At 69.4% G+C, this 95,837-nt stretch carries 88 protein-coding genes and 2 tRNA genes (1 of these 90 cut by a window edge); 35 read left to right on the forward strand and 55 right to left on the reverse strand.

Translation table 11 applies throughout. The features are described from left to right. The 13 genes from ABLI39_RS01140 to ABLI39_RS01200 all read right to left on the reverse strand — a co-directional run. On the reverse strand, positions 1 to 1,103 hold the 5' portion of the coding sequence (locus tag ABLI39_RS01140) for a branched-chain amino acid aminotransferase (protein ID WP_349411502.1). It extends 10 nt beyond the left edge of the window; only the first 1,103 of its 1,113 coding nucleotides appear in the window; its start codon is at positions 1,101 to 1,103; its stop codon lies beyond the left edge, outside the window. A 115-nt stretch (positions 1,104 to 1,218) separates the two neighbouring features. After that, positions 1,219 to 2,271, reverse strand: coding sequence for a 3-isopropylmalate dehydrogenase (locus tag ABLI39_RS01145; RefSeq protein ID WP_349411503.1), 1,053 nt, complete (start codon positions 2,269 to 2,271; stop codon positions 1,219 to 1,221). 62 nt (positions 2,272 to 2,333) lie between these two features. Then, positions 2,334 to 3,113: a class F sortase gene (locus ABLI39_RS01150; protein ID WP_349411504.1), complete on the reverse strand. Its 780-nt coding sequence runs from the start codon at positions 3,111 to 3,113 to the stop codon at positions 2,334 to 2,336. A gap of 88 nt (positions 3,114 to 3,201) precedes the next feature. Next, positions 3,202 to 3,954, reverse strand: coding sequence for a hypothetical protein (locus ABLI39_RS01155; protein WP_349411505.1), 753 nt, complete (start codon positions 3,952 to 3,954; stop codon positions 3,202 to 3,204). Between the two features lie 384 nt (positions 3,955 to 4,338). Further along, positions 4,339 to 5,898, reverse strand: coding sequence for a methionine--tRNA ligase (gene metG / locus ABLI39_RS01160; RefSeq protein ID WP_349411506.1), 1,560 nt, complete (start codon positions 5,896 to 5,898; stop codon positions 4,339 to 4,341). 9 nt (positions 5,899 to 5,907) lie between these two features. Continuing rightward, positions 5,908 to 6,675, reverse strand: coding sequence for an ABC transporter ATP-binding protein (locus ABLI39_RS01165; RefSeq protein ID WP_146337253.1), 768 nt, complete (start codon positions 6,673 to 6,675; stop codon positions 5,908 to 5,910). Next, positions 6,672 to 9,461 (reverse strand): ABC transporter permease, encoded by a 2,790-nt coding sequence (locus ABLI39_RS01170; protein ID WP_349411507.1) that lies wholly within the window; start codon positions 9,459 to 9,461, stop codon positions 6,672 to 6,674. Before ABLI39_RS01170 ends, ABLI39_RS01165 begins: the two co-directional genes overlap by 4 nt. A gap of 205 nt (positions 9,462 to 9,666) precedes the next feature. Continuing rightward, complete coding sequence (gene serA / locus ABLI39_RS01175) at positions 9,667 to 11,262, reverse strand: phosphoglycerate dehydrogenase (protein WP_349411508.1); 1,596 nt, start codon at positions 11,260 to 11,262, stop codon at positions 9,667 to 9,669. Positions 11,263 to 11,436: 174 nt separating this feature from the next. Beyond that, positions 11,437 to 12,462, reverse strand: coding sequence for a ketol-acid reductoisomerase (gene ilvC, locus ABLI39_RS01180; protein ID WP_349411509.1), 1,026 nt, complete (start codon positions 12,460 to 12,462; stop codon positions 11,437 to 11,439). An 87-nt stretch (positions 12,463 to 12,549) separates the two neighbouring features. Continuing rightward, positions 12,550 to 13,062, reverse strand: a complete 513-nt coding sequence (gene ilvN, locus ABLI39_RS01185; protein ID WP_349411511.1) for an acetolactate synthase small subunit — start codon at positions 13,060 to 13,062, stop codon at positions 12,550 to 12,552. Positions 13,063 to 13,064: 2 nt separating this feature from the next. Then, on the reverse strand, positions 13,065 to 14,963 hold the full coding sequence (locus tag ABLI39_RS01190) for an acetolactate synthase large subunit (protein WP_349411512.1): 1,899 nt from the start codon (positions 14,961 to 14,963) through the stop codon (positions 13,065 to 13,067). A 441-nt stretch (positions 14,964 to 15,404) separates the two neighbouring features. After that, complete coding sequence (gene ilvD / locus ABLI39_RS01195; protein WP_349411514.1) at positions 15,405 to 17,126, reverse strand: dihydroxy-acid dehydratase; 1,722 nt, start codon at positions 17,124 to 17,126, stop codon at positions 15,405 to 15,407. A 139-nt stretch (positions 17,127 to 17,265) separates the two neighbouring features. Continuing rightward, a complete protein-coding gene (locus tag ABLI39_RS01200; RefSeq protein ID WP_349411516.1) occupies positions 17,266 to 18,204 on the reverse strand; it encodes a LysR family transcriptional regulator in 939 nt (312 codons plus the stop codon). 105 nt (positions 18,205 to 18,309) lie between these two features. Here ABLI39_RS01200 and ABLI39_RS01205 point away from each other — a divergent pair, with 105 nt between their 5' ends. From ABLI39_RS01205 to ABLI39_RS01215, 3 genes are all read left to right on the forward strand, one after another. Further along, positions 18,310 to 19,239 (forward strand): sunset domain-containing protein, encoded by a 930-nt coding sequence (locus tag ABLI39_RS01205; protein WP_349411517.1) that lies wholly within the window; start codon positions 18,310 to 18,312, stop codon positions 19,237 to 19,239. Positions 19,240 to 19,241: 2 nt separating this feature from the next. After that, entirely contained in the window at positions 19,242 to 20,351 is a 1,110-nt protein-coding gene (locus ABLI39_RS01210) for a PQQ-dependent sugar dehydrogenase (RefSeq protein WP_349411519.1), read from the forward strand. A gap of 118 nt (positions 20,352 to 20,469) precedes the next feature. Beyond that, a tRNA-Lys gene (locus tag ABLI39_RS01215) sits at positions 20,470 to 20,545 on the forward strand. 110 nt (positions 20,546 to 20,655) lie between these two features. Here the strand turns inward: ABLI39_RS01215 and ABLI39_RS01220 are convergent. The 5 genes from ABLI39_RS01220 to ABLI39_RS01240 form a co-directional block, all read right to left on the reverse strand. Continuing rightward, entirely contained in the window at positions 20,656 to 21,117 is a 462-nt protein-coding gene (locus tag ABLI39_RS01220; protein ID WP_349411520.1) for a GatB/YqeY domain-containing protein, read from the reverse strand. Positions 21,118 to 21,195: 78 nt separating this feature from the next. Further along, positions 21,196 to 21,534 (reverse strand): hypothetical protein, encoded by a 339-nt coding sequence (locus ABLI39_RS01225; protein ID WP_349411521.1) that lies wholly within the window; start codon positions 21,532 to 21,534, stop codon positions 21,196 to 21,198. A 200-nt stretch (positions 21,535 to 21,734) separates the two neighbouring features. Next, positions 21,735 to 22,262, reverse strand: a complete 528-nt coding sequence (locus ABLI39_RS01230) for a hypothetical protein (RefSeq protein WP_349411522.1) — start codon at positions 22,260 to 22,262, stop codon at positions 21,735 to 21,737. A 108-nt stretch (positions 22,263 to 22,370) separates the two neighbouring features. After that, positions 22,371 to 22,505 (reverse strand): hypothetical protein, encoded by a 135-nt coding sequence (locus ABLI39_RS01235; protein ID WP_349411523.1) that lies wholly within the window; start codon positions 22,503 to 22,505, stop codon positions 22,371 to 22,373. Between the two features lie 164 nt (positions 22,506 to 22,669). Further along, complete coding sequence (locus ABLI39_RS01240; protein WP_349411603.1) at positions 22,670 to 23,149, reverse strand: MarR family winged helix-turn-helix transcriptional regulator; 480 nt, start codon at positions 23,147 to 23,149, stop codon at positions 22,670 to 22,672. A gap of 95 nt (positions 23,150 to 23,244) precedes the next feature. Here ABLI39_RS01240 and bcp point away from each other — a divergent pair, with 95 nt between their 5' ends. From bcp to arsA, 3 genes are all read left to right on the forward strand, one after another. Continuing rightward, complete coding sequence (gene bcp, locus ABLI39_RS01245; RefSeq protein WP_349411524.1) at positions 23,245 to 23,718, forward strand: thioredoxin-dependent thiol peroxidase; 474 nt, start codon at positions 23,245 to 23,247, stop codon at positions 23,716 to 23,718. Between the two features lie 114 nt (positions 23,719 to 23,832). After that, a tRNA-Leu gene (locus tag ABLI39_RS01250) sits at positions 23,833 to 23,914 on the forward strand. 86 nt (positions 23,915 to 24,000) lie between these two features. Then, positions 24,001 to 25,764, forward strand: a complete 1,764-nt coding sequence (gene arsA, locus ABLI39_RS01255) for an arsenical pump-driving ATPase (protein WP_349411525.1) — start codon at positions 24,001 to 24,003, stop codon at positions 25,762 to 25,764. A gap of 50 nt (positions 25,765 to 25,814) precedes the next feature. Here the strand turns inward: arsA and ABLI39_RS01260 are convergent, their stop codons facing one another. From ABLI39_RS01260 to ABLI39_RS01275, 4 genes are all read right to left on the reverse strand, one after another. Further along, positions 25,815 to 26,048 carry a hypothetical protein gene (locus ABLI39_RS01260; RefSeq protein WP_349411526.1) on the reverse strand — a complete coding sequence of 78 codons (234 nt, stop codon included), beginning with the start codon at positions 26,046 to 26,048 and terminating at the stop codon, positions 25,815 to 25,817. A 76-nt stretch (positions 26,049 to 26,124) separates the two neighbouring features. Beyond that, on the reverse strand, positions 26,125 to 26,610 hold the full coding sequence (locus ABLI39_RS01265; RefSeq protein ID WP_349411604.1) for a GNAT family N-acetyltransferase: 486 nt from the start codon (positions 26,608 to 26,610) through the stop codon (positions 26,125 to 26,127). Between the two features lie 35 nt (positions 26,611 to 26,645). After that, positions 26,646 to 26,996 carry an ArsR/SmtB family transcription factor gene (locus ABLI39_RS01270; protein ID WP_349411527.1) on the reverse strand — a complete coding sequence of 117 codons (351 nt, stop codon included), beginning with the start codon at positions 26,994 to 26,996 and terminating at the stop codon, positions 26,646 to 26,648. Positions 26,997 to 27,056: 60 nt separating this feature from the next. Then, entirely contained in the window at positions 27,057 to 27,797 is a 741-nt protein-coding gene (locus tag ABLI39_RS01275; protein WP_349411528.1) for an aquaporin, read from the reverse strand. A gap of 45 nt (positions 27,798 to 27,842) precedes the next feature. Here ABLI39_RS01275 and ABLI39_RS01280 point away from each other — a divergent pair, with 45 nt between their 5' ends. The 11 genes from ABLI39_RS01280 (at position 27,843) to ABLI39_RS01330 (ending at position 41,962) form a co-directional block, all read left to right on the forward strand. Then, positions 27,843 to 28,517 carry an arsenate reductase/protein-tyrosine-phosphatase family protein gene (locus ABLI39_RS01280; protein WP_349411529.1) on the forward strand — a complete coding sequence of 225 codons (675 nt, stop codon included), beginning with the start codon at positions 27,843 to 27,845 and terminating at the stop codon, positions 28,515 to 28,517. A gap of 147 nt (positions 28,518 to 28,664) precedes the next feature. Continuing rightward, positions 28,665 to 29,087 carry an arsenate reductase ArsC gene (locus ABLI39_RS01285; RefSeq protein WP_349411530.1) on the forward strand — a complete coding sequence of 141 codons (423 nt, stop codon included), beginning with the start codon at positions 28,665 to 28,667 and terminating at the stop codon, positions 29,085 to 29,087. Between the two features lie 10 nt (positions 29,088 to 29,097). Then, positions 29,098 to 30,072, forward strand: coding sequence for a thioredoxin-disulfide reductase (gene trxB / locus ABLI39_RS01290; RefSeq protein WP_349411531.1), 975 nt, complete (start codon positions 29,098 to 29,100; stop codon positions 30,070 to 30,072). Between the two features lie 28 nt (positions 30,073 to 30,100). Then, positions 30,101 to 31,486: an FAD-dependent oxidoreductase gene (locus ABLI39_RS01295; protein WP_349411532.1), complete on the forward strand. Its 1,386-nt coding sequence runs from the start codon at positions 30,101 to 30,103 to the stop codon at positions 31,484 to 31,486. A 41-nt stretch (positions 31,487 to 31,527) separates the two neighbouring features. Continuing rightward, the gene (locus tag ABLI39_RS01300) at positions 31,528 to 31,950 is read left to right on the forward strand and encodes an arsenate-mycothiol transferase ArsC (RefSeq protein ID WP_349411533.1); all 423 of its coding nucleotides are present in this window, start codon (positions 31,528 to 31,530) and stop codon (positions 31,948 to 31,950) included. A gap of 2 nt (positions 31,951 to 31,952) precedes the next feature. Further along, positions 31,953 to 33,173 (forward strand): MFS transporter, encoded by a 1,221-nt coding sequence (locus tag ABLI39_RS01305; protein WP_349411534.1) that lies wholly within the window; start codon positions 31,953 to 31,955, stop codon positions 33,171 to 33,173. 197 nt (positions 33,174 to 33,370) lie between these two features. After that, positions 33,371 to 34,048 carry a fasciclin domain-containing protein gene (locus ABLI39_RS01310; RefSeq protein ID WP_349411535.1) on the forward strand — a complete coding sequence of 226 codons (678 nt, stop codon included), beginning with the start codon at positions 33,371 to 33,373 and terminating at the stop codon, positions 34,046 to 34,048. A gap of 286 nt (positions 34,049 to 34,334) precedes the next feature. Beyond that, positions 34,335 to 35,990: an ABC transporter substrate-binding protein gene (locus ABLI39_RS01315; protein WP_349411537.1), complete on the forward strand. Its 1,656-nt coding sequence runs from the start codon at positions 34,335 to 34,337 to the stop codon at positions 35,988 to 35,990. 78 nt (positions 35,991 to 36,068) lie between these two features. Further along, positions 36,069 to 37,571 carry a malate:quinone oxidoreductase gene (locus tag ABLI39_RS01320; protein ID WP_349411538.1) on the forward strand — a complete coding sequence of 501 codons (1,503 nt, stop codon included), beginning with the start codon at positions 36,069 to 36,071 and terminating at the stop codon, positions 37,569 to 37,571. A gap of 83 nt (positions 37,572 to 37,654) precedes the next feature. Further along, positions 37,655 to 40,882, forward strand: coding sequence for an efflux RND transporter permease subunit (locus ABLI39_RS01325; protein ID WP_349411539.1), 3,228 nt, complete (start codon positions 37,655 to 37,657; stop codon positions 40,880 to 40,882). 141 nt (positions 40,883 to 41,023) lie between these two features. Further along, positions 41,024 to 41,962 (forward strand): endonuclease domain-containing protein, encoded by a 939-nt coding sequence (locus ABLI39_RS01330; protein ID WP_349411540.1) that lies wholly within the window; start codon positions 41,024 to 41,026, stop codon positions 41,960 to 41,962. A gap of 52 nt (positions 41,963 to 42,014) precedes the next feature. Here ABLI39_RS01330 and ABLI39_RS01335 read toward each other — a convergent pair whose 3' ends face one another. Continuing rightward, on the reverse strand, positions 42,015 to 43,466 hold the full coding sequence (locus tag ABLI39_RS01335) for an MFS transporter (protein ID WP_349411541.1): 1,452 nt from the start codon (positions 43,464 to 43,466) through the stop codon (positions 42,015 to 42,017). Between the two features lie 227 nt (positions 43,467 to 43,693). Here ABLI39_RS01335 and ABLI39_RS01340 point away from each other — a divergent pair, with 227 nt between their 5' ends. Further along, positions 43,694 to 44,818: an LLM class flavin-dependent oxidoreductase gene (locus ABLI39_RS01340; RefSeq protein WP_349411542.1), complete on the forward strand. Its 1,125-nt coding sequence runs from the start codon at positions 43,694 to 43,696 to the stop codon at positions 44,816 to 44,818. Beyond that, on the forward strand, positions 44,818 to 45,276 hold the full coding sequence (locus tag ABLI39_RS01345) for a MarR family winged helix-turn-helix transcriptional regulator (RefSeq protein ID WP_349411543.1): 459 nt from the start codon (positions 44,818 to 44,820) through the stop codon (positions 45,274 to 45,276). The genes ABLI39_RS01340 and ABLI39_RS01345 overlap by 1 nt, the downstream gene beginning before the upstream one ends. Here ABLI39_RS01345 and ABLI39_RS01350 read toward each other — a convergent pair. From ABLI39_RS01350 to ABLI39_RS01360, 3 genes are all read right to left on the reverse strand, one after another. Continuing rightward, positions 45,273 to 46,079, reverse strand: coding sequence for a transglutaminase-like domain-containing protein (locus tag ABLI39_RS01350; protein ID WP_349411544.1), 807 nt, complete (start codon positions 46,077 to 46,079; stop codon positions 45,273 to 45,275). The genes ABLI39_RS01345 and ABLI39_RS01350 overlap by 4 nt on opposite strands. Positions 46,080 to 46,164: 85 nt before the next feature. After that, positions 46,165 to 46,995 (reverse strand): hypothetical protein, encoded by an 831-nt coding sequence (locus ABLI39_RS01355; RefSeq protein ID WP_349411546.1) that lies wholly within the window; start codon positions 46,993 to 46,995, stop codon positions 46,165 to 46,167. Positions 46,996 to 47,025: 30 nt separating this feature from the next. Continuing rightward, positions 47,026 to 48,411: a M20/M25/M40 family metallo-hydrolase gene (locus ABLI39_RS01360; protein ID WP_349411547.1), complete on the reverse strand. Its 1,386-nt coding sequence runs from the start codon at positions 48,409 to 48,411 to the stop codon at positions 47,026 to 47,028. A gap of 84 nt (positions 48,412 to 48,495) precedes the next feature. Here ABLI39_RS01360 and ABLI39_RS01365 point away from each other — a divergent pair, with 84 nt between their 5' ends. Both ABLI39_RS01365 and ABLI39_RS01370 read left to right on the forward strand, forming a co-directional pair. Then, a complete protein-coding gene (locus ABLI39_RS01365; protein ID WP_349411548.1) occupies positions 48,496 to 49,170 on the forward strand; it encodes a DUF1684 domain-containing protein in 675 nt (224 codons plus the stop codon). A gap of 4 nt (positions 49,171 to 49,174) precedes the next feature. After that, positions 49,175 to 49,681: a GtrA family protein gene (locus ABLI39_RS01370; RefSeq protein WP_349411549.1), complete on the forward strand. Its 507-nt coding sequence runs from the start codon at positions 49,175 to 49,177 to the stop codon at positions 49,679 to 49,681. 22 nt (positions 49,682 to 49,703) lie between these two features. Here ABLI39_RS01370 and ABLI39_RS01375 read toward each other — a convergent pair whose 3' ends face one another. The 6 genes from ABLI39_RS01375 to ABLI39_RS01400 all read right to left on the reverse strand — a co-directional run bounded on the left by ABLI39_RS01375 (position 49,704) and on the right by ABLI39_RS01400 (position 56,238). Continuing rightward, positions 49,704 to 50,858: a cysteine desulfurase family protein gene (locus tag ABLI39_RS01375; protein ID WP_349411550.1), complete on the reverse strand. Its 1,155-nt coding sequence runs from the start codon at positions 50,856 to 50,858 to the stop codon at positions 49,704 to 49,706. Positions 50,859 to 50,866: 8 nt separating this feature from the next. After that, the gene (nadC, locus tag ABLI39_RS01380) at positions 50,867 to 51,805 is read right to left on the reverse strand and encodes a carboxylating nicotinate-nucleotide diphosphorylase (RefSeq protein ID WP_349411551.1); all 939 of its coding nucleotides are present in this window, start codon (positions 51,803 to 51,805) and stop codon (positions 50,867 to 50,869) included. Next, positions 51,802 to 53,556, reverse strand: a complete 1,755-nt coding sequence (locus tag ABLI39_RS01385) for an L-aspartate oxidase (protein WP_349411552.1) — start codon at positions 53,554 to 53,556, stop codon at positions 51,802 to 51,804. Before ABLI39_RS01385 ends, nadC begins: the two co-directional genes overlap by 4 nt. Next, entirely contained in the window at positions 53,553 to 54,863 is a 1,311-nt protein-coding gene (gene nadA, locus ABLI39_RS01390) for a quinolinate synthase NadA (protein WP_349411553.1), read from the reverse strand. The genes ABLI39_RS01385 and nadA overlap by 4 nt, the downstream gene beginning before the upstream one ends. Further along, positions 54,860 to 55,576, reverse strand: coding sequence for an NUDIX hydrolase (locus tag ABLI39_RS01395; RefSeq protein ID WP_349411605.1), 717 nt, complete (start codon positions 55,574 to 55,576; stop codon positions 54,860 to 54,862). Before ABLI39_RS01395 ends, nadA begins: the two co-directional genes overlap by 4 nt. 188 nt (positions 55,577 to 55,764) lie before the next feature. After that, a complete protein-coding gene (locus ABLI39_RS01400) occupies positions 55,765 to 56,238 on the reverse strand; it encodes an Lrp/AsnC family transcriptional regulator (protein ID WP_349411554.1) in 474 nt (157 codons plus the stop codon). Positions 56,239 to 56,411: 173 nt separating this feature from the next. Between ABLI39_RS01400 and ABLI39_RS01405 the strand changes: the two genes are divergently transcribed. The 5 genes from ABLI39_RS01405 to ABLI39_RS01425 all read left to right on the forward strand — a co-directional run bounded on the left by ABLI39_RS01405 (position 56,412) and on the right by ABLI39_RS01425 (position 61,243). Then, positions 56,412 to 57,818 (forward strand): amino acid permease, encoded by a 1,407-nt coding sequence (locus ABLI39_RS01405; RefSeq protein WP_349411555.1) that lies wholly within the window; start codon positions 56,412 to 56,414, stop codon positions 57,816 to 57,818. Between the two features lie 179 nt (positions 57,819 to 57,997). After that, a complete protein-coding gene (locus ABLI39_RS01410) occupies positions 57,998 to 59,047 on the forward strand; it encodes a thiamine pyrophosphate-dependent enzyme (protein ID WP_349411556.1) in 1,050 nt (349 codons plus the stop codon). Further along, positions 59,040 to 60,089 carry an alpha-ketoacid dehydrogenase subunit beta gene (locus ABLI39_RS01415; RefSeq protein WP_502935166.1) on the forward strand — a complete coding sequence of 350 codons (1,050 nt, stop codon included), beginning with the start codon at positions 59,040 to 59,042 and terminating at the stop codon, positions 60,087 to 60,089. Before ABLI39_RS01410 ends, ABLI39_RS01415 begins: the two co-directional genes overlap by 8 nt. Further along, positions 60,082 to 60,411 (forward strand): biotin/lipoyl-containing protein, encoded by a 330-nt coding sequence (locus tag ABLI39_RS01420; protein WP_349411557.1) that lies wholly within the window; start codon positions 60,082 to 60,084, stop codon positions 60,409 to 60,411. Before ABLI39_RS01415 ends, ABLI39_RS01420 begins: the two co-directional genes overlap by 8 nt. 4 nt (positions 60,412 to 60,415) lie before the next feature. After that, entirely contained in the window at positions 60,416 to 61,243 is an 828-nt protein-coding gene (locus ABLI39_RS01425; protein WP_349411558.1) for an alpha/beta fold hydrolase, read from the forward strand. A 93-nt stretch (positions 61,244 to 61,336) separates the two neighbouring features. Here ABLI39_RS01425 and ABLI39_RS01430 read toward each other — a convergent pair whose 3' ends face one another. Further along, a complete protein-coding gene (locus ABLI39_RS01430; RefSeq protein WP_349411559.1) occupies positions 61,337 to 62,671 on the reverse strand; it encodes an MFS transporter in 1,335 nt (444 codons plus the stop codon). Between the two features lie 353 nt (positions 62,672 to 63,024). On the opposite strand from ABLI39_RS01430, the gene ABLI39_RS01435 reads away from it, so the two are divergent. Both ABLI39_RS01435 and hpaE read left to right on the forward strand, forming a co-directional pair. Then, the gene (locus tag ABLI39_RS01435) at positions 63,025 to 63,741 is read left to right on the forward strand and encodes an IclR family transcriptional regulator (RefSeq protein WP_349411561.1); all 717 of its coding nucleotides are present in this window, start codon (positions 63,025 to 63,027) and stop codon (positions 63,739 to 63,741) included. A gap of 95 nt (positions 63,742 to 63,836) precedes the next feature. Next, positions 63,837 to 65,336, forward strand: a complete 1,500-nt coding sequence (gene hpaE, locus ABLI39_RS01440; RefSeq protein WP_349411562.1) for a 5-carboxymethyl-2-hydroxymuconate semialdehyde dehydrogenase — start codon at positions 63,837 to 63,839, stop codon at positions 65,334 to 65,336. A gap of 64 nt (positions 65,337 to 65,400) precedes the next feature. On the opposite strand, the gene ABLI39_RS01445 is transcribed toward hpaE, so the two are convergent. From ABLI39_RS01445 to ABLI39_RS01470, 6 genes are all read right to left on the reverse strand, one after another. Beyond that, positions 65,401 to 66,810 (reverse strand): MFS transporter, encoded by a 1,410-nt coding sequence (locus ABLI39_RS01445; protein ID WP_349411563.1) that lies wholly within the window; start codon positions 66,808 to 66,810, stop codon positions 65,401 to 65,403. Between the two features lie 89 nt (positions 66,811 to 66,899). Next, entirely contained in the window at positions 66,900 to 69,980 is a 3,081-nt protein-coding gene (locus ABLI39_RS01450) for an AAA family ATPase (protein ID WP_349411564.1), read from the reverse strand. Next, complete coding sequence (locus ABLI39_RS01455) at positions 69,977 to 71,167, reverse strand: exonuclease SbcCD subunit D (RefSeq protein ID WP_349411565.1); 1,191 nt, start codon at positions 71,165 to 71,167, stop codon at positions 69,977 to 69,979. The genes ABLI39_RS01450 and ABLI39_RS01455 overlap by 4 nt, the downstream gene beginning before the upstream one ends. 65 nt (positions 71,168 to 71,232) lie before the next feature. Next, positions 71,233 to 72,186 (reverse strand): MIP/aquaporin family protein, encoded by a 954-nt coding sequence (locus ABLI39_RS01460; protein ID WP_349411566.1) that lies wholly within the window; start codon positions 72,184 to 72,186, stop codon positions 71,233 to 71,235. Between the two features lie 78 nt (positions 72,187 to 72,264). Then, complete coding sequence (locus ABLI39_RS01465; RefSeq protein WP_349411567.1) at positions 72,265 to 72,615, reverse strand: DUF202 domain-containing protein; 351 nt, start codon at positions 72,613 to 72,615, stop codon at positions 72,265 to 72,267. After that, positions 72,612 to 72,968, reverse strand: coding sequence for a YidH family protein (locus ABLI39_RS01470; protein ID WP_349411569.1), 357 nt, complete (start codon positions 72,966 to 72,968; stop codon positions 72,612 to 72,614). Before ABLI39_RS01470 ends, ABLI39_RS01465 begins: the two co-directional genes overlap by 4 nt. A 128-nt stretch (positions 72,969 to 73,096) precedes the next feature. Here ABLI39_RS01470 and ABLI39_RS01475 point away from each other — a divergent pair, with 128 nt between their 5' ends. After that, entirely contained in the window at positions 73,097 to 74,251 is a 1,155-nt protein-coding gene (locus ABLI39_RS01475) for an ADP-ribosylglycohydrolase family protein (protein WP_349411570.1), read from the forward strand. Here the strand turns inward: ABLI39_RS01475 and ABLI39_RS01480 are convergent. Then, entirely contained in the window at positions 74,238 to 74,807 is a 570-nt protein-coding gene (locus ABLI39_RS01480; RefSeq protein WP_349411571.1) for a DUF4395 domain-containing protein, read from the reverse strand. The two genes, ABLI39_RS01475 and ABLI39_RS01480, sit on opposite strands and share 14 nt — an antisense overlap. A gap of 62 nt (positions 74,808 to 74,869) precedes the next feature. Continuing rightward, entirely contained in the window at positions 74,870 to 75,883 is a 1,014-nt protein-coding gene (locus ABLI39_RS01485; protein ID WP_349411572.1) for a 3'-5' exonuclease, read from the reverse strand. Between the two features lie 67 nt (positions 75,884 to 75,950). Between ABLI39_RS01485 and ABLI39_RS01490 the strand changes: the two genes are divergently transcribed. After that, the gene (locus ABLI39_RS01490) at positions 75,951 to 76,718 is read left to right on the forward strand and encodes a VTT domain-containing protein (RefSeq protein ID WP_349411607.1); all 768 of its coding nucleotides are present in this window, start codon (positions 75,951 to 75,953) and stop codon (positions 76,716 to 76,718) included. A 34-nt stretch (positions 76,719 to 76,752) separates the two neighbouring features. On the opposite strand, the gene rdgB is transcribed toward ABLI39_RS01490, so the two are convergent. From rdgB to murI, 4 genes are all read right to left on the reverse strand, one after another. After that, complete coding sequence (rdgB, locus tag ABLI39_RS01495; RefSeq protein ID WP_349411573.1) at positions 76,753 to 77,418, reverse strand: RdgB/HAM1 family non-canonical purine NTP pyrophosphatase; 666 nt, start codon at positions 77,416 to 77,418, stop codon at positions 76,753 to 76,755. Further along, complete coding sequence (gene rph / locus ABLI39_RS01500) at positions 77,415 to 78,173, reverse strand: ribonuclease PH (protein WP_146337203.1); 759 nt, start codon at positions 78,171 to 78,173, stop codon at positions 77,415 to 77,417. Before rph ends, rdgB begins: the two co-directional genes overlap by 4 nt. A 64-nt stretch (positions 78,174 to 78,237) precedes the next feature. After that, positions 78,238 to 79,035, reverse strand: a complete 798-nt coding sequence (locus ABLI39_RS01505) for an MBL fold metallo-hydrolase (protein WP_349411574.1) — start codon at positions 79,033 to 79,035, stop codon at positions 78,238 to 78,240. Beyond that, the gene (gene murI / locus ABLI39_RS01510; protein ID WP_349411575.1) at positions 79,032 to 80,132 is read right to left on the reverse strand and encodes a glutamate racemase; all 1,101 of its coding nucleotides are present in this window, start codon (positions 80,130 to 80,132) and stop codon (positions 79,032 to 79,034) included. The genes ABLI39_RS01505 and murI overlap by 4 nt, the downstream gene beginning before the upstream one ends. A 187-nt stretch (positions 80,133 to 80,319) precedes the next feature. On the opposite strand from murI, the gene ABLI39_RS01515 reads away from it, so the two are divergent. Beyond that, positions 80,320 to 81,087: an EAL domain-containing protein gene (locus ABLI39_RS01515; RefSeq protein WP_349411576.1), complete on the forward strand. Its 768-nt coding sequence runs from the start codon at positions 80,320 to 80,322 to the stop codon at positions 81,085 to 81,087. Positions 81,088 to 81,092: 5 nt separating this feature from the next. On the opposite strand, the gene ABLI39_RS01520 is transcribed toward ABLI39_RS01515, so the two are convergent. Further along, positions 81,093 to 81,653 (reverse strand): DUF2017 domain-containing protein, encoded by a 561-nt coding sequence (locus ABLI39_RS01520; RefSeq protein ID WP_349411577.1) that lies wholly within the window; start codon positions 81,651 to 81,653, stop codon positions 81,093 to 81,095. Continuing rightward, positions 81,646 to 82,017: an ATP-dependent Clp protease adapter ClpS gene (gene clpS, locus ABLI39_RS01525; protein WP_146337199.1), complete on the reverse strand. Its 372-nt coding sequence runs from the start codon at positions 82,015 to 82,017 to the stop codon at positions 81,646 to 81,648. Before clpS ends, ABLI39_RS01520 begins: the two co-directional genes overlap by 8 nt. A gap of 94 nt (positions 82,018 to 82,111) precedes the next feature. On the opposite strand from clpS, the gene ABLI39_RS01530 reads away from it, so the two are divergent. The 3 genes from ABLI39_RS01530 (at position 82,112) to ABLI39_RS01540 (ending at position 84,510) form a co-directional block, all read left to right on the forward strand. Beyond that, positions 82,112 to 83,440, forward strand: a complete 1,329-nt coding sequence (locus ABLI39_RS01530; protein ID WP_349411578.1) for a nicotinate phosphoribosyltransferase — start codon at positions 82,112 to 82,114, stop codon at positions 83,438 to 83,440. After that, the gene (locus ABLI39_RS01535) at positions 83,441 to 84,085 is read left to right on the forward strand and encodes an isochorismatase family protein (protein WP_349411579.1); all 645 of its coding nucleotides are present in this window, start codon (positions 83,441 to 83,443) and stop codon (positions 84,083 to 84,085) included. It begins immediately after the preceding gene. 80 nt (positions 84,086 to 84,165) lie between these two features. After that, complete coding sequence (locus tag ABLI39_RS01540; RefSeq protein ID WP_146337197.1) at positions 84,166 to 84,510, forward strand: hypothetical protein; 345 nt, start codon at positions 84,166 to 84,168, stop codon at positions 84,508 to 84,510. A 185-nt stretch (positions 84,511 to 84,695) separates the two neighbouring features. On the opposite strand, the gene ABLI39_RS01545 is transcribed toward ABLI39_RS01540, so the two are convergent. The 8 genes from ABLI39_RS01545 to ABLI39_RS01580 all read right to left on the reverse strand — a co-directional run bounded on the left by ABLI39_RS01545 (position 84,696) and on the right by ABLI39_RS01580 (position 94,251). Continuing rightward, positions 84,696 to 86,480 (reverse strand): DEAD/DEAH box helicase, encoded by a 1,785-nt coding sequence (locus tag ABLI39_RS01545; RefSeq protein WP_349411580.1) that lies wholly within the window; start codon positions 86,478 to 86,480, stop codon positions 84,696 to 84,698. A 163-nt stretch (positions 86,481 to 86,643) separates the two neighbouring features. After that, entirely contained in the window at positions 86,644 to 86,964 is a 321-nt protein-coding gene (locus ABLI39_RS01550; protein WP_146337195.1) for a DUF3039 domain-containing protein, read from the reverse strand. 61 nt (positions 86,965 to 87,025) lie between these two features. Next, positions 87,026 to 87,805, reverse strand: a complete 780-nt coding sequence (gene nagB, locus ABLI39_RS01555; protein ID WP_349411581.1) for a glucosamine-6-phosphate deaminase — start codon at positions 87,803 to 87,805, stop codon at positions 87,026 to 87,028. Between the two features lie 52 nt (positions 87,806 to 87,857). Continuing rightward, the gene (locus tag ABLI39_RS01560) at positions 87,858 to 89,429 is read right to left on the reverse strand and encodes a transporter (RefSeq protein ID WP_349411583.1); all 1,572 of its coding nucleotides are present in this window, start codon (positions 89,427 to 89,429) and stop codon (positions 87,858 to 87,860) included. Further along, complete coding sequence (locus tag ABLI39_RS01565) at positions 89,411 to 90,184, reverse strand: ABC transporter ATP-binding protein (RefSeq protein WP_349411584.1); 774 nt, start codon at positions 90,182 to 90,184, stop codon at positions 89,411 to 89,413. Before ABLI39_RS01565 ends, ABLI39_RS01560 begins: the two co-directional genes overlap by 19 nt. A gap of 25 nt (positions 90,185 to 90,209) precedes the next feature. Further along, positions 90,210 to 91,310 carry an NADH:flavin oxidoreductase/NADH oxidase gene (locus ABLI39_RS01570; RefSeq protein WP_349411585.1) on the reverse strand — a complete coding sequence of 367 codons (1,101 nt, stop codon included), beginning with the start codon at positions 91,308 to 91,310 and terminating at the stop codon, positions 90,210 to 90,212. After that, the gene (locus ABLI39_RS01575; RefSeq protein ID WP_349411586.1) at positions 91,310 to 92,302 is read right to left on the reverse strand and encodes a tetratricopeptide repeat protein; all 993 of its coding nucleotides are present in this window, start codon (positions 92,300 to 92,302) and stop codon (positions 91,310 to 91,312) included. The genes ABLI39_RS01570 and ABLI39_RS01575 overlap by 1 nt, the downstream gene beginning before the upstream one ends. Before the next feature lie 146 nt (positions 92,303 to 92,448). Continuing rightward, entirely contained in the window at positions 92,449 to 94,251 is a 1,803-nt protein-coding gene (locus ABLI39_RS01580; RefSeq protein WP_349411587.1) for a hypothetical protein, read from the reverse strand. A 202-nt stretch (positions 94,252 to 94,453) separates the two neighbouring features. On the opposite strand from ABLI39_RS01580, the gene ABLI39_RS01585 reads away from it, so the two are divergent. Then, a complete protein-coding gene (locus tag ABLI39_RS01585) occupies positions 94,454 to 95,761 on the forward strand; it encodes an AI-2E family transporter (protein WP_497899922.1) in 1,308 nt (435 codons plus the stop codon). The last annotated feature ends 76 nt before the right edge of the window (positions 95,762 to 95,837 follow it).

A 95,837-nucleotide genomic window follows, 5' to 3' on the forward strand; every position in this document is an offset into this window, starting at 1 on the left:
CGGGTCAGCCAGCCGTGGGTGTCCTCGACGGTGCCGGTCTGGATGCCGAGGAGCTGTTCGCGGATGGCCATGGTGGTCTCCCCCGCCGTGGCGTCCTCGGAACCGATGAATTCGGTGTTGTCCTTGAGGACGCCGATCGGGGTGATCACGGCGGCGGTGCCGCAGGCGAAGACCTCGGCGATCTCACCGGCCGCGACGCCGTCGCGCCACTCATCGAGGGTGATCTTGCGTTCGGTCACTTCGCGGCCCATATCGCGGGCCACCTGGATCACGGAGGAGCGGGTGACACCCTCCAGGATGGTGCCGGAGAGCGCCGGCGTGACCAGCGAGCCGTCCTTCATCACGAAGAAGACGTTCATTCCGCCGAGTTCTTCGACAGCGTTGTCGTTGAACTGGTCCAGGAACAGGACCTGCTTGCAACCGTGGGCCTCTGCCTCCTGCTGGGCGATCAGCGAGGCTGCATAGTTGCCACCGCACTTGGCCGCGCCGGTGCCGCCGCGTCCCGCGCGGGCGTATTCGCGGGAGATCCAGATCGACACCGGCTTCAGCTCGCCGCCGAAGTAATTGCCGGCCGGGGAGGCGATGACGCGGAACGAGACCTCGCGGGCTGCCCGGACACCCAGGAATGCCTCGGTGGCGATCATAAAGGGGCGCAGGTAGAGGGCTTCGCCGTCGCCGGCGGGGACCCAGTCCCGGTCCACGGAGACGAGTTCGCGGATGGCCGCCAGGAAGTATTCCTCCGGAAGCTCCGGGAGGGCGAGCCGGCGAGCGGACTTGTTCAGGCGGGCCGCGTTGGCCTCGGGCCGGAAAGTCCAGATCGAGCCGTCTGCGTGGCGGTAGGCCTTGAGGCCTTCGAAGATTTCCTGGCCGTAGTGCAGCACGGCAGCGGAGGGATCCAGCATGATGGGACCGTAGGGTTCGATCCGCGCGTCGTGCCAGCCGCCCTTGCCCTCGGCATCGACGCTGTAGTCGACGATCGCGGTGTGGTCGGTGAAATAGTCGCCGAATCCCGGGTTGGCCAGGATGGCTTCACGCTCTTGCGCGGACTTCGGGGTCGCCGAGAGCCGCTGGGTGAATTCGACGCCATGGGCAGTCTGGGTCATGGTTCCTCCACGGTCGGCTGCCTGGTGTGTGAACGTGGTTCATCCTCGGGCCACGGCAGCATATTGGTGATTCGAAAACAAGCTTACGCCCGGGGCGGTAGTGCCGTGGCGGCTGCTAGAGGGCGGCGGCGATGGCGTCGCCGATCGTGGCGGTGCTGCGGAAGCTGCCGTCCCTGGCTTCGACGTCCGCGGCGACGGCCGCCTCGACCTTCCGGGCCGCCGCGGGGTAGCCCAGGTGGTCCAGCAGGAGCGCGGCGGACAGGATAGCGGCGCTTGGGTCCGCCTTCTGCTGGCCGGCGATGTCCGGGGCCGAGCCGTGGACCGGTTCGAACATCGACGGCGCGGTGCGGTCCATGTTGATGTTGCCCGACGCGGCCAGGCCGATGCCTCCGGTGACGGCGGCGGCGAGGTCCGTGAGGATGTCGCCAAAGAGGTTGTCGGTGACGATGACGTCAAAGCGCGCCGGGTCGGTCACCATAAAGATCGTGGCCGCATCGACGTGCAGGTAGTCGTGGGTGACCTCCGGGAACTCCTGGGCCACGGCCTCCACGGTGCGCTTCCAGAGGTGCCCGGCGAAGACCAGGACGTTGTGCTTGTGCACCAGCGTCAGTTTCTTGCGGGGCCGGTCGTTGGCGCGGCGGAACGCGTCCCGCACCACGCGCTCCACGCCGTGGGCGGTGTTCAGCGAGACCTCGGTCGCCACCTCGTGCGGCGTTCCGGCGCGCAGGGTGCCGCCGTTGCCCACGTAGGGCCCTTCGGTGCCCTCGCGGACCACAATGAAGTCGACCTCGCCGGGGTTCGCCAGCGGGCTGCCGACGCCGGCATAGAGTTTCGAGGGCCGCAGGTTGACGAAGTGGTCCAGGCTGAAGCGCAGCTTGAGCAGCAGTTCGCGTTCGATGATGCCGGAGGGGATGCGGGTGTCATCGGGGGCGGCGCCCACCGCGCCGAACAAGATGGCGTCGCGGGTGCGCAGGTCGGCCAGCGTGTGCTCGGGCAGGGTCTCCCCCGTGGCCAGCCAGTGCGCGGCCCCGAGCTCGTAGTGGGTCTGCTGCAGCACGATGCCATCGGCGGCGGCGGCCTTCTCGAGGACCTTCAGTGCTTCGGCGGTGACCTCGGGGCCGATGCCGTCTCCGGGAATGACGGCCAGATCAATGGTGGATGCGCTCATGATTTCAGCGTAGCCAAGCCATCCGCATGCTGGTCAATCCGTCTCATTATTCGAACAACGGCTCAGCCACCAGGCAACGGTGAGGCGACCACCACCACGTTCCGGCCCCACGGGTCCTCCGTGTAGCAGCTGATGAGGACGAGCCGGTTGGCGACGGCTTCCCAGGCAGCGCTGTCCTTCAGGGTCGACTTGGTATAGGTGGTGACCGAATCCACCCGGTAGCTGAGGATGCCCGTAGCCGTGGTCACCGTCAGCAGGCCGCCGGGGGCGGCCCGTGAGCTCAGGTGGTTGAAGGGTGCATCCTGGTCCAGCCAGCTGTGGCCGATGATGTAGGTGGTGTTCGTCGAGCCCGCGCCGGGAGTTCCAAAAGGTGCCAGCCAGTATCCGTCCTTGGTTTCCGGCGGCACGATGCTGCGGCTCTCCGTATCATCGCGGCCGGGCTCCAAGGGGTGCACCTCCACGTCCATGCCTGCTGCGGGAAACGTGATCCGCAGCGGGACGGACGCGGCGGGCAGGGACGGCACTGCGGGCTCAGCGGACTTTCCTGCCCCGGTTGCCCCGGCCGGGAGAACGGCCGGGGCCTTCGCGGTCGTTGCATCGGGATCCGGCCCGCCGGACCGCTTTTGCGGGGACAACGCCGGGGCTGAGACGACTGTTTCCGGCCCGACGGCGGAAGCTCCGGCGTCAGGGGTGAGAGGGACCGTTCCGTCCAGGCCGTAGGCGAGCCAGGCGGCCGCGATGCCGAGTGCGCAGACGGCCAGGATGAGGAGGTCCCTGGCGCTCAGCAGCAGCCCGCGGTTGCCGGCGACCCGGAACCGGGGCATCTTGCGGTGGCTGCCCATGATTTCTCCTGCTGCGAGGCAAGCTGCGGAACCTAAAGGATCGGGGCGGGTGCCGCCTGCGCAGCACCCGCCCCGGATAACGGACTTCCTAGCCGGCGACCTTCCGGGCGCGCTGTCCGCCCCGCCACAGCACTGCCCCGGACCCTGCCGCGAACAGGCCGGTCAGGCCCAACAGCCAGGCCGGAAGGCCGTCCGGAGCCTTCGAGTGGCCGACGGCGGTCTGAACGTTGTAGCCGACGTTGACCTTGGCCGGCGTGGCAGCGGCCGCACCGGCGCCGGTCTGCTGAGGCGCCGGTACTGCGGCAGCGGGCTGGCGCACGACGACGGGCGGCGTGACCACCGTCGACGTCTGCCGGGTGACGTCCGTGCCCGGCACGGCGCCGGGGTTAGCCGGCGGATCGGCAGGCGGGTTGGCCGGCGGGTCCACAGGCGGGTTGGCCGGCGGGTCGGCAGGCGGATTACCCGGCGGGTTGGCCGGCGGGTTGGCCGGCGGGTCCACAGGCGGATTAGCCGGCGGGTCCACAGGCGGGTCAGCTGGCGGATCGACAGGCGGAACCACCACAGCGGCAACACAGTTGTTGGCCAGCAGGGCGAGGTTTGCCTCCGAAAGGTTTTGTCCCTGGGGCATGATGTCGCCGGTATTTACGGGCACGATGTCCAGGGTGTCGTTGGCGTGCGCCTTGAGCGCGTTGAGGTTGATCGTCTCGGCGACAAAAGGGTTACCCGCCGCTTTGGTCGCGTGACAGATCGTGATCTTTTCCGGGGGTGCCGCGTTCGCGGAGACAGCTGCCCCCATTACGCCCAGCCCCACGACCCCCAGCGTTGCAATGGTTCTTTTCATCTTCGGCCCCTCCGTCCAACTCAGGTGTCAGAGCTGACGCGAGCGCGGAGTAACCGTCCTAGAGACCCGGCAAATCGTTGTGAGACCTCGGTGAGCGAAGTGCGTGATGACAGTTACTCCCCAGCATTTGTCGTCAGTTCGCTTGCTATTTCAGGCTATTTCCCGGCCTCGGCCTGAGTCCCGAGTAACTGGTACCCGAGTATCGCTACGGCCGGTACTCCCCTGCCCTGTGGTTGTACTCAGTTCCGGAGCAGCAGACTACTTGTCAGTAATGTGACGGCCCCGTTAACGGCCGCGAGGTGGCACTTCGCGGCCGTGTTTGTGGAAACTTTGCCGCGAAGTACCACTTTGACGAAAGTGGAGCCGGAAGACCTCCGGCCCGGATCAGGCCTCCGCGGGCTCCTCGTACTTGGGGAACACCGGCGACGGCGCCGGAAGCGCGGTTCCGGCCCCGATCGGCGTCTGGAGGGCGGCGAAATCGCGGGCCTCCCCGTCGGGCTGGCCCAGGCTGTCGAGAATGGCTCCGGCAGCCGCGGGCATCACCGGCTGCGCCAGGATTGCGACGGTCCGGAGTACCTCGAGGGTCACGTAAAGCACCGTGTTCATGCGTTCGACGTCGGTCTTGCGCAGCACCCACGGCGCCTGCTCGGCGAAGTAGGCGTTGGTGTCGCCGAGGACGTTCCAGATGGCCTCGAGCGCGCGGCTGAACTCCTGCCTTTCGAACGCGGCCCGGGCGATGCCCAGCAGGCCCTTGGCCTGGCCCAGCAGCGCGGCGTCCTCGGCGCTGAATCCGCCCGGAACGGGGACGGCGCCCTCGCAGTTCTTCGCCACCATGGACAGCGAACGCTGCGCGAGGTTGCCGAAGTTGTTCGCCAGGTCCGAGTTCATCCGGCCGACGATCGCGTCGTGGCTGTAGTTCCCGTCGGCGCCGAAGGGCACCTCGCGGAGCAGGAAGAACCGGACCTGATCCAGGCCGTACTGCGCCACCCAGTCCGCGGGTGCCACCACGTTGCCCAGCGACTTGGACATCTTGATGCCCTGGTTGTGCAGGTGGCCGTGGATCATCACGCGCCGGGGCAGTTCAATCCCGGCGGACATCAGGAACGCGGGCCAGTACACGGCGTGGAACCGCGAGATGTCCTTGCCGATCACGTGGACATCCGCCGGCCAGTACTTCCGGAAGCTTTCCGACTCGGTGTCCGGGAACCCGACGCCGGTCAGGTAGTTGGTCAGCGCGTCCACCCAGACGTACATCACGTGGTCCGGGTTGCCCGGCACCGGGACACCCCAGTTGAAGGAGGTGCGGCTGATCGACAGGTCCTCGAGGCCGCCCTTGACGAAGCTGATGACCTCGTTGAACCGGCTGTGCGGCGCCCCGAACTCCGGGTGGTCGGCGTAGAGCGCCAGCAGCCGGTCCTGGTAGGCGGAGAGCTTGAAGAAGTAGCTCTCCTCCTCGGTCCACGTCACCTCGGTACCGGTCTCGGAGGCATAGCGCACCCCGTCGTCGCGGACCTCGGTCTCGTCCTCGACGAAGTAGCGCTCGTCCCGGACCGAGTACCAGCCGGCGTACTTGGAGAGGTAGATGTCCCCGTTGGCTTCCATCCGCTGCCAGAGTGCCTTGGCAGCCTCATAGTGGTCCGGGTCCGTGGTGCGGATGAACCGGCTCAGCGAGATGCCCAGGTCATCGCTCATCTGGCGGAAGGCCGTCGAATTGCGATCGGCAAGTTCCTTGACCGGAATGCCTTCCTTCTCCGCCGTCTGCTGCATCTTCAGGCCGTGCTCGTCCGTGCCGGTCATAAAGAACACGTCGTAGCCGTCCAGCCGCTTAAACCGCGCCATCGCGTCGGTGGCGATGACTTCGTAGGCGTGGCCGATGTGCGGCACGCCGTTCGGGTAGCTGATGGCCGTGGTGATGTAGAACGGGGTTTTTTCGGAAGGCGTCACGTTATTAACCTAGATCAGTTCGGTCAGGGTATCGCTCTGGCGGACAAGCTCGTGGTCATGTGACGCCACGAGCACGGCGATGCCGTCCGACGTCGTGTCCTTGAGGATGCTGATGATGCGGTTGGCCGAGGTGCGGTCCAGGCTGGCGGTGGGCTCGTCCACCACGAGCACGCGCGTGCCCAGGATGAGGGCGCGGGCGATCGCGACGCGCTGGCGCTCACCGCCAGAGAGCTGCGCCGGCCGGTGGCGCATGCGGCGGCCGAGGCCGACGAGGTCCAGCAGGTCCTTGGCCATATCGCGGCGCTGTTCGACCTCGCCGTCCGGCACGGCCGGCAGCAGCACGTTCTCGAGCGCGCTCATCCCGTCGATCAGGGCGCCGCCCTGGTCGACGTAGCCGATCAGGGCACGACGGCGGTCGGCGATTTCGTCGTCGCCCATGGTCTCGAGCGAGTCGCCTTCCCAGAACACCCGGCCCGACGTCGGCAGGGTCAGGCCCGCGCCGACGGTAAGGATACTGGTCTTGCCCGAGCCGGAGCGGCCGGCAACGCAGTGCATTTCGCCGGCGTGCAGGGTCATGTTGAAGTCATCGACCACGTTGACCGGCTCGGCGCCGCCCTTGCCTCCGCCGTAGTGGATGGTGATGTTGCTCAGTTCCAGGGGTGTGGCGTGGTCCGATGCCTTCACGATCGTGTTGGCTCGGGTCTGGTGGCCGCCGTTCCCGGTGCTCTCCGGCATCCGGTTCCGCGCCGCCCTGGTCAGGTTCAGCTCGTTAGTCATTGGACCACTTTCGTTGCAATTGGAATCCAGCAAAGTACCGCGACGAGTCCGGCGATTCCGGCCCAGATGGCGGCGTAGGGGGCGAGGAGCAGGCTGATGCCCAGGGCGCCCAGGACACCCAGCGGCAGTGCGATGGTCCCCACCATGGCATTTTCGAAGAAGCGGACCTGGCCCAGCATGTCCGGGTTCCAGCCCATGGCCTGCAGGGTGCCCAGGTACTGGCGTTTGGAGCCGAGTTCGAAGCGGCCGGTGACCATGGTCAGCAGCAGCCCCACGGCCACCCCGGACACACCTAGGACGATGCTCGGCAGTGCGATGCTGGCGGCGGCCAGCCCGCTCAGGGCGCTGGCGCCTGCGGCCCGGGGGATGTCGATCAGCAGCGACGCGAGCCCGCCCACGGCGGCACCGAAGACGCCGACGGCGACGGCCAGCGAGCCGGTGTTGAACTTGTTGGTGCTCAACTGGCGGCTCGCGAAGGTCAGCGGCGAGTCCACGGGGATGAGCCGCTCATCGTGCTGCGGCTCCTGGTCGATGACCTCGCGGTGGCGCAGCTGCTGCGCGGCGAAGTAGGCGGCGCCGCAGTAGAGGATCAGGACCGAGGCGGAGACGATCGCGGTGGCCGGGTTCCAGCTGATCAAGCTCAGTGCGATTCCGGCGACGGTGAGCAGGGCAGCGCCGACGCCGAATTCGGCGAGCACCCAGGACCGGATCTTGCGCTGCGTCCAGCCCATGGCCCGCAGGGTGCCCGCCTCGCGGCGGCGCTTGCGGACGTAGCTGACGGTCGAGGCGCCGGTGAGCAGCGCCGCTCCGCACAGGGTCAGGAAGAGCAGCGTGAGATTGGTGCCGGTCAGCGAGCCGGAGACGGCGTCGGCGGCGTTCTGGCGGACCCACGACTGCTGCACGGTGCCCAGCGGCGACTCCTTCCCGGCACCGTCCTTGGAGTAGCCGGGCACGAAGATGTTGGCGTCTTCGCGGGCGGAGCCGGCGACCACTGTCGCCTGCAGGCCCATGTCGCGGATCTCGTTGGCGAGCTTTTCGACCTCCGGCTGTGCCTGCTTCCAGCTGCCGTCCACCTTGGCGCGGACGCGCACGGCGTCGATCACGGAGGCGTTCTTCTCGTAGCCGCGGGCGGCGGCCAGTCCGTAGTAGTCGGTGATGGCGCCGGCCGACTGGCTGACCAGTCCGGTCCCGCTGAGCGAGGGCTTGAGCGCGGCCTGCCCGGCGTCGTTACCGGCGGCATCCTTGCTCAGGGTCATCGGCGTCGGGTCGTAGCCGCCGAGGGGCAGGCGGTTGACGTCACCGGCGGCCTGCTGGACCTTGGCCGGATCGAAGGTGCCGTAGACCATGGCGAGCGGCGTGGCCGGCTTCTTGCCGGTCGCGAGGTTTTCGCGGTAGGCCCGCTCGTCGACCGGCGTGCGCTGCGTCTGGTCGACCGGGGCGCCGTTGGCGCCCTTATCGGGCAGCCGGTTCACGGTGATCCAGTCGCCCGGCACCGCGGACTTGTCCACGGCGCCGTTGCCGGCGGTTTCGCCGTCCTTGTACTTGGGCGCGGCGGCGAAGTCGGTGCTCCAGGTGGCGGGGTTGTAGAGGCCCTGGCCGAAGCTGCCGGTGTCGCCCATCAGCTGGGACAGGTCCTTGGAGCCGGGCCACGCCAGGGCGAACGGCGACTTGGAGACGAACGGCAGGTAGTCCTTGTCCAGCGACCGGGTCGCGGTGCCGACGTCCTTGGTCACGTTGCCGGCGGCGTCGATTTCCTCGATCTTGACCGAGTACTTCAGATCAAGGGAGGTACCCGAACGCACGATCAGCGGAATCGCCTGCGAGTCGGCGGTCAGCTGGCCGGCACGCTTCGCCTGCTGGTACTGGGACATCAGCGGGGCCCAGTACTTGAGCTTGACGCCGAGGAAGTCGGGGCCTTCCTTGAGCTGTTCCATGCTGATGCCGTTGGTAAAGAGGCTCTCGAAGTGGCGGCCGATCGCGCCGGCGTTGCGGGCATCGGCCGGGGGCGCCTTCTCCAGCGGCGCGAGGAAGTCCCCGGCGCCGCCCAGGAGCGCGCGTTCGGCGACCGGGTCGACGGCGACGACGGACTCGGTCACCTGCGGCGCCATGGGCAGGGAGACGGAGAGGTTGAAAAGGTTGTGTTCGGAGCCGCCGGCCGGGGCCGGGAACTTGATGCCGCTCTCCCCCGCCGGGCCGGCGATCCGCACGTTCTTGCCGCCGGCCACCTGCTCTTCGACGAGCTTGGCCTTGCCCAGGGATCCCTCGGCGGTGGTCTTGAACAGGGTCTGCTCGGACTTGCCGTCAGAGCTCACGGCGCTGGCGGTGAGGCGGTATTTCTTGGCGGTGTCGCTGAGCACAGACTCGGCCGCGGGCCACTTGGACGGATCGGTGGCGCTGGGGTCACCGGCGGTGCCGGCGAGGCCGGCGCTGTAGCCGAGGTAGTCGGTGGCATCGAGCCGCGGGGACTCAAGGTTCTGCGAGACGCGGGACACCAGGCTGATCGGTGCCGCCACGGAGGTGCCGGCCAGCTTGCGGATGGAATCCAGCTGCTCGAAGCTGACCCCGCCCTGGCCGGTGGCGATCTCGGGCTGCATCAGGCCGCCGTTGTCGTCGGCCTTGGCCTGGACAAGGACGTCGTAAAGCCCGCGGGAGTTCTGGTCGACGGTGCGGTTCAGCGCGGCCTGCGACTGGCCCTGCACCAGGACGGAAAGGCACATGGCCACGATCAAAATGGACGCGGTCAGCAAAAGCACTCTGCTTCTGATGAACCTCTGGACGGCGTTCATTGGGCTCCTGAAAGCTGGATTGCGTGCGCACACCACTGTTCATTTCCACGCTGGAAAATAACGGCGTCCCCGGCCGGGTGTACAAAAGTAAAGGCCGGTCTGCCGGCCAGATCCGAAATTCGGACCTAGCCATTGTACGCAGACCGGCCGCTTCTTGGCGGACGCCTGCGGCGGTGTTGCCGCCGCAGGCGTCCGACGTGGGGCTTTAGTCCTCGAGGTCGACTTCGCGGACCATTTCGGCGCCGATTCCGGCCTTGATCGCGTCCAGCACCTGCTGCGGCACGGAGCTGTCGATGGTCAGGAGTGCGAGCACCTGGCCGCCCTCCGTCTGCCGCGCCACCTGCATACCGGCGATGTTGATGTTGTTCATTCCCAGGATGTGGCCGATGGTGCCGATCACGCCCGGGCGGTCCGAGTAGGCCACCACCACGAGGTGCTCGCTGATCGGGATTTCAACCTCGAAGCCGTTGATTCCGACGAGTTTCTGGACCTGCTTGGGTCCCGTCAAGGTCCCCGCCACCGAGATCTGGGTGCCGTCGCTCAGGGCCCCTCGCAGGGTCAGGACGTTGCGGTAGGACTCCGTGTCCGGGGTGGTGATGAGCCGGACGTTGATGCCGCGCTGCTCGGCGATCACGGGGGCATTGACGTAGGAGACCTGCTCGGTCACGACGTCGGCGAAGATGCCCTTGAGCGCGGCGAGTTCGAGGACCTTGACATCCAGCGAGGAGATCTCGCCGGCCACCTCGACGTCGAACTGCGTGAGCGAAGCGTGCGTCATGGCGGTGAAGATCCGGCCCAGCTTCTCGATCAGCGGGATGCCGGGGCGCACATCCGGGGCGATTACGCCGCCGGCGACGTTGACGGCGTCGGGGACCAGTTCGCCGGCCAGGGCCTGGCGGACGGACTTGGCCACGGAGACGCCGGCCTTTTCCTGGGCCTCGTCGGTGGAGGCGCCCAGGTGCGGGGTGACCACAACGTTGTCGAGCTTGAAGAAGGGCAGGTCGGTGCTGGGTTCCTTGACGAAGACGTCCACGCCGGCGCCGGCGATCTGGCCGGACTCCAGCGCCGCGTAGAGGGCCTCCTCGTCCACCAGGCCGCCGCGGGCCACGTTGACGACGTAGGCGGTGCTCTTCATCTTCTTGAAGGCGTCCTCGCCGAGCATGCCGACGGTCTCGGGCGTCTTGGGCATGTGGATGGTGATGAAGTCGGACTGCGCCAGCAGCTCGTCCAGGGTCACCAGCTGCACGCCGAGCTGCGCGGCGCGGGCCGAGGTGATGTACGGGTCGTACGCGAGGATCTTGGTGTCGAAACCCTTCAGCCGGGCCGCGACGAGGGCGCCGATCCGGCCGAGGCCGATGATGCCGATCTTCTTCTCGAACAGCTCGGTGCCGGTGTACTTGGAGCGCTTCCACTCGCCGTCCTTGAGCGCGGCGGATGCCTGCGGGATGTGGCGGGCCAGGCTGAGGATGTGGCCGACCGTGAGTTCGGCGGCGGAGACGATGTTCGACGTCGGGGCGTTGACCACCATCACGCCGGCCTGGGTGGCGGCCTTGATGTCCACGTTGTCCAGGCCAACGCCGGCGCGGGCGATCACCTTGAGGTTCTTCGCGGCCGCGATCGCCTCGGCGTCGAGCTGGGTGGCCGACCGGATCAGGATCGCGTCAACGTCGGCGATCGCGGAGAGCAGCTGGGAACGGTCGGCGCCGTCGGTCTGGCGGATTTCAAAGTCCGGGCCGAGGGCCTCGACTGTGGCGGGCGAAAGTTCCTCAGCGAGGAGTACAACAGGTTTGGTGCTTGTCACCGGTGACCTCTTTAGCTCTCTTGTGTATCATGTGGGGATTTTAGAACGTTGGGTGGCGGACGGCCGTGCCGAACTGCGGGGTGGGCGGGGGTGTTCTTGAAGGCTGCGTTGTTGCGTGAGGAACGAGCGCAGCAGCCGAAAGAATGCCCCCGCCCACCCGCGGCCGGGCGGGATCTAGCGGGCTACTGATCCTTCGGTGTAGTCGTCTTCGTTCTTGATCCAGGAGAACAGCTTGCGCAGTTCGCGGCCGGTGGCCTCGATCGGGTGGTCCTCGCCCTTCTTGCGCAGGGCCTTGAACTCGGGGGCGCCGGCGTCCTGGTCGTCGATGAAGCGCTTGGCGAAGGTGCCGTCCTGGATGTCCTTCAGGACGGCCTTCATGTTTTCCTTCACCTCGGGGGTGATGACGCGCGGGCCGGAGACGTAGTCGCCGTATTCCGCCGTGTCCGAGACGCTCCAGCGCTGCTTGGCGATGCCGCCCTCGACCATCAGGTCGACGATCAGCTTGAGCTCGTGCAGCACCTCGAAGTAGGCCACCTCGGGCTTGTAGCCGGCCTCGGTGAGGGTCTCGAAGCCGTACATGATCAGCTGCGATGCGCCGCCGCAGAGCACGGCCTGCTCGCCGAAGAGGTCGGTTTCGGTCTCTTCGGTGAAGGTGGTCTCGATGACGCCGGCGCGGGTGCCACCGATTGCCTTGGCGTAGGACAGGGCCAGCTCCTTGGCCTTGCCGGACGGGTTCTGCTCGACGGCGATCAGGTCCGGCACGCCGCGGCCGGCTTCAAACTCGCGGCGCACGATGTGGCCCGGTCCTTTGGGGGCGACCAGTGCGACGTCGACGTCGGCCGGCGGCTTGATGTAGCCGTAGCGGATGTTGAAGCCGTGTCCGAAGAACAGGGCGTCGCCGGCCTGCAGGTTCGGGGCGATGTCCTCGGCGTAGACGTGGCGCTGGACCTGGTCCGGGGTGAGGATCATGATCAGGTCGGCTTCGGCCACGGCGTCGGCGACGTTGAGCACACGCAGGCCCTCGGCCTCGGCCTTGGCCCGGGACTTGGAGTCTTCCTTCAGGCCGACGCGGACGTCAACACCGGAATCGCGCAGGCTGAGGGCGTGGGCGTGGCCCTGGGAGCCGTAACCGATGACGGCGACGGTGCGGCCCTGGATGATCGACAGGTCGGCGTCGTCGTCGTAGAACATTTCAGTCACTGGGGTGTCTCCTTTGAATGGATTCTTTGGTGTTGGCTGGGAAAAATTCGTTGGTGGAACGGTGGTACTGCGGTCCCGGCGCGCCGCCTAGGCGGAACGCAGGGCCCGGTCGCTCATGGAACGGGACCCGCGGCCGACGGCCAGGGTGCCGGACTGCACGATTTCGCGGACGCCGAAGGGCTCCAGCACCGAAAGCAGTGCCGCGAGCTTGTCCGGGTGGCCCGTGGCTTCGATGACGACCGACTCTGTGGAGACGTCGACCACGGAAGCGCGGAAGAGGTCGGCTGCCTGGGTGACCTGCAGCCGGGTTGCGGCATCCGCACGCACCTTGACCAGGATGTGGTCGCGCTGCACGGAGGATTCGGGGGTGAGCTCGACGATCTTGATCACGTTGATCAGCTTGTTCAGCTGCTTGGTGACCTGTTCGATCAGTTCGCCGTCGGCGTCGACGACGACCGTCATGCGGGAGATGCCCGGAACCTCGGTGGGTCCGACGGCCAGGGAGTTGATGTTGAAGGCGCGGCGGGCGAAGAGGCTGGCGACGCGGGTCAGCACACCGGGCTTGTCTTCGACCAGAACGGAGAGTGTGTGGCGGGTCATGTTCAGTCCTCTTCTTCCCAGTCCGGGGTCATGTTGCGGGCAACCTGGATCTGGTCGTTGCTGACCCCGGCGGGGACCATCGGCCACACCATGGAGTTCGGGCTCACGACAAAGTCGATGACCACCGGGCGGTCCTTGATCTCCAGGGCCTTCTGGATGGTGGCGTCGATATCCTCGTCGCGTTCGCAACGGAAAGCGGCGCAGCCGTAGGCGTCTGCCAGCTTGACGAAGTCCGGGATGCGGACGGTGTCGTGGCCGGTGTTGAGGTCGGTGTTGGAGTAGCGGCCCTCGTAGAAGAGGGTCTGCCACTGGCGCACCATGCCCAGGGAGGAGTTGTTGATCACCGCGACCTTGATCGGGATCTTGTTGATCGCGCAGGTGGCCAGTTCCTGGTTGGTCATCTGGAAGCAGCCGTCCCCGTCGATGGCCCAGACCACGCGGTCCGGCTCCCCCACCTTGGCGCCCATGGCGGCTGGAACGGCGTAGCCCATGGTGCCGGCGCCGCCGGAGTTCAGCCAGGCGTGCGGGCGTTCGTATTTGATGAACTGCGAGGCCCACATCTGGTGCTGGCCGACGCCGGCGACGTAGACGCCCTCGGGCCCGGTGAGGGCGCCGATCCGCTCGATCACGCGCTGCGGGGCGCTGAGGCCGTCTTCGGGTTCGGTCCAGCCGAGCGGGTAGGTTTCCTTGAGGTTGTTCAGGAAAGCCCACCAGTTGGCCAGGTCCGGGGTGCCGGAGGTTTCGAACTGCTGGCGCAGGGCCTCGCTGAGCTCCGGGATGATCTCCTTGACCGAACCGACGATCGGCACGTCCGCGGTGCGGTTCTTGGAGATTTCCGCCGGGTCGATGTCCGCGTGGATGACCTTAGCGTTCGGGGCGAAGGACTTCAGGATGCCGGTGACCCGGTCATCGAAGCGCGCGCCCAGGGTGATCAGCAGGTCCGACTGCTGCAGCGCGGTCACGGCAGAGACCGTGCCGTGCATGCCGGGCATGCCCACGTGTTGCGGGTGCGAGTCCGGGAAGACACCCCGCGCCATCAGCGTGGTGACCACCGGGGCCCCGGAAAGCTCGGCCAGTTCCCGCAGTTCGGCTGAAGCGTGGGCCTTGACCACACCGCCGCCGACATAGAGAACGGGCTTGCTGGCGGCCGCGATCAGCCGGGCGGCCTCACGGACCTGCTTGCTGTGGCCGCGGAGCACCGGCCGGTAGCCGGGGAGGTCGATCTTGGGCGGCCAGGAGAACGTCATCTGGCCCTGCTGGGCATCCTTGGCCACGTCCACGAGGACGGGGCCGGGACGGCCGGTCGAGGCCAGGTGGAACGCCTCGGCCATGACGTGCGGGATGTCATTGGGGTCGGTGACCAGGAAGGAGTGCTTGGTGATCGGCATGGTGATGCCGACGATGTCCGCTTCCTGGAAAGCGTCGGTGCCGATGACACCGCTGGAGACCTGGCCGGTGATGGCCACCATCGGCACGGAGTCCATGTGGGCGTCCATGATGGCGGTAACGAGGTTGGTGGCACCGGGGCCCGAGGTGGCGATACAGACGCCGACCCGTCCGGTGACCATGGCATAGCCTTGCGCTGCGTGGCCGGCTCCCTGTTCGTGACGGACCAGAATGTGGTTCATTTTGGAGGCCATCAAGGGGTCATAGGTGGGCAGGATCGCGCCACCGGGCAAACCAAAAATATCCTCGACGCCGAGTTCTTCGAGCGCGCGGACGATTGCTTGCGAGCCGGTCATCACCGTCGGGGGTACGACGTTGTTCGGCCCAAGGACGGGAGAGGCAGCAGCATGCTCGACGCCGGCGTCGGCCGGGCGTTCGATGCGTTCCGGAGCCTTGGGGGCTCCAGCGGACTTTGTGGCCATCAGCGAGGGGCTGATCGGCGATCCTTTGCTCATCGGACTCTTCCTTTGGTGGATCTTCTGTGATCGTTGAACTGTGGGTAACAAAAAAAGACCCCTCAGCCTTGGCGGCTCTTCGAGGGGTTTGCGCGTGACGGTTCGTTACCAGTGGAGGCTATGGAGCCACGCGCTTGGTAAGGACGACGGATACATCTGCAGCACTCTCGCCTGCAACGCGGCCGGTGGTAACGATTACGGTCATGCGTTCAGTTTTCCCTCTGCGTGAGACAGCTGTCAACGAGCCAAGGCCCTGTCTCACGATGTGGACAACGGCGTCCACTTTTTGAACTGTTCCCCCAATTCCCCCATTACCCTGGTGACCTGACCGCCTTCGGCGGCAGGCGGGAGTCTCCTACCCCAAGCGGACGGCGCGGACGCCGTTCGCTTGGGGCCCCTCGGAGCCTCCCTTATTAAGCGTGGTCGCCCACGCTTAGGGAATCACCCGCAATAAGCGCCGGTGGAGGCGCTGTGGACGAGCTTGGCGTACTTGGCGAGGACGCCCTTGGTGAACTTGGCGGGGAGCGGTTCCCAACCGACCTTGCGGGCGTCGAGCTCGGCTTCGTCGACCAGGAGGTCGAAGCTGCGGGCTGCGATGTCGACCCGGATCCGGTCGCCGTCCTTGACGAACGCGATGGGACCGCCGTCGACGGCTTCCGGGGCGACGTGGCCGATGCAGAGGCCCGTCGTCCCGCCGGAGAAGCGGCCGTCGGTGAGCAGCAGCACGTCCTTGCCGAGGCCGGCGCCCTTGATGGCGCCGGTGATGGCGAGCATCTCGCGCATGCCCGGGCCACCCTTGGGGCCCTCGTAGCGGATGACAACGACGTCGCCGGCCTTGATCTGGCCCTTGTCGAGCGCGTCCAGGGCGCCCTGTTCGCGTTCGAAGACGCGGGCGGTGCCCTCGAAGACGTCGGCGTCGAAGCCGGCGCTCTTCACGACGGCGCCCTCGGGGGCCATCGTGCCGTGCAGGATGGTGATGCCGCCGGTCTTGTGGATCGGGTTGTCCATGGCGCGGAGGATCTTGCCGTCCAGGTCCGGCGGGTTGATCGCCGCGAGGTTTTCGGCGACGGTCTTGCCCGTGACGGTGAGGCAGTCGCCGTGCAGCAGTCCGGCGTCGAGCAGCGCGCGCATGATGACCGGCACGCCGCCGATCTTGTCGACGTCGGTCATGACGTAACGGCCGAACGGCTTGAGGTCGCCCAGGTGCGGGATCTTGTCGCCGATGCGGTTGAAGTCGTCCAGCGTCAGCTCGACCTCGGCCTCTCGGGCGATGGCCAGCAGGTGCAGCACGGCGTTGGTGGAGCCGCCGAAGGCCATGGTCACGGCGATCGCGTTTTCGAAGGCCTTTTTGGTCATGATGTCGCGGGCGGTGATGCCCTTGCGCAGCAGGTTAACAACCGCTTCGCCGGATTTGCGGGCGAAGTCGTCGCGGCGGCGGTCCGCCGAGGGCGGCGCGGCAGAGCCGGGCAGGGACATACCCAGTGCCTCGCCGATGCAGGCCATGGTGTTGGCCGTGTACATACCGCCGCAGGCGCCTTCGCCCGGGCAGATGGCCTTTTCGATCCGGGTCAGGTCCTCCATGCTCATCTTGCCCGCGGCGCAGGCGCCGACGGCCTCGAAGGCATCGATGAGGGTGACCTCCTTTTCCGAGCCGTCCTCGAGCTTGACCCAGCCGGGCATGATCGACCCGGCGTAGAGGAACACGCTCGCAAGGTCCAGGCGGGCGGCCGCCATCAGCATGCCGGGCAGGGACTTGTCACAGCCGGCCAGCAGCACGGAGCCGTCGATCCGCTCGGCCTGCATGACCGTTTCAACGGAGTCGGCGATGACTTCGCGGGAGACCAGGGAGAAGTGCATGCCTTCGTGGCCCATGGAGATGCCGTCGGAGACGGAGATGGTGCCGAACTGCATCGGGAACCCGCCGCCGGCGTGGACGCCTTCCTTGGCGCCCTGGGCGAGCCGGTTCAGGGAGAGGTTGCAGGGAGTGATTTCGTTCCAGGAACTTGCCACGCCGATCTGGGGCTTGGCGAAGTCGTCGTCGCCCATGCCGACCGCCCGGAACATTCCGCGCGCGGGCGCGGCGTGGATTCCATCGGTGACGACCCGGCTGCGGGGTTTGATGTCCGGTGTGGTGGCTGTCGCTGTTTGGGTGTCCTCACTCATGGGTGAAAGTCTAGGGCTCCGGCATCGACGGCAACGAGCCGGAATGGCTCATTAAGCGCAAAACCGGGAATATTTCGCCCGAATAGTGGACGCTCGTCTCATTCAGTGGACTCTACGGCCGCTCGGGCCTCGGCACGGTTCAGCCGCTGTGGGCCGCATCACGCAATTCCGGCGCCTCGGCGACGGCCTGGGCCTCGGCCTTGAGCATCGCCAGTACCTCCCGGATGGTGGTCCGGGCGGCGGCTTCGGGGCGGGCCAGGGCCACGATGCTGCGGCTGGCCTTGACGCCGCGGAGCGGGCGGAGCACGAACCCTCTGCCCTGGTTCTTCAGCGCGGTATAGCGCGGCAGCAGGCTGAGCCCGTGCCCGGCGCTGACCAGCGCCTCCAGGACGCGGAGGTCCGGGAAGAGCTGCGCCCGCAGTGCCGGGGAATCGGCCTGGGTTTCGATCTGGCGCAGCACGGTGTCAAAGGGGAAACCGTCGGGCACCCCCATCCAGGGAAACCCGACCACGTCCTCAGCGCTGAGCGTCGCCTTGCCGGCCAGGGCGTGACCCGCCGGAACCGCCACATCGAGCGGCTCGTCCAGCAGGGGGATCACCTGGAGACCCTGGCGGGCGAACACCTCGGGCCCGTCGACGCTGTGCGCCAGGACGATGTCATAGTCGGCGGCCAGGGCGGCAAAGCCGGCCACGCCGGGGTCCTCGAAGTGCGCCTCGAAGCGGAGCCCTTCAATCTCCTTTACCCGGTGCAGGAGGCCGGGCAGGAACATCTCCGCGGCGCTGGGAAAGAACGCCGCCTTGATCCGGGTCTGCCAGCCGAGCCGGTAGGTGTCGATGGTGGCCTCGGCGCGGGCCATGGCCGTGGCCACCTCCGCCGCCGCCCCGGCCATGGCCAGGCCCGCCTCGGTCAGCCGCACTCCCCTGCCTGACTTTTCCACGAGGACGACGCCGAGCTCCTCCTGCAGGGTCTTGAGCTGCTGCGAGACGGCCGAGGGCGTCACCCGCAAGGCATCGGCGGTGGCCCCCACCGTGCCGCGGTCCGCCAGTTCGCGAAGGATCCGCAGTCGCTTGAAGTCCATGCAGCGAGGCTACACGCGGCGGGTCCGGAATGCTGGACAGCCGCGTTGGCCCGGACGTAACGTCAAGCAACGGCAACCCTGCCGCCTGGACAGAAGGATTCGGCCATGGATTGGATTATCTGGCTCATCGTCATCGTGGTGATTGTCGGCGTCGTGTGGTGGCTGTTAAACCGCAACAGTTCCCGCAGCGGAGCCGGAACCTCGACTTCCACGGGGGCCGGATCCGCCGCCGCACCGCAGGCCACCCCGGGCAGGGTAGGCCACGACGGAGCCCTGTCCGGCGGGTCCGCCGCCGCATCGGCGGCCGCGGCCGCCACCACCGGGATTCCGTCCGCGGCAGGTTTCAGCAACGCCGAGCCGGAGCCGCCCACCACCGCCGACGACGACCTGGCAGCAAGTGCTCCCTCGACTGATGCGTCTTCGGCGGATGCGCCGGCGGCTACTGCGCCAGGGGCCGCTGCGCCCGCGCGGGAGGCCGGCGAAGACAATACGGACTGGGAGACCCAGTGGTCGGAAACGCCGCCGGCTGAGACGCACGCCGCCGCCCACCACGACCACGCCCACCACGACCATGCCACCACCGGGAGCCGCTCCGAGGACGTGGTGGCGCCAGCCGCCACTGCGGGGCCGGAGCAGCCGGCCGGGCACACCCCCGTGCACCATCCCGAGTACACCGAACAGCATGCCCCCACCCTTCCCGGAGCGGAATCGGCGGCCGCCGAGGCCGCCGACGTCGCCGAGGCAGAGACGATGCAGGCTGCCTCCTCCGCAGCCGCCGCCGAGGGCTTCGCTAGCCACACCGCGGCGCCGGCGGGGCACCTCGCGGCGGAACAGCCCTACGGCGAGGGCTCGGCGATGCCGGCCGCGGACGGCAGCGGGCCCGACGGCTTCACCGTCAAGGGGAATGCCTCTTCGATGATTTACCACGACGAGACCAGCCCCTCCTATGAAGAAACCCGGGCGGAGGTCTGGTTCCTGTCCGCGGCCCACGCCGAAGCGGCAGGCTTCCGGCCGCCGCGCCGCTCGCGGCCCTAGCCGTGCACCGGCCGCCGTCACTGCGTGCCGCCCTGGCGGCGGCTGCTTTGGTGCTCGCGACGGCCGGCTGCACCAGCAGCACCAGCAGCACCACCGCTCCCCCGCCTCCCGGCAGCCCAGCCGCCACCAGCCCGGCCGGGACGGCGACCCCGCAGCTTGACCGCCGCGTCGACGCGGGGCTGACGCTGCCCTGGTCGACGGTTTTCCTGCCGGACGGCACCGCCGTCATCTCGGAACGGGACAGCGCGCTGCTGAAGTTCATACCACCGGGCGACGGCGGTCCCGCCGCCACCCTGGGCAGGGTGCCCGACGTCGTCCCCGGCGGCGAAGGCGGCCTGCTGGGGTTGGCACCGTCCCCGGCCTTCGCGGAACACCGGTACCTGTATGCCTATTTCACGGCCCAGGGAGACAACCGGATCGCGCGCTTCCGGCTTGAGGGAAGCGGGGCGCGGCTGGGACTCGGGGCCGCCGAGGTCATCTTTACCGGGATTCCCAAGGCGTCCACGCACAACGGCGGCCGGATCCGCTTCGGCCCGGACGGCCAGCTCTACGTCGGCACCGGCGACTCCCAACGCCGAGGTCAGCCACAGGACCGGAACGCACTCGGCGGCAAGATCCTCCGCCTCACGCCCGAGGGAAAACCCGCCCCGGGAAACCCTTTCGGCAGTAACCCCGTCTACAGCCTGGGGCACCGCAACGTCCAGGGCCTCGCCTGGGACAGCGCGGGGCGGCTCTGGGCGAGCGAGTTCGGCCCGGACGTGGACGACGAGCTGAACCTGATCGTCCCCGGAGGCAACTACGGCTGGCCCGAGGTGACCGGCGCTCCGCACCGCGAGGGGTTCCTGGATGCCAAGGTGGTGTGGCCCTCGACGGCGTCGTCCTCCCCGAGCGGCCTCGAAATCGTCGGCGACACGGCCTACCTCGGGGCACTCCGGGGCCAGCGGCTCTGGGCCGTTCCGTTGCGGGGCGAATTTGCCGGGGATCCTGTGGCCTATTTCACAGGCGAGTACGGCCGGATCCGCGACGTTTCCCTGGCCCCGGACGGCCGCCTCTGGGTCCTCAGCAACGGCCAAAACCCCGATTTTGCGCTGGTTTTAAGCCTCGGTGGCTAACCTCACCCCGGGGTGCCCATCCCGATTTCACACTGCATCAAAACTCGTGTAGAGTTTCATGTCGTTGCGGAGAACACCGCGGGAAATAAAAAGCCCGAGGGGAACGAAAACAACAGCTGCACCTCTAGCTCAACTGGCAGAGCAATTGACTCTTAATCAATGGGTTCCGGGTTCGAGTCCCGGGGGGTGCACCACAGAGAGAAACCCCGTCCTGATTCGCTGAAAAGCATGCAGGGCGGGGTTTTCTGTTGTGATTCTTTGCGGATATTTATGGGCTCTTTGCCTGGCGGGCAACGACGCGTAGCTAGCCGAGGCGGCCGCGGACAATCTCGCTGACCTGCTTGCCATCGAAGCGACCGGCGACCTTGGCGGTGACCGGCTTCATCACTGCGCCGATGGAGCGCATGGACAGTTCCTGGCCGTCAGCCTTGAGCGCGGTGATGGCCTCGTCGACGATGGCTTCGACCTCGTCCCGGGTGAGCGCCTTCGGCAGGTACTCCTCGATGATCTCGGCTTCGGCGACCTCGGCTGCGGCGCGGCCGGCTTCGCCGGCCTCGGTGTAGATCCGGGCGGTATCGCGGCGCTTGGCGGCTTCCTTCTGCAGCAGCGACGTCACCTGGGTGTCGTCGAGTTCGACCGGGGTCTTGCCGGACTTTTCGCGGGTGCTGATCTCACCCAGGACGTTCCGGACGGTCGTCAGCGCGGTCTTGTTGCCGGCCTTCATGTGAGCGACAACGTCTTCTTTCAGGCGCTCTTTCAGCGTCATGGTGTTTCCTACTTTCCCTGTTGGTCGACTGTTTGTCGGTAGCGTCCAGTTTTTCCCATGCCTCCGGGGACTGTTTCATCATCTCCGGCTCCGCTGCCCTTCCTGCGCGGCCGGCGGCGTGGCGGCCGGCAGGCCGGACAGCAGCCCGCCCACGGCCGCAGGGACGGCAAACAGGCCGGCCAGATGGGGCAGCAGGCCGCGGTCGACGGCGAAATCGGCCCAGCCCACGAGCACCGGGGCGGCGACGCAGAACACGACCGGCCAGCCGTGGCCGCGCCGCCGGGTCCAGACGGCGGCAGCGGCAGACAGCAGGGCGCCGGCGAAGATCATCCCGTGCCCCGGACCGGTGCGCTCCTCGAACTCCGGGTAGCTGAGCAAGGTGAAGGTGCCCGCCAGCCCGGCTAAGGTCAGCGCCACGGACGCCACGACCAGCGCAGCCCAACAAGCCGTACGCCACCGGTGCTTCGTGCGGGCGTTCACCGACGAGCGTCCCGCAACTTCAGGTACGTGCCGGCCATGCGTTGGGTCAGCTCAGTGATGCCGTCCATGTGCCGGATAGTACCCTCTATCCCGGCCGGGTGGGGCATTTCGGCGGGGCGCCCGAAGACGCCGCTGGCTCAGGGCAGGCGGTCGCGGCGCCGGCTGAGTCCCAGGGCCGCGGAGGTTGTCATCAGCAGCCCGCCCAGGGCGAGCAGGACGGCTCCGGCGCTGGTTTCAGCCCCGGCGGCCCGGGGGCCGGCGGCGGCGTCGGCCGTCTGTACAGCCGGAAGCGTCGAGGGAGCCGGCGTCGCCGTCGTCGTGCCGGTGGAGGACGGGGCGGGCGGCGCCGCCGGAGCGGTGGCGGTGCCTGCCGGCGACTCCTGGACTGCGGTGGCCGGGGGCGTCTCCGACCCACTCGGGCCGGGGGCCGGGGGAACCGCGGGAGCGGGCGCCGCCGGAGGTGCCGAGGGCCCAGGCGGGGCGGTCCGTGACGGCTTAGGAGTATTGGAGGGCTTCGCGCTCGGGGTGGACGGCTCCTGGCACAGTCCCAGGGGATCCACCACCACCGGCCCGCAGGGCTCAGCGGCGGCAGGAGCCGCGACACTAAGGGCGGCGGTCAGGGCGAGGGCGGTCAGGGCTGTGCCGGCTATGGCACTCCTACGCATTCTCATCCTAGCTATCCTACGTTCCGCGCCGAGGGGGCCGCGGGATTTCAGCGGACTTTCGCCCGGCAGCTGGCAACCCGGCAGCTCCGGCCGCCCCGGGAGCCGCGGCTAGCGGTGGCCGGCCGCGGCCAGCTGGATGTGAATGGGAAGCGCGAGCTGGAGCGGCGCCGCCCCGACGGGCTCATCAAGCAGCTCGTTGATCGAGGTCTGCCCGTCCAGTTCGGGTGGCGGCGCCGATTCCATAGGAAAACCTTATGCGAGGCGGCCTTCGCGAGCGGGTCATGACACGGTCAGTCCTGCAGGGCAGGACGCGCTCCGCGCCGCCGTGCCAACACCGGCCGGGCGGCGCGGCGACCACCGCAAGGGTGACTATTCGACGGCGTACGGCTCCCCCGGAGGCCGGGGGCCTAATTGACGTGGTTCGCCTCGGCGGGGACCGACGGATCCGCGATTACGAGGGCTGTTGCCTCCGTCGTGGTGATCCGGTTCGCCAGCTCACGGACCACGGACTGAAGTTCGTGCCGGAGGGAATCCGGGTCGATCGACGCGGCGGCCAGCACTGAGCGCTCCATGTCCGCGGCGGCGGCAACGGCTTCGCGTCCGCGGTCGGTCAGCGTGACCACATGGCTGCGGCGGTCGGAGGCGCTACGCTCCCGCGAGATGTGGCCGTGCGCTTCGAGCCGACTCAACGTTTTGCCCATGGTCTGGGCCTGGACGCGGACGAGCTGCGCCAGTTGCGCTTGGGTCATGGGTCCTTGGGCGGAGAGCACTTCCATCGCGATCACCCCGGCGTGGGTAAGGCCGATGGCTCCGAGCTTCTCGTTCCAGGCGTGTTCTACAAGGCGTGCTGCCGTGGACAGTAGGCGGCCAGTGGGCCAGCGATCCATATCAGGCATACCAAAGAGTATAACGACTGTACGATTCGCCGCCCGCCCCCGCGCTCACTAGGCTGGAAATCCGCAATTTTGTCAAGGAGAAGAACATGCCTGAACGACTTGTCCCCGGGGACGACGCGCCCGACTTCCGACTGCAGGACGCGGCCGGTCACGACGTCGGCCTGCGGGACTTCCGCGGCCGGCACACGGTGGTCTATTTCTACCCGGCCGCGGCCACGCCCGGGTGCACGAAGCAGGCCTGCGACTTCCGCGATTCCCTCGCCGCCCTCCAGGGGGCAGGCTACGAGGTTGTGGGCATCTCCCCCGACCCCGTCGGGAAGCTTGCCGATTTCGCGGCGGCCGAAGGACTCAGCTTCCCGTTGCTCTCCGATCCGGACCATGCGGTAGCCGAGGCGTATGCGGCGTGGGGCGAGAAAAAGAACTACGGCCGCACCTATGAAGGGCTCATCCGCTCCACCGTGGTGGTCGGCCCCGACGGCAAGGTCACGCTGGCCCAGTACAACGTGCGCGCCACCGGCCACGTCGCCAAGCTGCGCCGCGACCTGAAACTCGACGCCTAGCCGGTGGCCGCGGCGGCCGCGTTTTCCGCGGGCGCCACACCGCTGCGCCGAATGTAGAATGATGTCTGGCATCCGCCGTCGGGGTCCTGCGGGACCTGCGGACGACGGCGCCGCGCGCGAGTGGTGAAATTGGCAGACACGCAGGATTTAGGTTCCTGTGCCTTCGGGCGTGGGGGTTCAAGTCCCCCCTTGCGCACACTGGAACCCCGGTCTTCGGACCGGGGTTCTTTCGTTGCGGTAGCCCACTTCTGGGCATCGATTCTTGTCGATATGCTGGGAGGCGTGAAGTTCCTCGAGAGTGCACCCCGGTTCCTGTTCTTTACCGGCAAGGGCGGGGTCGGCAAGACCTCCGTGGCGTGCGCAACCGCGCTCACCCTTGCTAAGTCCGGCAAGAAGGTCTTGCTGGTGAGCACCGACCCGGCGTCCAACGTAGGGCAGGTCTTCGGTGTGAGAATTGGGAACTCCGTCACCCCGCTCCGGGCCGTGCCGGGCTTATCGGCCCTGGAGATTGACCCGGAGCAGGCAGTTGAGGCTTACCGGGAGCGGATCGTCGCGCCCGTACGGGGTCTCCTGCCGGAGTCGGAGCTGCTCGGCATCGTCGAGAGTCTTTCCGGCTCCTGCACCACCGAAATCGCGTCGTTCGACGAGTTCACCAACCTGCTCGCCGATGACAGTTCCTATGGTGAGTATGATCACATCGTCTTCGACACGGCGCCGACAGGCCACACCATCCGGCTCCTGCAACTGCCCGGTTCGTGGACCGATTTCCTGGCCGCCGGCAAGGGCGACCCCTCCTGCCTCGGCCCCCTGTCCGGGCTCGAGAAGCACAAACAGGTTTACGCCAAAGCGGTCCAGGCACTCACGGACCCGGCGAGGACCCGGCTCGTACTGGTCAGCCGCGCACAGACATCGTCACTGGGCGAAATTGAGCGGACCTATCTCGAGCTCAACCAGATCGGGATCGGGGGCGGGTACGTCGTCGTCAACGGCGTCCTGCCGGACGCCGCAGGGGACGAGGACCTGGCGGAGGCACTGGGCGCCCGGGAAACGGCTGCCCTCGCGGCCTTTCCCGAAGCGGTCGCCAGCCTGCCCCGCGATGTGCTGGAGCTGAAGCCGGGCAATATGGTCGGAATTCCGGCACTCGAGTCCCTGTTCACCACCACGTCCGGCGGCGATGCCCCTGATGACGCCGCGCCGGGCGCCGAGATTGAGGACGCCCCGCTGGCTGCCCTGGTGAACGAAATGGAACGCGACGGCCACGGGCTCGTGATGTGCATGGGGAAGGGCGGTGTCGGGAAGACCACCGTGGCGGCCTCCATTGCGGTCGCCCTGGCCAAACGCGGACATGCGGTGCACCTGACCACGACCGATCCCGCCGCACACCTCAGCGAAACACTGCATGGTTCCATCCCCGGTCTGACGGTCTCACGCATCGATCCGGCAGCGGCCATTCAGGAGTACAGAAGCCATGTGCTGGAGACCAAGGGCCGGAACCTCGACGAGGACGGTCGCGCGGCCCTCGCTGAGGACCTGCTGTCCCCCTGCACCGACGAGGTGGCCGTGTTCCGGCAGTTCTCCAAGGTGGTCCAGGAATCCCGCCGGCACTTTGTCGTGATCGACACGGCACCGACCGGGCACACGCTGCTGCTCCTGGACGCCACCGGCTCCTACCACCGCGAGATCGCCCGCCAGGTCGGCGACACCATGGGATTCGAGACGCCCCTCATGCGGCTGCAGGATCCGGCACAGACCAAGGTGGTTCTCGTCACCCTGGCCGAAACGACGCCCGTGCTCGAAGCCGAAGAACTCCAGGGTGACCTGGAGAGGGCCGGAATCCACCCCTGGGCGTGGGTGATCAACAACTCCATCGCCGCCGCACACCCGCAGTCGCCGTTCCTGCAGGCCCGCGCCGCGAGCGAAATCGAACAGATCACCAAGGTCCACACCCTGACGGACCGGGTCGCGCTCATTCCGCTGCTGCCCGAAGAACCCACCGGTGAAGGGAAGTTATCGGCCATGACAGCACTGAGTTCCCAGCCCGCGTGACGTGCACCCCGGCCCCGGCCCCGCGTGCGGCCCCGGGCCGTGTGATCCGTTCAGAAATCCGGGCGCTCGGCCAGCAGCGCTTCGACGTCCCGGGCAGTGGCATCCAGCCTGCCGATCGTGTCCCGTTGGATCGACCGCAGGTACTCGGCATCCGACTCGCCGTCCTGAACCCAGTTCTCGTCGCCCGGTGAATCCATCGTCCGGCGCGTGTTGGCCGCCGCCGTCCTGATGTTCTCCAGCATTGCGAGCAGCCGGGCCTCGGTGATGGGGGTCTCGGCATTCATGGCGCCCTCCTTAGTTGCAGTCGCGTCGACAGCTGACAGGACCACCTTGGACGCCGCCGTGCTCGCACCGCAAGAACTAAAGGACCTGCGAGCGCCGCTCGATCAGCACGGTGTCCCTCCAACGGCCTGCCGCAGGACCGTGGGCCATCCGAGCGATTCTTTCCCGCCGCCCCACAACCCTGAACCCGTGGGCGAGGTGCAGTCTCAGGCTGTGCTCGTTTTCCGGAAAAACGCTGGCCTGAATGGTCCAAATGCCATCTTCCTCGGTCGAGGCGATCAGGGACCGGAGGAGGAGCGACCCGATCCGCTGTCCGCGGGCCGCCTCGGAAACGTAGATGGAGTGTTCCACGACGCCGGCGTAGGCCGGGCGGCCGGAAACCGCGGAGGCCGCCGCCCAGCCGAGAATCCCGACGTCGGGCGCCTGCGCCACCAACCGGTGGTTGGCAAGCCGCGAAGCGTCGAAACGGCGCCAATCAGGCGGCTCGACCTCGAACGTGGCCTGGCCCGTAGCGATGCCCTCCGCATAGATCCGACAGACCCCGGGCCAATCGGATTCCCGCATCGGCCGGACGACGACGTCGGACACCGAGCTCGGGCTCACAGGGACGCGAGCAGGCCGGCGGTTTGCTCCAGGGCGCCGGGGACCAGGGAGTAGTAGGCCCAGGTGCCGCGCTTCTCGCGGTGCAGCAGGCCGGCGTCCACCAGGATTTTCAGGTGATGTGAGACGGTGGGCTGGCCCAGGTCCAGCGGCTCGGTGAGGTCGCAGACACAGGATTCCCCGGACGCTTCGGCCTTGACGATGGAGAGCAGCCGCAGCCGGTTCGGATCGGCCAGCGCCTTGAAGATCAGGGCCTTCCGCCTCGCCTCCTCGGCGCCCAGGGCAGGCGATCCTGCCGGGGCGCAGCAGGATTCATCTGAAGCGGCGTCGAGGACAGGCAGCGAGTTCATGTAACTATTATGCCTCGACATTGACAATCATCAATATAGGCACTCAGTGGGTTTCGAACGTTATGCCTTGGCGGGTTCTGAACCGTGCGGGAGAACTGCTTCGTCCGCGGCGCGGGCGGCGGAGGGGAACAGGACGAGGAGCAAGCCAAGTCCTACGGCCGCGCCCAGGAGCTGCGCGAGGATGAAGGCCGGAACGGAGACCGGCGCAATGCCGGCGAAGGTATCGCTGAAGACCCGTCCGACGGTCACCGCCGGGTTCGCGAACGACGTCGACGACGTAAACCAGTACGCCGCCCCGATGTAGGCCCCCACGGCCGGAGCGGCGAGGGCACCCCGCTTGGTGGCGGCGAGGGCGAAGATCAGCAGGATCAGACCGGCAGTGGCGATGACCTCGGCCAGCAGATGACCCGACGTTGTACGTTCCTTGGCGGAGATGGAGGTGCCCACCTCAAACATGGCGTTCGCGACCACGCTGCCGCCGACTGCCCCAACGGCCTGGGCCAGGACATAAGTTCCCAGTTCGGGCAGGGTCATTCCGGTCCCGCTGCGCCGGCCCAGGAGCCAGTCCACTGCGGAGACCGCAGGATTGAAGTGTGCGCCGCTGACGGGACCGAGCACGAGAATCAGGACCGTCAGTCCCAATACGGTGGCGGTGCTGTTCTGGAGCAACTGCAGGCCTAGGTCATTGGGGGAAAGTTGCTGGGCGGCAATCCCGGAACCGACGACGACGGTCACGAGCAGGCTGGTCCCGAGCAGTTCAGCGACGGCGCGGCGCCACAACGGCGGTTGGTTGGAAGTCATGGCAACAGCTTGACCCAAAGAATTAACTCAGTCAAAATTGAATCAATGAACATTGAGACAGCGCAAGGTTTCCGGGCGCGGGTAGCCAAGCATGCAGCCCTTGCCGATCCTGCGCGGCTGCGCATTGTCGACCTGCTCACGCTGGGCGACTTCTCCCCGACGGAGCTGCAGGCCGAGCTCGGGATGCCGTCGAACCTCCTCTCGCACCACCTGCGCTCGCTCGAAGCGGCCGGCATGGCGACCCGGCACCGCTCGGAGGCGGATAAACGCCGCAGTTACATCAGACTCGCCCCCGGCGCCCTGGAAGGCCTGGCGCCACGGCCTGAACACGGAGCCCGGCGCGTATTGTTCGTCTGCACACGCAACAGTGCACGCTCCCAACTGGCCTCCGCCCTCTGGCAGCAGGTCAGCACAGTCCCCGCGGCGTCGGCGGGAACGCATCCCGCGGACCACATCGCGCGCGGGGCCATCGACGTCGCCCGGCGGCACGGCGTGGATCTGGCAGATAAGCCCCCGCGCCGGCTGGACGAGGTGGCGCACGCCGAGGACTTCGTCGTGACCGTGTGCGACAACGCCCACGAGGAAATCCCCAATCCGGGCGGCATCCACTGGTCCGTCCCGGATCCGCTCCGGCTGAACACCGACGCCGCCTTCGAAGGCGCCTTCACTGACATAGCCCGCCGTATCAGCGACCTCGCCCCCCGCCTGCACGCCGCCTAAAATCCGAAACCCGCAAATATTGACAAGTATCGATTTACTACTTGATACTGAGTGCATCGACAAACATCAATGTCTTGTCAGTAAGGGTGCGGGACCACGACCTCATCACCACCGATCCACACCTAACTGATTCCCAGGAGAAACACTGTGAGCACCGAACCCGCCAAGAAGCCGTCCGTCCTGTTTGTCTGCGTGCACAACGCCGGCCGCTCGCAGATGGCCGCCGCCTTCCTCACCACCCTCGGGGAGGGCCGGATCGAGGTCCGCTCCGCCGGCTCGCAGCCGGCCGAGAAGGTCAACCCGGCCGCGGTCGAGGCCATGGCCGAACTCGGCATCGACATGTCCGCAGAAATCCCCAAGGTCCTCACCACCGAGGCCGTCAAGGAATCCGATGTCGTCATCACGATGGGCTGCGGCGACACCTGCCCGATCTTCCCTGGCAAGCGCTACGAGGACTGGGAACTCGAAGACCCTGCCGGCCAGGGCGTCGCCGCCGTCCGCCCCATCCGCGACGACATCAAGGCCCGGATCGAGGACCTCATCGCGTCCCTCACCCCGGCCGCCAAGTAGGAACACAACCATGACTGAACAGCTGATCATCATCGGGTCCGGCCCCGCCGGCTACACAGCGGCGATCTACGCCGCGCGCGCAGGGCTCGCGCCCCTGGTCATCGCCGGGGCCGTCACGGCGGGCGGCGCCCTGATGAACACCACTGAGGTGGAGAACTTCCCCGGCTTCCCCGCCGGCGTCCAGGGCCCCGAGCTGATGGACGGGCTCCAGCAGCAGGCCGAGAAATTCGGCGCCCGAGTGGTGTTCGACGACGTCACCGAAGTGACGCTCACCGGCCACCTCAAGCGCGTCGTCACCGGAGCCGGCGAGACGCACGAGGCGCCCGCCGTCATCCTCGCCACCGGCTCCGCCTACAAGGAACTCGGCCTGCGGGAGGAGAAAAAGTTCAGCGGCCACGGCGTCTCCTGGTGCGCCACCTGCGACGGCTTCTTCTTCCGGGACCAGGACATCATCGTGGTCGGCGGCGGGGACTCCGCGATGGAGGAAGCCACCTTCCTGACCCGCTTCGGCAAGACCGTGACCGTCGTCGTGCGCAAGAACGAGCTGCGCGCGTCCCGGATCATGGCCCAGCGGGCCAAGGACAACCCCAAGATCCGTTTCGCCTGGAACTCGGCCGTCACCGCCATCCACGGCGACGGCAAGGTCACCGGCGTCACCCTGACGGACACCGTCACCGGCGAAACCCGGGAGCAGGCCGCCACCGGCATCTTCGTGGCGATCGGGCACGTGCCGCGCACCGAACTGCTGCACGGCCAGGTGGAGCTCGACGCCGAGGGCTACATCAAAGTCGACTCCCCCACCACCGTCACCAACCTCTCCGGCGTCTTCGCCTGCGGCGACGCCGTGGACCACCGCTACCGCCAGGCCATCACCGCCGCCGGCACCGGCTGCGCCGCAGCCCTGGACGCCGAACGCTACCTCGCCGCGCTGGACGACGCCGACAGCATCGCCACCGCCCTGGTCGAGGAACCCACCCACTCCTAGAGCACCACCGGATGAAACAGAGGACACCATGGCTGTAGCCACTACCCTTCCCGTAGCTGTCATCGGAGCCGGGCCCGTCGGCCTCGCCGCGGCAGCGCACCTGCTCGAACGCGGCCTGGAGCCGCTCATCCTGGAGGCCGGCCCGACGGCGGCCGCGGCCATCGAGCAGTGGCGCCACATCCGCCTGTTCTCCCCGTGGCAGTACAACACCGACGCCGCCGCTGTCCGCCTGCTCGCCACGAACGGCTGGGAAGCGCCGGAACCGACGGCCCTGCCCACCGGCGGCGAACTCATCGACCGGTACCTGACGCCGCTCGCCGCGCTCCCCACAATCGCATCCCGCCTGCACACCGGGGCGCGCGTCGTCGCGGTCACCCGCCTCGGCATGGACAAGACCCACAGCCGGAACCGCGACACCACCCCTTTTGTGGTCCGGGTCGAACACGCAGACGGCGAGGTCCGTGACTACCAGGCCGCCGCCGTCATCGACGCGTCCGGGACCTGGTCCACACGCAACCCGCTCGGAACCTCGGGGCTTCCCGCCGTCGGCGAAACCGCCGCGGCTTCCCGAATCTCCTCGCCGCTGCCGGATGTCCTGGGCCGCGACCGCGAAACGTTTGCGGGTCGCACCGCCGTCGTGGTCGGTGCGGGCCACTCCGCCGCCAACTCCCTGATCAACCTCTCCGAACTGGCAGCCCAGGTGCCCGGGACAAAGATCGTGTGGGCGATCCGCGGCGCTTCGGCGGCCAAGGTCTACGGCGGCGGCGACGCCGACGGCCTCGCCGCCCGCGGCCAGCTCGGCAGCCGCCTCCGCGGACTGGTGGAGGACGGCACCGTGGAACTCCGGACCGGCTTCGGTATCGCCGGCCTTACCACCAACGGCGGCGCCGTCACGCTCACCGCCACCGACGGCCGCACCCTCGAGGCCGACGTCGTGGTACCGGCCACCGGGTTCCGACCGAACCTGGACATGCTCCGGGAACTCCGGCTGGAACTGGACCCCGGCGTCGAGGCCCCGCGCGAGCTCGGCCCGCTGATCGATCCCGAATTCCACTCCTGCGGCACGGTCGAGCCGCACGGCGCCAAGATGCTGGCCCACCCGGAGCAGGACTTCTACATCGTCGGCATGAAGTCCTACGGCCGGGCCCCCACCTTCCTGCTGGCCACCGGCTACGAGCAGGTCCGCTCGGTTGCCGCCGCCCTCGCCGGGGACCGGGAGGCCGCCGACACCGTCCAGCTCGAGCTGCCGGAGACCGGCGTTTGCTCCTCGGACATCGGCACCAGTTGCGACGTCCCGGCCGCCGCCACCGCGGACTTTGCGGCGGAAACCTCGGGCGGGTGCTGCGGCGCGCCGGAACCGGTCCTCGTCGGATTCCCCACCGGGCTCGCCCACGGCCGCTCCGGCGGAAACTGACCACTGCTCACCACCGACACACTCAAGGAAGAATCAAACTCATGACCGAGACCACGAAAACGCCCAGTGTCCTGTTCGTCTGCAGCAAGAACGGCGGAAAATCCCAGCTCGCCGCCGGGCTGTTGAACGAGCTCGCCGACGGGACCGTTACGGTGCACTCGGCCGGAACCAAACCCGGCAAGTCGCTGAATCCGCAGTCCGTGGACGCGCTGGCAGAACTCGGGATCGACATCACCGGCGAGCAGCCCAAACCCGTCACGGACGACGTACTGGCCGCGGTCGACGTCGTCATCGTCCTGGGCAACGAGGCAAAAGTCGAAGCCCCCGAGGGCAAACGGTATGAGGTCTGGGACACGGACGAGCCCTCCGAGCGCGGCATCGAAGGCATGGAACGCATGCGCCTGGTCCGGGATGACATCAAGGCCCGGGTCCAGAAGCTGTATGCGGAGCTCACCGGGAACTGACCATGCCCGCGCCCGCCCCCGCCCGGACCCTGGTCGCAGAAGGTGCCCCGCGCGGCGGCCTTGCCGCGCTGTGCATCACCCAGACCACCGGGTGGGGCGTGCTCTACTACGCCCTGATCGCGGCGGTCCTGCCCATCAGCGAAGACACCGGCTGGGACCCAGCCGTGGTGACGGGAGCCTTCTCCGTCGGCCTGCTGGTCTCCGCGGCGGCCGGCATCGGCGTCGGCAGGATCCTCGACAGGACCGGGCCGCGCGACCTGATGATCGGCGGATCCCTCCTCGGAGTGCTGGCCCTGGTCCTCGTGGCGACGGCACCTAACCTGCCGGTGTTCTTCGGCGCCTGGCTGCTGGCCGGGACCGCGCAGGCAGCAGTGTTCTACCAACCGGCCTTCACCGTGATCAGCCGCTGGTACGGGCCGGCCCGCATCCGGCCCCTGACCATACTGACCCTCGTGGCCGGATTCGCGTCCACGATCTTCGCCCCCGTCACGGCCGCCCTCACCTCGGCGTTCGGCTGGAGAAGCGCCTTTATCTTCCTCGCCGGGGTGCTGGGACTTGTCACCGTTCCGCTTCACGCCCGCTACCTCAACCGGCGCTGGTCCCCCACCGCCGTGGGCTCCAACGGGCCTGCCCACCGGGCCGCGCTGCGGAACATCCGGCGCAGCCCCGATTTCCTGGGACTTCAGCTGCTCATGGTTTTGCTCTGCCTCGGGCTTTACACCGTAACGCTGAACATTGTGCCCCTTCTGATGGAAAAGGGGGCCGGTCACGCCACTGCGGCCTTCGGACTTGGTCTCGTGGGCGTCGGGCAGGTCGGGGGCCGGCTGCTGTTCGCCGGCATCCCGCCAGGCGCCCGGCTTCCGGTGATCACCGGCACGGCCGCCGGGGCCGTCCTCCTCCTGGCGGTCCTGCCCGGACCGGTTCCGGTGTTGATCGCGGCAGGAATGCTCGCCGGCGCGGTTCGCGGATGCCAGACCCTGCTCCAGGCCACCCTCGTCGCAGATCGCTGGGGCACAGGGAGCTTGGGCACCCTGCAGGGACACTTCGCGGCCCCGCTGACGGCGGTGACAGCCCTCGCCCCGGCCGCCGGGCCCCTCCTGGCGGGCTGGCTCGGGACCTACACGGGCATGAGCCACGCCATGGCGGCGACGGCCCTCGCGGCGGTCCTGCTTGCCGCTGTCTTCCGAGTGAAGGAAACCCGGGGCGAAGAGCAGCAGTCCTGACGTCGCTGAGACTAAACTCCGGCAGGATCTAAACCTGCCGGAAAACAATTTCGAATCCCACCCATCCCTTTGTGCCGAGCTCCCGAATACCCATTGAGACACCAACCAAGGGTCGGTGCCCACCAGTCGGATAAGGGCCACAGCGGCAAAGACGTTCGCTGCCGGCAATGAAATCGGCACAACAAAGGAGATTCGAAATGCAGACCATCAAGCGCACGACTTTCGCCGCTGCAGGTATCGCTGCCGCAGCCATGCTCAGCCTCACTGCCTGCGGCGGATCCAGCACGGGTTCCAGCTCTTCCTCGGCTCCGGCCGCCGCGCCGTCCGCGTCGAGCATGGCGCCGTCGCCGTCCATGAGCTCCTCGGCCGCAGCGATGGACCCGGCCGCCAACCTGGTGGGTGCCGGCTGCGCCGGCTACGCCGCCAAGGTTCCGGACGGCAAGGGTTCGGTGTCCGGCATGGCGCTCGATCCGGTGGCAGTCGCCGCATCGAACAACCCCATCCTGACCACGCTGACCGCCGCCGTGTCCGGCAAGCTCAACCCCAAGGTCAACCTGGTGGACACCCTGAACGGCAGTGAATTCACCGTCTTCGCCCCGACCGATGACGCGTTCAAGAAGATCGACGCCGCCACCATCGAAACGCTCAAGACCGACGACGCCCTGCTGAGCAAGATCCTGACCTACCACGTGGTCCCCGGCAAGATCAGCCCGGACCAGATCGTCGGCACGCACAAGACGGTCCAGGGCGGCTCGGTCACTGTCTCCGGCACCAAGGACGCGCTCAAGGTCGACGGCGCCAACGTTGTCTGCGGCGGCGTCAAGACCGCCAACGCCACGGTCTACATGGTCGACTCCGTCCTGATGCCGAAGTAGGCCACCCCAAACCCTCCTGTACCGGTTCCAGCCTGACTCCCTGGATCCACTTGGAGAAACGAAGGCCCGCACCTGTTGGTGCGGGCCTTCGCCCGTTGCGCGGGGCGGCCCACGGACAGCGCCTGCCCGCAGCGGCATCGGCCAGCTGCACCGGCCGCCCGCCGGAATCCGCAGCCCGGTCTACTAGACTGGGGCTGTTCCCCAGCCGGCGGCCGTACAGTTCCCAGAGGTGATTCCTTCAGTGCCCAGCAGTCCCGCGCCGACCACGGCAGGCCCCAGCAGGAAGTTGCGCCGCATCGCAGCCGGCCTCAGCACTCTCCTGTTGCTGGCCCCGCTCGCAGCGTGCACCGGAACACCGGCGCCGGCGCCGACGTCGTCGTCCACCGCCAGCGCGTCCGACGCGGCCCCCACCGCCACGTTCAGCTTTGGCACCGCATCGCGGCCGCTGGGCCTGGACCCTGCCCTCGTGTCCGACGTTGACTCCTACCGGATCACCCGCCAGGTGCTCGAAGGGCTGATCGGCGTCGACCAGACCAGCGGCAAGCCCACCCCCCTGCTCGCCACGGAGTGGAGCGACAGCAACGAGGGCCGCGCCTACACTTTCAAGCTCCGCGAGAACGTGAAATTCCACGACGGGACGGCCTTCAACGCGGCAGCCGTGTGCACCAACTTCAACCGATGGTTCAACTTCCCCGCCGCCCTCCGGAAGCAGGCAACGGGCAGCACCTTCAAGGGCGTTTTCAAGGCCCACGCCGACCAAACCTCGCTGTCCATCTACAAGAGCTGCACGGCACTGGCGGCGGACAGTGTCCGGATCGACCTCACCCAGCCGTTCACGGGCTTCCTCCAGGCCCTGACGCTGCCTGCTTTCGCCATGTCCTCGCCGAAGGCCCTCGCCGCGCAGTCCGCCGACTCCCTTACCCAGAGCCGCGAAGGGCAGGCCGTGTCCGCCTATGCCCTGCACCCGGTGGGCACCGGCCCCTACGTCTTCGGCTCGTGGGACAACAACACCGTCACCCTGACCAGCAACAAGGACTACTGGGGCGACAAGGGGCAGATCGGGACCATCAACTTCATCAGCTACGACCATCCCCAGACCCGGCTGCAAGCGCTGCTGGACGGCAAGATCGATGCCTATGATTCGGTCACCGTGGGAAATTTCGACCAGCTGGTCAAGCGCGGCAAACAGATCATCCAGCGTGATCCGTTCTCGGTCATGTACCTGGGCATGAACCAGGAAGTGCCCGTGCTGCAGAACCTCAAGGTCCGCCAGGCGATCGAGATGGCCCTGGACAAGGACACCCTGATCCGCAAGTTCTTCATCGACAACACGGCGGCGGCCTCCCAGTTTGTACCGCCGAAGCTGAGCGGCTTCAACAACAACGCCCCATCGCTGGGACACGACGCGGCCAAGGCCAAGGAGCTCCTTGCCGAGGGCGGGTACAAGGGCGAGGAACTGAAGTTCTACTACCCGCTCAACGTTGCCCGGCCGTACCTGCCGACGCCGGAAAAGGTCTACGCCGAGATCAGCCGCCAGCTCACCGCCGTCGGGCTCAACATCAAACCGGTCCCGGTGGACTGGTCCGACGGCTACCTCCAGAAAGTCACCTCCCCCGGGGACCACGCCCTGCACCTGCTGGGCTGGAACGGGTCCTACGCCGATCCGGACAACTTCGTGGGCCCGCTGTTCGGCGAGAACACCGGCGAGTTCGGGTACCAGGACCCCCAGGTGTTTTCGAAGATCTCCCGGGCCCGGGGCCTGCCCGAGGGCAAGGAACGCACAGAGCAGTACCAGACCATCAACGCCCAGATTGCGGCGACGGTCCCGGCGGTGCCGATCGCGTTCCCGATCTCGGCGCTGGCGCTCTCGGACCGGGTCCTGAAGTACCCGGCGTCGCCGGTCCTGAACGAAGTTTTCACGAAGGTCGCGCTAAAGCCTTGACGGAGGCACCCAATTTCAGTTAGTGGGCGGTGCAGGGATATTCTGTGACAGCCAGAGCCGCTGCTACCGGAGACTGATGTGACTTTCATTTCCAAGACCCACCATGCCGACGTCGTCCTGATTGGCGGCGGCATCATGAGCGCCACGCTTGGCGCCTTCCTCAAGCAGCTGGAGCCGAACTGGACCATTTCGCTGTTCGAGCGCCTGGACCAGCCGGGCCTGGAAAGCTCCGATCCGTGGAACAACGCCGGCACCGGGCACGCCGCCCTGTGTGAGCTTAACTACTCCCCCGCAGCCAAGGACGGCTCGGTGGACCCGGCCAAGGCGCTGCACATCAACGAGCAGTTCCAGCTCTCCCGCCAGTTTTGGTCCCACCTGGTCACCAACTCGCTGATCGGCTCCCCCAAGGGCTTCATCAACACGGTCCCGCACATGAGTTTTGTGGTCGGCGACGCCAACGCCAAGTTCCTGCGGACCCGCTACGAGGCCCTCAAACCGAACCCGCTGTTCCGTTCCATGGAGTTCTCCGAGGACCACGACCAGATCGCCAAGTGGGCGCCGCTGATCGTCAAGGGCCGGGACCCGAAGCAGCACATCGCCGCCACCCGCGCCGCGGAAGGCACCGACGTCGACTTCGGCGCCTTGACCCGGGAACTGACCGGCTACCTCGGCAACAACGGCGTCGAAATCAACTACGGACACGACGTCACCGGCATCAAGCGGGCCTCCGACGGCGGCTGGGACCTCGCGCTCAAGCACCCCCGCTCCGGCGAACACGGCTCGATCCACGCGAAGTTCGTCTTCGTCGGCGCCGGCGGCGGCGCCCTGCACCTGCTCCAGGCCTCGGGCATCCCGGAAAGCAAGGGCTTCGGCGGCTTCCCGGTCTCCGGTCAGTTCTTCCGCTGCACCGACGAGACCCTCGCCGCCCAGCACAGCGCCAAGGTCTACGGCCAGGCCTCGGTGGGCGCCCCGCCCATGTCGGTGCCGCACCTGGACACCCGGTTCGTCAACGGCAAGCGGTCGCTGCTCTTCGGACCCTACGCCGGGTTCTCCACCAACTTCCTCAAGAACGGCTCCTACCTGGACCTGCCGCTGTCCATCCGGCCCTCCAACATCATCCCGATGCTGGCCGTGGCCAAGGACAACATGGACCTCACCGCCTACCTGGTCAAGGAAGTCGCAAAAAGGCACGGCGCCAAGGTGGAGGCCCTGCGGGAGTACTACCCGGAGGCCAAGGACGGCGACTGGGAACTCATCACCGCAGGCCAGCGGGTCCAGATCATCAAGAAGGACCCCAAGAAGGGCGGCGTGCTGCAGTTCGGCACCGAGGTCATCGCCGGCCGCGACGGCACGATCGGCGCGCTCCTGGGCGCGTCCCCGGGCGCGTCCACCGCGGTGCCGATCATGATCGAGCTGCTGCAGAAGTCCTTCCCCAAGAACTTCAAGGGCTGGCAGTCCAAGCTCAAGGAGATGATGCCCGGCTACGGCGTCAAACTCAACGAGAACCCGGACCTCGCCGCACGGCTCGAGGCCGAAACGGCCGCCGCACTCCAGCTCGAACCGGTTCCGGCCGCCCGCTGAAACTCTGCCGGGTTGCGGCACGTTTAGTCCCATTGAGGCGTTCCGTCGTGGCGAGCGTCCGCTAATCCCCAGGAGACCATGAGATGTTCCGGCTGGCCAAGCTCTCGCTAGGGAACCGGGCGCTGATCGCGCTGATCACCGTCTTCGCGTCTGTCTTCGGCGTGATTACGATGTCCTCGCTCAAGCAGGAGCTCATCCCGTCCATCGAGTTCCCGCAGATCACCGTGATCACCGCGATGCCCGGCGCCTCGCCGGAAGTCGTGGACAAGCAGATCAGCGGCCCGCTCGAGACGGCGCTCAACGGCGTCGAGGGGCTGGAGTCGACGTCGTCGACCTCGCGCAACGGCGTCTCGCAGATCACCCTGGTGTTTACCTACGGGTCCAACCTTGACCGGGCCCGGAACCAGATCGACCGGGCCATCTCCAACGCCAAGCAGGCGCTGCCGAAGGACGTCCAGCCGCAGGCAATCGCCGGCAGCATCAGCGACTTCCCGATCGTCTACCTCGCGGTGTCCTCGGACAAGCCGCTGAGCGAGCTGAACGCGGACCTGGCCCGCCTGAGCGTGCCGCGGCTGCAGAAGCTCGACGGCGTGCGCGGCGCCGAGGTGACCAGCGGGGCCACCCAGCACATCAAGATCCTGCCGCGGCCCGAGGCCATGGCGGCCTCCGGCGCCACCATCGCGTCCATTACGGACGCGTTGAAGAACAACGGGTCGCTGGTGCCGGCCGGCAGCATCGAGGAACAGGGCAAGACGCTGTCGCTGCAGATCGGCAGCCCGGTGGACTCCCTCGACGCTGTCAAGGCCCTGCCGCTGGGCGGCGCCCGCGACGCCGCCACGATCGGCGCCGTCGCCGATGTCAGCATCACCGAGGACGCCCGCACCTCAATCACCCGGACCAACGGCAAGGAAACCCTGGCCCTTTCGGTGACAAAAAAGCCCGAGGGCGACACGGTGGGCATCTCGCATGCGGTGAAGGATTCCATCCCGCAGCTTGAGGCCGAACTGGGCTCGAACGCCAAGTTCACCCCGGTCTTCGACCAGGCGCCGTTCATTGAGAAGTCCATCAAGGACCTCACCACCGAGGGGCTGCTGGGCCTGGGCTTCGCCGTCGCCGTCATCCTGCTGTTCCTGCTCTCGGTGCGCTCCACCCTGGTCACGGCCGTGTCCATCCCGCTGTCCCTGCTGATCACGTTCATTGGTCTCTCCGCCACCGGGTACTCGCTGAACATCCTGACCCTCGGGGCGCTGACCATCGCCATCGGCCGGGTGGTGGACGACTCGATCGTGGTGATCGAGAACATCAAACGGCACCTGAGCTACGGCGAGCAGAAAATCACCGCCATCCTGACCTCCATCCGGGAGGTTGCCGGCGCCATCACCGCCTCCACGCTCACCACGGTGGCGGTCTTCCTGCCGATCGCCTTCGTGGCCGGACTCGCCGGCGAGCTGTTCCGGCCCTTTGCGCTCACCGTTACCATCGCCCTGGTGTCCTCGCTGCTGGTCTCGCTGACCATCGTGCCGGTGCTGGCGTACTGGTTCCTGCGGACGCCGGCGGACAAGGCCGGGAACGCCGTGTCCGAGGCCACCGCCCGGGAGACCGCGGCAAAGGCTCACGAGGCCGAGCAGCGCAGCTTCCTGCAGCGCGGCTACCTCCCGATCCTCACGAAGACGCAGCGGCATCCCGTGATCACCCTGGTGGCGGCCGTCCTGGTCCTCGGCGGGACCGCCGCCATGTCCCCGCTGCTGGCCACCGACCTGCTGGGCCGCTCCGGCGAAAACAGCATGACGGTGAAGCAGGCCCTCCCCGCCGGCACCAGCCTGGCCGAGGGCAGCGCCGCGGCCATCAAGGTCGAGTCCGTGCTGCGGGGCATCGACGGGGTCAAGGACGTCCAGGTCACCACCGGCAACGCGCAGTCCGGGTTCTCCGCGCTGCAGTCCACCGGGGCAGCCAATTCCAGCTTCACCGTCGTCACCGAAGAGAAGTCCAACCAGACCAAGCTGCAGGACACCGTCCGCAGCGAACTCGCTAAGATCTCCGGGGCCGGCAAGATCACCGTCGGATCCCAGCAGGGCGGCTTCGGCACGACGTCGACGGTCGACATCACGCTCAAAGCCGCCACGTCCGCGGACCTCCGCACCGCCAGCGACGCCATGGTCACGGCCATGGACGGCGTCCCCGGCTCCTCTGAGGTCAGCACCAACCTGGCCGCGAGCCAGCCGGTGGTCCAGGTGAAGGTGGACCGCGCCAAGGCCGTCGCGGCCGGCCTGAACGAGCAGCAGGTCGCCGGGGTGCTGGCCTCCACCATCAGCCCGATCCCGGCCGGCACCGTCCGGATTGGCACCAACGATTTCCCGGTCCGGATCGGCGAGGGAACCCGCTTCACCAGCATCGGCGCCGTCCGCGACCTCCCGCTGCCGACGGCGCGCGGGCCGGTTCCGCTGTCCTCGATCGCCTCGGTGGAACAGGTGGACGTCCCGGTCTCCATTACCGCCAGCAACGGCCAGCGGACCGCGCGCGTGTCCGTCACGCCGTCGGGCGGCAACCTCGGCGCGGTCAGCACCGAGGTGCAGGCCCGGCTCAAGACCGTCCAGCTGCCGCCGGGCGTCACCGCGGAGATCGGCGGCGCCACCACGCAGCAGGCCGAGTCCTTCGGGCAGCTGGGGCTGGCGCTGCTGGCCGCCATCGCGATCGTCTACGTGATCATGGTGGCCGCCTTCAAGTCGCTCGTGCAACCGCTGATCCTGCTGGTCTCGGTCCCGTTCGCGGCCACCGGCGCCATCGCGCTGCTGCTCGTGACCCGCGTCCCGCTGGGGCTGCCGTCACTGATCGGCATGCTGATGCTGGTGGGCATTGTGGTGACCAACGCGATCGTGCTGATCGACCTGATCAACCAGTACCGCCAGCCGCGCAACGGCGAGCCGGGCATGAGCGTGGCGGACGCGATCACCCACGGCGCCCGGCAGCGCCTGAGGCCGATCCTGATGACCGCGCTGGCCACCGTGTTCGCGTTGACCCCGATGGCGCTGGGCCTGACCGGCGGCGGCGGTTTCATCTCCCAGCCGCTGGCCATTGTGGTGATCGGCGGACTCATCTCCTCCACCGCCCTGACCCTGGTCCTGGTCCCGGTGCTCTACCGGCTGGTGGAGGGCCGGCGCGAACGCAAGGCGCTGCAGAAGGCCAACGGCGGCAAGTCCGCCCACGGCCGCCGCGCCCAGCCCGCACCCGCGGACGCCGAGGGCACCGCACCCGAACTCGGCCAGCTTGACGAGGCCGACGAACCGGACGAGGCCCCGGCGCTCCGCAACTAGGGTCCGCCTGCCCTCCACTAGCTCGCAATAGTTGTCGTTTTGTGCCCTCAATACGACAACTATTGCGAGCTACTTGGGTTGCTGCGGGACTGACCTGTGGATAACCTCCTGAGCGCCGCCAGAATTTGCCAGCATGGGGCCATGAAGACTCCGCAGCCCTTGCCGGACCCGGTTGCCCGTGCGCCGTTCACCTTCCAGGAAGCGCTCGACGCCGGGGTCAGCTACCGGCGGCTCCGGCACCGCGGCCTCGTCTCGCCGGGCCGGGGCATCCGCATTCCGTGCGGCGCGGAACCGGCTCCCGGCTTTGCCTCGCTGGTGCGGCCCTTCACCCGCATTACGGAATTCACCTCCGCATCCCACGCAACGGCATTCCGGCTCTGGGAGATGCCCGGATTTTTGCCCGGTTCGGACGCGCCGGGCATCCACCTGTCGCGACCCGACTCCATGTCCATCCCCCGGCGGACGGGTGTCATCGGCCACGTCGGCCAATTCTTCCCCGATGAGCTCACAAGCATCGGGGGCCTCCTCGTGACGACGCGGACACGGACTTGGCTCGATGTGTCCCGGCTGATGACGGTGGACGAACTCACGGTGGTGGCAGACCATCTGATCCGTGTTCCACGTCCTAACCTGGAGGGCCGAAGTGATCCCCATGCCAGCATCGCCGACCTGGCCGAGATGCTGGACCGGCACAAGGGAACGCCAGGAATCCGGAAGGCCCGGCTGGCCTTGGAACAGGCCCGGGTCGGCTCTGATTCGGCACCGGAGACCCGGCTGCGACTCGCCCTGACGCGGGCGGGTCTGCCGGAACCCGAGGTAAACCCGCGCACGGAGCTGCTCGACGGCGTCGTGCGTCAACCCGATCTGGCGTATCCGGAATTTCAGGTGGCGGTGGAATACGAAGGCGACGGGCACTCCGAGGCCGGGCAGGTGGTCCGCGACATCGCCCGGGAGGAAGACTTCGCCCGGGCGGGCTGGACACTTGTCAGGCTGTCCAGACGCCACATGGCCAACGACGCCCGTTCTGCGGTGTCGAAGATCCGCTCCGCGCTTCTGACTCGCGGCTGGTCAGGGCGCTGATTTCCCCCAACTGACTCGCAATAGTTGTCGGTTTGGGGCCTCAAAACGACAACTATTGCGATCTAGTTGGGGAAGGGGCAGGGCTTTCAGCGGCCGCGGGGGTTTCGGTGGTGGCGGGGCTTGGGTCGGAGAACGCCAGCCGGGGCACCAGCACCAGGGCGGCGGCTGCGGCCAGGCCGGTGACCCCGCAGATGGCCCAGACGGTGAGGTAGCCGGAGAGCGGCGCCGCGGTCTGGCCTGCGCCCGCGGCAGCACCGGCGTCGCCGAGGACGTGGCTGAGCAGCGCGATGCCGAACACCGCGGAGGCGAAGGCGCCCCCGATGGTCTTGGTGGTGTTGGTCAGCCCCGTGGCCATCGCTGTCCGGTCCAGCGGGGCCGCGGCGGCCGCGGCGGAGGGCAGTGCCGCCACCAGCGCCCCGGAGCCGACGCCGGCCACCGCCATGTTGACCAGCGCCTCGGCCAGGCTGCCGTGCAGGGGCAGGAACAGCAGGTAGCCCGTGCCGACCAGCGCCGCGGCCCCCACGAGGGTCCAGCGCGGGGTCAGCCGGCGGGTCACCACGGGGTACAGCAGCGCGCCCACCAGCAGGGCCAGCACGTAAACGCCGATGATGATCGAGACCTGCCCCGCGCGCAGCCCCAGCCCGTAGCCGTGCAGCGCGGGATCGGTCCGGGCGAAGGTGGAGAGCGGGGCCTGGGCGCCCAGCACGGAGACGCCGAACAGCCCGGCCGTCAGCTGCACCGGCCACATCGATTTGGACCGCAGCATCCGGATGTCCACCAGCGGGTCCTCGCGGCCCAGCTGGACGCGGACAAAGGGAATGAAGACCAGCACACCGGCCGCGACCAGCGACCCGGCCCACCAGGCGCCGGGGCCGCCCAGCCGCATGAAGGTCAGCCCGGAGGTGATCAGCAGCAGCCCGACGGCGAGCAGCGCGAAGCCGCCGGTGTCCACCCGGCCGCCGGCGCGCCCGGCCGACTCCGGCACGCCGAAGCGGATGGCGAACCAGCAGGCGGTCACGACGACGGCGGGGATCATCAGCACCAGCTGCAGTTGCCCGGCGAAGGCCTCCACGAGCGCCCCGGAAGCCAGCGCCCCGGCGATGACACCGAATTCCAGCGCCCCGACGAGGATGCCCGCGGCGCGGCGGGTGCGGGCGGCGCCGTCGGCCAGCCCGTGCACCCGGCTGAAGACCAGGGCGATCTCCAGCGGCAGCCAGACCACATAGAAGCCCTGCAGCGACCAGGCGGCGAGGAATGTCCAGAAGCCCGGCGCGAGCGCCACCCCCCAGGAGGCGGCAGCGGTCAGCACGGTGGAGACCAGCAGGATCCGGCGGTGGCCGTACAGGTCGCCCAGCTTCGCCAGCACCGGCACCGCCAGGGCGCTGACCGTCAGCTGGGCCGCCTCGAACCAGTTCACGTCGCCGTCGTGGATCCCCAGGTGCCGGGCGATGTCGGTGAGGATGGGGGTGTAGTAGCCCTGCAGGATGCCGCTGGTGAGTTCCACCAGACACAGAAAAGCAACGACGCGGCGCATGGGAACCTTCCGGGCGGGCTGGACACCTGGCGGCCAGCCGATTGATTGCATCCTAGGGCCGGGTGCCGCCGGCCCATCGGAGGAGCCGGGAATATCCCGGCGTGGCGGGCGTTGTACCGGGCGATAGATGCAAATGCATCTAAATCGGGTATAGTAGAAGCAGCAACCGGAAGTTTCCGGCCAGGGAAAGGAATACCATGCAGATCGGCGTCTTTAGCGTCAGCGACATCACCACGGACCCCACCACGGGCCGCACCCCGACCGAACACGAGCGCATCAAGGCCTCGGTGGCGATCGCCAAAAAGGTCGAAGAGATCGGCATGGATGTCTACGCCATCGGCGAGCACCACAACCGGCCGTTCTTCTCCTCCTCCCCCACCACCACGCTGGCCTACATCGCGGCGCAGACGGAACGGATCATCCTTTCCACCGCCACCACGCTGATCACCACCAACGACCCGGTGAAGATCGCCGAGGACTTCGCGATGCTCCAGCACCTCGCCGGCGGCCGCGTGGACCTGGTCCTGGGCCGCGGCAACACCGCCCCCGTCTACCCCTGGTTCGGCAAGAACATCCAGGACGGGATCGAACTCGCAATCGAGAACTACTCCCTGCTGCGCCGGCTGTGGGACGAGGACACGGTTAACTGGTCCGGCAAGCACCGCACCCCGCTGCAGAACTTCACCTCCACCCCGCGCCCGCTCGACGGCGTCGCCCCCTTTGTCTGGCACGGCTCGATCCGCACGCCGCAGATCGCCGAGGTCGCCGCGTACTACGGCGACGGGTTCTTCGCCAACAACATCTTCTGGCCCAAGGAGCACTACCAGCAGCTGATCGGCCTGTACCGCGAACGCTACGAACACTACGGCCACGGCAAGGCGGACCAGGCGATTGTGGGCCTCGGCGGGCAATTCTTTATGCGGAAGAGCTCGCAGGACGCCGTCAAGGAGTTCCGCCCGTACTTCGACAACGCCCCGGTCTACGGCCACGGACCGTCCCTGGAGGACTTCACCTCGCAGACCCCGCTGACCGTCGGCAGCCCGCAGGAAGTCATCGAGAAGACCCTGACCTTCCGCGAGTACTTCGGCGACTACCAGCGCCAGCTGTTCCTGATCGACCACGCCGGCCTGCCGCTGAAGACCGTGCTGGAGCAGCTCGACCTGTTCGGCGAGGAAGTCCTGCCCGTGCTCCGCAAGGAATATGCCGAGAAGACCCCGGCGCACGTCCCGGAACCGCCCACCCACGCCGGGCGGGTGGCGGCGGCCGTGGCTGCCGGAACCGTCGACGCCGGCACGGTCGAAAACACGCGTCTGGACGCGTGATGTCCTCCAAAACCGAATCGCCCGTGCGCCTGGCCGCGGAAACCTGGGAGTCCCTGTTCCGCGCCCAGGTCGCGGTGATGCGCCGGCTGCAGTCCGGGCCCGCGTTCAAGGCCCTGGCCGTGAACGAGTACGACGTGCTGTTCACGCTCTCCGGCTGCCCCTCCGGCTGGCTCCGCCAGAACGAACTGAACGACCATGTGCTCTTGAGCCAGTCGAGCCTGAGCCGGCTGGTGGAGCGGCTGGAAAAGCGCGGGCTCGTGGAGCGCAGGCCAGCCCCCGACGACGGCCGCGGCGTGCTGGTCCGGCTCACCGACGCCGGCCGGGAACTGCAGAAGCAGATCGGCCGGGAGCACGTCCGCGACATCGCCTCCCTGGTGGCACCGGCGCTCACCGCCGAGGAACAGCGCGAGCTGCTGCGCCTGACGGACAAGCTGCGGACCGCGGTCCAGGGCCGCTAGCGGAGGGTGACCAGCGCGGCCGGGTCCTCGACCGGCAGTTCGCCGGTGACGGTGGCGGTGACCTTGAGCTCCTTCAGCGAGAGGCTGCCGCCGACGGTGGACAGGAAGGCCGTGTCCGAGGAGTCCCGGCCGGCGGTGATCCGGAGCATGCTCTCCCGGGGCGCCAGTCCGGTCGGGTCGATCACGTGCCAGGCGCCGCCGACGTGGGCTTCGGCGACGGCGTGGAAGTCCATCGGGCTCAGCCCGGGCGCGTAGACCGCGGCCAGCCGCGCCGGGACGTTCTTGGACCGCAGCAGCGAGATCGCCAGGTGGGCGAAGTCCCGGCAGACGCCGCGGCGGTGCAGCAGCGTCTCGACGGCGCCGTCGGTCCCGCGCGATGACCCGCTGACGTAGCGCAGTTCGCTGAAGACCCAGTCCCGCACGGCGTGCAGCAGCTCGGCGCCCTGCAGGCCGCCGAATTCCGCGTACGCCGTCGGGAGCAGCCGGTCGGATTCGGCGTAGCGGCTCGGCCGCACGTAGCGGATGAGCTCCATCAGCCCCGGCTCCTCCGGCTCCGCGGCCCCGGTGACGGTGGCGCCGTACTCCACCAGGACCTCGGTGGGCTCGGCGAACTCCATGTAGTGGAAGCGCCCGCCGTGGTGGTCGGAGAGCTCGGCCAGGGGCACGTCCTCGCCGCCGGCGGTGACGGAAAGCGATTCCTCGAAGCCGCTGTAGCCGGGGTTGCGGGCCACGGCCACCGCCATTGCGACCTTGGTGTCGGCCACGGTCTTGAAGGCCAGGCGTGCGGTCACGATGCGTTCCATGGATCTCCGGAGGGGTGCGAGCGAAGCCGCTGAACTCTCAGCGGGCGGGCAGTCGCCCCGGGCCGCAATGAAGCCGGCGGCGGGACTAGTTTTTAATCTTCAGCGACATTAGCATCCGCTGGACATTGGCGAATTCCGACCCCGCGTTGACATAGGCGTCCGCCTGGGCCAGCGTGTCAAAGGACTTGGCCGGCGCCACTTTCTGGTCCGGGGCGAATGCCTTCAGCTCGGCCAGGTCCCCGAAGGAGTAGTCGCCTTTGCCGTCGGGCCCGCGCACGAGGTTCTGCAGGGAACAGGCCTTGCCTTCCGCTCCCCCGACCACGTTGGTGATGCCGTAGGACCCGAAATACTTGTAGCCCTGGATCACGCGGAAGACCACGTGCGGGTCGATGGTGCCCTCCCCGCCGCGGTGCGGCAGTTCCACCGGAACGCTACTGACCACCACGTACGGTTTCGCGGCCTCGGCCGCGCAGGCGCCGGCCGCCTGGGCCGGGAGTCCGGTCTGCAGCGTGGCCAGGTACCGGCCCTCCGCGTCCTTGACCTCGATCTTGAGCGCCGCCGGCAGGGTGCCCGGCGCCGGGGCGACCGACTGCGCGATCCATTCCTGGGGGAGGTCGAAACTCACGGTCTTGCCCGGGTCCGTAAAGGTCTTCCACGCCGCCGCCGTCGCTCCCGCGGAGGCCCCCGCGGAGGCCCCTGCGGAGGCCGTGCCGGAGGCGGTGCCCGACGCCGAGGCGCCCGGCGCTCCCGGCGACGCGGTCCCGGCAGAGGGATCCGCCGTCGAGCTCCCGCCCGGGCTGCCAGCCGTCCAGGCCGGCGTGCCCTTGCCGTCGCTGCTGCAGCCGGCGAGCGCCGTCGCGGCGAGCGCCAGCGCAGCGGCGATCCGGAGTCCTCGGGAAATAGCCGTCCCAGTCATGGAGCCAGCGTAGCCGGGGCCTACGGCCGATCAGAGTTTCCGGAGCAGCGTTTCGTAGAACCGGACGCCACGGCCCAGGGTCTCGAGCGAGATCTTTTCGTCCACGGCGTGGATCGAGCCGCGGTCCGCGGCGTCCATGGCGAAGGGCGCGAACCGGTAGACCGCGTCGCAGATCCCGGTGAAGCGGCGCGAATCCGTCCCGCCCATCATGATGTACGGCGTGATGAGCGCCTCCGGGAAGGTCGCGGCGATGCAGTCCTCCAGCAGCTGCCACTGGGCTCCGGCGAAGTCGGACACCGGCGTGGGATCGTTGCCCTCCACCACCCGCAGCTCCACCGTCGGGTCGCGGATGACCTTCCGCAGCCGCTCCACGGTTCCGGCCACGGTGTCCCCCACCGCGATCCGGATGTTGGCGTTCCCCTTGGCCGTCGCGGCGAGGACATTGGCGCCGGCACTGCCCTCCAGGGTGGTCACGGCCACCGTGGTGCGAGTCATGGCGTTGGTCTCGTTCCCCAGCCGGCCGAAAAGCCACGTCATGGGGACCCTGAGCAGCGACAGGTTCGCGAAGGCGAGCCGCAGCGGGGCCGGCGCGTGCGGGCCAAAGCGCCGGAGCATCTCCGCGGTCACCTCCGGCAGGCTCTGCGGGAACGGGCTGCGCTCAATCCGGGTGATGGCCCGGGCCAGCCGCGCCGTGGCCCCCATCCGCGGCGGCGTCGAGGCGTGTCCGCCGGGGTCGCGGGTGAGCAGCTCCACGTCCAGGATCCCCTTTTCCGCCACGCCGACGACGGCGGCCGGCCGGCTCACGCCCGGGAACGCGCCTCCCGCGACGGCGCCGCCCTCGTCCAGCACGATCCAGGGCCGCACTCCCCTGGCGGCAAGAAGCGCGGCGGCGGCTGAAGCGCTGTCACCGGCGGTCTCCTCGTTGTTGCCAAAGGAGAAGTAGACGTCGCGGGCCGGGGTGAAGCCCTCAGCGAGCAGGGCCTCCGCGGCCTCCAGAATGGCGACCAGCGCACCTTTGTCGTCGAGGGTGCCGCGGCCCCACAGGTGGGTGCCGTCGTTATGGCCGGAGAACGGCGGATGCGTCCAGGCCTGCCCGTCCCCGGCCGGGACGACGTCGTAGTGCGCCATCAGCACCGCGGGGCGGCTCCCGGCGCCGGCCTCGACCCCGGCGGGCCCGCCGGCGTCGGCGTGTGCGGTACCGGGCCAGCGGAACAGCAGGGCCAGGCCGTTGACCCGTTCCACCGCCAGCGCGGCGTAGACCGCGGGGTAGAGCCGGGGCAGGGCGGCCAGGAAGGCCTCGAACTCTGCGGTCTCCAACTCGGCGGGAACCCGGGAGGACACGGTGCGGAACCGGACGAGTTCCGCCAGCGAGGCGGCGGCGCGGCGGGCGGACCCGGCGGGGTCGGTGGTGTGCATGCGCGACAGCCTACGGCCCGGCCGCCCCGCCGGGCCGGAGGGCCCGCCGCATTTCGGGCAACGAAACCCGGCTAGGCTGGGGGGATGGCTGAACAGCACTTTGATGGAGCGGACTTTGGCGAGCCGGACGGCGTCGCGCGGATGTCCGCCGTCGACATCGCGGACTGGCGGCTCCGGACCTTTGCGCTTTACGCCACCGTGCGGAAGATCGCGGCGGACAGCCCGGCCGAGGCGCACTCCTACTGGCGGCACGAGCGGGACCGCATGTTCGGCACGCACCCGGCGTCGCCGCTGACCGACGCGGCCAAGGGCAGCTTCGGGGGCCTCAAGACCGCCGACTACGACCCGATCTACCGCTTCCACGTCCCCATCACCAAGGAGGGCGCCGGGCGGGAGATGAACGTCGAGACCGGTACCGACGGCGTGGTCCGCTTTGTCCGGCTCGGCACCTTCGACCTCCCCGAGATGGGCCAGCTCGCGGTCTGGAAGCTCAACGGCTACGGCGGCGGCATCTTCGTGCCGTTCCGGGACGCCACCGCCGGGCAGCCCGGCGGCAGCTACGGCGCCGGGCGGTACCTGCTGGACACCATCAAGGGCGCCTTCCACGGCGTCACCGGCTCCGGGGACGACGCCGAGTTCGTGCTGGACTTCAACTTCGCGTACAACCCCTCCTGCGCGTACAACGAGGCGTGGGCCTGCCCGCTGGCCGGGCCCTCGAACCGCCTGGCCGTGGACATCCCGGTCGGCGAGCTGTACTAGCCGGATGGAGTCGCAGCTACAACAGGCGCAGCCAACCCCGCAGACCGTTTCCTCCGGTTCACCCGGCCCATCCGCTGCCCCACGGCGCCGCCACCGGGGCTTGCTCCGCTATCCGGCGGTCCGGCAGCTCCTGCGTTTTACCGGCGTCGGCATTGTCTGCACCGTGACCTCCCTGGCGTTGTATGCGTTCCTGCGGCCGTGGATCGGGTCCCAGCCGGCCAACGCGGCGGCGCTGATCATCACTTCGCTGATGAACACGGCCCTGAACCGTCGGCTGACGTTCAAGATCACCGAGCGGCACCGGATGAAGCGCGACCACCTCAACGGGCTGATCGTGATCGTCGTCGCGCTCCTGATCACCGGCGGCAGCCTCGGCATCCTGCACTGGATCAACCCCGACGCGACCGTGGCCGACGAGCTCTGGACCACCACCCTCTCCGGCTTCCTGGCGACGGCCGTGCGGTTCACCATGCTCCGGCACTGGATTTTCCGCCGCGCCCGGCACCGCTAGCCAGGGGTTCCGGTGCCCGGGTTCAGCCGCCGAGGGTACGGATGCTGCCGACGGCGGTGCGCACCGCGGCCGCCGCTTCGTGCAGCTCTGCGGCCGTGACGGACGAATCGAAGCTGAAGCGCACGGCCGTCTGGGCCACCTCGGCGCCGATCCCCATCGCCCGCAGCACCGGGGAGGGCTCGTCGGACCCCGCGGCGCAGGCCGAGCCGCTGGAGCAGATCACCCCCTGCCGTTCCAGCTCCAGGAGCACGGATTCGCCGCTGGTGCCGGGGAAGCAGAAAGACGCCACGGAGGGCAGACGGTCCGCCGGATGCCCGGTGAGGACGGCGCCGGGCACGCCCGCCAGGACGGCGGCAATGAAGTCGTCGCGCAGGGCGGCCACCCGGGCGGACGCTTCCGGCCCGGACGCCCCGGCCAGGCCCAGCGCCGTCGCCAGGGCCACGGCCCCGGCCACGTTCTCGGTGCCGGAGCGGCGGCCCCGCTCCTGCCCGCCGCCGTGGATCAGCGGTTCCAGTCGGGTCCGGCCGCGCACATACAGCGCCCCGCAGCCTTTCGGGGCGCCCAGCTTGTGGCCGGAGATGCTCAGCGCGTCGACGCCGAGTTCGCGCACATCCAGGGGCAGCCAGCCGGCGGCCTGCACGGCGTCGCTGTGGAACGGGATGCCGAGTCCCCGGGCCAGCGCGGCCAGCCGGGCCACGGGCTGGACCGTGCCCACCTCGTTGTTGGCGTACATCACGCTGGCCAGCGCGGTTTCCGGCCGGAGCACGGCAGCGAGCGCTTCCTCTCTCACCTGCCCATAGCCGTCCACCGGGACCACGTCGACGGCGAAGCCATGGACGCGTTCGAGGTAGCGGGCGGATTCCTCCACCGCGGGGTGTTCGACGGCGCTGATCGCCACCCGGTCCAGGCGCGGATCGGCCGCGCGCCGGGCCAGGGCGATGCCCTTGACGGCGAGGTTGTCCGCCTCCGTGCCGCCGGAGGTGAAGACGATCTCTCCCGGCCGGCAGCCCAGGGCCTTCGCCGTCGCTTCCCGGGCTCCCGCGAGCGCCCTGGCGGCGGCGTCGCCGAGCGAATGGTGGCTCGACGGGTTGCCGAAGTCACCGCTGAGATAGGGCCACATGGCCTCGAGGACTTCGCGGCGGACCGGCGTGGTGGCGGCGGCATCGAGGAAGATCACGGCGCGCCTCAGCCGGCCGTTTCCAGCTCGACGTCGAGCTCGACATCCAGCCCGAGGTCCAGGGCGGTGACGCTGTGGGTGAGGGCCCCGACCGAGATGACGTCCACGCCGGTGGCGGCGATCCCGGCCACGGTGGCGAGGCTGACGTTGCCGCTGGCTTCGACCCGGGCCCGCCCCGCGACCAGTGCGACGCCGGCGGCGAGGTCCTGCAGCGAGAAGTTGTCCAGCATGATGGTGTCCACGCCGGCGGCCAGCACTGGCTCGATCTGTTCCATGCTGTCCACCTCCACCTCGAAGTGGGTGGTGTGCCCCAGCCGGGCGCGGGCGCCGCGCAACACGGCGGTGAGCTTCCCGGGGTCTCCCCCGGTCAGTACCGCCAGGTGGTTGTCCTTGGCCAGCACCGCGTCCGAGAGGCTGAAGCGGTGGTTTGCCCCGCCGCCGCACCGGACCGCGTAGCGCTCCAACACCCGCAGCCCCGGTGTCGTTTTCCGGGTGTCGGTGATCCGGGCGCGGGTGCCGGTGACCAGGGCGGTGAATTCCGCGGTCCGCGTGGCGATCGCGCTCATCCGCTGGACCAGGTTCAGCGCCACCCGTTCGGCCAGCAGCACGCCGCGGGCGTTGCCGCTCACCCGTGCCAGCACCGTGCCGGCATCGAACGCCGCCCCGTCCGCGACGAGCAGTTCGACCGCGGCGTCCGGGTCCGCCAGCTTCATCGCGGCGGCAAAGACCTGCCCGCCGCTGAACACGCCGGGCACCCGGGCTGCGAGCACCGCGGTGGCGCGGGCATCGGCCGGAATGAGGGTCTGCGAGGTGATGTCGCCGTAAGGGGCGTCCTCCAGCAGGGCGGCGCGGAGCACGGCGTCGACGGCGGCCGCGGGCAGGGACCCGGCGAGCTCGACGCGGGCATCGGCCGGAGAGGCTGGGGTGCCCTGGCTGGTGGTGGTCATGAGGAAATCCTTTGCATCGAGTGGGCGGGGGCGGAGGCCGGGTCCGTGTCGGCCCGGTAGTGGGCGCCCACGGAGGCGGTCCGGTTCCGGGCGGCCTCCACAAGCAGGCCGGCAGCCAGCAGCAGGTTGCGGTCCTCGTGCGCCCGCGGGTCCAGGCTGTCCGCCACGGCCCCCGGACGAACGACGGCGGCCCAGGCACCGAGCTGCTCCGCGGCAGCATCAAGCTCGACCCCACAACGCACCACCCCGGCAGCCTTGGTCATCAACCGCCCCAGGGCGTCCCGAGAAAAAGCCCCGGAACCAGGCAGCGTCCTTGTAACACCATCGGGCGGCCCGGCCGGGTGATTTTCCCGGGCGGCACCCAAGGAAGACTGTCCACCGTCGTTCGATGGCGTTCCGGAAGCGTGCGTCAAGGGGAGGCCGCTTGCGGCCGAGACAGCACGCGGAGGAACGGCGTCGGACGACGCCGGAACTGACACCCAGACCGTTTCGCCGCCAAGAAAGTCCTCGACGGCCCGCCGCCCGAAGACCAGCCCTTCGAGCAGCGAGTTACTGGCCAGCCGGTTGGCGCCCTGGGCGCCGGTGCACGCCACTTCGCCCGCGGCGTAGAGTCCCGGCACCGAGGTGCGGCCGCGCAGGTCGGTGGCCACCCCGCCCATCCAGTAGTGCGCGGCCGGGGACACCGGCAGCAGCTCGGTGGTCCAGTCGTAGCCGGCGGCCCGCGTCCTGGCGGTGATGGTCGGGAAGCGCCGGGCCAGGAAGCCTGCCCCGCGGCCGGCATCAATGCCCCGGGCGTCCAGGTACACCGGGCTGTCGGCCGGGCGCCCGGTCGCCGCCAAGTGCAGGGCGATGCTGCGTGAGACGACGTCGCGCGGGGCCAGCTCGGCGTCGGGGTGGTAGTCGGGCATAAAGCGGTGTCCGGCGGCGTCCAGCAGCACGGCGCCCTCGCCGCGCACCGCCTCGGAGATCAGCAGCGCGGGCGGGCCGCCGGGCACTTCGGCCGCTGCGAGCGTGGTGGGGTGGAACTGGAAGAACTCCAGGTCGCGGACGGCGGCGCCGGCGCGCAAGGCCAGCGCGAGGCCGTCGGCGGTGGCCACGGACGGGTTGCTGGTGCGGGCGAACAGCCGCCCGGCGCCGCCGGTGGCGAGCAACACGGCGTCGGCGTCCAGTTCCCTGGGCTGTCCGCCGGCCAGGTAGGCGACCCCGGTGACGGAGCCCGTTGGACCGCCGTCCGGGTCACCGCCCCCGGTCAGCAGTTCGGTTACAAAAGCGCCGGTCTCCGCCCGGAGCCGCCCCTGGACGGCGCGGTCCAGCACGGCGGCCACGAGGCCCCGGGCGATGCAGGCGCCGGTCGCGTCGCCGCCGGCGTGCAGGATGCGGGCAGCCGAATGCGCCGCTTCCAGGCCCAGCGCCGGTCCGCCGTGGGCCCCGGCGTCGAAGTGCACGCCGAAGCGCCGCAGCCCGGCGATGTCGCCCACGGCTTCGGTGCAGAGGATGCGCACGGCGTCGGGGTCGTTCAGCCCGGCCCCGGCGGCCAGGGTGTCGGCAATGTGCGCCGCAACGGAGTCGCCCGGCGAGGCCTCCCCCGGTGCCAGCACCGCGGAAATCCCGCCCTGGGCGTAGAAGGTGTTGCTCTCCTCGAGCGTGCCCTTGGTCAGCAGCACCACCTCGACGCCGGGCGCTTCGGAGGCGAGCAGCGCCGCGTACAGCCCGGCGATCCCGCTGCCGACGACGACGAGCCGCCTAGTCACGGCCGCGCCGCCAGCATGCGTTCCAGGGCGACCCGGGCGGGGGCCGCGACGTCGTCCGCCACGGTGATGCGGTTGACCACCTCGCCGCGGACCAGGGCCTCCAGCACCCAGGCCAGGTAGCCGGGGTGGATGCGGTACATCGTCGAGCAGGGGCAGATCACCGGGTCCAGGCAGAAGATGGTGTGCTGTGGGTGCTCGGCGGCCAGCCGGTTGACCAGGTTGATCTCGGTGCCGACGGCGAAGACCGTGGGCTCGGTGGCGGCGGCGATGGCCTTGCGGATGAAGTCCGTGGAGCCGGCCGAATCGGCGGCGTCCACCACCTCCATGGGGCACTCCGGGTGAACGATCACCTGCACGCCCGGGAAGTCCGCACGGGCCTTTTCGATCTGGGCGATGTTGAAGCGCTTGTGGACCGAGCAGAAACCGTGCCATAGGATCACGCGGGAGTCCTGCAGCGTCTGCTCGTCGTTGCCGCCGAGTTCCTTGCGCGGATTCCACATCGGCATCTGCGCCAGCGGCACACCCATGGCCTTGGCCGTGTTGCGGCCCAGGTGCTGGTCCGGGAAGAACAGGACGCGCTGGCCGCGCTCGAACGCCCATTCCAGCACCGTGGCGGCGTTGGAGGAGGTGCAGACGATGCCGCCGTGTTCGCCGCAGAAGCCCTTCAGTGCCGCCGAGGAGTTCATGTAGGTGACCGGGATGACCGGGACCCGGCCGTCGGCGTCGGGCTCGGTGCCGAACAACTCCTCCAACTGCTCCCAGCACTCGGTCACCGAATCGATGTCCGCCATGTCCGCCATCGAGCAGCCCGCGGCGAGGTTGGGCAGGATCACGGCCTGCTCCGGGGCGGAGAGGATGTCCGCGGTTTCGGCCATAAAGTGCACGCCGCAGAAGATGATCGCCTCGGCGTCCGGCCTGGTCAGGGCCGCGTTGGCCAGCTGGAACGAGTCGCCCACGAAGTCGGCGTATTCAACCACCTCGTCGCGCTGGTAGAAGTGGCCGAGGATAACGGCCCGGTCCCCCAGCGCCGCCTTGGCGGCCCGGATCCGGGCGTCCAGCTCGGCGTCCCCGGCCAGGCGGTATTCCTCCGGCAGCTGCCCCTGCCGGGGGGTCGACGGCGGGGCGACGTCGGCCGCGGAGGCGCCCGGGCCGTACGCGGGAACACCGGCGACGGCCTCGGCGAGGTCGAAGTCCCAGGGGCCCCGGGCCAGGGCCGGGCTGCAAGTGGAAGCTGCCGCGGCGGCTGTCGCCTGGCCCGCGGCCGCCTCGCGTGTGATCAGCTGGATCGCCGTGTTGACGCTGCTCATGGTGTGCTCCTGTTGTCTGGATCGAGGCCGGGCCGGCCGGTAAAGCGGTAGAGGCGGGGCGGGCGGTGTTTGCCGCCCTGGAGGTATTCGTCGGTTTCTTCGATCTCCGGGGTGGCCTTGATCTGGCGGCGGAAGTTGGCCGGATCCAGCTCCCGGTCCAGGACGGCCTCGTAGACCTCCCGGACCTGCGCGAGGGTGAAGTACTCGCCGAGGAGGTGGTAGGCGATCGAGCCGTAGGCCATCTTGTTCCGCAGCCGCCAGAGTGCGTAGTCGATGATCGCGTTGTGGTCGAAGGCCAGGTCGCCGAGCCGGTCCGCCCGGAACCAGCGGACGTTTTCGGATTCATCGGCGAGCGCGGCCTCGGTGGGCTGGACGAGCGCCCAGTAGACGATCGAGACCACCCGCTGGGTGGGCGAGCGGTGCAGCCCGCCGAAGGCGTAGAGCTGTTCCAGGTAGTTCGGCGCCAGCCCGGTGGTCTCGCGGAGGTTGCGGGAGGCGGCGTCCTGCAGCGATTCGGAATGGGTCAGCGGCCCGCCGGGGAGGGCCCACTGGCCTTTGAAGGGCTCGCGGATCCGGCGCACCAGCGGGATCCAGAGCGTGGGGCGGCCGGAGCGTTCACTCGGCCGCAGGGCGAAGATCACCGTGGAAATGGCCAGCGACGGCGGCGCGAGCTGGCGCTCGGAGACGTTGGCTGGAGAGGTGTAGACGGTGATCGACCCCCGGGTTCCGGGATCCGGCCCGGTCCCTGCGGACCTGCCGGACAGTTCCGGCCGGACCGCCGGAATAGTTATAGTCAAATTGACTAGAACTAATTCTACGACGCCGGCGGCCGGGCGCAAAATGTTTCGCTGCGCCGCCGATGCAAGGGGGCGGCGGGGTGGCGGGCGCGGTGCCGCGGGAGCTATTGCTGAGCGGCGGCGGCCTCAAGCAGCGGCAGGGTGCGGCCCTGGAAATGCGTATTGAGCACGATCACCGAGGAGGAGCGCAGCACCGTCCGGGTCGCGATCATGGCGTCCAATACCCGCTGCAGGTCGGAGTTGGAGCGTGCGGCGATGCGGGCCATCAGGTCCGATCCGCCGGACACGGTATGGATCTCGATCAGCTCCGGAATCCGCGCGAGCGCCTCCACGACGGCGTCGTGGCCAAGGTCCTGGTTGATGGTCAGGGAGCAGAAGGCCACCACCGGGTAGCCGAAACGGGCCGGGTCCGGCTGCGGCACCCACGACCCGATGACGCCGCTGTCCTGCATCCGGTCCAGCCGGGACTGCACGGTGGCGCGGGCGACCTTGAGCACCCTGGACGCCTCCAGGACAGAGGAGCGCGGGGAGTCCGTGAAGAATCGGACAATTTTGGCATCGAGCGCGTCGACGTTCACTTCAGATTCCTTGCCTGCAGAGTTTCAAGGGCACACATCGTCGCGATCCGGGCCGGTTGATCAACAAACTGCAACCATGCTCTCACGCCGGCCGCACCAAGGGGCCCGCCGGGGGCGGTAAATTCGTATGGTCCCAAAAGGACGCCAACACCACCGTAAGAAGGTTCGCCAGCATGACAACGAAGTCCCCCGCGGAGCGCCCGGCCCCGAAACTCGGCCACACCATGTTGCCCCGCCAGCTGACCATGATGGGCCTCGGCAGCGCCATCGGCGCCGGCCTGTTCCTCGGATCGGGGGCCGGGATCCAGGCCGCCGGCCCGGCCGTCCTGATCTCCTACCTCGTCGCGGGCACCCTGATCATCCTGGTGATGTGGGCGCTCGGCGAGATGGCCGCCGCCAACCCGAACAGCGGCGCGTTCTCCGTCTACGCCGAAAAGGCCCTGGGCAGGACCGCCGGTGCCACGGTCGGCTGGCTCTGGTGGCTGCAGCTCGTTGTTGTCATTGCGGCCGAGGCCCTCGGCGCGGCCGGGCTCCTCTTTACCGTCTGGCCGGTGATTCCCGTGTGGGGGCTCGCGCTGGTCTTTATGGCGCTGTTCACCGCCATCAACCTCGCCGGCGTGAAGAACTTCGGCGAGTTTGAGTTCTGGTTCGCCATCCTCAAGGTCGCCGCCATCGTGCTGTTCCTGGCCATCGGCGCGGCCCTGCTACTCGGCTGGCTGCCTGACGTTCCCAGCCCGGGACTGCGCAACATCACCTCCGACTTCGCCCCGGCGGGCCTGGGCGGCATCGCCACTGCGCTGTTTGTGGTGATCTTCGCCTTCGGCGGCACCGAAATCGTCAGCGTCGCCGCGGCCGAGACGGAGAACCCCGAACACAGCGTCGGCCACGCGATCCGCACCGTGATCTGGCGCATCCTGGTGTTTTACATCGGCTCCGTCTTCGTCATCGCCGCCGTGCTGCCCTCGACGTCGGCGGCGCTCAAGTCCCCGTTCGCGGGCGTCCTGGACCTGGCCCGCATCCCGGGCGCCGGGGCGGCAATCACCCTGGTCGCCGTCGTCGCCCTGCTCTCCGCCCTGAACGCGAACCTGTACGGCGCCTCGCGGATGGCCTATTCCCTGTCCGAACGCGGCGAAGCCCCGCGCTTCCTGTCGCGCCTGAATGCGGCCCGCGTTCCGGTGATCGCCGTCGGCATTTCGGTGGCGTTCGGCTTCCTGGCCGCAGTGCTGGAGCTGCTGTTCCCGGAACAGATCCTGCCGGCCCTGTTCCAGCTGGTGGGCTCGACCTGCCTCGTGGTGTGGGGCTCGGCGCTGGTCTCCCAGCTGATCCTCCGGCGCCGGGCCGACCGCGCCGGCACCGAACTGCCGCTGCGGATGAAGGGTTTCCCCGGACTGACCATTTTTGGCCTGGTGCTCCTGGCCCTGATCTTCGCCGTCGGATTCAGCAGCCCGGAGAGCAGCAAGCAGCTCTTCAGCACCATGGCGCTGATCGCCGGCATCGCCGCCGCCTGCTGGATCGGCGCCCGGCTCGCGGCCAACCGCACCCGCCGGCCCGAGGAATCCCGGGCAACCGAGCCCAAGTAGCTCGCAGAAGGGGCCGTTTGGGACGCCCATAACGGCCCCTGCTGCCAGTCAGTTGGGTATGGTCCGCGGCTGCACAAATTGTCACGTGCGGCGGCGGTGCTGCTGGCACTCTTGCGCAGAGTGGTCAACGTTTCCTGAGCTGATTGCCTAACTTCCGGACCGTGACTAGGGTCACAGGCATGGACACACTCCCCCTCGCGGTTTCCGGCGACGACGCCGGCCCGCTCACCCCCGCCGAGCTCCGCGAGCTGTACACCCTGATGGTCGCCGTCCGGCACCTCGACACCTCGGCCATCGCCTGGCAGCGGCAGGGCATCATCCCCGGCTACGCCCCGGAACTCGGCCAGGAGGCGGCCCAGGTAGGCAGCGGCTATGCCGTCGACACCACCCGCGACTTCGTCTTCCCCACCTACCGCGAGATGGGCGTCGCCCGGACCATGGGCGTGGACATGGTGGGCTACATGTCCACCCACAAGGCCACCTGGCACGGCGGCCTCTACAACCCGCTGGATTCCCGGCTCGCCCCGATCCAGGCCGTGGTGGCCGGGTCCGTGCTGCACGCCGTCGGCTGGGCCCACGGCCAGACCCTGGCCCGTCCCGCCGACGGAAAGCTCGGCGTCGCGCTGACCTATTTCGGCGACGGCGCCTCCTCGCAGGGCGACGTCCACGAGGCCATGAACTTCGCGGCCGTGATGAAGGCGCCCGTGGTGTTCTTTGTCCAGAACAACGGCTGGGCCATCTCGGTGCCCACTGAGCGCCAGGTCGCCGGCGGCTCGGTCGCCGCCCGCGCCGCCGGGTACGGCATGCCGGCGCTGCAGATCGACGGCGACGACGTCGTCGCCGTCGTCGAAGCCACCCGCCGCGCCTTCGCGCACGCCCGGGCCGGCAACGGCCCCGTGCTGATCGAGGCCATGACCTACCGCCGCGGCCCGCACTCCACCTCCGATGACCCCGGCCGCTACCGCTCCCTCGACGAGGAGCGCGACGGCGCCGGCGAGGATCCGCTGGAGCGCCTGCGCAAGCGGCTGCTCGCCGACGGGATCGCCGACGAGGCCTTCTTCGCCGAAGCCCTCGCCGCCGCCAAGGCCGAAGAGGAGCAGATCCGCACCGGCATCCAGGCCCTCGGCTCCCGCCCCGGCACCGAAATGTTTGACCTGGTCTTCCAGGAAACCACCCCTGCCCTGCAGGCCCAGGCCGCCAACTGGCGCGAGGAGTCCGAACATGTCTAACCCGACCCTTGAAAGCGGAACCTTGGCGGCGGCGCCTGCCCCCGCGACCACCACCGTGATGTCCATGCAGCAGGCGCTCAACCGGGCCCTCGACGAGGTACTCGCGGAAGACCCCAAGGCCGTCATCTTCGGCGAGGACTGCGGCCAGCTCGGCGGCGTCTTCCGGATCACCGACGGGCTGCAGGCCAAGCACGGCGAGCAGCGGGTGTTCGATACCCCGCTGGCGGAATCCGGCATCCTCGGCATGTCCGTGGGCCTGGCCATGGCCGGCTTCCACCCCATCCCCGAGGTCCAGTTCGACGGCTTCGCGTACCCGGCCGTCAACCAGATCGTCTGCCAGATCGCCCGGATGAACTACCGCAGCCGCGGCACCCTGCCGATGCCGATCACCCTGCGTGTGCCCAGCTTCGGCGGCATCCGCGCCCCCGAACACCACGGCGAAAGCCTCGAGGCGCTCTTCGCCCACGTGCCTGGCCTGAAGGTGGTCTCGCCGTCGAACCCGCACGAGGCCTACCACCTGCTCAAGTACGCCGCCACGCGGCCGGACCCGGTCATCTTTATGGAGCCGAAGTCCCGCTACTGGCAGAAGGGCGAGGTGGACCCCGCCACGCACGACGCCGACGGCGGCTCCCCCACCCGCGCCAAGGTCATGCGGGAGGGCCGGCACCTGACCCTGGTGGCGTGGGGCGCTATGGTGGCGCGCTGCCTGCAGGTGGCCGAGCTCGCGGCCGAGGACGGGATCGACATCGAGGTCCTGGACCTGCGCTGGCTCAAGCCGATCGACGCCGACGCCCTGGCCGCGTCCGTGCGCAAGACGCGCCGCGCCGTCGTCGTCCATGAGGCGCCGCTGACCTCGGGCCTCGGCGCGGAGGTGGCACAGCTGATCACGCAGAGTTGCTTCGACACGCTTCGCGCCCCCGTGGAGCGCGTGACCGGCTTCGACGTCCCGTACCCCTCGGGCGATCTCGAGGACGAATACATCCCGAACATTGACCGGATCCTCTTTGGCATCCAGCGAGTATTGGAGTACAAACGTGGCTGAAATTTCCTTCCCGCTGCCGGATCTCGGCGAGGGCCTGATCGAGGCGACCGTGCTGGAATGGCTGGTCTCCCCTGGCGACCAGGTGGAGCGCAACCAGCCGCTCGTGGAGGTGGAAACCACCAAGTCGGCCGTTGAATTGCCCAGCCCGCAGGCGGGTAAGGTAGTGCGTATCCACGGCGGGCCCGGCGACAAGATCAACGTCGGCGAGCCCCTGATCGTGTTCGAGGTGCCGGACAACACCGCCGGCATCGTGGGCACGGTCCCGAAGGAAGAGGCACCGATGCGCCGGGTCCGCCTGAGCGCCGTACTTGATGAGGACTGACACCATGAGCGGCAGGCACACCGGCGAACAGCATTCCCACACCGTCGAGGGCACCGACCCCCAGTTGTACGTCGGGGTGCATGATCCCAAGGACGACGCCGGCCTGCGTCCGGTGCTGCTGCTGCACGGCTTCTCCTCCTCCGCCAAGCTCAACTGGGAGGACACCGGCTGGATCACATCCCTGACCGAGGCCGGACGCCGCGTCATTACGGTGGACCTGCCAGGCCACGGCCGCAGCGGCGCCCCCGAGGACCGCGACTCCTACTCCCCCAGCCGGATCCGCGCGGACCTGCTGCAGATCGCGTTCGACGCCGGCGCCCGCCCGCTGCGCGACGGAGACCCGGCCAGCGGGCTGGACGTGATCGGCTACTCGCTGGGCTCCCGGCTGGCCTGGGAATTCGGCGCCACCCAGCACGAGCTGGTGCACCGACTGGTGCTGGGCGGACCCAACGTGGCCGATCCGCTGGCGGACTTCGACCTCGTCGCCGCGCAGCGGTACCTGGCCGATGGCACCCCGATCGCTGACGCGTCCACCGCCGGGCTGCTCAAGATGGCGCAGCTGCTACCGAGCAACAACATTTTTGCCCTGCTGTCCCTGGTCGAGGCGATCAAGGACGAGCCGTTTGACCCCGCCGAGGCCGTGCCGCCGATGCCGATGCTGCTGGTGGCCGGCGAGAAGGACGAGCGGGCCGAGTCCATGCCCGAGCTCGCGGCGCTGGGGGCCAAGGCCGGGGCGCTGGTGGAACAGCTCATCCTGCCGGCCCGGAACCACACCAACGCCATTACCAGCCGCGCCTTCAAGCAGGGCGCCATCGAGTTCCTCGGCGCCTGAGCCCTCGCTTAAACAGCAACGCGGGGTCACTTATCGCCGGTCCGGGGGTTCCGGATGGGCAGTAAGTGACCCCGCGTTGTTGTTTTGGGGTGCCTAGTGGTGGGAGCTGACGCCGAGCGGGCGTCCCTTGGTTTCCTTGGCCAGCACGACGCCGACGGCGGAGATCACGCAGAGGATCATGATGTAGATGCCGATCGAGCCGGTCCACTTGGTGCCCTGCAGCAGGGCCTCCGCGATGGTGGCCGCGAAGGCGCCGCCGAGGATGGCGCCGAACGCGTAGCCGATCGAGATGCCCGAGTAGCGCACGTTCGCCGGGAACATCTCGGCGTACATGGCGGACATCGGGCCGTAGGACAGGCCAAGGCCGACGGTCAGGACGAACAGCGCGACGCCGTAGAGCACGATGTCCTTGGTGTCGATCAGGGCGAACATCGGGATCATCCAGCCGAAGACGATGCCGTAGCCGATCAGGAAGGTCTTGACCCGCCCGATCTTGTCGGAGAGCCAGCCGCCCACCAGGGTGAAGATGAGCCAGCCGAAGGACGCCAGGGTGGTCGCCAGCAGGATCTGCGGGGTGGGCATCTTCAGCGACTTGGTGGCGTAGGAGATGAAGAAGGCGATCAGCAGGTAGCCGGCGGCGTTGTTGCCGATGAAGATCATCGTCGAGTAGAGGACGGCCTTCTTGTGCTTGCGGATCAGCTCGCCCAGGGGCGCCTTGCTTTCTTCCTTGCGCTCCTGCATTTCCTTGAAGACCGGGCTCTCGGCCACGGCGCGGCGGATCAGGTAACCGACCACGATCAGCACGATGGAAAGCAGGAACGGCACCCGCCAGCCCCAGGACGCGAAGTCCTCTTTGGACATGGACGTGTTGAGGAAGTACAGCAGGCCGGTGGCGAGGATCATGCCCACCGGAACGCCGATCTGCGGGTAGGCGCCGAACAGTCCGCGCTTGCTCATCGGAGCGTGCTCCACGGCCATCAGGGCAGCGCCGCCCCATTCACCGCCGGCGGAGAAGCCCTGGATGATGCGGAGCAGGATCAGCAGGACCGGGGCCCAGACGCCGATCTGGGCGTAGGTCGGCAGCATGCCGATCAGGGCGGTCGCGGCCCCCATCATGACGAGGGTGAAGACCAGCATCGCCTTGCGGCCCAGGCGGTCGCCGAGGTGGCCGGCGATGATGGCGCCGAGCGGGCGGAACAGGAAGCTGATGCCGATCAGCGCGAAGGACAGGATCTGCGCCAGGCCCGGGTTGGAGGCGTTCAGCGGCGCCAGGAAGAGCGGGGAGAGCAGCGTTGCGGTCAGCTGCGCGAAGATGAAGAAGTCGTACCACTCGATGGTGGTACCGACCAGCGTCCCGGCGAGGACCTTGCGTTCCTCATGCTTGCTGCTGGGGCCCGCCTCTGAATCGACGGTTGAAGTTGCGGTCATTGGAACTCCGTTGCTGGGGGCAGAGGTACTGCCCGGGTGGGTGCGAAGAGAATAACTGAATGCCTCTTGAATTACTGATCGAACGGTCAGTTAGTATCTGTGATCTTACTATGAAACATGTGATCAGGCACACATTCCGGCGAAAAAGGCTGACTCGTACCCAAAACGTGACGCTCAGACCGCCGCGCGATTCGCCGCAGGGGCTTGTGCGGAGCGAATTCAGTGTTCTATAATCGAACACTCAATTCCAATATGGAACGCAACTGGACTATGAGCCCGCGCACAAGAGACCCCGCGGCACCGCTGCGGCACACCCCGCCCGGCGTTCCCGCACCCCGCCCTAGGATGGACCCATGACCCCGACCGCCGGCAGCACCCAGGCCTCCCCGTCCCAGACGCTCTCCCGTGGCATCCGGGCGCTGGAGATTCTTGCCGATGCGCCGGAGCCGCTCACCATCGCCGAGCTCGCCGACGCCATGGGCGTCCACCGCTCGGTCGCCTACCGCATCCTGCGCACCCTTGAGGACCACTCGCTTCTGATCCGCGACGACGGCGGCCGGGTCCAGCCCGGCCCCGGCCTGGCCGTCCTCGCCCGCGGCGTGGCCCGCAACCTGCAGACCGCGGCCCTCCCCGAGCTCACCCAGCTGGCCAACGCCCTGGACATGAGCGCCTTCGTGGCCGTCTGGGACCGCGAGGACTGCGTCACGCTCGTCACTGTCGATCCCCGCCGCACGGGTGCGGCCGTGGTCCAGCATCCCGGCTCGCGGCACCCGGTCAGCGCGGGCGCCCCGGGCATCGCGATCCAGTCGGCGCTCTCGGAGCGGGAATGGCACAGCCTCGCCCCAAGCATTCCCTACCGCCCGGAGGCCGCCGAGGCCCGCCGCCGCGGCTATGCGGCCAGCCACGACGAAGTGATTCCGGGGGTATCCTCGCTGGCCGTGCCGGTCACCGTACCGGGCGGCCGGCCGGCTGCCCTGGCAGTGGTCTACGTCCGCGACGCGCAGGATCCCGCGGAGGTTGCGGCCGCCCTGGCCGCGAGCGCCGCGCGCATCGAGGCCCAGTTGGGCTGACGCCGCGCCTACCCGGGCCTGGCCGGACCCGGACCTTGACAAGCCAAGTAACCCCCGCCCGAGCACTTCACCGCCGAAGCAAAGGATTGATCCCCATGGCCGAGCACTACATCCCGGACGACCTCCCCACCCGGATCCGGCACTACATCAACGGCGAGTTCGTCGACTCCGTCAGCGGCAAGACCTTCGACGTCCTGGACCCTGTGTCCAACGAGACCTATGCCACCGCCGCCGCCGGGCAGAAGGAGGACATCGACCTCGCCGTCGCCGCCGCCCGCAAGGCCTTCACCGACGGCCCGTGGCCGCGGATGAAACCGCGCGAACGTGCCCGCGTGCTGAACAGGATCGCCGACGCCGTCGAAGCCCAGGAGACCCGCCTCGCGCAGCTGGAGACCTTCGACACCGGGCTGCCGATCACCCAGGCGAAGGGCCAGGCGCTGCGCGCGGCGGAGAACTTCCGCTTCTTCGCGGACCTGATCGTGGCGCAGTTCGACGACGCCATGAAGGTCCCCGGCGCCCAGATCAACTACGTCAACCGCAAGCCGATCGGCGTCGCCGGCCTGATCACGCCGTGGAACACGCCGTTTATGCTGGAGTCCTGGAAGCTCGCCCCGGCGCTGGCCACCGGCAACTGTGTGGTGCTGAAGCCGGCCGAATTCACCCCGCTCTCCGCCTCGCTCTGGGCGAAGATCTTCAAGGACGCCGGCCTGCCGGACGGTGTCTTCAACCTGGTCAACGGCCTGGGCGAGGAGGCCGGGGATGCCCTGGTCAAGCACCCGGACGTGCCGCTGATCTCCTTTACCGGCGAGACCACCACGGGCAAGACGATCTTCCGCAACGCCGCGGAGAACCTCAAGGGCCTCTCGATGGAGCTTGGTGGAAAGAGCCCCGCGATTGTCTTCGACGACGCCGACCTCGACGCCGCGATCGACTCGACCCTGTTCGGCGTCTTTTCGCTCAACGGCGAGCGCTGTACGGCCGGGTCCCGGATCCTGGTCCAGCGCGGCATTTACGAGGAGTTCTGCGAGAAGTACGCCGCCCGGGCGAAGAACATCGTGGTCGGCGACCCGCATGACCCGAAGACCGAGGTCGGTGCCCTGGTGCACCCCGAGCACTACGAAAAGGTCTCCCGCTACGTGGAGATCGGCAAGTCCGAGGGCCGGCTGCTGGCCGGCGGCGGCCGCCCGGAGTCGCTGCCCACCGGCAACTACATCGCCCCCACGGTCTTCGCCGACGTCCCGCCGGATGCCCGGATCTTCCAGGAGGAGATCTTCGGCCCCGTGGTGGCGATCACTCCGTTCGACGACGACGCCGAGGCGCTGGCGCTGGCGAACAACACCCGCTACGGCCTGGCCGGTTACGTCTGGACCAACAACCTGACCCGGGCGCACAACTTCTCGCAGAACCTCGAGGCGGGGATGGTCTGGCTCAACAGCCACAACGTCCGGGACCTGCGCACCCCTTTCGGCGGGGTCAAGGCCTCCGGCCTCGGCCACGAGGGCGGCTACCGCTCGATCGACTTCTACACCGACCAGCAGGCCGTCCACATCACCCTGGGCACCGTCCACACCCCCAAATTCGGCGCCGCGACCTGAAACCCCTCGGTCCCGGCGCCGGACATTGTCCGCTGCGCCTATGTGGACCTGCCGGGCCTCCACGTCAGCTCGGGGCCGCCGCCGTTGTTCCTCGCCGGAGGACGACGGCGGCGCCCGCGCCCAGCAGGAACAGCGCCGCCGCAGCGCAGACCGGGACCAGGAACGCGGCCGAATAGCCTAAGTCCTGCGCGAGCCGGCCGGCCACTGACGACCCCACCGCGGTGCCGGCGACGATGCCGCTGGCCAGCGCCGTCATCACCGTGCCGAGTTTGCCTGCCGGGGCCACCAGGCCGCCGATGGCGAACACGGTGACCATCAGCGGGCCCACCGGCAGGCCCAGGACCAGAAGCACCAGGATCATCGGCAGCGCCGTCGAAGGCAGGAGCAGCAGGGCGGCAAGGCCTGCCATCAGGGCGGCGCAGGCCAGCCAGCGGGCGTTGACGCCGAACCGCCGGGGCCAGTAGGCCACGGACAGGGCCGCGGCGGCCGAGCTCAGGCCCATCACCGCGTACAGCAGTCCGGCAAGTTCCGAGGTCGCGAAGCTGGCCGCGAAGGAACTCAGGGACGTCTGCGTCGCGCCGAAGAACGTTCCCATGCAGACCATGGCCAGCACCGGGAGCCCGACGGCAGCGAATCCGGCCGCACGCTGCCCGGCGGTCAGCTCCGCCCGCCGCTGCCGCGCAGCGGCCGAGACGCTCCGGCTCCGTGCAGGGGTGCGCGGGACGGCGCTATGGGTGGGGTGCACGGCGAAGGCGGGGACCAAGGTGAGGGTCAGCGCGGCGGCGAGGGCGAGCGGCAGCCAGGGGTTGATGAGGCTGGCCAGGATACCCACGAGGGCCGGGCCCAGCACGAAGGTCAGCTCGTCGGCGGTGCTCTCGTAGGACAGTGCGGTGTCCAGGTCGTCCGTGTGTCCGGCCCCGCCGCGGCGGGAGCTCAGGGCCATCCAGCGGACCCGGGCCAGCGGGCCGACCTGCGGGCAGCTGGCCCCGGAGACGAAGGCAGCGGCGAGCACGGGGGCCGCGCCGGCAAGCTCCCGGCCGCCCGGAACGAGGTACGCGGCGAGGATGAGGACGGTCACGGCCAGGGTGTTGAAGACGGCCGAAAAGAGCAGGACGGGGCGCTGGCCCAGCCGGTCCGCCAGGGCCCCCAACACGGGGGCGCCGAGTGCCGAGCCGATGCCGACGGCGCCGGCGGCGGCGCCGCCCACGGCATAGGAACCGGTGACAGCGGTGACCAGGGTCAGGGCGCCGACGGTCAGCATGGCCAGGGGCAGTCGGGCGAAGAGGCCCAGCGGGATGAAACTCCGGCCGGCCAGCAGAGGAAGCCGGGCAAAGCGGCCGCCGCGTGGTGCCGGTGTGGCGCCCGCGGAGGTCGGCTCGGCGGATGCTGCTTCAGCCGTTTTGGCTCCGGTGGATTGTGCCTTGGTGGCGGGCGCCGCAGAGGCCGGCGCCTGGGAAGACGGGGAGAGGGTCATGTTTCCGGGTTCGTTCGATGGTGCGCATCGTCCCTCCTCCCGATGCGCGCGACCCGGTAACCCTCAAATTATACCCGAGGCAGGGTCCCTCAGGCCGGGGCATCGTCCGAGATATGCAGCGTGGACCCGTTCCGGCCCTTGACCACCTGCAGCTGGGTGGTGATCCGCTGTTTCATCTCCGCCACGTGGCTCACCAGGCCCACCACCCGGCCGCCGTCGCGGAGCCCCTCCAGGGCGTCCATAACCTGCTCGAGCGACTGCTCGTCCAGGCTGCCGAAGCCCTCGTCCACGAAGAGCGTCTCGATGTCCACCCCGCCGGATTCCATCTGCACCACGTCCGCGAGGCCCAGGGCCAGCGCGAGCGAGGCCATAAAGGACTCCCCGCCGGAGAGTGTGGCGGTGTCCCGGCGCTGGCCGGTCCACTGGTCCACGACTTCCAGGCCGAGTCCGGATTTCTGGTTCCGGGCGGCCCGCGCGTCGGTGTGCTGCAGGGTATACCGGCCGTCGCTCATGCCGATCAGCCGGTCCGAGGCCGCGGCCGCCACCTGTTCCAGCCGGGCGGCGAGGACGTAGCTGTTCAGGCTCATGCGGTAGGTGTTGTCACCGCCGCCGCGGGCGGCTTCGGCGACGGCGGTCCACAGCGCGGCGCGTTCCCGTGGCTCCCGGCCGGCAGCGGCCTGTTCCACGTAGTCCGCGGCGATCCGGCCGAGCGCCCGCACCGAGTTCCCGGCCAGCCCGGCGGCCAGTACGGTTTCCCGCGTGGTGCGCTCTGCGGCGGCGGCATCCTGGCGGAGCGCGGCGAGGACGGCCGGGTCCACGGGGCCGTCCGCCGCCTGCTCGCGGGCGGCCAGGGAGAGTTCCTCACCGGCGAAGAGTTCCCCGAGCCGGGCGGCCTCGTCCTGCCCGGCACGGATGGCGGATTCCAGGCCGGCGGCGTCGGGGGCCGGGAGCAGCACCGAACGGGCAGCGGCGGCCGACTCGAAGCCGGCGGCCGGGAGGGCGCTCTCCAGCTGCGCGCGGGCCTCCGCGGTCCGCACCCGGGCCTGTTCGAGGCTGCCCGCGGCGGCATCGGCGCGCTCAAGCAGGGTTGTGGTGCCGCGGACTGCAGCCAGGCGCGTCCCGAGATTCGGGTGTCCGGAGCGCAGGCCCGCCAGGGCGGCCTCGAGCGCGTCGGCCTCACCGCGGACGCCGCTGAGGGTGGCTTCGGTCTGGGCGATCCCGGCGGCGGCCGCCGTCTGGCCTTGCTCCGCGGCCATGATCTCGTCGTCCAGCTCGTCGCGCCGCGCCCGGTTGGCGGCGAGGTCCGCCGCGGCGCGGGTGGCTTCGGCCGCGCGGTCCCTGGCCAGGGCGGCGTCGCTGCGGGCAACACCGGCCTCGGTATCACCGCCCTGCGCGGCCAGCACGGCCAGGGTCTGCTGGGCCTCGCCGAGTTCGTGTTCCAGCGCCGTCAGCACCGCCTCGGCCGCGTCGGCGTCCGACTGCGCGGTCTGCTCGGCTTCCGCGATGGCCAGGGCGGAGGCCGCGGCCGGCGCCGGTGCCGGGTGCTCGGCGCTGCCGCAAACCGGACAGGGTTCGTCCGGGTGCAGCTGGGCCGCGAGTTCCGCGGCGGCATTGGCGAGCCGCTCCTCCCGGAGGTCCAGCCAGTGCTGCCGGCGGTCCTGGTACGTGTCACGGGCCAGCCGGTGCCGCTCGGTGATTCCGGCGCAGTTTTCCGCGGCCTTGGCGTGGCGGCCCACGATGGAGACCAGCTCGTCCGCGGCCGCGGCTTCCTTGGTCCGCAGCTGGACTTCAGCGGCCAATTCCTCCAGCGGCGCGAGGGCGGCCACGAGGGCCGCGGACTCGGCGCGCAGCCCGGTCAGGGCCGCTGCGCCGGAGCGGTGCGCCGTGTGCAGACCGTCCAGGCTGAGCTGCAGTTCGGCGCCGCGGGTGGTCAGTGCGGCCAGCCGGTCCTCGTCCGGCAGCCGTTCATCCAGGATTGCCCGGAGCGAATGCAGGCGGCCCAGCTCGCCCCGCAGCACGGCGCCCTCGAAGAGCGGCGCGGCGGCAGGGCCGCCGTCGCCCGGAGGCACATCCGGCACGGCGGCCGCCAGCGCGGCCAGTTCCGGGTCGCTGAGGGCCGCGGCCCGCAGCTCCGAGGCCGCACCGGCGGCGGCCAGCTCGGCACGATCCTCTGCCGCCTCGGCGCTGTCCACCGCCTCCAGCTGGCCTCCGAGGACCTCGGCCTTCCGGTGCCGTTGCAGCCGTTCGGCCGCCTCGCGCAGCCCGGGGGCTGCCGCGTCGGCGTCGGCCCGGCGCTTTTCGGCCGCAGCGAGTTTGGCCTGCCGCTCGGCGCGCGATGCCATGCCCTCGAGCCGGGCGGCAAGCTCGACGCCGAGCCGTTCGGCGTCGGCCGCCGCGGCCTGCCGGGCGCCGGCCGCCGCCGCAGTTGCGTCTCCGAGCCAGGCCAGCAGGCCGTCGGCGTCGTCCCTGCCGGGGGCCCCGTCCAGGGCAAGGCCGAGGCCGGCGGTTTCGGTCTCCGCCTGTGCCAGCAGGAGCATGAGCTGGTTGTTGAGGCTTTCCACTTCGGCGCGGGCTGCCGCCGCCCGACGCCCGAGTTCCTGTTCCACCGACTCGAAGCGCTCGGTGCCGAAGAGGCTCTGGAGCAGGTCCAGCCGGTCGGAGGCCTTGGAGCGCAGGAAGGCCGCGAAGTCGCCCTGCGGCAGCATCACCACCCTGGTGAACTGGTCCCGGTCCATGCCCAGCAGGGCGGTGATCTCCGCTCCCGCCTCGTCGTTGCGGCCGGACTTTTCCAGCCATGCGCCATCCACCCGCTCGCGCAGCAGGGTGTTGGCTTTCTGCTCGGTGAAACCGTTCTTTCCCCGGGCACTGGGCTTGTTCCAGGCCGGCGTCCTGGAGACTTCGAAGTGCCGGCCCTTGGCGGAGAACTCGCAGGTGACGCGCGGCTCGGCGGCGACGTCGGCATGGTCGCTGCGCAGCCGCTTGCCCTCCTGCCGCGCGCCGGGGACCGAGCCGTAGAGGGCAAAGCAGATGGCATCCAGGACGCTGGTTTTGCCGGCCCCGGTGGCGCCGTTGAGCAGGAACAGCCCGTGCGCGGAGAGCCGGTCAAAGTCGATGACCTCGGTGCCGGCGAAGGGGCCAAACGCGGAAATTTCCAGGCGGTGGATCCTCACCGGGACACCCCTTCCAGTCGGACGGCTTCGAGCGCTTCGGCCAGGACACCGGATTCGGCGTCATCGGCGCTCCGGCCCCGGACGTGTTCCAGGAAGCCACAGCAGATCGCGAGGTCGTCCCCGGCCTGGGCCAGCCTGCTGCTGTAGCTGGTCTTGGCGGCGGCCTCGGCGCCTTGGGGGTCGAAGCCCAGCACGAGGGTGTCGGGGAAACGCGCGCGCAGCCGTTCCATGGCCTGGGCCGGGCGCTGCGCGTCGGTCAGTGTGACCTGGCAGTAGGCGCCCTCGGCCCAGCCGAACTCCTCGGCGTCGAGCAGCTGGTCCAGGGTGCCGCGCAGCACGGCGAGCTGGCGCGGGGCTTCCCAGAGCACCTCGGTGACAGCGGTGACGCCGGTGGCATCGACGTCGATCAGCCAGCCGCCCTTCTGGTGTTTTGCCTCGGAGAACGAGTACGCCAGCGGCGAGCCGGAGTAGCGGACCGTGGGCGAGAGCGTCTGCCGGCCGTGCAGGTGGCCCAGGGCGGTGTAGCTGAAGCCGTCGAAGAGATCCAGCGGTACGGCGCCGACCCCGCCGATGCTGAGGTCCCGCTCGCTCTCGGAGCTGATGCCGCCGCTGGCGAAGGTATGGGCCAGCACCACCGAGTGCACGGTCCGGGTCTGGGCCCGGGCTGCAAGATCGGCGCGGATCAGCCCGGTGGCTGAGCGGGTGACCTCAAAATGGCTGGCAGTCTCGACGCCCAGCTGCGCGGCGACCAGCCGCGGCTCCAGCCAGGGAATGCCGTAGATGGCGAGGACGGGCCCCGCGTCGGCGTCATTGGACCCGGCGCCATCCGCCAGCGGCAGGAGCAGCGGCGTGTCCAGTTCGGCGAGCCGGGTGCGCAGGTGCACTCCCCCGCGTTCGAGCAGCCGGGACGCAAAGCCGAGCCGGATGGCCGAATCGTGGTTCCCGCTGGTCAGCACCACCTTCGCCCCGGCTCCGCTCAGCCGCACCAGCGCGTCGTCGAGCAGGCCGACGACGTCGACGCCGGGCAGCGCACGGTCGTAGACGTCGCCCGCGATGAGGACGACGTCGACCGACTGTTCGCGGACGACGCCGACGAGCTGGTCGACGAAGGCGCGCTGGGCGTCCAGCATCCCGACGCCGTGGAACGACCGGCCCAAATGCCAGTCCGAGGTGTGCAATAACCGCATGCCACTACGCTAGCGGCTGCCACCGACACCAAAGCGCAGCGGCCCGGCGCCGGAAGTGGCGCGCGTTACGGGGTGGGCCTGTCGAAGAAGTCGCGGGCCTCGTCGGCCGGGGCCGGAGCGGGCGTTCGGGCCGGAGCGGCAGTCGCCGTGCCGCCGCGATTCCCAAGGTCAGCCGGGTCGCCGAGGTCGCCGTCGTCGTCGCCGCCGGCGAAAGCGCCGCGCTCCTCCGGTGCCGCAGCCCCGGCAGCAGCCGGCGCAGACGTGTGGGCAAAGCCACGGAACACGAGGCCTGCGACCGCGGCGCCGGCCAGCGGCGCCACCCAGAAGAGCCACAGCTGGCCCAGGGCATCGGGGCTGCTGAACAGCGCCGACGCCGTCGCGCGGGCCGGGTTGAACGGGGCGTTCCCGATGCTCTGGCCCAGCTGCAGCAACACGGCCATGGCCAGGCCGACGGCGAACGGCGCCGCGGCCCGCGCCGGGTTGCGCCCCGCCGTCGTGCCGAGGTAGACCGCCACGAGCAGTGCCGCGCCGAGTACCTCGACCAGCAGGACGCCGGGCATCGGGGCCTGGATGACCGAGCGGGCATCAAAGCCGGCCGCCACGGTGTCGAAGGCCGCGCGGGTGCCGTTGAGCTTTGGGACGGTGCGCAGAATACCGAACAACGTCAGCGCGCCCAGCAGGGCCCCTGCCAGCTGAGCGCCGAGGTAGGCGGCGGCCTCGACCGGACGGATCCGCCCGGCGACCAGGTTCCCCAGCGTCACGGCGGGGTTGAAGTGGCCGCCGGAGAGGTAGCCGAAGGCGAGCATGGCCGCGGTGAGGGCCAGCCCGGCTGCCAGCGACGCGGACATCGGGTTGTACTGCGGGACAGCGAAGAGCGGCACGCCCAGGCCCACGGCCACAACGAACAGGGTCCCGAGCGCCTCGGCGCCGAGCCGGGCGGGGAGGCCGGGCTTCCAGTCGTCGAGGACGGTGGACGGCTGCCCGCCGTCGGGCCCGGAGGCTGGCACTGGCAAGGTCATGTTCTCGGAATCTTTCGCTTGGGGTCTGGGGCCGCCAGCAGTCTGCCAGCGGAGTCTGGACGTTGGCTGGGTCCGAGCTTAGCGGCCCAGCGCCAACGCGGCGACCGTGCTCCCGGCCAGCGCGATCACGGCGCCGGCGGCACACCGCATCAGGACCGCCGGAGGTGCCGCAGGGCCCCGGCGCAGCTCCCGGCCCCGGACGAACACAACGGCGGCCAGCACGGCGGTGGCGGCCATGGCCGTGAGGGCACTCAGGCCGGGAAGGTCGACGCCGGACGACGGCGCGGCTGTTCCGGCGCGCACCCAGCTCCGCCACACCAGGAGGTCCACAACGACGAGGGCCAGCAGGGTGCGCCGCCAGGCCAGCGACGTGCGCTCGGGCTGGAGCCCCGGATCGCGGTGCGCCGGGACCTGCGCCGGGACGTTCACCGGGCCAGCAGGATCAGGCCGGCCAGGATGAACGCCGCGGCAGCCACCCCCACCGTCATCACCAACAGGACACCGGAGAACGGCAGCTCGCGGTTGTGGCGCATGGCCGCCTCCATCTGCCCCCAGCGCCGGTAGGAAAGGGCCGCCAGCCCCGCCCCGATCAGCGCCAGCACTACGCAGATGGTGATCCGCACGGGACCCGGCGCGATGTTCGGGGCGAGCTGGTCAATGGCGAGCGCCCCGGCAATCAGCGCCAGCGAGGTCCTGATCCAGGCCAGGAAGGTCCGCTCGTTGGCCAGCGAAAACCTGTAGTCAGGCGTGCTGCCGGTCTTCCGCCACGCTGGTTCGCGCATCCCTCTCCCCTCGTTGAGTCCGCGGTCCCTGCGGGCTGCGGCGTCTTGGTCCACCACACCAACAGCACCCTACCGGGACGGGACGGGGCATTGAGGACCGGACGGTCCCCCGGGGTAAATTTGAGGTCATGAGTACTGAGCCCGGCAGTCCCGCCGCCGAGACCCCCGCGGCGGCCCCCGCCCCCTCCCACGAATCCCGCATCCACGGCTGCCTGCTGGGCGGCGCGCTGGGCGATTCGCTGGGCTACGCGGTGGAATTCGACACGATCGACGCGATCCGCGCCGCTTTCGGGCCGGACGGGCTGCGCGACTTCGCGGCGCTGGACGGCGGCAGCCACTTCTCCGACGACACGCAGATGACGCTGTACACGGTGGACGGCCTGCTGGAGGCGCTCGAGTGGGCCAACTCGGGCGTGGCGGCGGACACCAATGCCTGTCTCTGGCTCGCCTACCTGCGCTGGCTCGGCAGCCAGGGTGTGCCGATTCCCGACTCCGCGCCGTTCCAGCCGCCGCGCTGGATCGACGGCCACGCGGTGCTCCGGCATCGCCGCGCGCCGGGCAATGCCTGCCTCAGCGGCCTCGCCACCGGCGAGATGGGCACCGTGCACCGGCCGGTCAACCCGGAGTCCAAGGGCTGCGGGACGGTGATGCGCTCGGCGCCGTTCGGGCTGATCCCGCACATCGACGCCGACGCCGTCTACAAGCTTAGCGCGGACGCCGCGTCCTTGACCCACGGGCACCCCTCCGCCCGGCAGAGCGCCGGCGCGTTCAGCCTGCTGATCCACTCGCTGGCCAATGGCGCCGGCCTGAACGAGGCGGCCGGCGTCGCGCTTTCCCGGCTGCAGGCCGGCCGGCTGCCCCGGGGCGAGGAGCCCGATCCGGCGCTGCTGGAGCGGCTGGCGGCGTCCCTTCGCCTCGCCGCCGGCACAACCGGCGACGGCGGCCTGCTGGGCGCCGAGGACCTGGTCCGGGAACTGGGTGAGGGCTGGGTGGCCGAGGAGGCCCTCGCCGTCGGGCTTTACGCGGTGCTGGCCACCGCCCCGGCAGCGAAGGCAGCGGAGGCGAAGGCAGCTGCCGCCGGGCCGGAGGAGCATTTTCGGGCGGCGATCGCCGTGGCCGTCAACCACAGCGGCGACAGCGATTCCACCGCCTCGATCGCGGGTAACATCCTGGGCGCCTACTACGGCGAGGAGTGCCTGCCGGCGGGCTGGCTGGCGGCGCTTGAGGCGCCCGAGGTGATCCGCGGCATGGCCGCGCGGCTGGCGGCGGTTACGGGCGTCTGAGCGAAAGGTTGTTGCAGGCTTCGCAGACATCCTCGGGGATGAGGCCGCGGCGCTGCAGCATCCCGAAGATCGCGCAGCCAAGACAGAAACCGGCAAACGCCTCAAGGGACGCGGCCACGATCAGGGCCGCGAGCAGAATCCAGGCGGCGGGGGCCAGGCCGGCGGCGAGGAGGATCGCGGCGGCGGTGGACAGCGCCGCGCCGATGCCCTGGGCGAAGCGCTTCGGCGGACCGGGGACCAGCCGCTTCTTGCCCAGCCACGGCGTCAGGACCTTGACCGAGAGGATGCCGAAGGGCGAGATCCGCGGGCCGAACAGCACCCGCAGCCAGAAGCCTGCGGCGATGACCGCCAGCCCCCAGCCGAAGCCGGTCAGGAGCGTCGCGAGCGAGAGCAGCACCACGAGGGCCGCGGTGATCCGCGCGGAGTATTCGTTCACCGGATTCGGGAAGGCAAACACCTTGCCCCAGTCCACTCCGCCCCGCGGACCGGCGGCGGCGGGAGTCTGTGCGGTGCCGTTCTCCGCGGTGCGGGCCTGTGCCGAGATCAGTTTGCTCATCACTCAAGGCTAGAAGCGGCCCCGGCCGGGACGAAATGATTGTTGCGCCGTGTGACCCCGACTCAGCTGGCCGCGGCCACGTGGCCGCCCACCATCTGCAGGAACTCCCCCTCGGAGACCACCTCGATCCGCTGGCCGCGTTCATGCAGTTCCAGCACCCGGCGCGCCTTGCCGGTCAGCCGGCCCGAGCGCAGGTCTGCCGCGACGAAGCCGTCCCCCACCACCAGGACCGTGGTGCGGCCGGTGACGCGGCTCTCGGGCCGGGCGCCGAGTTCGGCCGAACGCAGCTTTGCCTCGGGTCTCGGAATCGCCAGCTCCCCGGTGAACACCACGGTCTGCCCGAACAGCGGATGGTCCGGTTCGGCCCCGGCGTTGGGCTCCGGGTTCTCCCCCTCCTCCGGCCAGCCCGGCCGGAACGGGCGGGCTGGTGCTAGCGGGCCCTGGCCGGCGGCCAGCGCCTCGAGCGCCGACCGGGTGGCCTTCGAAAGCGGGTCGCGGCGCGAGTCGAAGGCCGGCTGGCGGGACACGGCGAGGCCCAGCGAGAGGTAGAGCTCCGCGATGCTGGCGGCGCCGTTGCGGGCGGCGATGTCGATCAGGATGCCGGCGCAGGCGCGCGCATCCTCGGCGGCGTCGTGGTGGTTCAGCAGCGGGACCCCGGCCTCCGCGGCGGCGTAGGGCAGCGAGTTGGACACCAGCGAGTAACAGCGCCGGGACAGCATCACGGTGCAGACGTAGTCATAGGCTGGGCCGGCCAGGCCGGATACCTCCAGGCCGGACCGGATCACGCCCAGGTCGAAGGCGGCGTTGTGGGCGGCCAGGACGTCGTCGCCGATAAACGCGCCGATCTCCGGGAACAGCTCACCGAAGCGGGGAAGGCCGGCCACCTGCTCGGGCCGGATCCCGTGGATGCGGACGTTGTGGTGGTCGAAGGCGTCGTGGTTGGCGGGCGGGCGCATCAGCCAGGAGGCTTCCTCGACGACGACGCCGCCGCGCACCTTGCTCAGGCCCACGGCGCACGGCGAGCCTCGGAAGCCGTTCGCGGTCTCGAAGTCGATCGCCGTAAAGTCCAAACCCACGCTCCAACTTTAGCGCCGGAACGGGCACCGACCCGTCAAGTACCCTAGATAGGTGAACCTTTATACGCTGCACGACGCCGCCGTGACTACGCTCGCGGGCGCCGGACCGGTCCAGCCGCATCTGTCCTCGCTCCTGCCCGACTGGCTCAACCCCCAGGTCTTCCTGGCCGACCCGGCCCTGGCGCCGTGGGTTGTGCTGCTGGTTTGCGGCATCATTTTCGCCGAAACCGGCCTGCTGATCGGCTTTTTCCTGCCCGGCGATTCGATGCTGTTCACGGCCGGACTGCTCGTGGCGACGGACACGATCAAGTTCAACATCTGGGCGTTCGCCGCGCTGATTGTCGTTTCGGCGATCATCGGCAACCAGGCCGGCTACCTGATCGGTTCCAAGGCCGGTCCCGCCCTCTTCAACAAGCCGGACTCCAAGCTGTTCAAGCGTGAGAACGTGGAGAGCGCCCACGCGTTCTTCGAGAAGCACGGCGGCAAGGCGCTCATCCTGGCCCGCTTCGTCCCGATCATCCGGACCTTTGTGCCGGTGATCGTCGGCGTGGCCCAGATGAGCAAGCGCAAGTTCTTCCTCTACAACGTGGTCGGCGCCGTGCTCTGGGGCGGCGGCGTCACCCTGCTCGGTTACCTGCTGGGCGACAGCGTGCCGTGGGTGCGCAACAACCTCGACATCATCTTCATTGCGATCGTCCTGCTCTCCGTGGTCCCGATCGGCATTGAAGTGGTCCGCGGTTTCATCGCCCGGCGCCAGGCCGAGCAGTACGGCACCGACGTCGTCGAGGAGTTCATCGAGGAGCACGAGCCCGAGGAAGAGCGCAAGACCCCGTAACTCTTGCAGCTCCCCCGCCGGCCACGCCCTCCCGCTATCTGCCTGCCAGCGCCTCGACAATGGCCGGCAGCAGCGCCCGGAAGGCGTGGCCGCGGTGGCTGATGGCGTTTTTCTCTTCGGCGCTGAGTTCGGCGCAGCTGCGGTCCAGGCCGCTCGGCTGGAGCACCGGGTCGTAGCCGAAACCGCCCGCCCCGCGCGGCTCGCGTAGCAGCGTCCCTTCCAGCTGGCCGTACTCGACCACCTCACGGCCTTCGCCGGGCGCGGCACCGGGCACCGCCAGCGCCGCGGCGCAGACAAAGGCCGCTCCGCGGTATCCGTCCGGCACGTCGGCGAGCTGGTCCAGCAGCAGCCGCAGGTTCGCGGCGTCGTCCCCGTGCCGTCCGGCCCAGCGGGCCGAGAAGATGCCGGGCGCGCCGCCGAGGACGTCCACGGCCAGACCCGAGTCGTCGGCGATCGCGACGAGGCCGGTGGCCTCCGCCACCGCCCGGGCCTTGAGCAGCGAGTTCTCCGCGAAGGTCACCCCGGTTTCGACGACGTCGGGGGCCCCGACGGCGCCGGCGTCCACCACCTGCGTGTCGACGTCGAGCCCGGGCAGCTGCCCGCGCAGCAGCTCCCGCAACTCCCGCAGCTTGCCCTGGTTGTGGGTGGCCAGGACCAGCACCGGGCGAGGCTGCCGGTCCGCTGTGTGAGCGCCGCTCACGGTGCCTCGGCCAGGGTTTCGCGCTGGATCGCGGCGAGCTGCTCGGTGCCCAGCAGTGCCAGGTCCAGCAGCTTGTTCAGCTCGTCCCGGTCGAACGGGGCGCCCTCGGCGGTGCCCTGGACCTCGACGAACTTGCCTGAACCGGTCACCACAACGTTCATGTCGGTCTCGGCCCGGACGTCCTCCACGTACGGCAGGTCCAGCATCGGCACGCCGTCGATGATGCCCACCGAGACGGCCGCGATGGTGTCCACCAGCGGCTGGGCGTTGCGGGCGATCAGCTTGTTCTCGCGGGCGAAGCGGATCGCCTCGGCGAGCGCGACGTAGGCGCCGGTGATCGCCGCGGTGCGGGTGCCGCCGTCGGCCTGAAGGACGTCGCAGTCCAGCACGATCGTGTTTTCACCGAGGGCCTTGGTATCGATGATCGAGCGCAGCGAGCGGCCGATCAGCCGGGAAATCTCGTGTGTGCGGCCGCCGATCTTGCCCTTGACGGACTCCCGGGCGGAGCGGGTGTTGGTGGCCCGCGGCAGCATCGCGTATTCGGCGGTGACCCAGCCCCGGCCCTCGCCCTTGAGCCAGCGGGGCACACCCTCGGTCAGCGAGGCCGTGCAGAGCACCCGGGTGTTGCCGAACTCGATCAGCGCCGAGCCTTCGGCCTGCTTGGACCAGCCGCGGGTGATGCTGATCGGGCGGAGCTGGTCGGGGGTGCGGCCATCGGCGCGGATGACGGGGGCAGTGAGGGCTTCGGAAGTCATGCCTTCCAGCATATCGACTCGGCGCTGGGCTTCTGCCCCGGACCGCCGTTCAGACGCTGTACGTTCAAACGGTGTAGTGCACGCCCGCCACGGCAACGGCGACGTGCTGGCCGAAGACCTCCTTGGCTTCCGCCATCACCGTCGTCGGGGACGTCCACACCGGGATGTGGGTCAGCAGCAGGCGCCGCGCCCCGGCAGCCACGGCGGCCTCGCCGGCACGTTTGCCGGTCAGGTGGACGTCCTTAATGCCGTCGTCGCGGCCCTCCTCGAACGCCGCCTCACAGAGGAACAGGTCGGCGTCGCGGGCGGCGTCCTCGAGGCCGCCGCAGGAGTCGGTGTCCCCCGAGTAGCTCAGCACCCGAGTGACCGGGGTGCCGTCCTTGTCCGGCTCGGTAACCTCCACCCGCAGGGCGTAGGCCTCCTCGACCGGGTGGTTCACCGCGAACGGGGTGACGGTGAACGGGCCCATGCTCACCGGCTTGCGCTCGGACCAGTTGCTGAAGTCGAATTCCTCGTGCATGCCCGGGTCCAGGTCCAGGCCGTAGGCGGTGGCCATCCGGTCCGCGGTCGCCGCCGGCCCCCAGACCGGGATCCGGCCCCGGCCCCAGCCGCCCGGCTTCCAGCGCACCGCGACGTGCAGCCCGCACAGGTCCATGCAGTGGTCCGGGTGCAGGTGGGTCAGGAAGATCCCGTCGATGTCCTCAAGGTCCGTATACCGCTGGATCGCGCCGAGGGCCCCGCTGCCGAGGTCGAGCACGATCTTCCAGCTCCGCTCGCCGTCGTGCGCGGTCAGCAGGTAGCACGACGCCGGCGAGCCGGGACCGGGAAAGGACCCGGTACACCCCACGATGGTCAGCTTCACAGGCCGGACCCCCGGAGCCCGGACCGCGGCGGCCCGTCGGCGGAGACAAAACCGGGGGAGACAACATCGGCGGAGACGAAGTTGGAGATGCGCGGCCGGTTCGCGCCGGCCTGGGCGGCGGCAATCATTTCCGGGGTGATCCGGGCGAGGCTGCCGGTGGGGTACTGCGCCGCGACATGGTCCACATGGCGCACGCTGAGCACCTCGGGGCCGAGGAAGCGGCGGGCGAGGTGCTCGAACTGCGCGGCGTCGCCGGTGGCGATGAAGTGGTGCTCGGGCGCGGTGCTGCCCGTGCGTTCCAGGCCGCGGGAGGCGAGCGCCCGGTAAACGTCCTTGGCGGTCTCCTCGGCGCTGGAGACAAGGGTGACGTCCTCGCCCATGACATAGGAGATCACGCCGGTGAGCAGCGGGTAGTGCGTGCAGCCAAGCACCACGGTGTCCACCCCGGCGGCCTTGAGCGGTTCAAGGTATTCGCGGGCGACCGCGAGCAGCTCCGGGCCGGTGGTGATGCCGGCCTCCACGTAGGGCACAAACGCCGGGCAGGCCGCCGAGGTGATGTGCAGGTCCGGCGCCGCTGCGAAGGTGTCGTCGTAGGCGCGGGAACCGACCGTGGCCGAGGTGCCGATCACGCCGACCCGGCCGCTGCGGGTGGCCGCCACCGCGCGGCGCACGGCAGGCTGGATCACTTCGATGACCGGGATGCCGTACCGGGCGGTGTAGCGTTCCCGCGCGTCGCGGAGCACGGCGGCGGAGGCGGAGTTGCAGGCGATGGTGAGCAGCTTGACGCCGGAATCCACCAGCTCGTCCATCACGCCCAGGGCGTTGGCGCGGACCTCGGCGATGGGCAGCGGACCGTAGGGCCCGTGTGCGGTGTCGCCGACGTAGAGGATGGATTCGTTGGGCAGCTGGTCAATGATGGACCGTGCCACGGTGAGGCCGCCGACGCCGGAGTCGAAGACGCCGATCGGGCGCTCCCCCAGCCCGGCATTTCCGGTGCTGCCCGCTGCGGTCTCCGCCGCAGCAGACGCTGCCGGATCCGTGCTCGATGCTGAAGTCATGATTATTCGAGGATAGGGCTTCCCTACAGGTGCGGCCATCACATTGTGTCGCGCAACTCGTGTCTGATGGGTCACACGGGCTCCCGGCGGCCGGCGCGGCGCGCGGCAACCCCCCGCCCTGTGATGCCGGTCCGCCGTAGTCTGCGCCGGTATGCTGTGGGCTCCGTCGGGAAATCGGCGGTGTTTGTCGCGCCCGCGGCGGACGCACCCGGTGAAAGGACCGCCCATGGCATGCGACGGCTGCACGACGTCGTCAAAACTCGACTTCGATTTCAGCATGGCTTTCCAGCCGATCTACGACGCCGCGGCCGGTCGCGTCTGGGGCTACGAGGCGCTGGTCAGGGGAGTCTCGGGCGAGGGGGCTTTCCACGTCCTGTCACAGGTGGCACCCGAGCAGAAGTACCGCTTCGACCAGGACTGCCGCGTCAAGGCCATCGAACTGGCGTCGCGGCTGTTTCCTGCTGGCGAGGATTTGATTCTGTCGATCAACTTCATGCCGAACGCGGTCTACGAACCGGCGGCCTGCCTGCGTGCGACGCTGCTCGCGGCCCGGCGCTGCAATTTTCCGACGTCGTCGATCATGTTTGAGTTCACGGAGAATGAGGAGGTTTCCGACACCTCCCACCTCACCAACATCATCACCGAGTACCGCAAGCACGGGTTCACGACGGCCATCGACGACTTCGGGGCCGGTCATGCAGGGCTGGGGCTCCTGGTCGACTTCCAGCCGGATCTGATCAAGATCGATATGAAGCTGATCCGGGGAATCGATGCCAGCCCGTCGCGCCAGGCCGTCGTCGCCGGCATTATCGGCATCGCCAGGGAGCTCGGCATCACGGTCCTCGCCGAGGGCATCGAGACCGAGGCCGAGTACCTGGTCCTGAAGGACGCCGGCATCCGGCTGTTCCAGGGCTACTGGTTCGCGAAGCCCGCCTTCGAGGAGCTTCCCCGGATACAGTCAGTCCCTGTTTCTGGGGTCACCGCGCCCGCGTAGCGCCCCTAGGCGTCGAGCGAGGCCAGCATCGCCTGGACCAGGGATTCCTGCAGCCACGTGGTGAAGTTGTAGACCAGCGCCAGGTAGCTTTCGACGTCCTCGGCCTGGGACCAGTCCTGCATCCGGTGGACATGCTCGGCGTCGGCGTCGTCCCGGATGTCGAGGCGTTCGGCGAGGACCAGCCGGACGTCGTTGAGCGCCGTGGACCAGTGCCGGGCGTCCGCGGGCGTCAGCACCAGCTCGTCCTTGTCCAGGCCGAGCGCGGCGGCCTTCAGCGCGCCGATCTTGCCCTCGCGCAGCGAGCGCTCGGTGTAGCGGCGGAACTCGAGGGAGGCCTCGTCGTCGTCCTTCATCACGTTGGGCAGCAGGCGCCGCAGGGCCCGGTCGGACGGTTCGCGGGCGTCGCTGTCGAGCCCGACGAGCGCGGCCAGCGGATCCTGGTTGGGGCGTTCCTCCGGTTCCAGCATGGATATGACGTCATCGAAGAGGCTGCGCAGCAGGTCCCGTTCGGCCGGTTCCAGGTAGCCCGTGATGCCCTTGAGCCCGTATTTGAATGCCTTAGCCACGTTTTCCCTTGCCCTTGCCAGATCCGCTGCCGCCGCCGGCGCCGCCGCTGGCCTGCTCCACGGTGGCCCACAGGCCATAGCCGTGCATGGCGACCGCGTGCTGTTCCACCTGCTCCTTGCTGCCGTGCGCCACGATGGAACGGCCCTTCTTGTGCACCTCGAGCATCAGTTTGTTGGCCTTCGCCTCGGAGTAGCCGAAGTAGCTGCGGAACACGAAGCTCACATAGCTCATCAGGTTTACCGGATCATTCCAGATCACGAGGTTCCAGGGGATGTCCGGGGCGGTCAGCACGTCGGTTGACGCCGCTGTTCCGGTCTGGGTGCTCTCCTGGGTGTCAGGGCCGAGCGCAACGCTAAGGGTCATCTGTCCATTCTATGGGGCGGTGGGCCCACGCCGGCGAGGGCCCCGCGGCGAAGCGAAGCGAGACGCGGGAGCCGGTGGGGACTAGAGTGAATTTGTGAGTACCTCTGCCGGCTGGGACCATCCCCGCACGTCCCTGTACACCGACCATTACGAACTGACCATGCTGCAGGCCGCGCTGCATTCGGGCGCCGCGCACCGCAAATCGGTGTTCGAGGCCTTCGCCCGGCGGCTGCCGGACGGGCGCCGCTACGGCATCGTGGCCGGCACCGGCCGGCTGCTGGAGGGGATCGCCGGTTTCCGCTTCGGCGACGCCGAGCTGGACTTCCTGCGCCGCACCAAGGTGGTCAACGAGGAAACCCTGGAGTACCTGGCGGACTTCTCCTTCTCCGGTGACATCTGGGGCTACGCCGAGGGCGAGGCGTACTTCCCCAACTCACCCATCCTGATTGTCGAATCCACCTTCGCCGAGGCCTGCATCCTCGAGACCTACATCCTCTCGATCCTCAACCACGACAGCGCCATCGCCTCGGCCGCCTCCCGGATGATCACCGCCGCCGGCACCCGCCCCTGCGTCGAGATGGGTTCCCGCCGGACCCAGGAGGAATCCGCCGTCGCTGCCGCCAGGGCCGCCGTGATCGCCGGTTTCGACAGCACCTCCAACCTCGAGGCCGGCCGGCGCTACGGGATCAAAACGGTGGGCACGGCCGCCCATTCCTTCACCCTGCTGCACGACACCGAGCGCGAGGCGTTCGAGGCGCAGATCGCCTCCATGGGCGCCGGCACCGCGCTGCTCGTGGACACCTACGACGTCGAGGCGGCCGTCCGCACCGCCGTCGAACTGGCCGGCGACAAGCTCGGCGCGGTGCGCCTGGACTCCGGCGACCTGGTGGCCCAGGCCCAGTGGGTCCGGCAGCTCCTGGACGAACTCGGCAACGAAAACACCCGGATCATCGTCACCTCGGACCTGGACGAATTCGCCATTGCCGCCCTGCAGTCCGCCCCGGTGGACTCCTACGGGGTCGGCACCTCGCTGGTCACCGGCTCCGGCGCGCCGACCGCCAGCATGGTCTACAAGCTGGTCAGCCGCACCGACGACAACGGGGACTTCGTGGCGGTGGCCAAGGCGGCGAAGAACAAGACCAGCAAGGGCGGCCGGAAGTACGCGCTGCGCAAGCTCAACGAGCGGGGCACCGCCAGCCAGGAGATCGTCGGCGTCGGGCACCGCCCGGAGGACGACGGCAACGACCGGCCGCTGCTGCAGCAGTTCATCAAGAACGGCGAGCTGCTGCCGGGCTGGACCGGGCCCGAGGGTGTGGTGCGGGCGCGGCAGCGCCACGCCGACACCATGCGGGAGCTCCCGGCCGTGGTCAACCGGCTCCAGCGCGGCGAAGCTGCCATCCCCACCATCTACGAGGAGGACTGAATGTCCCGTGCCCTGATCATCGTTGACGTGCAGAACGACTTCTGCGAGGGCGGGACGCTCCCGGTTGAGGGCGGGGCGGCCCTGGCCGCCGAGATCAGCGAATACGTCGACGCCCACCACGGCCAGTTCGACCACGTCGTGGCCACCCAGGACTGGCACATCGACCCGGGAGCGCACTTCTCGGAGCAGCCGGACTTCATCGACAGCTGGCCGCCGCACTGCGTCGCCGGCACCCGCGGCGCCGAGCTGCACCCGGACCTGGACACCGAGTACGTCCAGGCCTATTTCCGCAAGGGACAGTTCACCGCGGCCTACTCGGGCTTCGAGGGCCTGCTCGCCCCGGACGACGCCGTCCCCACCGGCGACCGCACACCGGGCTCCCTGCCCGTGGGCGGCGGCGACGCCGCCGGGACTTTCGCCGCGGACGAGGACGCCATCGGCCTGGACGACTGGCTGCAGAGCCACGACGTCGAGGAGGTGGTGGTCGTGGGGATCGCCACCGACCACTGCGTGAAAGCCACGGCGCTGGACGCCGTCCAGGCCGGCTACTCCGTCACCGTGCCGCGCGGGCTCACCGTGGGCATCGCCGAAGACCTCGACGACGCCTTCGCCGAGATGGAACTGGGCGGCGTCGACCTCGCCTGAGCTCGTCGCCGCCTCCGCCCGCACAGTAGACTCGGAATCCTTGCCAGTAAACGTCTGACCGTAAAGCCCCGGAGTACACCATGAAGAAGATCCTGACCGTCCTGATCGCTGCCGGGACCCTGCTCGGCGCAGCCGCCTGCTCGGCCCCGAAGATGACCAGCGAGGAGACCTGCGCCCGCATCAAGACCATCACCGCCTCGCCCACCTCCAGTTCTGACAAGTTCGGCATGACCCGGCTGGCGAACCAGATCCGGCCCATCGAGGCGACCGCGTCCGAGGAACTGCAGGCCCCGCTGCAGTCGATCGTCGACTACCTCGACGAGTCCGCGAAGAAGGACCCGGACTCGGCCAAGCTCGAGGAGCTGAAGGCCAAGTACACCTCGGCCGGCCAGACCTTCTCCCAGGCCTGCGGCGCCGCCCAGTAGCGGCGGGCACACCAGCGCANGAAGGACCCGGACTCGGCCAAGCTCGAGGAGCTGAAGGCCAAGTACACCTCGGCCGGCCAGACCTTCTCCCAGGCCTGCGGCGCCGCCCAGTAGCGGCGGGCACACCAGCGCACGAAAAAGGGACCGGTCACCCGGTCCCTTTTTCATGCCATTTTCCTGCACCGCTACTTCCGGCCGATGAACCAGTCCTGCAGCTTCCGCAGCCGCGTCTGCAGCTGCTCCTCGTTGGCCTGCGCCACTGCCGGGCCGCCGCAGACGGTGCGGAGCTTGGTGTGGATGACGCCGTGCGGGGTGCCCGTCCGCGCGGACCAGGCCGCGACGTTTTTGGCCAGTTCGGTGCGCAGGTCCATCAGCAGCCGGTGGTCCGGCACGGCCGGCGCCGCCTCGGCCGCCGGACTCTGCGGCGCGCGCTTGTTCTTCCGGTTGAGCTGTTCGTGCTGGCGCTGGCGCAGCAGGGTGCCGACCTGTTCGGCGTCGAGCAGGCCGGGGATGCCGAGGAAGTCGAGCTCGTCCTCCGAGCCCACCTCGCCGCCGGTGCCGAACTCGCCGCCGTCGAAGAGCACGCGGTCGAAGGAGGCCTGCGAGTCGAGCGCCTCGAACTTGCCCTTCATCAGGGTGTCGGAGGCCTTTTCCTCGCGGTTCGCCTCGTCCATCAGCGAGTCCTCGGGATTGAACAGGCCGTCGGCGTCTTCCTTCTCCGGACGGTCCAGGGCGTGGTCGCGTTCTGCCTCCATCGAGTTCGCCAGCGCCATCAGCTGCGGCACGGAGGGCAGGAACACCGACGCCGTCTCGCCGCGCTTGCGGGCACGCACGAAGCGGCCCACGGCCTGGGCGAAGAACAGCGGGGTGGACGTCGAGGTCGCGTAGACGCCGACGGACAGGCGCGGGACGTCCACGCCTTCGGAGACCATCCGCACGGCCACCATCCAGCGCTTCTCGCCGGCGGAGAACTCCTCGATCTTGGACGAGGCCTTGGCGTCGTCGGAGAGGATGACCGTGGGTGACTCGCCGGTGATCCGCTTCAACTGCCCGGCGTAGGCGCGGGCGTCGTCGTGGTCGGTGGCGATGACCAGGCCGCCGGCGTCGGGCACGGTGCGCCGCACCTCGCTGAGCCGCTTGTCCGCCCCGGCTAGCACGGCCGGGATCCACTCGCCGGCCGGGTTCAGTGCCGTGCGCCAGGCCTGGGACGTGATGTCTTTGGTGACGGCGGCCTCGCCGAGGGAGGCGGCCATCTCGTCGCCGGCGCTGGTGCGCCAGCGCATCTGGCCCGAGTAGGCCATGAACATCACCGGCCGGACCACGTGGTCGCGGAGGGCCTTGCCGTAGCCGTAGGTGTAGTCGGCCTTGGACCGGCGGATGCCGTCGCGGTCCTCGGCGTACTCGACGAACGGGATCGGCGAGGTGTCCGAGCGGAACGGGGTACCCGTCAGGGACAGGCGCCGGGCCGCGGGGTCGAAGGCCTCGCGGAGACCGTCGCCCCAGGACAGCGCCTCGCCGCCGTGGTGGATTTCGTCCAGGATCACCAGCGTGCGCGCCGCCTCGGTCTTGGCCCGGTGCAGCATCGGCTTGCTGGCCACCTGCGCGTAGGTGACGGCGACGCCGATGAAGCCCCGGCCGTGCTGGCCGTCGGCGTTCTTGAAGTTCGGGTCGATGGCGATGCCGACCTTGGCGGCGGCGTCGGCCCACTGGCGCTTGAGGTGGTCCGTCGGGGCCACAATGGTGACCCGGTTGACCACGCCGGCCTCGATCAGCATCGACGCCACCCGCAGCGCGAAGGTGGTCTTGCCGGCCCCCGGCGTGGCGACCGCGAGGAAGTCCCGGGGGTGGGTGCTGAAGTAGCTGTCCAGGGCTTCCTGCTGCCAGGCACGGAGTTTCGGCGCGGTGCCCCAGGCGGCCCGCTCGGGGTAGGCCGGCGGCAGGACGGGCCCGCCAAAGAGTGTCTCAGTCACCTAGGACCCCTCCCTTCCGCGCACGTCAGCCGGTTCCGGAGAAACCCTAGTAAGCACAAGAACACCAATCTTTTTCGGATGAACCGGACTGCAGAGACCCAGGCAGCCGGTTTCTGCCCGCGACGAATGAACGCCGCGCCGCGGGGGCCTTAGCGCGCAGGCCTTATTTGCCCGAGTCTCCGCCGTCGTTGCCCGGGCGGAGGCCCTCGTAGACCTCTTTGCACTCGGGGCAGACCGGGAACTTCTTCGGGTCGCGGCCGGGCGTCCACACCTTGCCGCAGAGGGCAATGACGGGCTCCCCCGACAGCGCGGATTCCATGATCTTTTCCTTGCGGACGTAGTGCGAGAAGCGCTCCCGGTCGCCCGGTTCAACTTCCTGCCGCAGTTCCTCGCGCTCAATGGTCGCCGTCGACGTCCCGGCGCCGGAGAGCTCACGCATCGGGTCGTTTTGGAGTGGATCCGTCATGCTGGTCATGCCACCCATCTTAGCCGCTGGATCGGACAGAATCGCGACGGCGGCGTCCGCCGTCGGGCATTGGGCCCCGTTAGAGGCCCTGCCAGCGCGGCTTGCTGTCGTAGCTGTGCCGGTAGTAGTCGGCGAGTCGCAGCGAGGACGCCGCCGCCTCGTCCAGCAGGACGGTGACGTGCGGATGCAGTTGCAGGACCGAGGCCGGGCAGATGGCGGCTACAGGTCCCTCCACCATGTCCCGGACGGCCTGCGCCTTCTGCGCCCCGGTGGCGAGCAGGATCACATGCCGGGCTTCGAGGATGGTGCCCAGGCCCTGGGTGATGACATGGTGCGGCACCTCCGCCAGGGTAGTGAAAAAGCGGGCATTGTCGCGCCGCGTCTGCTCCACCAGGGTCTTGATCCGGGTCCGGGAGGCCAGCGAGGACCCGGGCTCGTTGAAGCCGATGTGGCCGTCGGTGCCCAGCCCCAGCAGCTGCAGGTCCACTCCCCCGGCGGCCCGGAGGGCCTCTTCGAAGGCCCGGCAGGCTGCGGGAATGTCCGCGGCCTCCCCGTCGGGCCCCTGCACGTTCTCCGGGTCGATGTTCACCCGCCGGGTGAATTCGCGCAGGATGACTTCGCGGTAGGACCCGGGATGGCCGGCGGGGAGCCCCACGTACTCGTCCAGGCTGAAGGCCCGGACCCGGCCGAAGTCCAGGCCGCGCCGGTGCCGCTGCCCGAGCTCCTCGTACACCGGCAGCGGCGAGGATCCGGTGGCCAGGCCCAGGACGGCGTCGGGCTTGGTCCGCAGCAGGGCCTCGATCGCGTCCGCGGCGAGGGCGGCGATCGGCCGGCCGCCCGGAAGGATTACTACTTCCATGAACGGCAGGCTATCCCACTCCGGCCGTCCGGGCCCGGGCCCTCGGACCCGGTCAGCGGTTGACGGCCAGCTGGGCGAGCAGTTCGGGCGTGCGCGCGTCGAACCATTTGCCGCCCAGGTGCACTCCGGTGACAAACAGGGCGAAGCCCAGGACCGGGCCCACGCCCAGGCAGATCCAGCCCGGCACCGCGCCGCCGCCGGCGAGCTGCACCGCCACCAGCGCCGCCTCGGGGCTGACCAGCAACAGCAGGACCGCCATGCCGCCGAACTGGACGGCCAGGGTCTGCGCCACGTTGCCCGGGGGCTTCTTGAAGGGGCTCTCGCCGGGCAGCGGGACGGGCATGGTGTAGCGCGCTGAGACCACCGAGGACAGCCCCAGGCCGGTGAACAGCACCCCCAGCGCCAGGCCCAGGATGCCGGGCAGCAGCGCCCACGCTCCGGTGAAGAACAACGGGAGGACGCTGAAGGCCAGCACCACCGGCAGGGCGAACACCAGGCATGCGACGGCCCGTCCAAGCCTGTCGTGCAGGCCGCGCACACCGGCGGAGACGTGCAGCGCGAAGGCCGTGCTGTCGTAGGAGACGTCCGAGGAGATGGACCAGGCGAGCAGGAAGGCGGACAGCGGGCCGACGAACAGCAGGAGGCCGTAGAACCCCGACTGGCTGGCCTGGAACAGCAGCAGCACGGGCAGCAGCGGAACCACCACCAGCGCCCCGGCGTAGCGTGGATCGCGCAGCCAGTAGCTGAGCGAGCGGGCCACGATCGCGCCGGTCGGCGTGGCCGGAACAATCCCGAACAGCCCCAGGCCGGACGCTTTCTTTTTGGCGGTGCCCGCGTAGGGCGGAGTGGCGAGTGCCCGCTGCAGCAGCACCTTCCAGCACAGCGCCAGCCCGGCCAGGCTGGCGACGGCGATGAGGAGCTTGAGCGCCGCGGGACCGTAGTGGCCGGCGGCGAGCTCCCCGCCCAGGGCCCAGGCCGCTCCGGCGGGGGTCCACTCCAGGAACCGGGCGAGGTCTCCCATAAAGCCCGCGGATCCGGCGATCCCGCGGGCGACGCCGGCCACGATCGGGCCCATCAGCACCAGCGGGATCAGGAACGCTACCCCGCTGACGTCCCTGAACCGCCGCGACGTGGCCAGGCCCGCCGTGCCGGCCGTGACCACCTTGGAGACCACCACGCAGGTCAGCACCCCAAGGACCGCGCCGGCCAGGGCACCGGCGGCGGCCGGGAACCCCCGCGACCAGGTGCCCACGGTGGCCAGCGCCACGAGCGCCGTCGACGCCCCGGGGATGCCGATCAGCCCGGCCAGGGCCAGGCCCGCGAGCAGCTGCGGCACCGGCACGGCGAAGGTCGTAAAGCGGGCGGGGTCCAGTGTCAGGTCGGCTGCGGAGGCCACAATCGGGATGACCGCCCAGCCCAGCACCGCGGCGGCCCCGCCTAGCACCACCACCGTCTGCGCCGTGGCGACGTCGGCCTGGCGCAGGAGCAGCAGCCCCGCGACGCCGACGCCGACGATGCCGAGGGCGTACAGGGCCCCGATGGCCAGGCCCACCAGCTGCCAGGGGCTGCGCCTGAGGCTGTTGCGCAGCAGCGTGAGCTTGAGCCTCAGAAGGTGCGCAACCATTCGAGCCCTTCCGCGTGGCTGCGGCCGCCGACCAGCTCGACGAACCGGTCCTCCAGCGACTGGCCGGCCCGCACCTCGTCAACGCGGCCCGCGGCCAGCACCCGGCCGCCCGCCACCACCGCGACGTGGTCGCACATCCGCTGGACGAGGTCCATCACATGGCTGGAGACGATCACGGTGCCGCCGGAGGCGACGTAGCGGTCCAGGATGTCACGGATGTTGGCCGCGGAGACCGGGTCCACCGATTCGAACGGCTCGTCCAGCACCAGCAGCCGCGGGGCGTGGATCAGGGCCGAGGCCAGGGCGATCTTCTTGGTCATGCCGGCGGAGTAGTCCACCACCAGTGTGCCGGCGTCCTGGCTGAGGTCCAGGGCGGCGAGCAGCTCGGCGACCCGCGACGCCACCACGTCCCGCTCCATGCCGCGCAGCAGGCCCGCGTAGCTGACCAGTTGCTCGCCGGTCAGCCGGTCGAAGAGCCGGACCCCGTCCGGCAGCAGGCCCATCAGTTTCTTGGCCTGCAGCGGGTGCTGCCAGACATCCACCCCGTGGACCAGGGCGGTGCCGAAGTCCGGCCGCAGCAGCCCGGTCGCCATCGAGAGTGTGGTGGTCTTGCCGGCGCCGTTGGGCCCGACGATCCCGTAGAAGGAGCCCGCCGGCACGTCGAGGCTGATGCCGTCGACGGCGATCTTGGTGCCGAAGCGTTTGGCCAGCCCGCGCAGGGCGAGCGCCGGAACGGGCGGTTGCTCGAAAGTCATGTCGTTAGACTAACCGCCGCGGCGCCTAGAAAGTATGACGCGGGATGGCCCGTTCGTACTGCGGCGGCCAGGCCAGCTCGTGGCCCAGCTCGAAGGCCGCCCGCAGCCACCAGTGCGGGTCCCGCAGCGCGGCCCGGGCGATGAAGACGCCGTCGGCCTGCCCGGTGGCCACCGCGTGCTCGGCCTGGCCCGCGGAGGTCAGCAGCCCCACGGTGCCGGTGCGGATTCCGGCTTCGCGCCGGATCCGGGCGCTGAAGCCGGTCTGGTAGCCGGGGCCCACCGGAATCGACTGGTGGGCCACGGCCCCGCCGCTGGAGACGTCCACGAGGTCCACCCCGTGCTCGCCCGCCGCCCGGGCCAGCCGCACCGAGGCCTCGGCATCGATGCCGCCCTCGGCCCAGTCGGAGGCGGAGATACGCAGCAGCAGCGGCATGGAATCGGGGATGACGGTCCGCACGGCGTCAATGACGGCCAGGGTCAACCGGTTGCGGCCCTGCTCATTCCCGCCCCAGCTGTCCGTGCGGTCGTTGACCAGCGGGCTCTGGAACTGGTGCAGCAGGTAGCCGTGGGCGCCGTGGATCTCGATGGTGTCGAAACCGGCGCCGACCGCGCGGACGGCGGCGGCGGCGAAGTCGGCGATCACGCCGTCGATCTCCTCCTCCGTCATGGCCGACGGCGGTGCGTAGCCGTCGAAGGCCCCGGTACCCGGGCCGACCGTGCTCCAGCCGCCCTCGATGGCCGGGACCGTGCCGCTCTTGCCGGAGAACGGCCAGTAGGAAGAGGCTTTGCGTCCGGCATGGGCGAGTTGGGTGCCGATCTTGGCGTTGGCCGAGCCATGGCGGTGCACGAACGTCACGATCCGCTCCCAGGCCTCGGCCTGGGCGTCGTTGTACAGGCCGGCGTCCCGCGGGCTGATCCGGCCCGCGGCGTTGACGGCGGCGGCTTCGGTCAGGATCAGGGCCGCTCCCCCGGTGGCAAACGAGCCGAGGTGCATCAGGTGCCAGTCATTGGGCACTCCCCCGCCGGTCTCCGGCTCGCAGCTGTACTGGCACATCGGCGAAACCCAGCCGCGGTGCTCCAGCCGCAGCGAGCGCAGCTCCAGCGGGTTGAACAGGGCCGACCCCACTAGAACAGCACCCGGGCGAGGTTCTGACGGGCCTTGGCGACGCGCCCGTCCGAGGTCCCCACGACGTCGAAGAGCTCCAGCAGGCGCACCCGGGCGGTTTCGCGGGCGGGTCCGAAGTTCCGGCCGATGAACGCCACGATCCGGCCCAGTCCGTCCTCGACGTGGCCGCCGGCGATGTCCAGGTCGGCGACGGCCAGCTGGGCCTCGAGGTTGTCCGGTTCTTCGGCCGCGCGGCCGCGGAGCGCGTCCGTTTCGGCGGCGGACAGCGCCTGCAGCCGGCCCATCAGCTCCACCTGTGCCAGGCCGGCCTTGGCCTCGGCGTCGGCCGGCATCTCGGTCAGCGCCTGCCGGTAGGCCGCCGCGGCGCCGGCGTAGTCGCCGGCCTCGATCGCGTCGAATGCCTTCTGGTGCAGCGGCGGCAGCGGAGGAGCCTCGGGCTCGGCCGCGCCGGAGCCGGCTCCGATCCGGCCGGTCACCCCGTTGGCGGCGGCCACCTTGAGGAGTTCATCGAACAGGCTGCGGACCTGCTGTTCGTCCGCCCCGCCCTGGAACAGCGGCACCGGCTGGCCCTTGACGAGGGCGACGGCGGTCGGAACAGCCTGGACCTGGAAGGCCTGCGCAAGCTGGGGGAAGGCGTCGATGTCGGCGGCGCCCAGGACCAGCCGGCCCTCGTAGCCCTCCACGATCTGCTCCAGCGCATCGACCAGCTGGGCGGAGCCGGGCGAGTAGCCGGCCCAGAGGGCAATTACCACGGGGACCTTGGCTGAGAGGTCCACGAGTTCCTGGAAGTTGGCCTCTGTGACGTCCACCCGCAGCGGCGCGACGGCGCCGTCCTGGGCCCCGGCAGCGGGACCGGTTCCGGGGGCGGGCTGCTGTCCGGGGCCCGCCGGCGGGGCGGGCCGCTGTTTCAGCGAGGAAAGGTCGACGGCGCCCCGCAGGTTGAGCGGGTTGGCGGCAACTGGCGGGACCGGGCGGGAAGCGGGCGAAGTCATAGCTCCACTCTATCGACTACGCCCCGAGCAGCAACGACCGGGCCAGGAAGGACCCGAGCAGCAACGACCGGGCCGCGGTGGCGGCCCGGTCGTTGGTCCTGCTGTGTCTACTGCGTTGGCCGCCGGCGCGGCGGCCTCCGGCGGGGCTACTTGAACTTGGCCCCCACCAGGCCGCGGGTGGCGGCGACCAGCTTCATCGGGTCCTTGGAACCGGCCGGCGGCACGTAGACGGCCACAGATTCGGCGAAGTTCAGGACCATGCCGGTGCTGGTGTCCTTGCCCCCGGCCAGGGCCGCCGCGTCGTCGCCGATCGTCAGCTTGTCACCGGAGTTCTTGGGCGTGCCGTCGAAGGCGAAGTTCAGCCGGCCCAGGACCAGCGCGCCGCCGTCGGCGGTGCGGAACACCACGGTGTTCTCCGGAGCAACCTTGTGGCTGAAGGCGAAGGTGCCGTTCGCCCCGGAGTTCACCACGTCGTTCTGGTAGGCCAGGGTGTCCGCGATGTACGGCGAGGACTGTCCTTCGGATAGCTTGTCCTTGAAGGCCGAGTCGGCGGAGGACAGGCGGTCGCCCAGCCCGGCGAGCGCTTCCTCGCCGCTGTACAACAGCCCGGACTTGTCCGAGGGCGCCAGGGTTTCGGTGCCGCCGCGGTTGATGCCCGGGAAGGTGGTGCCCGGCTGCAGCGGGGTGGCCTCGACGAGCTTGTAGTTCTCCCGGGGGGAGGCCTGCACCAGGGTCAGCAACTGCGGGACGACGTTGCCGTCACCCTGTGTCACGGCCATCACGGAGCGCGGCCATTCGCGCTTGTTGCTCACCACGGTTGTCAGGAGCTTGGTGGAGCGCACCGGCATCCGGGGCTCGTAGCTGCCCACCTGGGCGCGGATCTTGTAGTTCTGGGTGCGCACGTCCAGCTCCGAGCCTGCCACCCGGGGCGCCAGCTTGGCGGCGTCCTTGGCGGCGTCGCCGGCGTCGACCGCGCCGCCGACCTGTTCGAGGATGCGGCGGAACTGGGCATCCAGCAGCACCGGGGTGCCGGCACCCTTGGCCGCGGCCGAGGAGCCGCTCGGTGCCGGCGAGGGAGCCTGGCTGGCCTGCGCCGCGACGCCGGTGCCGGCGACCGCGGCGGCGGTCAGCAGGGCGACTGCGGCGCCGGTAGCGCGGCGGGCGGCGGGGGCAACCCGGTTCTCGGCGACGCCGCGGTCGGCGGTGCCCTCCGGGGCCCGCGCACCGCCGGCGTTGCGGGCCTCGGCCCGGGCAATTGCCTGGGCGCGGGCGCGGCGGGCGAAGAGGCTGCCCTGGCGGGGGGCGCCGGTTCCGGCGGAGTCGTCGTCGTCGGTGGCGCCGCGCTTGGGCTTGAGCAGCAGCAGGGCCGCGCCGGCCAGGATGAGCAGCCCGCCGAGCACCATCAGCGGGATGGCCCACGGGGTGGACGTGTCATTCGGGAACGTCATCGAGATCGAGGACGGCGCCGGCTTGGTGCCGTCGGAGGCCAGCAGCAGGGACCAGTCGCCGTCGGCCGGCGGGGTCCACGAGTAGTTCAGCTCGCCGTTGGCGTTCTCGGTCGTCACCCAGAGGTCCGAGCCTGCCGGGGAGGGTGCCGTGGCTTCGCCGTCGGCGTGCTTGAGCTCCAGTGCCTTGCCGTCGTCCGAGACGCCGGTGACGGTGTTGTGAGCGGTCTTCCCGACCCACGCGTCGACGTCGTCCGGGCGGCCGGACGCGAGGGTGAAGTTGCCCTCGCCCTTGACCGTGATCTTTACCGTGCCGCCGTGCAGGGTGCGCAGCTTCTCGTCGATGACGGTCAGGGGGGCGGCGGTCCCGCCGGCGGGCGCGACGGCGGTGACGGTGGCGGGCGGGGCCCACACCGTCTTCTGGCCGACGCCGGCCAGCAGTGTCAGGAGGCCGAGCAGCACTAGTGCAACTGCAGTCTTGAAACGCAAAATATTACCTATCATCAGCGGACACGTAGCTTTAACAGTAACCGTTTTGTTACCTGCGAGTCAGATCGAGCGCCGTTCCGGTCCCTGCCCGGGACCCCTCCGGCTCCGCCGACCCGCCGTATGACAAGGCTGCTGATAGTGTTTGCGGTGATCGTCACACCCGGCCCGCAACCGCGGAGTTGCAGGGAAATACCAGAGAAAAAGGGCATTCAACGCAGTGACTGAACCCACGGATCCGTCCCCCTCGGGACACGCAGCCACCCAGGAATCCGGTAGCCAGCCACGCGGCCCGCTCGAGCCGGCCCCGCAGCACTCCGCCCCGCGGGCAGCCGCGGCCGGCTTCCTGATCTCGATGGCACGGCGCCTGCGCCAGCCGCTCCCCGGAGCCCAGCCGCGGCTGCGGTTCGAGATGCCCCCCGAGCAGGAGGAGTCCGAATCCGGCGCCGACAGCGGGAACACCGCGCGCTTCGGCGACCCGGGGCCCCGGATGTCAGCGCAGCACCCGCTCTATGTCGGCTTTTTGGGCACGGTCGGTGTCGGCGCCGCCCTGCTGGTGTACTGGATCGGCTCCCACACCACCCAGCTGCTGCTCTGGATCGTGACCGCACTCTTTATTGCCCTCGGCCTGGATCCGGTGGTCCGCTGGCTCGAGGGCCGGAAGGTGCCGCGTCCGGCGGGCATCCTGGTCTCGGTCGCCGTCCTGGCCCTGGCCGTCGCGGGCTTCTTCGCCGTCCTGATCCCCACGATCGTGCAGCAGGTGACGCAAATCGTGCAGGAGGCACCGCGCTGGGTTCAGGATTTCATCGACTCCGATTTCTTCCGCACGCTCGACAACCAGTTCGGCGTGCGTGAACGCATCAGCCAGGAACTCGAGAAGTTCGTCAACAACCCGGACGCCATGGGCGGCATCTTCGGCGGCGTTGTGGGCTTCGGTTCCACCGTGGCGAACGGCCTGTTCGGCGCCCTCATCGTCCTGGTCCTGAGCCTTTACTTCCTCTCAGCCATGCCGTCCATGAAGAAGTGGGGCTACCGGCTGGCGCCGCGCTCCCGCCGCGCCCGGGTCGAGGCGCTGTCCGAGGAGATCACCGGCTCCGTCGGCAACTACGTCATCGGCCAGGTCTGCGTGGCGCTGCTGAACGCCACTTTCGCCTTCATTGTGATGTCGATTGTGGGTGTCCCGTTCGCGGTGCTGCTCGCGTTTGTGGTGGCCCTGCTGGCCTTCATTCCGCTGGTGGGCGGCATGATCGCCGGCGTCCTGGTGACCCTGATCGCGCTCACCGCGGGCTGGCAGACGGCCGTGGTGTTCGCGATCTGCTACTTCGCCTACCTCCAGTTCGAGGCCTACTTCATCTCCCCGCGCATTATGCAGAAGGCCGTCGCGGTGCCCGGCGCGGTGGCCGTGATCTCGGTCATCGCCGGCGGTAGCCTGCTCGGCGTGCTCGGCGCCCTGATCGCCATCCCGACGGCGGCGGCGATCATGCTGCTGGTAAAGGAAATCTTCATCGTGCGCCAGGACAAGCACTAGGGTTTTTCGCGCCGGAAACGGACAGCCGCTGCGTGGATCGGAACTTGTCAACCTCCTTGAGACAGACCCGCTAGTT

The organism is Pseudarthrobacter sp. B907 (genome assembly GCF_040137805.1).
GTDB lineage: Bacteria > Actinomycetota > Actinomycetes > Actinomycetales > Micrococcaceae > Arthrobacter.

Bases quoted from the DNA above. Each gene is read 5' to 3' on its own strand.
- ABLI39_RS01145 (WP_349411503.1), bottom strand. From the start codon at position 2,271: ATGAGCGCATCCACCATTGATCTGGCCGTCATTCCCGGAGACGGCATC.
- ABLI39_RS01150 (WP_349411504.1), bottom strand. From the start codon at position 3,113: ATGGGCAGCCACCGCAAGATGCCCCGGTTCCGGGTCGCCGGCAACCGC.
- ABLI39_RS01155 (WP_349411505.1), bottom strand. From the start codon at position 3,954: ATGAAAAGAACCATTGCAACGCTGGGGGTCGTGGGGCTGGGCGTAATG.
- ABLI39_RS01165 (WP_146337253.1), bottom strand. From the start codon at position 6,675: ATGACTAACGAGCTGAACCTGACCAGGGCGGCGCGGAACCGGATGCCG.
- ABLI39_RS01170 (WP_349411507.1), bottom strand. From the start codon at position 9,461: ATGAACGCCGTCCAGAGGTTCATCAGAAGCAGAGTGCTTTTGCTGACC.
- ilvN (WP_349411511.1), bottom strand. From the start codon at position 13,062: ATGACCCGCCACACACTCTCCGTTCTGGTCGAAGACAAGCCCGGTGTG.
- ABLI39_RS01190 (WP_349411512.1), bottom strand. From the start codon at position 14,963: ATGAGCAAAGGATCGCCGATCAGCCCCTCGCTGATGGCCACAAAGTCC.
- ilvD (WP_349411514.1), bottom strand. From the start codon at position 17,126: ATGAGTGAGGACACCCAAACAGCGACAGCCACCACACCGGACATCAAA.
- ABLI39_RS01200 (WP_349411516.1), bottom strand. From the start codon at position 18,204: ATGGACTTCAAGCGACTGCGGATCCTTCGCGAACTGGCGGACCGCGGC.
- ABLI39_RS01205 (WP_349411517.1), top strand. From the start codon at position 18,310: ATGGATTGGATTATCTGGCTCATCGTCATCGTGGTGATTGTCGGCGTC.
- ABLI39_RS01220 (WP_349411520.1), bottom strand. From the start codon at position 21,117: ATGACGCTGAAAGAGCGCCTGAAAGAAGACGTTGTCGCTCACATGAAG.
- ABLI39_RS01230 (WP_349411522.1), bottom strand. From the start codon at position 22,262: ATGCGTAGGAGTGCCATAGCCGGCACAGCCCTGACCGCCCTCGCCCTG.
- ABLI39_RS01235 (WP_349411523.1), bottom strand. From the start codon at position 22,505: ATGGAATCGGCGCCGCCACCCGAACTGGACGGGCAGACCTCGATCAAC.
- ABLI39_RS01240 (WP_349411603.1), bottom strand. From the start codon at position 23,149: ATGGATCGCTGGCCCACTGGCCGCCTACTGTCCACGGCAGCACGCCTT.
- bcp (WP_349411524.1), top strand. From the start codon at position 23,245: ATGCCTGAACGACTTGTCCCCGGGGACGACGCGCCCGACTTCCGACTG.
- ABLI39_RS01260 (WP_349411526.1), bottom strand. From the start codon at position 26,048: ATGAATGCCGAGACCCCCATCACCGAGGCCCGGCTGCTCGCAATGCTG.
- ABLI39_RS01265 (WP_349411604.1), bottom strand. From the start codon at position 26,610: ATGCGGGAATCCGATTGGCCCGGGGTCTGTCGGATCTATGCGGAGGGC.
- ABLI39_RS01270 (WP_349411527.1), bottom strand. From the start codon at position 26,996: ATGAACTCGCTGCCTGTCCTCGACGCCGCTTCAGATGAATCCTGCTGC.
- ABLI39_RS01275 (WP_349411528.1), bottom strand. From the start codon at position 27,797: ATGACTTCCAACCAACCGCCGTTGTGGCGCCGCGCCGTCGCTGAACTG.
- ABLI39_RS01280 (WP_349411529.1), top strand. From the start codon at position 27,843: ATGAACATTGAGACAGCGCAAGGTTTCCGGGCGCGGGTAGCCAAGCAT.
- trxB (WP_349411531.1), top strand. From the start codon at position 29,098: ATGACTGAACAGCTGATCATCATCGGGTCCGGCCCCGCCGGCTACACA.
- ABLI39_RS01295 (WP_349411532.1), top strand. From the start codon at position 30,101: ATGGCTGTAGCCACTACCCTTCCCGTAGCTGTCATCGGAGCCGGGCCC.
- ABLI39_RS01300 (WP_349411533.1), top strand. From the start codon at position 31,528: ATGACCGAGACCACGAAAACGCCCAGTGTCCTGTTCGTCTGCAGCAAG.
- ABLI39_RS01305 (WP_349411534.1), top strand. From the start codon at position 31,953: ATGCCCGCGCCCGCCCCCGCCCGGACCCTGGTCGCAGAAGGTGCCCCG.
- ABLI39_RS01310 (WP_349411535.1), top strand. From the start codon at position 33,371: ATGCAGACCATCAAGCGCACGACTTTCGCCGCTGCAGGTATCGCTGCC.
- ABLI39_RS01325 (WP_349411539.1), top strand. From the start codon at position 37,655: ATGTTCCGGCTGGCCAAGCTCTCGCTAGGGAACCGGGCGCTGATCGCG.
- ABLI39_RS01330 (WP_349411540.1), top strand. From the start codon at position 41,024: ATGAAGACTCCGCAGCCCTTGCCGGACCCGGTTGCCCGTGCGCCGTTC.
- ABLI39_RS01340 (WP_349411542.1), top strand. From the start codon at position 43,694: ATGCAGATCGGCGTCTTTAGCGTCAGCGACATCACCACGGACCCCACC.
- ABLI39_RS01345 (WP_349411543.1), top strand. From the start codon at position 44,818: ATGTCCTCCAAAACCGAATCGCCCGTGCGCCTGGCCGCGGAAACCTGG.
- ABLI39_RS01350 (WP_349411544.1), bottom strand. From the start codon at position 46,079: ATGGAACGCATCGTGACCGCACGCCTGGCCTTCAAGACCGTGGCCGAC.
- ABLI39_RS01355 (WP_349411546.1), bottom strand. From the start codon at position 46,995: ATGACTGGGACGGCTATTTCCCGAGGACTCCGGATCGCCGCTGCGCTG.
- ABLI39_RS01360 (WP_349411547.1), bottom strand. From the start codon at position 48,411: ATGCACACCACCGACCCCGCCGGGTCCGCCCGCCGCGCCGCCGCCTCG.
- ABLI39_RS01365 (WP_349411548.1), top strand. From the start codon at position 48,496: ATGGCTGAACAGCACTTTGATGGAGCGGACTTTGGCGAGCCGGACGGC.
- ABLI39_RS01370 (WP_349411549.1), top strand. From the start codon at position 49,175: ATGGAGTCGCAGCTACAACAGGCGCAGCCAACCCCGCAGACCGTTTCC.
- nadC (WP_349411551.1), bottom strand. From the start codon at position 51,805: ATGACCACCACCAGCCAGGGCACCCCAGCCTCTCCGGCCGATGCCCGC.
- nadA (WP_349411553.1), bottom strand. From the start codon at position 54,863: ATGAGCAGCGTCAACACGGCGATCCAGCTGATCACACGCGAGGCGGCC.
- ABLI39_RS01405 (WP_349411555.1), top strand. From the start codon at position 56,412: ATGACAACGAAGTCCCCCGCGGAGCGCCCGGCCCCGAAACTCGGCCAC.
- ABLI39_RS01410 (WP_349411556.1), top strand. From the start codon at position 57,998: ATGGACACACTCCCCCTCGCGGTTTCCGGCGACGACGCCGGCCCGCTC.
- ABLI39_RS01415 (WP_502935166.1), top strand. From the start codon at position 59,040: ATGTCTAACCCGACCCTTGAAAGCGGAACCTTGGCGGCGGCGCCTGCC.
- ABLI39_RS01425 (WP_349411558.1), top strand. From the start codon at position 60,416: ATGAGCGGCAGGCACACCGGCGAACAGCATTCCCACACCGTCGAGGGC.
- ABLI39_RS01430 (WP_349411559.1), bottom strand. From the start codon at position 62,671: ATGACCGCAACTTCAACCGTCGATTCAGAGGCGGGCCCCAGCAGCAAG.
- ABLI39_RS01435 (WP_349411561.1), top strand. From the start codon at position 63,025: ATGACCCCGACCGCCGGCAGCACCCAGGCCTCCCCGTCCCAGACGCTC.
- hpaE (WP_349411562.1), top strand. From the start codon at position 63,837: ATGGCCGAGCACTACATCCCGGACGACCTCCCCACCCGGATCCGGCAC.
- ABLI39_RS01445 (WP_349411563.1), bottom strand. From the start codon at position 66,810: ATGACCCTCTCCCCGTCTTCCCAGGCGCCGGCCTCTGCGGCGCCCGCC.
- ABLI39_RS01455 (WP_349411565.1), bottom strand. From the start codon at position 71,167: ATGCGGTTATTGCACACCTCGGACTGGCATTTGGGCCGGTCGTTCCAC.
- ABLI39_RS01460 (WP_349411566.1), bottom strand. From the start codon at position 72,186: ATGACCTTGCCAGTGCCAGCCTCCGGGCCCGACGGCGGGCAGCCGTCC.
- ABLI39_RS01470 (WP_349411569.1), bottom strand. From the start codon at position 72,968: ATGCGCGAACCAGCGTGGCGGAAGACCGGCAGCACGCCTGACTACAGG.
- ABLI39_RS01475 (WP_349411570.1), top strand. From the start codon at position 73,097: ATGAGTACTGAGCCCGGCAGTCCCGCCGCCGAGACCCCCGCGGCGGCC.
- ABLI39_RS01480 (WP_349411571.1), bottom strand. From the start codon at position 74,807: ATGAGCAAACTGATCTCGGCACAGGCCCGCACCGCGGAGAACGGCACC.
- rph (WP_146337203.1), bottom strand. From the start codon at position 78,173: ATGACTTCCGAAGCCCTCACTGCCCCCGTCATCCGCGCCGATGGCCGC.
- murI (WP_349411575.1), bottom strand. From the start codon at position 80,132: ATGGCCGCACCTGTAGGGAAGCCCTATCCTCGAATAATCATGACTTCA.
- ABLI39_RS01515 (WP_349411576.1), top strand. From the start codon at position 80,320: ATGGCATGCGACGGCTGCACGACGTCGTCAAAACTCGACTTCGATTTC.
- clpS (WP_146337199.1), bottom strand. From the start codon at position 82,017: ATGACCCTTAGCGTTGCGCTCGGCCCTGACACCCAGGAGAGCACCCAG.
- ABLI39_RS01535 (WP_349411579.1), top strand. From the start codon at position 83,441: ATGTCCCGTGCCCTGATCATCGTTGACGTGCAGAACGACTTCTGCGAG.
- ABLI39_RS01540 (WP_146337197.1), top strand. From the start codon at position 84,166: ATGAAGAAGATCCTGACCGTCCTGATCGCTGCCGGGACCCTGCTCGGC.
- ABLI39_RS01550 (WP_146337195.1), bottom strand. From the start codon at position 86,964: ATGGGTGGCATGACCAGCATGACGGATCCACTCCAAAACGACCCGATG.
- nagB (WP_349411581.1), bottom strand. From the start codon at position 87,805: ATGGAAGTAGTAATCCTTCCGGGCGGCCGGCCGATCGCCGCCCTCGCC.
- ABLI39_RS01560 (WP_349411583.1), bottom strand. From the start codon at position 89,429: ATGGTTGCGCACCTTCTGAGGCTCAAGCTCACGCTGCTGCGCAACAGC.
- ABLI39_RS01565 (WP_349411584.1), bottom strand. From the start codon at position 90,184: ATGACTTTCGAGCAACCGCCCGTTCCGGCGCTCGCCCTGCGCGGGCTG.
- ABLI39_RS01575 (WP_349411586.1), bottom strand. From the start codon at position 92,302: ATGACTTCGCCCGCTTCCCGCCCGGTCCCGCCAGTTGCCGCCAACCCG.
- ABLI39_RS01580 (WP_349411587.1), bottom strand. From the start codon at position 94,251: ATGATAGGTAATATTTTGCGTTTCAAGACTGCAGTTGCACTAGTGCTG.